This is a genomic window from Rhodoferax bucti (assembly GCF_005876985.1).
GTDB classification, from domain to species: Bacteria; Pseudomonadota; Gammaproteobacteria; order Burkholderiales; family Burkholderiaceae_C; genus Allorhodoferax; species Allorhodoferax bucti.
In genome coordinates this window covers 1-115343 of record NZ_VAHD01000002.1, presented here as the reverse complement: position 1 = coordinate 115343, position 115343 = coordinate 1, and the positions used below count along the sequence as shown (strand labels likewise).

General features: G+C 61.3%; 100 protein-coding genes and 1 pseudogene (1 of these 101 running past the window's edge). 51 read left to right on the top strand and 50 right to left on the bottom strand.

Features of this window, described 5'->3' with window-relative positions:
• The 10 genes from FDM28_RS06990 to groL all read left to right on the top strand — a co-directional run.
• On the top strand, nt 1-263 hold the 3' end of the coding sequence (locus tag FDM28_RS06990) for an ATP-binding cassette domain-containing protein (protein WP_138514457.1). It extends 367 nt beyond the left edge of the window; the window shows 263 of its 630 coding nt (coding positions 368-630); the start codon falls outside the window, past its left edge; the stop codon is at nt 261-263.
• Nucleotides 264-320: 57 nt separating this feature from the next.
• A complete protein-coding gene (locus FDM28_RS06985) occupies nt 321-926 on the top strand; it encodes a CDP-alcohol phosphatidyltransferase family protein (protein WP_138514456.1) in 606 nt (201 codons plus the stop codon).
• A gap of 10 nt (nt 927-936) precedes the next feature.
• Entirely contained in the window at nt 937-3186 is a 2250-nt protein-coding gene (locus FDM28_RS06980; RefSeq protein WP_138514455.1) for an FAD-dependent oxidoreductase, read from the top strand.
• A gap of 135 nt (nt 3187-3321) precedes the next feature.
• Nucleotides 3322-5628: a selenide, water dikinase SelD gene (selD, locus tag FDM28_RS06975; protein ID WP_138514454.1), complete on the top strand. Its 2307-nt coding sequence runs from the start codon at nt 3322-3324 to the stop codon at nt 5626-5628.
• 73 nt (nt 5629-5701) lie between these two features.
• Nucleotides 5702-6403, top strand: coding sequence for a DUF3047 domain-containing protein (locus tag FDM28_RS06970; RefSeq protein ID WP_170211635.1), 702 nt, complete (start codon nt 5702-5704; stop codon nt 6401-6403).
• 4 nt (nt 6404-6407) lie between these two features.
• On the top strand, nt 6408-7529 hold the full coding sequence (locus FDM28_RS06965) for an FAD-dependent oxidoreductase (protein WP_138514452.1): 1122 nt from the start codon (nt 6408-6410) through the stop codon (nt 7527-7529).
• Nucleotides 7530-7603: 74 nt separating this feature from the next.
• Nucleotides 7604-9271, top strand: coding sequence for a mechanosensitive ion channel family protein (locus FDM28_RS06960; RefSeq protein ID WP_138514451.1), 1668 nt, complete (start codon nt 7604-7606; stop codon nt 9269-9271).
• On the top strand, nt 9268-11202 hold the full coding sequence (locus tag FDM28_RS06955; protein WP_138514450.1) for a YhgE/Pip domain-containing protein: 1935 nt from the start codon (nt 9268-9270) through the stop codon (nt 11200-11202). The genes FDM28_RS06960 and FDM28_RS06955 overlap by 4 nt, the downstream gene beginning before the upstream one ends.
• 154 nt (nt 11203-11356) lie before the next feature.
• The gene (locus tag FDM28_RS06950) at nt 11357-11647 is read left to right on the top strand and encodes a co-chaperone GroES (RefSeq protein ID WP_087495027.1); all 291 of its coding nucleotides are present in this window, start codon (nt 11357-11359) and stop codon (nt 11645-11647) included.
• 85 nt (nt 11648-11732) lie between these two features.
• Nucleotides 11733-13379, top strand: a complete 1647-nt coding sequence (gene groL, locus FDM28_RS06945) for a chaperonin GroEL (RefSeq protein WP_138514449.1) — start codon at nt 11733-11735, stop codon at nt 13377-13379.
• A 227-nt stretch (nt 13380-13606) separates the two neighbouring features.
• On the opposite strand, the gene FDM28_RS06940 is transcribed toward groL, so the two are convergent.
• The 4 genes from FDM28_RS06940 to tal form a co-directional block, all read right to left on the bottom strand.
• Nucleotides 13607-14257 (bottom strand): HAD family hydrolase, encoded by a 651-nt coding sequence (locus FDM28_RS06940; protein WP_138514448.1) that lies wholly within the window; start codon nt 14255-14257, stop codon nt 13607-13609.
• Entirely contained in the window at nt 14254-15510 is a 1257-nt protein-coding gene (locus FDM28_RS06935) for a winged helix-turn-helix domain-containing protein (protein WP_138514447.1), read from the bottom strand. Before FDM28_RS06935 ends, FDM28_RS06940 begins: the two co-directional genes overlap by 4 nt.
• 142 nt (nt 15511-15652) lie before the next feature.
• Nucleotides 15653-17221 (bottom strand): glucose-6-phosphate isomerase, encoded by a 1569-nt coding sequence (pgi, locus tag FDM28_RS06930; protein ID WP_138514446.1) that lies wholly within the window; start codon nt 17219-17221, stop codon nt 15653-15655.
• A gap of 21 nt (nt 17222-17242) precedes the next feature.
• Nucleotides 17243-18190: a transaldolase gene (tal, locus tag FDM28_RS06925; RefSeq protein WP_138514445.1), complete on the bottom strand. Its 948-nt coding sequence runs from the start codon at nt 18188-18190 to the stop codon at nt 17243-17245.
• A gap of 141 nt (nt 18191-18331) precedes the next feature.
• Between tal and zwf the strand changes: the two genes are divergently transcribed.
• Both zwf and FDM28_RS06915 read left to right on the top strand, forming a co-directional pair.
• Entirely contained in the window at nt 18332-19798 is a 1467-nt protein-coding gene (zwf, locus tag FDM28_RS06920; RefSeq protein WP_138514444.1) for a glucose-6-phosphate dehydrogenase, read from the top strand.
• Nucleotides 19799-19853: 55 nt separating this feature from the next.
• Nucleotides 19854-20702: a MurR/RpiR family transcriptional regulator gene (locus tag FDM28_RS06915; protein WP_138514443.1), complete on the top strand. Its 849-nt coding sequence runs from the start codon at nt 19854-19856 to the stop codon at nt 20700-20702.
• 83 nt (nt 20703-20785) lie between these two features.
• Here the strand turns inward: FDM28_RS06915 and FDM28_RS06910 are convergent, their stop codons facing one another.
• A complete protein-coding gene (locus FDM28_RS06910) occupies nt 20786-21910 on the bottom strand; it encodes a porin (protein WP_138514442.1) in 1125 nt (374 codons plus the stop codon).
• Nucleotides 21911-22203: 293 nt separating this feature from the next.
• Complete coding sequence (locus FDM28_RS06905) at nt 22204-23232, bottom strand: porin (protein ID WP_138514441.1); 1029 nt, start codon at nt 23230-23232, stop codon at nt 22204-22206.
• A gap of 229 nt (nt 23233-23461) precedes the next feature.
• On the opposite strand from FDM28_RS06905, the gene coq7 reads away from it, so the two are divergent.
• A complete protein-coding gene (coq7, locus tag FDM28_RS06900; protein ID WP_138514440.1) occupies nt 23462-24079 on the top strand; it encodes a 2-polyprenyl-3-methyl-6-methoxy-1,4-benzoquinone monooxygenase in 618 nt (205 codons plus the stop codon).
• Nucleotides 24080-24084: 5 nt separating this feature from the next.
• On the opposite strand, the gene FDM28_RS06895 is transcribed toward coq7, so the two are convergent.
• Nucleotides 24085-24534 (bottom strand): OsmC family protein, encoded by a 450-nt coding sequence (locus FDM28_RS06895; protein ID WP_138514439.1) that lies wholly within the window; start codon nt 24532-24534, stop codon nt 24085-24087.
• 78 nt (nt 24535-24612) lie between these two features.
• Here FDM28_RS06895 and ilvA point away from each other — a divergent pair, with 78 nt between their 5' ends.
• A complete protein-coding gene (gene ilvA / locus FDM28_RS06890) occupies nt 24613-26295 on the top strand; it encodes a threonine ammonia-lyase, biosynthetic (RefSeq protein ID WP_138514438.1) in 1683 nt (560 codons plus the stop codon).
• 27 nt (nt 26296-26322) lie between these two features.
• Here the strand turns inward: ilvA and FDM28_RS06885 are convergent, their stop codons facing one another.
• Nucleotides 26323-26802, bottom strand: coding sequence for a type II secretion system protein N (locus FDM28_RS06885; protein ID WP_138514437.1), 480 nt, complete (start codon nt 26800-26802; stop codon nt 26323-26325).
• A 44-nt stretch (nt 26803-26846) separates the two neighbouring features.
• On the opposite strand from FDM28_RS06885, the gene gspG reads away from it, so the two are divergent.
• From gspG to FDM28_RS06830, 11 genes are read left to right on the top strand one after another with little or no spacing between them, the layout of a single operon-like run.
• Nucleotides 26847-27299 carry a type II secretion system major pseudopilin GspG gene (gspG, locus tag FDM28_RS06880; protein WP_138514436.1) on the top strand — a complete coding sequence of 151 codons (453 nt, stop codon included), beginning with the start codon at nt 26847-26849 and terminating at the stop codon, nt 27297-27299.
• Nucleotides 27300-27315: 16 nt separating this feature from the next.
• Complete coding sequence (locus tag FDM28_RS06875) at nt 27316-27747, top strand: pilus assembly FimT family protein (protein ID WP_240791933.1); 432 nt, start codon at nt 27316-27318, stop codon at nt 27745-27747.
• On the top strand, nt 27744-28121 hold the full coding sequence (gene gspI, locus FDM28_RS06870; RefSeq protein WP_138514434.1) for a type II secretion system minor pseudopilin GspI: 378 nt from the start codon (nt 27744-27746) through the stop codon (nt 28119-28121). Before FDM28_RS06875 ends, gspI begins: the two co-directional genes overlap by 4 nt.
• Entirely contained in the window at nt 28121-28783 is a 663-nt protein-coding gene (locus FDM28_RS06865; protein ID WP_138514433.1) for a PulJ/GspJ family protein, read from the top strand. Before gspI ends, FDM28_RS06865 begins: the two co-directional genes overlap by 1 nt.
• On the top strand, nt 28780-29769 hold the full coding sequence (gspK, locus tag FDM28_RS06860) for a type II secretion system minor pseudopilin GspK (protein ID WP_138514432.1): 990 nt from the start codon (nt 28780-28782) through the stop codon (nt 29767-29769). The genes FDM28_RS06865 and gspK overlap by 4 nt, the downstream gene beginning before the upstream one ends.
• A 7-nt stretch (nt 29770-29776) precedes the next feature.
• Nucleotides 29777-30997, top strand: coding sequence for a type II secretion system protein GspL (gspL, locus tag FDM28_RS06855; RefSeq protein WP_138514431.1), 1221 nt, complete (start codon nt 29777-29779; stop codon nt 30995-30997).
• Complete coding sequence (gene gspM, locus FDM28_RS06850) at nt 30994-31500, top strand: type II secretion system protein GspM (RefSeq protein ID WP_240791932.1); 507 nt, start codon at nt 30994-30996, stop codon at nt 31498-31500. Before gspL ends, gspM begins: the two co-directional genes overlap by 4 nt.
• A gap of 5 nt (nt 31501-31505) precedes the next feature.
• The gene (gene gspN / locus FDM28_RS06845; protein ID WP_138514430.1) at nt 31506-32336 is read left to right on the top strand and encodes a type II secretion system protein N; all 831 of its coding nucleotides are present in this window, start codon (nt 31506-31508) and stop codon (nt 32334-32336) included.
• 3 nt (nt 32337-32339) lie between these two features.
• Nucleotides 32340-34448 carry a type II secretion system secretin GspD gene (gene gspD, locus FDM28_RS06840; RefSeq protein WP_420853007.1) on the top strand — a complete coding sequence of 703 codons (2109 nt, stop codon included), beginning with the start codon at nt 32340-32342 and terminating at the stop codon, nt 34446-34448.
• Between the two features lie 34 nt (nt 34449-34482).
• On the top strand, nt 34483-35961 hold the full coding sequence (locus tag FDM28_RS06835; protein WP_138514429.1) for a hypothetical protein: 1479 nt from the start codon (nt 34483-34485) through the stop codon (nt 35959-35961).
• Nucleotides 35962-35969: 8 nt separating this feature from the next.
• Complete coding sequence (locus tag FDM28_RS06830) at nt 35970-37358, top strand: GspE/PulE family protein (protein WP_138514428.1); 1389 nt, start codon at nt 35970-35972, stop codon at nt 37356-37358.
• A 14-nt stretch (nt 37359-37372) separates the two neighbouring features.
• Here FDM28_RS06830 and FDM28_RS06825 read toward each other — a convergent pair whose 3' ends face one another.
• Complete coding sequence (locus FDM28_RS06825) at nt 37373-38293, bottom strand: LysR family transcriptional regulator (protein ID WP_338110180.1); 921 nt, start codon at nt 38291-38293, stop codon at nt 37373-37375.
• 214 nt (nt 38294-38507) lie between these two features.
• Between FDM28_RS06825 and FDM28_RS06820 the strand changes: the two genes are divergently transcribed.
• From FDM28_RS06820 to FDM28_RS06795, 6 genes are all read left to right on the top strand, one after another.
• Nucleotides 38508-39062, top strand: a complete 555-nt coding sequence (locus tag FDM28_RS06820) for a DUF4148 domain-containing protein (protein ID WP_138514426.1) — start codon at nt 38508-38510, stop codon at nt 39060-39062.
• A 78-nt stretch (nt 39063-39140) separates the two neighbouring features.
• Entirely contained in the window at nt 39141-40361 is a 1221-nt protein-coding gene (gspF, locus tag FDM28_RS06815; RefSeq protein WP_138514425.1) for a type II secretion system inner membrane protein GspF, read from the top strand.
• Between the two features lie 13 nt (nt 40362-40374).
• Nucleotides 40375-41187: an SPFH domain-containing protein gene (locus FDM28_RS06810; RefSeq protein ID WP_138514423.1), complete on the top strand. Its 813-nt coding sequence runs from the start codon at nt 40375-40377 to the stop codon at nt 41185-41187.
• 9 nt (nt 41188-41196) lie between these two features.
• Nucleotides 41197-42090, top strand: a complete 894-nt coding sequence (locus FDM28_RS06805) for a 5'-nucleotidase (protein WP_138514421.1) — start codon at nt 41197-41199, stop codon at nt 42088-42090.
• Between the two features lie 92 nt (nt 42091-42182).
• On the top strand, nt 42183-42431 hold the full coding sequence (locus FDM28_RS06800) for a hypothetical protein (RefSeq protein WP_138514419.1): 249 nt from the start codon (nt 42183-42185) through the stop codon (nt 42429-42431).
• 96 nt (nt 42432-42527) lie between these two features.
• A complete protein-coding gene (locus FDM28_RS06795) occupies nt 42528-44351 on the top strand; it encodes an ABC transporter ATP-binding protein/permease (RefSeq protein WP_138514417.1) in 1824 nt (607 codons plus the stop codon).
• Here FDM28_RS06795 and queC read toward each other — a convergent pair.
• From queC to FDM28_RS06780, 3 genes are all read right to left on the bottom strand, one after another.
• Nucleotides 44309-45046 carry a 7-cyano-7-deazaguanine synthase QueC gene (gene queC, locus FDM28_RS06790; protein ID WP_138514415.1) on the bottom strand — a complete coding sequence of 246 codons (738 nt, stop codon included), beginning with the start codon at nt 45044-45046 and terminating at the stop codon, nt 44309-44311. The genes FDM28_RS06795 and queC overlap by 43 nt on opposite strands.
• A 30-nt stretch (nt 45047-45076) precedes the next feature.
• On the bottom strand, nt 45077-45577 hold the full coding sequence (locus FDM28_RS06785) for a hypothetical protein (protein WP_138514413.1): 501 nt from the start codon (nt 45575-45577) through the stop codon (nt 45077-45079).
• 211 nt (nt 45578-45788) lie between these two features.
• On the bottom strand, nt 45789-47189 hold the full coding sequence (locus FDM28_RS06780; protein WP_206021928.1) for a DUF4139 domain-containing protein: 1401 nt from the start codon (nt 47187-47189) through the stop codon (nt 45789-45791).
• A gap of 156 nt (nt 47190-47345) precedes the next feature.
• Here FDM28_RS06780 and FDM28_RS06775 point away from each other — a divergent pair, with 156 nt between their 5' ends.
• Nucleotides 47346-49043, top strand: coding sequence for a SulP family inorganic anion transporter (locus FDM28_RS06775; protein ID WP_240791931.1), 1698 nt, complete (start codon nt 47346-47348; stop codon nt 49041-49043).
• On the opposite strand, the gene mobB is transcribed toward FDM28_RS06775, so the two are convergent.
• A complete protein-coding gene (gene mobB / locus FDM28_RS06770; protein ID WP_138514407.1) occupies nt 49040-49543 on the bottom strand; it encodes a molybdopterin-guanine dinucleotide biosynthesis protein B in 504 nt (167 codons plus the stop codon). The genes FDM28_RS06775 and mobB overlap by 4 nt on opposite strands.
• A gap of 8 nt (nt 49544-49551) precedes the next feature.
• Entirely contained in the window at nt 49552-51447 is a 1896-nt protein-coding gene (gene glmS, locus FDM28_RS06765; RefSeq protein WP_138514405.1) for a glutamine--fructose-6-phosphate transaminase (isomerizing), read from the bottom strand.
• A 135-nt stretch (nt 51448-51582) separates the two neighbouring features.
• Between glmS and FDM28_RS06760 the strand changes: the two genes are divergently transcribed.
• Entirely contained in the window at nt 51583-52065 is a 483-nt protein-coding gene (locus FDM28_RS06760; protein ID WP_138514403.1) for an Lrp/AsnC family transcriptional regulator, read from the top strand.
• On the opposite strand, the gene FDM28_RS06755 is transcribed toward FDM28_RS06760, so the two are convergent.
• The gene (locus FDM28_RS06755) at nt 52062-53000 is read right to left on the bottom strand and encodes a LysR family transcriptional regulator (protein ID WP_138514401.1); all 939 of its coding nucleotides are present in this window, start codon (nt 52998-53000) and stop codon (nt 52062-52064) included. The genes FDM28_RS06760 and FDM28_RS06755 overlap by 4 nt on opposite strands.
• A 205-nt stretch (nt 53001-53205) precedes the next feature.
• Between FDM28_RS06755 and FDM28_RS06750 the strand changes: the two genes are divergently transcribed.
• Entirely contained in the window at nt 53206-53403 is a 198-nt protein-coding gene (locus tag FDM28_RS06750) for a hypothetical protein (protein WP_138514400.1), read from the top strand.
• Nucleotides 53404-53465: 62 nt separating this feature from the next.
• Here FDM28_RS06750 and FDM28_RS06745 read toward each other — a convergent pair whose 3' ends face one another.
• Nucleotides 53466-54221 (bottom strand): sensor histidine kinase, encoded by a 756-nt coding sequence (locus FDM28_RS06745; RefSeq protein ID WP_138514398.1) that lies wholly within the window; start codon nt 54219-54221, stop codon nt 53466-53468.
• A 5-nt stretch (nt 54222-54226) separates the two neighbouring features.
• Nucleotides 54227-55666 (bottom strand): bifunctional UDP-N-acetylglucosamine diphosphorylase/glucosamine-1-phosphate N-acetyltransferase GlmU, encoded by a 1440-nt coding sequence (gene glmU / locus FDM28_RS06740; RefSeq protein WP_138514396.1) that lies wholly within the window; start codon nt 55664-55666, stop codon nt 54227-54229.
• A gap of 100 nt (nt 55667-55766) precedes the next feature.
• Between glmU and FDM28_RS06735 the strand changes: the two genes are divergently transcribed.
• On the top strand, nt 55767-56153 hold the full coding sequence (locus FDM28_RS06735; protein ID WP_138514393.1) for a TfoX/Sxy family protein: 387 nt from the start codon (nt 55767-55769) through the stop codon (nt 56151-56153).
• On the opposite strand, the gene FDM28_RS06730 is transcribed toward FDM28_RS06735, so the two are convergent.
• Entirely contained in the window at nt 56122-56733 is a 612-nt protein-coding gene (locus FDM28_RS06730; protein ID WP_240791930.1) for a 5-formyltetrahydrofolate cyclo-ligase, read from the bottom strand. The genes FDM28_RS06735 and FDM28_RS06730 overlap by 32 nt on opposite strands.
• On the opposite strand from FDM28_RS06730, the gene FDM28_RS06725 reads away from it, so the two are divergent.
• Nucleotides 56732-58729 (top strand): lytic transglycosylase domain-containing protein, encoded by a 1998-nt coding sequence (locus FDM28_RS06725; RefSeq protein WP_138514391.1) that lies wholly within the window; start codon nt 56732-56734, stop codon nt 58727-58729. The two genes, FDM28_RS06730 and FDM28_RS06725, sit on opposite strands and share 2 nt — an antisense overlap.
• On the opposite strand, the gene FDM28_RS06720 is transcribed toward FDM28_RS06725, so the two are convergent.
• Nucleotides 58726-60531, bottom strand: a complete 1806-nt coding sequence (locus FDM28_RS06720) for a sensor domain-containing diguanylate cyclase (protein ID WP_138514389.1) — start codon at nt 60529-60531, stop codon at nt 58726-58728. The genes FDM28_RS06725 and FDM28_RS06720 overlap by 4 nt on opposite strands.
• Nucleotides 60521-61411: a transporter substrate-binding domain-containing protein gene (locus FDM28_RS06715; RefSeq protein ID WP_138514387.1), complete on the bottom strand. Its 891-nt coding sequence runs from the start codon at nt 61409-61411 to the stop codon at nt 60521-60523. Before FDM28_RS06715 ends, FDM28_RS06720 begins: the two co-directional genes overlap by 11 nt.
• Nucleotides 61412-61542: 131 nt before the next feature.
• Between FDM28_RS06715 and FDM28_RS06710 the strand changes: the two genes are divergently transcribed.
• The 7 genes from FDM28_RS06710 to FDM28_RS06680 all read left to right on the top strand — a co-directional run bounded on the left by FDM28_RS06710 (nt 61543) and on the right by FDM28_RS06680 (nt 68246).
• The gene (locus FDM28_RS06710) at nt 61543-62226 is read left to right on the top strand and encodes a glutathione S-transferase family protein (RefSeq protein ID WP_138514385.1); all 684 of its coding nucleotides are present in this window, start codon (nt 61543-61545) and stop codon (nt 62224-62226) included.
• Nucleotides 62226-63524, top strand: coding sequence for a multifunctional CCA addition/repair protein (locus FDM28_RS06705; RefSeq protein WP_138514383.1), 1299 nt, complete (start codon nt 62226-62228; stop codon nt 63522-63524). The genes FDM28_RS06710 and FDM28_RS06705 overlap by 1 nt, the downstream gene beginning before the upstream one ends.
• A gap of 48 nt (nt 63525-63572) precedes the next feature.
• Nucleotides 63573-64274 carry a response regulator transcription factor gene (locus FDM28_RS06700; protein WP_138514381.1) on the top strand — a complete coding sequence of 234 codons (702 nt, stop codon included), beginning with the start codon at nt 63573-63575 and terminating at the stop codon, nt 64272-64274.
• Nucleotides 64271-65647 carry a sensor histidine kinase gene (locus tag FDM28_RS06695; RefSeq protein WP_138514379.1) on the top strand — a complete coding sequence of 459 codons (1377 nt, stop codon included), beginning with the start codon at nt 64271-64273 and terminating at the stop codon, nt 65645-65647. The genes FDM28_RS06700 and FDM28_RS06695 overlap by 4 nt, the downstream gene beginning before the upstream one ends.
• Nucleotides 65648-65930: 283 nt before the next feature.
• On the top strand, nt 65931-66695 hold the full coding sequence (locus FDM28_RS06690) for an SDR family NAD(P)-dependent oxidoreductase (protein ID WP_138514377.1): 765 nt from the start codon (nt 65931-65933) through the stop codon (nt 66693-66695).
• Between the two features lie 5 nt (nt 66696-66700).
• Complete coding sequence (locus FDM28_RS06685) at nt 66701-67726, top strand: AraC family transcriptional regulator (RefSeq protein WP_138514375.1); 1026 nt, start codon at nt 66701-66703, stop codon at nt 67724-67726.
• Nucleotides 67727-67736: 10 nt separating this feature from the next.
• Nucleotides 67737-68246 carry a hypothetical protein gene (locus FDM28_RS06680; protein WP_138514373.1) on the top strand — a complete coding sequence of 170 codons (510 nt, stop codon included), beginning with the start codon at nt 67737-67739 and terminating at the stop codon, nt 68244-68246.
• A gap of 187 nt (nt 68247-68433) precedes the next feature.
• On the opposite strand, the gene FDM28_RS06675 is transcribed toward FDM28_RS06680, so the two are convergent.
• The 11 genes from FDM28_RS06675 to FDM28_RS06625 form a co-directional block, all read right to left on the bottom strand.
• Nucleotides 68434-69510: an ABC transporter ATP-binding protein gene (locus tag FDM28_RS06675; RefSeq protein WP_138514371.1), complete on the bottom strand. Its 1077-nt coding sequence runs from the start codon at nt 69508-69510 to the stop codon at nt 68434-68436.
• A 4-nt stretch (nt 69511-69514) separates the two neighbouring features.
• A complete protein-coding gene (locus tag FDM28_RS06670; RefSeq protein ID WP_138514369.1) occupies nt 69515-70369 on the bottom strand; it encodes a carbohydrate ABC transporter permease in 855 nt (284 codons plus the stop codon).
• Between the two features lie 30 nt (nt 70370-70399).
• Nucleotides 70400-71278: a carbohydrate ABC transporter permease gene (locus FDM28_RS06665; RefSeq protein WP_138514367.1), complete on the bottom strand. Its 879-nt coding sequence runs from the start codon at nt 71276-71278 to the stop codon at nt 70400-70402.
• A 5-nt stretch (nt 71279-71283) separates the two neighbouring features.
• Nucleotides 71284-72546: an ABC transporter substrate-binding protein gene (locus tag FDM28_RS06660; RefSeq protein WP_240791929.1), complete on the bottom strand. Its 1263-nt coding sequence runs from the start codon at nt 72544-72546 to the stop codon at nt 71284-71286.
• Nucleotides 72547-72645: 99 nt separating this feature from the next.
• On the bottom strand, nt 72646-73896 hold the full coding sequence (locus tag FDM28_RS06655; protein WP_138514365.1) for an ABC transporter substrate-binding protein: 1251 nt from the start codon (nt 73894-73896) through the stop codon (nt 72646-72648).
• A gap of 174 nt (nt 73897-74070) precedes the next feature.
• Nucleotides 74071-75051: an ROK family protein gene (locus tag FDM28_RS06650; protein ID WP_138514363.1), complete on the bottom strand. Its 981-nt coding sequence runs from the start codon at nt 75049-75051 to the stop codon at nt 74071-74073.
• Nucleotides 75052-75096: 45 nt separating this feature from the next.
• Nucleotides 75097-75465 carry a phosphomannose isomerase type II C-terminal cupin domain gene (locus FDM28_RS06645; protein WP_138514361.1) on the bottom strand — a complete coding sequence of 123 codons (369 nt, stop codon included), beginning with the start codon at nt 75463-75465 and terminating at the stop codon, nt 75097-75099.
• Nucleotides 75466-75545: 80 nt separating this feature from the next.
• Nucleotides 75546-76613 carry an ABC transporter ATP-binding protein gene (locus tag FDM28_RS06640; RefSeq protein WP_138514359.1) on the bottom strand — a complete coding sequence of 356 codons (1068 nt, stop codon included), beginning with the start codon at nt 76611-76613 and terminating at the stop codon, nt 75546-75548.
• Nucleotides 76610-78178, bottom strand: coding sequence for an ABC transporter permease (locus FDM28_RS06635; RefSeq protein WP_138514356.1), 1569 nt, complete (start codon nt 78176-78178; stop codon nt 76610-76612). Before FDM28_RS06635 ends, FDM28_RS06640 begins: the two co-directional genes overlap by 4 nt.
• Before the next feature lie 7 nt (nt 78179-78185).
• Nucleotides 78186-79208 carry an iron ABC transporter substrate-binding protein gene (locus tag FDM28_RS06630; RefSeq protein WP_138514354.1) on the bottom strand — a complete coding sequence of 341 codons (1023 nt, stop codon included), beginning with the start codon at nt 79206-79208 and terminating at the stop codon, nt 78186-78188.
• A 136-nt stretch (nt 79209-79344) separates the two neighbouring features.
• Nucleotides 79345-80466 carry a class I SAM-dependent methyltransferase gene (locus FDM28_RS06625; RefSeq protein ID WP_138514352.1) on the bottom strand — a complete coding sequence of 374 codons (1122 nt, stop codon included), beginning with the start codon at nt 80464-80466 and terminating at the stop codon, nt 79345-79347.
• Between the two features lie 76 nt (nt 80467-80542).
• On the opposite strand from FDM28_RS06625, the gene FDM28_RS06620 reads away from it, so the two are divergent.
• The 4 genes and pseudogenes from FDM28_RS06620 to FDM28_RS06605 all read left to right on the top strand — a co-directional run.
• Complete coding sequence (locus FDM28_RS06620) at nt 80543-81331, top strand: SDR family oxidoreductase (RefSeq protein ID WP_240791928.1); 789 nt, start codon at nt 80543-80545, stop codon at nt 81329-81331.
• The gene (locus tag FDM28_RS06615; protein ID WP_138514350.1) at nt 81328-81729 is read left to right on the top strand and encodes a dihydroneopterin aldolase; all 402 of its coding nucleotides are present in this window, start codon (nt 81328-81330) and stop codon (nt 81727-81729) included. The genes FDM28_RS06620 and FDM28_RS06615 overlap by 4 nt, the downstream gene beginning before the upstream one ends.
• Nucleotides 81730-81736: 7 nt before the next feature.
• A complete protein-coding gene (locus FDM28_RS06610; RefSeq protein ID WP_087495090.1) occupies nt 81737-82108 on the top strand; it encodes a dihydroneopterin aldolase in 372 nt (123 codons plus the stop codon).
• 215 nt (nt 82109-82323) lie between these two features.
• Nucleotides 82324-82756: pseudogene (locus tag FDM28_RS06605) on the top strand (dihydrolipoyl dehydrogenase); the annotation flags it as partial.
• A gap of 83 nt (nt 82757-82839) precedes the next feature.
• On the opposite strand, the gene FDM28_RS06600 reads toward FDM28_RS06605, so the two are convergent.
• The 19 genes from FDM28_RS06600 to FDM28_RS06510 form a co-directional block, all read right to left on the bottom strand.
• The gene (locus FDM28_RS06600; RefSeq protein WP_138514348.1) at nt 82840-87390 is read right to left on the bottom strand and encodes an AAA family ATPase; all 4551 of its coding nucleotides are present in this window, start codon (nt 87388-87390) and stop codon (nt 82840-82842) included.
• Nucleotides 87391-87952: 562 nt separating this feature from the next.
• Nucleotides 87953-89131 (bottom strand): GTP 3',8-cyclase MoaA, encoded by a 1179-nt coding sequence (moaA, locus tag FDM28_RS06595; RefSeq protein WP_138514346.1) that lies wholly within the window; start codon nt 89129-89131, stop codon nt 87953-87955.
• A complete protein-coding gene (locus FDM28_RS06590; RefSeq protein WP_240791927.1) occupies nt 89128-89700 on the bottom strand; it encodes a hemerythrin domain-containing protein in 573 nt (190 codons plus the stop codon). Before FDM28_RS06590 ends, moaA begins: the two co-directional genes overlap by 4 nt.
• Nucleotide 89701: 1 nt before the next feature.
• Nucleotides 89702-90118 (bottom strand): ribonucleotide reductase subunit alpha, encoded by a 417-nt coding sequence (locus FDM28_RS17910; RefSeq protein WP_170211633.1) that lies wholly within the window; start codon nt 90116-90118, stop codon nt 89702-89704.
• Nucleotides 90119-90141: 23 nt separating this feature from the next.
• Nucleotides 90142-91401 (bottom strand): NnrS family protein, encoded by a 1260-nt coding sequence (locus tag FDM28_RS06580; RefSeq protein WP_240791926.1) that lies wholly within the window; start codon nt 91399-91401, stop codon nt 90142-90144.
• Nucleotides 91398-93839, bottom strand: a complete 2442-nt coding sequence (locus FDM28_RS06575; protein WP_138514342.1) for an adenosylcobalamin-dependent ribonucleoside-diphosphate reductase — start codon at nt 93837-93839, stop codon at nt 91398-91400. Before FDM28_RS06575 ends, FDM28_RS06580 begins: the two co-directional genes overlap by 4 nt.
• A complete protein-coding gene (locus FDM28_RS06570) occupies nt 93836-94279 on the bottom strand; it encodes a putative zinc-binding protein (protein ID WP_276611855.1) in 444 nt (147 codons plus the stop codon). Before FDM28_RS06570 ends, FDM28_RS06575 begins: the two co-directional genes overlap by 4 nt.
• On the bottom strand, nt 94276-94986 hold the full coding sequence (locus FDM28_RS06565) for a carbonic anhydrase (protein ID WP_138514340.1): 711 nt from the start codon (nt 94984-94986) through the stop codon (nt 94276-94278). The genes FDM28_RS06570 and FDM28_RS06565 overlap by 4 nt, the downstream gene beginning before the upstream one ends.
• The gene (locus tag FDM28_RS06560) at nt 94983-95831 is read right to left on the bottom strand and encodes a peptidylprolyl isomerase (RefSeq protein WP_138514338.1); all 849 of its coding nucleotides are present in this window, start codon (nt 95829-95831) and stop codon (nt 94983-94985) included. The genes FDM28_RS06565 and FDM28_RS06560 overlap by 4 nt, the downstream gene beginning before the upstream one ends.
• Before the next feature lie 13 nt (nt 95832-95844).
• Nucleotides 95845-96576, bottom strand: a complete 732-nt coding sequence (gene narI / locus FDM28_RS06555) for a respiratory nitrate reductase subunit gamma (RefSeq protein ID WP_138514336.1) — start codon at nt 96574-96576, stop codon at nt 95845-95847.
• A complete protein-coding gene (gene narJ / locus FDM28_RS06550; RefSeq protein ID WP_138514334.1) occupies nt 96573-97250 on the bottom strand; it encodes a nitrate reductase molybdenum cofactor assembly chaperone in 678 nt (225 codons plus the stop codon). Before narJ ends, narI begins: the two co-directional genes overlap by 4 nt.
• Before the next feature lie 13 nt (nt 97251-97263).
• Nucleotides 97264-98796: a nitrate reductase subunit beta gene (gene narH, locus FDM28_RS06545; protein ID WP_138514332.1), complete on the bottom strand. Its 1533-nt coding sequence runs from the start codon at nt 98794-98796 to the stop codon at nt 97264-97266.
• Between the two features lie 22 nt (nt 98797-98818).
• Nucleotides 98819-102613 (bottom strand): nitrate reductase subunit alpha, encoded by a 3795-nt coding sequence (locus FDM28_RS06540; RefSeq protein ID WP_138514330.1) that lies wholly within the window; start codon nt 102611-102613, stop codon nt 98819-98821.
• A 96-nt stretch (nt 102614-102709) separates the two neighbouring features.
• Entirely contained in the window at nt 102710-104338 is a 1629-nt protein-coding gene (locus tag FDM28_RS18165) for an MFS transporter (RefSeq protein ID WP_138514328.1), read from the bottom strand.
• 9 nt (nt 104339-104347) lie between these two features.
• Nucleotides 104348-105616, bottom strand: a complete 1269-nt coding sequence (locus FDM28_RS18160; protein WP_138514326.1) for an MFS transporter — start codon at nt 105614-105616, stop codon at nt 104348-104350.
• 158 nt (nt 105617-105774) lie between these two features.
• Nucleotides 105775-106455, bottom strand: coding sequence for a response regulator (locus FDM28_RS06525; RefSeq protein ID WP_138514324.1), 681 nt, complete (start codon nt 106453-106455; stop codon nt 105775-105777).
• A gap of 17 nt (nt 106456-106472) precedes the next feature.
• Nucleotides 106473-108368 carry a type IV pili methyl-accepting chemotaxis transducer N-terminal domain-containing protein gene (locus tag FDM28_RS06520; protein WP_138514322.1) on the bottom strand — a complete coding sequence of 632 codons (1896 nt, stop codon included), beginning with the start codon at nt 108366-108368 and terminating at the stop codon, nt 106473-106475.
• A gap of 329 nt (nt 108369-108697) precedes the next feature.
• On the bottom strand, nt 108698-109444 hold the full coding sequence (locus FDM28_RS06515) for a hypothetical protein (RefSeq protein WP_138514320.1): 747 nt from the start codon (nt 109442-109444) through the stop codon (nt 108698-108700).
• A gap of 8 nt (nt 109445-109452) precedes the next feature.
• Nucleotides 109453-109869 (bottom strand): helix-turn-helix transcriptional regulator, encoded by a 417-nt coding sequence (locus FDM28_RS06510; protein WP_138514318.1) that lies wholly within the window; start codon nt 109867-109869, stop codon nt 109453-109455.
• A gap of 11 nt (nt 109870-109880) precedes the next feature.
• On the opposite strand from FDM28_RS06510, the gene FDM28_RS06505 reads away from it, so the two are divergent.
• The 4 genes from FDM28_RS06505 to FDM28_RS06490 all read left to right on the top strand — a co-directional run bounded on the left by FDM28_RS06505 (nt 109881) and on the right by FDM28_RS06490 (nt 114808).
• A complete protein-coding gene (locus tag FDM28_RS06505; protein WP_206021927.1) occupies nt 109881-110207 on the top strand; it encodes a DNA-binding protein in 327 nt (108 codons plus the stop codon).
• A 157-nt stretch (nt 110208-110364) separates the two neighbouring features.
• Nucleotides 110365-111114, top strand: a complete 750-nt coding sequence (locus FDM28_RS06500; RefSeq protein WP_138514316.1) for a TnsA endonuclease N-terminal domain-containing protein — start codon at nt 110365-110367, stop codon at nt 111112-111114.
• A gap of 203 nt (nt 111115-111317) precedes the next feature.
• Entirely contained in the window at nt 111318-113534 is a 2217-nt protein-coding gene (locus tag FDM28_RS06495) for a transposase family protein (protein WP_138514314.1), read from the top strand.
• Nucleotides 113531-114808 carry an ATP-binding protein gene (locus FDM28_RS06490; RefSeq protein WP_170211631.1) on the top strand — a complete coding sequence of 426 codons (1278 nt, stop codon included), beginning with the start codon at nt 113531-113533 and terminating at the stop codon, nt 114806-114808. The genes FDM28_RS06495 and FDM28_RS06490 overlap by 4 nt, the downstream gene beginning before the upstream one ends.
• Nucleotides 114809-115343: the final 535 nt, after the last annotated feature.

The window sequence follows — 115343 nt, the reverse complement described above, 5'->3', positions numbered from 1 at the left end:
TGCGCGACTTGGCGCACGCCAACCCCGCCCGCCTCTCGGGCGGCCAGCGGGCGCGGGTGGCACTGGCCCGCGCGCTCTTGGCCTGGCCGCGCGCCCTGCTGCTGGACGAACCCTTCTCCAAACTCGATACCGCCCTGCGCGAGCGCATGCGCGCCCTGGTGTTCGGGCTGGTGCGCAGCAGGAGCATCCCCGCGCTGCTGGTGACCCACGACGCGGCGGATGTAGCGAACGCCACCCACCTCACCCGCCTGGCTGGGGTGTAAGAACTTGCGCCCCCGCGCGACTGACGGGTAAGCCTCCGCCACGTAGACTCCCCGCCCATGCTCGACCGCTTTGCCACCCCCCTCTTGCGCCCGCCCCTGCACGCCATGGCACGCCTGCTGGTGCGCGCCGGCGTGGGCGCCAACACGGTCACCTTGGCAGGTTTCGCCGTCGGCATGCTTGCTGCGATTTTGATAGCTACTGGCGCATATTCTGCGGGCGCTATCGCCTTGTTAGCCTCCAGATTGCTGGACGGCTTGGACGGTGCGGTAGCGCGAGAGACCCAGCCCACCGACGCGGGCGGTTTTCTGGATATTTCGCTCGACTTTGTGTTCTACGCCAGCATTCCGCTGGCCTTTGCGGTCGCTGCGCCGGCCGCCAACGCCCTGCCCGCTGCCGCGCTGCTGGCCGCCTTCATCGGCACCGGCAGCAGCTTTCTGGCCTTTGCCGCCCTGGCCGCCAAGCGCGGCATGGACAACCTGGCCTACCCCGACAAGTCGTTCTACTTTCTGGGCGGGCTGACCGAGGCCACCGAAACGCTGGCCTTCTTTGTGGCCATGTGCCTGTGGCCTGCGCATTTCGATATGCTGGCCTACACCTTTGCCGCCCTGTGTGCCATCACCACTGCCACTCGCATCTGGTGGGGTTGGCGCGCGTTTTCCTGAAAGGCCCTGCATGAAAGCGTCCAAACTGCTGGTGCTCGCCCTGATTGCGCTGGCGATTGCTGCCTTTGTGGCGCTAGACCTGGGCCGCTTCCTGAGCCTGGAGGCCCTGCGGGGCAGCCAATCCACGCTCGCGGCACAGTACGCCACCCACCCATGGGAGCTGCGCGCCGCCTTCTTTGCGGTGTACCTGGCGGTGACCTCGCTGTCGCTCCCCGGTGCCGCCCTGCTGACTTTGGCGGGTGGTGGCGTCTTCGGTTTCGGGTGGGGCTTGCTGCTGGTGTCGTTTGCGTCCAGCCTGGGGGCGACGGTGTCGTTTCTGGCAGCGCGCTTTGTGCTGCGTGATGTGGTGCAAGCCCGCTTCGGCACGCGGCTGAACGATATCAACCAAGGCGTGGCGCGGGACGGTGCGCTCTACCTGTTCAGCCTACGGCTGATTCCGGTGGTGCCGTTTTTTGTGATCAACCTCGCCATGGGCCTGACCACCATGCGCACCCGCACCTTTTACTGGGTGAGCCAGCTTGGCATGTTGGCCGGCACGGCGGTGTACGTGAATGCGGGCACCCGCTTGGCAGAGCTGCAATCCCTCCAAGACGTGGCCAGCCCGCAATTGCTCGGGGCATTTGTGCTGCTCGGTGTGTTTCCATTGCTCGCCAAGGCGCTGATGAGCTTCATCCAACAACGCAAGGTCTACGCCCGCTGGAACGCGGTGCGCCCCAAGACCTTTGACCGCAACCTCATCGTCATCGGCGGGGGCGCGGGCGGGCTGGTGTCGGCCTACATTGCCGCGGCGGTCAAGGCCAAGGTCACACTGGTAGAGGCCCACAAAATGGGCGGCGACTGCCTCAACTACGGCTGCGTACCCAGCAAGGCCCTGATCAAAAGCGCCAAGCTCGCTCACCAGATGCAGCATGCGGAGCGCTATGGTTTGCATAGCACCCTGCGCACATCCGACGAGCGCCAGAGCCTCTTTTCATTCAAGGCAGTGATGCAGCGCATTCACGATGTGATCGCCGCCATTGAGCCCCACGACAGTGTGGAGCGCTACACCGGCCTGGGCGTGGAGGTGCTGCAGGGTTACGCCAAGATCATCAACCCCTGGACAGTGGAAATTGCGCTCAACGACGGGGGCACACAAACCCTGACCACCCGCAGCATCGTCATCGCCACTGGCGCACGGCCCTTCGTGCCACCGCTACCGGGACTTGAAGAAGTGGGCTATGTGACCAGTGACACGCTATGGGACGAATTCGCCAAGCTGGACGAAGTGCCAAAGCGTCTGGTCGTGCTTGGCGGCGGGCCGATTGGCTGTGAGCTGGCGCAAAGTTTTGCACGCCTGGGCTCTGCCGTGACCCAGGTGGAAATGGCGCCGCGCATCATGGCGCGGGAAGACATGGAAGTGTCGGAGCTCGCCGCCGCTTCGCTACGCGCCGATGGCGTGGACCTGCTCACCAGCCACAAGGCACTGCGCGTTGAGAAGCACCCTCGCCCCTCCGCTCAGCCTGAACCTGTCGAAGGCATGGCGCAGGGCTCCGTGCCCACAGGCGGCGTACTCATCGTGGAACACGCTGGCGTAGAAAAACGCATTGCATTCGACCAACTGCTGTGCGCCGTGGGCCGCACTGCGCGCCTTAGCGGCTACGGTTTGGAGGAGCTGGGCATCCCCACCCACAAGACGGTGCAAACCAACGAGTACCTGCAGACCATCTACCCCAACATTTTTGCGGCGGGCGATGTGGCCGGGCCCTACCAATTCACCCACACGGCGGCACACCAGGCCTGGTATGCAGCGGTGAACGCGCTGTTCGGTGACTTCAAGAAATTCAAGGCCGACTACTCGGTCATCCCCTGGGCCACGTTTATCGACCCCGAGGTAGCGCGCGTGGGCCTCAACGAGCAGGACGCCCAAGAGCAAGGCCTTGCCTACGAGGTGACCAAGTACAGCATTGACGACCTGGACCGCGCCATATGTGATGAAGGGCCGGACAGCGAGACCCACGGCTTTGTGAAGGTGCTAACCGTGCCGGGCAAAGACAAGATTCTGGGCGTGACCATCGTCGGCACACACGCAGGTGACCTGCTGGCTGAGTACGTGCTGGCCATGAAACACGGGCTGGGTCTCAACGAGATTCTGGGCACGATCCACACCTACCCCACACTGGCCGAAGCCAACAAATACGCCGCCGGCGAATGGAAGCTCGCGCACCAGCCGCACAAGCTGCTGGAATGGGTGCGCAAGTTCCACGACTGGAAGCGCGGCTAGAAACTTGCCCCCACGCTCCGCCGCTTTGCGGGTCGCTGCCCCCCGAGGGGGCGCGTTTGCGCTTGGGGCGGCCCGGCGCCGCAAACCGTACCCCCACGTTTCGCCACTGTGCGTGTAGCGGCACAATTCAAAGATATGCAAACACCTGCCACCCCCATCGTTCGAGACATTGTGTTGGTGGGTGGCGGCCACAGCCATGTGGTGGCGCTGCGCTATTTCGCCATGCACCCGCTGCCCGGCGTGCGCATCACCCTCATTTGCACCGACGCGCACACGCCCTACTCCGGCATGCTGCCCGGCTATGTGGCGGGGCACTACGCTTATGACGATGTGCACATCGACCTCTGCCGCTTATGCGCCGCCACCGGTGCGCGGTTCATCCAAGCAGAGGTGATGGGTCTGGACCGTGAGGCACGCACAGTGCAACTGCGCGGCCGGCCCGACATTGACTACGACGTGGTCTCCATCAACACCGGCTCCACGCCGCAGATGCGCGCAATGGGCGCCACTGAATACGCAGTGCCGGTCAAACCCATTACCGGTTTCAACCAGCGATGGTTGCAATTGCTCGACAAGGTGGCGCTCTCTAAGCGGCCGCTGACGATCGCTATCGTGGGCGGTGGCGCGGGCGGTGTGGAGTTGTGCCTGGCTATGCAGTACCGGCTGAGTGCCGAGACACAAGCCGCCGGGCGGGCAGACTTGGCACCGCAGTTCCACTTGTTTACTTCGGATGGCTTGCTGCCCACCCACAACGCGGGCGTACAGAGGCGCTTTGCCAAAGTGCTAGCAGAGCGCGGCGTACAGGTGCACTTGCAAACGCCCGTAGCGGAAGTGCAGGCAGGCCGTTTGCGCAGCGGGCAAGACGAATGGTTTGACGCCGACGAGGTGCTCTGGGTTACCCAAGCCGGTGGCGGCACCTGGCTGCAAAGCACTGGCTTGGCCCTGACAGACAACCGCTGCATTCGCTTGCACGACACTTTGCAAAGCATCACCGACCCGCGTGTGTTTGCGGCGGGCGACGTGGCCGCCATGGAAAACTTTGCGCTGGAGAAAGCCGGTGTGTTTGCCGTGCGCATGGGCATGCCGCTGGCCATCAACCTGCAGCGTGCGGTGCGGGGCCTGCCCCTGCAACCCTACCGCCCGCAGCGCCACTGGCTGGCGCTGATCAGCACCGGTGACAAGTTCGCTGTGGCCTCGCGTGGCGCGCTCGGCTTTGCTGGCGCCTGGGTTTGGCGCTGGAAAGACTGGATAGACCGCCGCTTTATGCAGAGCTTTAGCGTGCAGGGTGTGGATGGTTTGGCGGGCCTCTCAGGCATGACGCCAGCCGCAGCATCCGGCAACCCATCGATCCAACTCAGCGCCGATGAAGCCCAGCAGGCCCAGGCCGCAGTCGCCATGCGCTGCGGCGGCTGTGGCGCCAAGGTAGGGGCCAGCGTGCTCTCGCGTGCACTGCAAAACCTGTGGGTACAGCCCAACCCCGATGTACTACTCGGCCTGGACAGCCCGGACGACGCTGCCGTGGTGCGCGTGCCGCCCGGCAAAGCGCTGGTGCATAGCGTAGATTTCTTCCGTGCGTTTGTGGACGACCCTTATGTGTTCGGGCGCATTGCTGCCAACCACGCGCTGGGCGACCTGTTTGCCATGGGCGCGCAGCCCCACACGGCCACCGCCATCGCCACCGTGCCCCCCGGCGTGGACCGGCAGGTGGAAGCCACCCTGCGCCAGATGATGCAAGGCGCCGTCGACGTGCTCAATGCGGCCGGCTGCACCCTGATCGGCGGGCACAGTGGAGAAGGTACCGAGCTGGCGCTGGGCTTTGCGGTGAACGGCCTGGTGGACGTGGACGCCCAAGGCCGGATGACCGGCGTGCTGCGCAAGGGCGGCATGCAGCCCGGCGATGTGCTGCTGCTCACCAAGCCGCTGGGCACCGGCGCCCTGTTTGCCGCGCATGGTCGTGCAGCCGCTAAAGGCCGCTGGGTGCAAGCCGCGCTGCAAAGCATGGTGCAGAGCAATCAGGCGGCCGCGCAGACCCTGCGCCGCTTTGGCGCCACTGCCTGCACCGACCTGACGGGCTTCGGCCTCATCGGCCACACGGTAGAAATGGCCCGCCCCAGTGGCGTGCAAGTCTTGCTGGATGCTGCTGCCCTGCCCCTGCTGGACGGAGCGCAGGAATGTGTGCAGCAAGGCTTACTCAGCTCTCTGCACGGCGCGAATGCACGCCAGCAGCATGTGGTGCAGAACGCCGCCGAGGCCATGGCGCATCCACGCTGGCCGCTGCTGGTAGACCCGCAAACCGCCGGTGGCCTGCTGGCCAGCGTACCGGCCACAGACGCGCTGGCCTGCCTGGAGGCGCTGCATGCGCAGGGCTACACCCACGCCTGCGCTGTCGGCCGGGTCGCAGCGCTGCCGGCCGGAGAAGCGCCCGTCCGCATTGCCGCTTGATATGCACAGCGCTACCAAATCCATAGCTAGTCGCGCAATCCGCACAGGCGCTATCGGCCTTTTTTACCTTATTTTGAGCCTTGGTGGAGGTGCAAACGCACAAGCTGAAGCCCCTGTACTCCAACCCTGGGCCGGCACCACCGAGGGCGCACCGCTGCCGCCCTGGCGCGTCATCGGCTTGCCCGGCGGCAAGGTGCCCCTGCTCGCGCCCGACATCCAATCCCTGGACGGGGAGTGGGTGCTGCGGCTGCGCAGCGATCGCAGTTACGGCGCGCTGAGCCATGCCCTGCCTCCGGCGAGCACGCCCCGCTACCTGCAATGGCAGTGGCGGCTGGACCACGCCTTGGCCAATGCCGACCTGACCCGCAAAGAAGGCGACGATGCGGCCCTCAAAATTTGTGCGCTGTTTGATTTGCCCTTGGAGCAGATTCCGTTTGTAGAGCGCAACCTGCTGCGCCTGGCGCGGCGCATCAGCGGCGAAGCCCTGCCCGGCGCCACCCTCTGCTACGTATGGGACCAGACTCTGCCCACCGGCACGGTGCTGAACAATGCCTACACCGCACGGGTGCGCTTGCACATCCTCAACACCGGCAGCGATCCACTGGGCCGCTGGTTGGGCCACCGGCGCGATTTGCATGCCGACTTTCTGGCGGCTTTCGGCCGGGAAACCACGACCGTGCCGCCGCTGCTGGCCATCGTCGCCGGGGCGGATGCCGACAACACCAGCGGCACCAGCCTCGGATTTGTCAGGCAACTCCAGCTCATGAAACAATAGCCACATGAATGCCCTGGCCGCCCATATCAAGCAGGACGTGGACACCCCATCCACCGCAGAAGCGCGCGGTTATCAGCCCCGCCAACTGGTGCTGCTGGGCGGGGGCATGGCCAATTTGCAACTGCTGGCGACCCTGGCCGCCAAGCCCTTGGCGGAGATGCGCATCATCCTGGTGGCGCCGTTTCCGCGCACCCTGTACCCCGGCATGCTGCCTGGCTATGTGGCGGGCCGCTACACCCAGGAGGAGTGCGCCATTCCCCTCGAGCCGCTGGTGCGGCGCGCCGGTATCCGCTGGCTGCAGCGCAGCGTCAAGGCGCTGGACGCCACCAGCCAAACCCTGCAACTGGATGACGGCAGCAGCCAGCATTACGACTGGCTCTCCATCAACACCGGGCCGGTGCAAAACCGCGAGCAGATCGAGCGCGACATGCCCGGCGCCCGTGAGTTCGGCCTGTTTGTGCATCCGCTGGAAACCTTTGCCCAACTCTGGCCCCGGGTCTGCGAATTGGCAGCCCCCAAAGCACTGCGCGTGACGGTGATTGGGGACCACACGGCCGCCCTCGAACTCGCCTTGGCCGTGCGCCAGCGCCTGCCGTCCAGCGCAGTAACGCTGGTGGTACCCCCCGGTGCGCTGGACTTGGCCAGCCCGGTGCCTGCCCGGCTGGTGGCGGCAATGAAAGCCCAGCGCATTACCGTGCTGCAAGACGTGGCGGTGGGCATCCGTGCAGACGCTGTGCACCTGGGTTGCGGCGCGCAACTGGCCTGCGATGTGCCTTTGATCGCGCTGGAGTCGCAGTCGCCCGCCTGGCTGGCCAACAGCGGGCTGGCGCTGGATGCCCAAGGCCGTATCGCCATGGACACCTACCAACGCAGCACCAGCCATGCACAGGTGTTTTCCGTCGCAGACGACAGCGATGCACTCGCCCGCAACCTGCCCGCAGCCACCACCGGTGGCAGCCTGCATGCAGCGCGCGACACCTCGCAGGCGCTGCATTTTGTGTTCGGCGGGGGCCAGCAGGCCGTCGCCGGTTGGGGCAGCTACAGCGCCACCGGCCGCAGCCTGCGCTGGCTCAAAGACTGGACCGACCGCCGGCATGTAGCGCGTTACATGCAAGTTACCTCGTAAAGCACACCCACCGGACCCACCACTTGCGGTCCAGCTGTGGGTATAGTGGCTGTGACTTTGCTCACACCCATCCCATGAAATTTGTACTGGCTATTTGCTTCGCGGTGCTGCAGGGCCTGTCTATGTCTGCCTGGGCGCAGGCCGCCGCCCCTTACCCGGCCACTTTCCCGGCACCCGCCACGGCGGCAGCGCCTAGTGCTGCGCCGACGAGCACCCTGCGCTTTTACAACCGCCCGCTCATCACCTTCCGGGGCGAACTGGGCGGTGTCTCCGCCCCCGACCGCGCCGGCCGTGCACTGGTCCGGCTCAAAGACCAGCTCGATATGGATGGCCCGCACCAAGTCAGCCGCAAGGCCGACAGCATGGGCGTGCTGGTGCAGATTGACGGTGCCACCACCTTTGTCGTCACCCCCGCAGAGGTCGATGCCACCCAGCAAGAAACCCTGGATATGGCCGCCGCCAAAGCCCAGCGCGCGCTGGAAAGCGCCATCGCCCAGAGCAAAGAAAGCCGGAATCTGGATGCCATTTTGAAAGCACTCGGCTGGAGTGCAGCGGCCTCGGTCATCGCCCTGGCCCTGTGGTGGGGCCTGCAACGCCTGCACACCGCCGTGGGTCGCAAGCTGCTGCAGTTGTCGGCCGAGCACGCCACCAAACTGCAGGTGGGCGGCATCACCCTGGTCAACCGCAACCGGGTGGTGGCGATGGTGCGTGGCGCCATCACGCTGGTGCTGCGGCTCATGCTATTTCTGGTGGCCTACCAGTGGCTGAGCTTTGTGCTGGGGCGCTTTCCGTTTACCCGGGTCTGGAGCGAGGCGCTGAACGGCTACCTGCTGGACTTTGCCTTGGGTGCGGGCAATGCCATTGTGGGTGCGGTGCCGGGCCTGTTCACCGCCTGCGTCATTTTTTACCTGGCGCGCCTGCTCACCCGGGGCTTGGACAACTTTTTTGAGCGGGTGCTCGAAGGCGAGCACACCCTGGCGTGGCTGGACGCCGATGTGGCGGTGCCAACCCGCCGCATTGCCAAGGTGCTGGTGTGGCTGTTTGCCCTGGCCATGGCCTACCCCTACCTGCCGGGTGCGGGCACCGAAGCCTTCAAGGGCCTGTCGGTGTTGGTGGGCCTGATGATTTCGCTGGGCGCCTCCAACCTGGTGGGCCAAGCGGCCAGCGGTTTGATACTGACCTACGGCCGCGTGTACCGCAAAGGCGAATATGTGCAGCTCGCCAGCCAAGAGGGCACCGTCACCGAAATGGGCATGTTTGCCACCCGCATACGCACCGGCTTGGGGGAAGAGCTCACTATTTCCAACACCAGTATTCTCGCGGGCACCACCAAAAACTATTCCCGTGCGGTGCAGGGCGCAGGCTATGTGGTGGACACCACCGTCACCATCGGCTACGACACGCCATGGCGCCAAGTGCACGCCATGCTGATTGATGCGGCCCTGCGCACCGAGGGCATTCTCACCCACCCGGCGCCGCAGGTGTTTCAGACCGCGCTGTCTGACTGGTACCCGGTGTACCGCCTGGTGTGCCAGGCGGTGCCGGAGGAGCCCCGCCCGCGCGCCCAAGTGCTGAGCGCGCTGCACGCCAATATTCAAGATGTGTTCAACACCTTCGGGGTGCAGATCATGTCGCCGCAATACATTGCCGACCCGGCCACGCCCAAAACCGTGCCACCGGCCCAGTGGGCCCCGGAGCCAGCGTCCCCGCCGGCAGACGCGCCGCAACGGACCAGCGCATGAGAACCTTTCTCTCCGAAACCGCCTATGTCGCCCGGCAAGAGCTGCTGGTGCTCTGGCGCTACCCCAAGATGCTGCTGGCGGTGCTGGTGGTGGCGGTGCTGCCCTCGGTGTACGCCGCGATTTACCTCACCAGCGTGTGGGACCCCGCGGCGCGCACCCAGGCCCTGCCGGTGGCGGTGGTCAACATGGACGAGGGCGTGACCTACAAGGAGCATGTGTTCAACATCGGCTCGCAAGTGGTGTTCAAGCTCGGGCAAAGTGCCCGCTTCGGCTACCTGCACTACGAGGACAGTGAGGAGGCCCGCCTGCATGTGCGCCAGGGCAAGCTCGCGTTTGCGCTCATCATTCCCAAAGACTTCAGCTCCAACGCCATCCCCGGCGCCCAGCCCGGTGGTGGCAAGCTGGTGATCTACACCTCCGAGGGCAACAACTACCAAACCGCCGCCATCGCCAAACAGTTTGCCAATGAGCTGGGCCATGAAGTGAATGAGAGCCTCAACGAGCGGCGCTGGGCCCTGGTGCTCACCAACGCTGCCGGCTCCCAGCGCAGTGTGGATGAACTGCGTGCCGGCGTGGCCCACTTGCGCCAGGGAGCACAGGAGCTGAGCAATGGTGCGCAGCAAGCGGCCACGGCAGGCAAAACGCTGTCCAACGGCAGCGTGAAGGTCAACGCGGGCGTGGGCCAGGTGACCGATGGGTTCAAGCAGCTGGGCAATGGCCTGCGCACTCTCGATGCCCGACGCCCCCCTAACTCGGAGCTGAACCGCCTCAAAACCGGTGCCGAAACACTGGCCGCCGGCCACGTAGACCTCAACAAAGGCATGGACGAGTTGCAAGGTGGCAGCCAGAAGCTGCTGGATGGCGCCATGGGCTTCAAGACCGAGGCCGACGACAGCCTCTTACTCCCCACCCGGGTCAAAGAAGGCGTGGGCCAGCTCGCCAACGGCGTGAACCAGCTGGATGACGGCATACGCAGTGCCGCAGACGGACAAAAAAAACTCGCCGATGGTGCGGCCCGCCTGAGTGCTGGCGTTGGCACGCTGACCACCGGCGTGCGCACCATGACGGGCGCCATCCGCCAAGCCGTGACCAAGCTCCCCGAGGACAACCAGCTCGATGAGCTGGCCAACGGCAGCACCCAGCTCAGCCACGGTACCAATGACCTCTCGGACGGACTCCAAAAACTCAAAGCTGGCAGCCAGGCCTTGGCGGCAGGCATGGATTTGCTTGCGCAGTCTTTGCCCGCGTCCATAGACACCCCCGAAGGCAGCCCCGAAGGCCTGGCCAACTCGGTCAAACCCATGATTGAAGTGGATGCCGTAGTCGCCAACAGCGGCAGCGGCTTTGCCCCCAATGTGATTCCGGCAGCGTTGTGGCTGGGCGCGGGGGTGGCGGCATTTTTGATCCACATCCGAGTGCTGCCACGCCATGCCAAGCGCTTCTCGGCCCCGGCCAAGTTGCTAGGCAAGATCGCCATGCCCGTGGCCGTCGTGCTACTGCAAGCCGGCTTGCTGGGACTCACGGTCGCCTGGGGGCTGCATGTGCACATTCACGATGTGCTGGCATTTGCCCTGTGTCTGCTGGTGGCGGGGATATCGTTCCTGATGATTGTGGTGTTCCTCACCCGTGCGCTGGGCGATGCGGGCAAAGTGTTTGCCATGGTCTTCCTGGCGGTGCAACTCTCCGCCTCGGGCGGCGTACTGCCGGTGGAGTTGAGCGGCGGCTTGTACGAGGTCCTCAGCCCCTGGTTGCCCATGACGTGGGTGGTGCGGGCCGTGAAGGCCAGCATGTTCGGCGCCTACAACGGCACCTGGCAGAACTCCATGGCCTTGGTCACGGCATGTGGCTTGGTTGCACTGCTGCTGGCCTGTTGGGTAGGCCGCTGGCGCTACCTGCATCCGGCGCAAATGCAGCCGGCAGTGGGGTTTTAAGCCAGCCTGCCCTTGAAACCCGGAGATTTACCCTTATGATTAGCACTCGTTGGGGTCGAGTGCTAACAACACTCACCCCACGTTAGTTCAAAGGCGTTGGCAGTTGCTTGCCGCGCCCTGTGCAACCCTTGTTTCCCTATTTAGGAGATTTCTCATGAAACTGCGCCCATTGGCAGACCGCGTGATTGTGAAGCGCGTTGAAAACGAAACCCGCACCGCGTCCGGCATCTACATCCCTGACGCCGCTGCTGAAAAGCCAGATCAAGGCGAAGTGTTGGCTGTCGGCCCCGGCAAGACCAATGACAAGGGCGAAACCAAGGCCCTGACCGTGAAAGTCGGCGACCGCGTGTTGTTCGGCAAGTACTCCGGCCAGACCGTCAAGGTCGACGGCGATGAGCTGTTGGTCATGAAGGAAGACGACCTGTTCGCAGTTGTCGAAGCCTAAGCTGATCCGCTACTGAATTCATAGCTGGTTGCGCATATCTGATGCGCGCTAGCAGTCCTTTTTACTTAAATCTTAGGAGCCACACATGGCAGCAAAAGACGTAATTTTCGGCGGCGAAGCCCGCGCACGCATGGTTGAAGGCGTGAACATTTTGGCCAACGCGGTCAAAGTGACTCTGGGCCCCAAGGGCCGTAACGTGGTGTTGGAGCGCTCGTTCGGCGCCCCCACCGTGACCAAGGACGGTGTGTCCGTGGCCAAGGAAATCGAACTCAAAGACAAGCTGCAAAACATGGGTGCGCAGATGGTCAAGGAAGTCGCTTCCAAGACTTCTGACAACGCGGGTGACGGCACTACGACCGCTACCGTGCTGGCCCAAGCCATCGTGCGCGAAGGCATGAAGTACGTTGCCGCCGGCATGAACCCCATGGACCTGAAGCGCGGTATCGACAAGGCAGTGACTGCTTTGATCGCCGAGCTGAAGAAGGCTTCCAAGGCCACCACCACTTCCAAAGAGATCGCCCAAGTCGGCTCCATTTCTGCCAACAGCGACCACAGCATCGGCGAAATCATCGCTAACGCCATGGACAAAGTGGGCAAAGAAGGCGTGATCACTGTGGAAGACGGCAAGTCCCTGCAGAACGAACTCGATGTCGTGGAAGGCATGCAGTTCGACCGCGGCTACCTGTCCCCCTACTTCATCAACAACCCCGAAAAGCAAGCTGCCTTGCTGGACAACCCCTTCGTGCTGTTGTTCGACAAGAAGATCAGCAACATCCGTGACCTGTTGCCTACCCTGGAACAAGTCGCCAAGGCTGGCCGTCCTTTGTTGATCATTGCTGAAGATGTCGATGGCGAAGCCCTGGCAACTTTGGTGGTGAACACCATCCGCGGCATCCTGAAGGTCGTGGCTGTGAAGGCTCCTGGCTTCGGCGATCGTCGCAAGGCTATGTTGGAAGACATCGCCATCCTGACCGGCGGCAAGGTGATTGCAGAAGAAATCGGCCTGTCTCTGGAAAAAGTGACTTTGGCTGACCTGGGTTCTGCCAAGCGCATCGAAGTGGGCAAGGAAAACACCATCATCATCGACGGTGCTGGCGCTGCTGCTGACATCGAAGCCCGCGTGAAGCAAGTGCGCATCCAGATCGAAGAAGCCACTTCCGACTACGACCGTGAAAAGCTGCAAGAGCGCGTGGCCAAGTTGGCTGGCGGTGTTGCCGTGATCAAGGTGGGCGCTGCTACTGAAGTCGAAATGAAGGAAAAGAAGGCCCGCGTGGAAGACGCCCTGCACGCTACCCGCGCTGCCGTGGAAGAAGGCATTGTGGCTGGTGGTGGCGTGGCTCTGCTGCGCGCCAAGCAAGCTGCTGGCGAAATCAAGGGCGACAACGCTGACCAGGACGCCGGTATCAAGCTGGTGTTGAAGGCCATCGAAGCGCCTCTGCGCGAGATCGTGTTCAACGCCGGTGGCGAAGCCTCTGTGGTGGTGAACGCAGTGTTGGCCGGCAAGGGCAACTACGGCTTCAACGCTGCTAACGACACCTACGGCGACATGATCGAAATGGGTATCCTGGACCCCACCAAGGTGACACGTACTGCTCTGCAGAACGCTGCTTCCGTGGCTTCCTTGATGCTGACTACCGAGTGCATGGTGTCTGAAGCTCCGAAGGAAGAAGCTGCTGGCGGCGGTATGCCTGATATGGGTGGAATGGGCGGAATGGGCGGCATGGGCATGTAAGCTCTCCTGGCCTGAGGGCGCATGGCGGCGTTGCAAACGCTTGCCGTACCAGAGGTACTGTCAGCGCGTTTGCGCCTTGCCCTGCACCCTCATGCTGCGTCGTAGTTGCGTTCGTTCGCGCTGCGGCAAAAACCCAATAAAAAGCCCCGCTCGGTTTTGCCTTGCGGGGCTTTTTTACGCCTTTTTTGCTATGCTTTTAATAGCTGCTTACGCACGCCCCATAAGCGCTAGAGGCCGATTTCGCTTAAACCAAGCGCTTGCAGCTCCTGCGTAGCTTGCTGGGCGCTGTGGAAGTGGATGCCGTACCAGCCTTCGGCCTGTGCGGCCTGGATGTTGGGGAGCAGGTCGTCCAGAAACACCGTCTTGGCGGGCTCCAGGGCGTAGCGGGCTTGGAGGCGCTGGTAGATGGCGGGCTCGGGTTTGATGAGCAACTCATCGCCTGAAAAGACGCCTCCATCAAACTCCTGCAAAAACGCGTTCATGCGCTCCAGGCTGCGGGCATAGGGCACCGGCATGTTGGAGAGGTAGTAAAGCTTCAAGGGTTCGGCCCCTTGGTTCGCCCGCAGCGCACGCACGGCTACCAAACGCCGAAACAAGGCCACGGACTCCGGCATGGGCGTGAGCCGCTCGCCAATGCTCTCCACCAACGCGCCCAGCACTGTGGCATCCAGCCCCACACGCTGCGCGATCTGTGCAATCAAGTCAGGCATGGCGATGGTGCCGCGGTCAAACGCCTGCCATTCGGCATGGCCGAATACTTCGTGCGCCAAATGCCCCGCCTCGGCGCGTGTGGCCGCACGCTGCGGAAAGCACTCCATCATCAAATCCACCGGGCGCCAGGTGAACAGCACCGCGCCAAAGTCAAACACCACATTCATATTTCAGGTCTTTCAAGTTTCAATTTCAAATGTTTGAGCGCCCGCCGCAAGGCGGCTGCCAGCTTGGCGGGCTGCGTGTGGCTGATGCGCACCCGAGGTGTACCGTGCCAATCAGCGCTGCGCTGGATGGCATTCGCCACATCGAGGATCTGTGCCTCCGACCATACCTGCCCGGCTTGGGCATACAAGGCACGCACCTCCAGCACGCCCTCTGCACGATGCGCCTTGGCATCCAGCCGGCCGATGAGCTCGCCACGGCACAGAATGGGCAGCACAAAGTAGCCATACACACGCTTCTCTTCGGGCGTGTAGCACTCCAGCCGGTAGTCAAAATCAAAAAACGCAGAGGCCCGTTCGCGGTCCCACACCACGGGGTCGAAGGGGGACAGCAAGGCGGTGTGGGTCGCCTGCAGCTGGCCCGCCAGCGCCTTCTTGAGTTGTGGTGCGTGGGTGGCGTGCACATAGCCCGGCGCATCCCATCCGTCGACGGCCACACGCAGCAAGGTGCCGGCCGCCACCAACGGCTCCAAGTCCGCATCCTTGAGGCGGGGCTTGGTGCGGAAGTAATCGTGAATCCAGCGGGCCTGGGTGATGCCCAACGCCGTGACCGCCTTCTCAATCAGCGCCACATCGAGGGCGGCGGCGTCCGGCACTGGCGAGGGTTGCAAGAGCTGGGGCGCCACGCGCTCGCTCAGGTCGTACACGCGGTGAAAGTTCTCGCGCCGCGTAATCATCAGTTCGCCCAAGCCGAACAGCGCCTCCAGCCAGCGCTTTTCGTCCTTCCAACCCCACCACGCACCGCCCTTGCCCTCGGGCCGCTCAAAGTCGGATGATTTCACCGGACCGTGGGTGCGTATGTGATCCAGCAGCTTGTCTAGATGCGGGCGTTGGGTTGCAGCCAGCGTGCGTGCATTGGCCACGCCCCAGTGCTGGCGAGCCTGCCGGTTGTACGCACGGTGAATGTGCAGATCGTCCACCGGTGCAAAACAGGCTTCGTGCGCCCAAGTTTCAAAAATCTGCGCACTGGCCAGGGTGTCCTCCAGCCACTCGCGCGGATAGTCCCCCAGCCGCGCATGCAACACCAAATACGGGCTGCGCGAGACCACATGGATGGTGTCGATCTGCAACAGCGCCATGCGCCCAATGCAGGCCGCAATGTCACTTGCTTGTGCCCTGCGAATGGGCGCTTGCAAGAGGCCCTGCGCGGCAAGGTGCAGATTACGGGCTTGCGTAAGGGAGAGAGCAGTACTCATAGGTACATACGCCCAACGCAAGCCAACGCCCCACAGCATGCAGGGGCGCGGTGGCGGGCGATTTCTGCGCATGTGGCAGCATGAGCCCGCCACTGTGCCCCTGCATGCTGTGCGAGTGCCAAGCTACGCACAAGCAAGCAACTCAGCTCCGCAAACGCGCCAACAGCCCCGCCGTCGAGCCATCCAACCCGGACACATCGCCCGACGCCAAGCGCGGCTCAATGTCCTTGGCCAACACCTTGCCCAGCTCCACGCCCCACTGGTCAAAGCTATTGATGCCCCACAAGCTGCCACTGACAAACACGCGGTGCTCCTGCAGCGCAATCAGCGCGCCCAGCGAAGCGGGCGTCAAATCGTCCAGCAACAGGAAAGTGCTGGGGCGGTTGCCCGTGAAATGCTTGTGGCCGCCAACATCACTCTTTCCTTGCATCAGCGCCTGCGCCTGCGCCAGCACATTGGCCAGCAGCATGGGGTGGTGGCCCTTCAGGTCATGGCGCGCCTTTTTGACCGCAATAAACTCCACCGGCACCACGTCGGTGCCCTGGTGCAGCATCTGAAAGTAGGCGTGCTGGCCGTTGGTGCCGGGCTCGCCCCAGAGCACCGGGCAGGTGTCAAAAGGCAAGGCTTCGCCGCTCGCATCCACACGCTTGCCATTGCTTTCCATCTCCAGCTGCTGCAAGTAGGCCGGCAGGCGGCGCAAAGCGCTGTGATAAGGCGCGATGCTGCGGCTGGTGAAGTGGTGGAAGTTGCGGTACCACACGTCCAGCAGGCCCAGCCGCACCGGCAGGTTGCTTTCCAGCGGCGCGGTGCGGAAGTGCTCGTCCATCGCGTGCGCACCCGCAAGCAGCTCACGGAAGCCCTGGGCTCCAACCGCAATCGCGATGGGCAGGCCGATGGCTGACCACATGGAATAGCGGCCCCCCACCCAGTCCCAAAAGCCGAAGGTGGTGGTGATACCGAATGCATTCGCCGCCGCCACGTTGGTCGTGAGGGCTGCGAAGTGGCGGGCAATGTCGGTGCCACCCTGCGTCAGAAACCAGGCCTTGGCGGAGGCCGCGTTCGTCATGGTCTCGATGGTGGTGAAGGTCTTGCTGGCAATCAGGAAGACGGTGCTTTCCGGCTTCAAGTGCGGCAGCTTGGCGGCCAGCTCGTGGCCGTCCACATTGCTCACAAAGTGCAGGCGCTTGCCACTGTCTGCGAATGCGTCCAAGGCCAGCACCGCCATTTGCGGACCGAGGTCGGAGCCGCCGATGCCGATGTTCACCACATCGGTAATGACTTTGTCTGCGCGCAAGGTTTCGGCGTAGGCCAGCATCGCGTCCAAGGTGGTGTGCACCTTGGCCTGCTCTGACGCTATGAATTCAGGAGCTGCTCCCGCATATTGCACGGGCGCTACAGGCGGATTTCGCAACAAAACGTGCCACACCTCGCGCTGCTCGGTGTGGTTGATCTTCTGGCCGGCGAACATGGCATCGCGGTGCTCCAACAGACCGCTCTGGCGCGCCAGGTCCAGCAGCAGGCCCTCGGTCGCGGCGTCAATACGGTTTTTGGACAAGTCCGCAAACACATAAGGCGCCTCCTGGCTGAAGCGGCTGAAACGCTGCGCATCGGCCTGAAAGGCCTCGCGCACGTCGAGCGCTTGACCAGTCGCTTGGTATGCAGCTTGCAGTTGGGCCCAGGCGGGCGTGCGGTCACAACGGGTACGTGCCATGGTCGCCGAATCCTCTTTCGCTTAAGCAGCCAACAACAATTGTTCGAGCTTGACAGCGTCCACGCAGAACGCGCGAATGCCTTCGGCCAGCTTCTCGGTCGCCATGGCATCGTTGTTCAGTGCCAAACGGAAACCGGCTTCGTCGTAACTGACGTGTTCGATGTCGGCAGCCTTCGCAGCATCGGCTTTCAGGTGCTGGACAACAGGCGTGTCCGTTGCCGCCATCTGGGCCAGCAAATCGGGGCTGATGGTCAGCAGGTCGCAGCCTGCCAACGCGGTGATCTGGCCCACGTTCCGGAAGCTCGCACCCATCACCTCGGTGGCGATGCCGAACTTCTTGTAGTAGTTGTAGATCTGCGCCACGGATTTCACGCCAGGATCGTTCAACTCGGCGTTGTCGGCTTCCACCCAAGCCGCGCCGGCGTTCTTTTTGTACCAGTCGTAAATACGGCCGACGAAGGGGGAAATCAGTTGCACCTTGGCTTGGCCGCAGGCCACGGCTTGGCAGAACGCGAACAACAAGGTCAGGTTGGTGTGGATGCCCTTGCGCTCCAGCTGCTCGGCGGCTTTGATGCCTTCCCAGGTAGAAGCGACCTTGATCAACACGCGGTCAGAGTGAATGCCTTGCGCTTGGTACAGCTCAATCAGGCGCTCGCCACGGGCCACAGTGGCCGCCGTGTCAAAGCTCAAGCGGGCATCCACTTCGGTGGACACGCGGCCCGGGATGATGGACAGAATTTCGCAGCCAAAACGCACCAGCAAGCGGTCCACAATTTCGTCCATGGGGCGGCCACGAAACTGGTTCACTGTGTCTTTCACCAGCGGCGCGTAGTCGGCCTTTTGCACGGCCTTCAAAATCAGCGAGGGATTGGTGGTCGCGTCCTGGGGCTTGAAAGCGTCGAGCTGCTTGAAGTCGCCAGTGTCGGCAACCACGGTGGTGAATTGTTTGAGTGCGTCGAGTTGGTTCATGGGTCACGGGCCGCAAGGCCAGGGGTTAAAACTAAGGGAAAACGCGCAAAGAGTTGCGATTTGTCCCCTTGAATTATCAATGAAACAAAGTTACATTACAACGTCAGCTTTCATGTAACTCTTAAACGTACCACTCCTCTTATGAGCTTTGATTTAGTCATGTTCGGCGGCACCGGCGATTTGGCCTGGCGCAAACTCATGCCCGCCTTGTTTCAGGCGTTCCGCCACGGCACGCTGCCCGAGGGCGGACGCATCATCGGCGTCGGCCGCGATGACCTGAGCCATGACCAGTACCGCGCACTCATCCAGTCCCGCTTTGAAAAGGTGGAATTGGCCAAGCGCCCCAGTGCCGAAGAGTTTGCCCGCTTTGCCGCCATCCTCGAATTCGTGCGCATGGACCTGTCCAAAGCCGAAGACTATGTCCGGCTGGCCGAGACACTGAACGCCCGCAACGCAGACGGCATCGTGATGTACGTGGCCACGGCGCCCAGCCTGTTTACCAATGTGTGCGAACAACTGGCGGCCTCGGGCCTGAACAGCCCCAAGGTGCGCATCGTGTTGGAGAAGCCATTGGGCCACGACTTGGCGTCCAACCGCGCCATCAACCAGACCGTGAGCCGCTTCTTTGCCGAAGAGCAGGTCTACCGCATTGACCACTATCTGGGCAAACCTTCTGTACAAAACCTGTTTGCCATGCGCTTCGGCAATGCTTTGTTTGAGCCGCTCTGGCGCCGCGAACACATTGCCAACATCCAAATCACCATCGCCGAAGACTTGGGTGTGGAAAGCCGTGGCGCGTTCTACGAGACCACGGGCGCGCTGCGCGACATGGTGCAGAACCACGCACTGCAACTGCTGTGCGCCATCGCCATGGAGCCGCCTATCAACGCAGGCGCCGACGCCATTCGCGATGAGAAGCTCAAGGTGCTGCGCTCACTCAAACCCTGGACCCAAGAGACCTTGAAACAGGACGTGGTGCGTGGCCAGTACTCTGCCGGCACCAGCGGTGGCGCCAAGGTGCCCGGCTACCGGGAAGAAACCGGTGTCAACCCGCAAAGCAACACCGAGACTTTTGTGGCCTTGCGCACCGAAATCGCCAACTGGCGTTGGGCAGGTGTGCCGTTTTACATCCGTACCGGCAAGCGCCTGTCGGGTCGTGACGCGCGCATCGTGATCAACTTCCGCCCCACCCCGCACGCCATCTTCAATTCCAACGTGGGCGTGGGCAACCGCTTGGTCATCAACCTGCAGCCTAAAGACGGTTTGGAGCTGCACCTGCTCGCACAAGGCCAAGACAACCGCCAAACACGTGGATCGGCTTCGCAAACGCTGGCCCCTGTGCAGCTGGACCTGGACTTTGACAAACGCTTCGGCTCCGAGCGCGTGGGCGCCTACGAGCGTCTGTTGCTGGACGTGATCGACGGCCGCTTGAATCTGTTTGTCCGCAGCGACGAGCAGGAAGAAGCCTGGCGTTGGGTCGAGCCGATGCTGGAACATTGGGCCGCCGACACCACCGGCCCCCGCTTGTACGCAGCAGGTACTTGGGGCCCCAGCGCCTCCAGCGCCATGATTGCCCGCGACGGCTTCTGCTGGTCAGAAGAGTCCTGATGTACTGATGACATTACTGCGGCTTCTGCAGTAATGTCAACTTGGAAAACCGACCATGTTGGATCGAATCAAAGCCTCCCTGCCCTCACTGGCTCCCGCCGAACAGCGGGTGGGCAAACTGTGCTTGGCGGACCCCCGCGCTTTCGCCAAGCTGCCCGTGAGCGAGTTGGCTGACCGCGCACACGTGAGCAAACCCACTGTTGTGCGCTTTTGCCGTAGCGTGGGCTACGACGGTTTGTCTGACTTCAAACTCAAGCTCGCTGGCACGGTGAACGAAGGCGTGCCCTTTATTCACCGCAGCGTCGATGCGGACGACAAGACCGGCGATGTGATGGTCAAGGTCATCGACAACACTGTGGCCGCGTTTTTGCGCTACCGCAACGATGCATCTACCATGGCGATTGAAAAAGCGGTGGTGGCATTGGTCGACGCCTATAGCGCGGGCAAACAAATCCAATTCTTTGGGGTAGGCAATTCCGGCATCGTTGCGCAAGACGCACAACACAAGTTCTTCCGCTTGGGTATCAACACCACTGCCTACAGCGATGGCCACATGCAAGTCATGAGCGCCTCCATCCTGGGGCAAGGCGATTGCGTGGTGGTCATCAGCAACTCCGGCCGCACCCGCGACCTGATGGATGCCTGCGACATCGCCCGCAAGAACGGCGCTACGACCATCGTCATCACCGCCAGCGGCTCGCCCTTGGCAAGCGCCGGCCACATCCACCTGAGCGCCGACCACCCCGAAGGCTTTGACCGCTACAGCCCCATGGTGTCGCGCCTGCTGCACCTGATGATCATCGACATCCTAGCTACCTGCGTTGCACTGCGCATTGGCGGCGGCAAGTTGCAACCGTTGTTGAGTGAGATGAAGCACAACTTGCGGAATAAGCGCTACGCTTGAACTGGGTTTTCACATAAAAAAGCCCGCTGACTGTCAGCGGGCTTTTTTGTTTCTGCATCAAGCTGGCTGATGCCAGCAGTGAATTAGAAGGAGTGGGCCAAGAACAGAGTAGCTTCTGTGTTCCGGTTTGCCGCAAACGGGCTCGACAACCAATTCACATACGAAGCTGTCACGCTAGTACGCTTGCTCAACGCATAAGCAGCTGTCAAGCTGTAGCCGTTACGGGAACCATCCAAATCTGTAGCTTGAATGCCCAAGGCGCTTGCAGTAGCAGCATTTTTTGCTGCAGCTACGGCATTGAATGCAATCGTAGATCCTTCAACATTGCCGATACCATAGTTAGCGCCGAACGTCCAGTTTCCAGCGGGTACAGAGGCGGCAACCAAAGAATCTGTCACTGTGGCTCCGCCCAACGTTGTAGTACGGGAGTAACCTGCACCAAACTTGGCAAAACCGGCATTGTAAGAAGCGGAGGTACGAATCACATCCTTGTAGGTAGAGTCTGTATCACCACGACCGTCGTACTGGAGATAGTTCAAATTTGCAACCAACTCTCCACCGAGGTACGTCAAAGCATAGCTATTGATACGCTGTCCGCCCGCTGATGCGTCACCAGCCGCACCAACACCCAAACCCAAAAGATTGGTAGGAGACTTCTTCGAAGGACCGGCTTCAAAGTGCGCGTAGCTCAAAACGACTGGACCAAATTTCGTGTCAAAGCCTGCAGAATCTTTGCTTGTACGGGCAGAAAAAACGCGATCGTCTAGGCCAGCACCACCTACACCCGAAATGCCACCAGACAAATAATCAACAGGTTTGTAGGTTTGCAAAGTGAAACGACCAATGCCAGTTGTCAGCTTGAGCGAAGTATCGCCACCCACCACTTCTTTACGTGTGACAGTATCAAAGTTCATAGAGGCATCCACTTTCATGCCGCCACCCAAATCTTCAGAAGCGGCAAATGTGAGAGTAGAAGTGTCAACACCCAAACCAGATGCATCTCCAGTTGGGTTACCACCGCTGCCACCAACAAAGGTGTCGGCGACTGAGGCAAGAGCACCATTCTTTAATAGAGCAAGCCCAGAGCCTGCAGCAGCCGAAACGCTGGATGCCTTGTAGCCCGTAATGATTGAGCCAGTGATGCTGATCTGAGCAAAAGAAGCACTACCAGCGGCCAAGGCTGCCAATGCGATGAGTGTTTTTTTCATAAGACTTGTCTCTTCAATGTGAGTTAAAGAATCAGCGGCGGACTTTTAAAACCTACCGTCTGAACTTACTTCTTTATTTAGAAGTAAGTTCTATTGAAACAAAAATTCACACGCCCGTCATGCAACTCGGCGTCAAAAATATAGAGCGACCGTTCGATTTTGAATATTTGTTGTATTAGCACCAAGCAAGTCAAATATTTCTCTATATGAAATCAAAACAACCATAAAAAAACCGCCTCACATGGAGGCGGTTTTTTGATTTCTCAATCAAGCTGGCTTAAGCCAGCAAGAATTTAGAAGGAGTGAGCAACCAAGAAGTTGGTTTCTGTAGCCTTAGCATTGTCACCAACGGTGTTGGTCCAGTTGCGGTAGTTGGCAACCAAGCTAGTACGCTTGCTCAAAGCATAAGCTGCGGCCAGACCGTAGCCGGTCTTTGTGCCGTCAGTAGTGGCAGAGTTGTCGTTCACTTGACGGTTTGCGAAAGAAGCGTTCAATGTCAAGGCGCTGGTGACAGGGAAAGCAACACCAACCAAGGAATCAACACGTGTTCCCTTTGTCAGCTTGCGGTTTTCCACTCCAGCACCGATCTTGGCAACGCCCAGATCGTAAGCAACGGATGCGTACACTTTGTTATCGCTGTTAGCTGCGTCAGTAGCTTCAACACCCTTTTGATCGTAAGCTGTGTAACCCAAGTTAGCAGCCAAAGGACCTGCAGCGTAAGCAGCAGAAATGCCAGAGTTACGTTGAGAATCACGGCCTGTGGGAGTACCAGCAGCACCTACGCCCAAGCCTTGACCGGTCGTGACGCTGTTCACACTGTTTTCAGCGTGGGACAAACCAACGGTGAAACCGCTGAAGGAAGGCGAAGTGTAGCTAACGCTGTCAGAGTATGTCTTAGCGCTGAAGATTTTCCCGTCAAAACCAACACCACCCACGTTGGCGATACCGCCGGACAGGTAGTCAGCACCCTTGACAGACTTCAGAGCGAAAGCACCCCAAGAAGCGTTAGACAATGTCAAAGATGTGTCGCCACCAGCAACGCCAGCACGAGTCACTGTGTCAAAGCTCAACACTGCGTCAGCCTTCAAACCACCGCCCAAATCTTCAGAAGCCTTGAAGAACAATTCAGCAGTATCCACGCCCAGACCAGAGCTATCAGAAGATGTGCTAACACCAGCCGTTGTAGAAACAGCGGTAGCAGCACGGTAGCCAGAAGCAACAGCACCAGTAACGGTAACTTGTGCGAAAGAAGCGCCGGAAGCAGCCAGAACGGCCAAAGCGATCAAAGTCTTTTTCATTAGAAATACTCCAAGGTTAAACATAGAGCTCCGGACCGATTGTTCGGAACCCCGGGCCAACCTCCTTGTTCAGGAAGTTGGAGCTATTGCACCAGAGCGGTGACACTTTGGCAAAGGAAACGGGAGAAAAATCAGGGTTCCTACGGGTTACCGTTGTGGACGTGCAACAGCGCGTTTAATCCACGTCAAGTGCACTATTTCACACTCCCGATAGACTTCTGAGCTGATTTGACGCCAAACCCGAAGCATTTGTATGGATTCACTCTTTAACGCCGCTGATACTGCCTTGCGAACCCTGTTCGCCACCCCGCGCGCCTCGCAGGCCTGTCCCACCGTACCGGAGGGGGACACCGTGCTGAACGACGCCGAAAAGAAAAAAGCGGCGGGATTGATGCGGGTGAACCACGTAGGAGAAGTCTGCGCACAAGCTTTATATACAGCGCAAGCGTTGGCGACCCCGAACAAGGCGTTACGTGCTCACTTCACCCAAGCGTGCATCGAAGAAACCGATCACCTGGCCTGGACAGCTCAACGGCTGGAAGCCTTGGGTTCGCGTCCTTCTTTATTGAACCCTCTGTGGTACGCAGGCGCGTTCGGCTTGGGTCTGCTGGCCGGACGCATGGGAGATGCCCTGAGCCTGGGCTTTGTGGTGGAAACAGAACGGCAAGTGGGCGCTCATCTGGAAAGTCATCTCTCGCTGCTACCGGAAGGAGATCACGAATCCCGCGCCATCGTGTCGCAAATGCAGATCGACGAAATCCGGCATGCGGACGAAGCACTTGCGGCTGGCGCCGCAGAACTCCCCCAACCCGTCAAGGAATTGATGCGCGCAGCCGCCAAAGTCATGACGACCGTGGCGGAGCGCATCTAAACAGTTCAGGCTTCGACGAGGTCGAAGCCGGTGGTGATTTCCGCTGTCTTGCCCAGCATGATGCTGGCAGAGCAGTATTTGTCGTGGCTCATGGCAATCGCCCGCTCCACGGCGCTAGGGGGAATGCCTTTGCCGGTCACGGTGAACTGCATGTGAATTTTGGTAAACACCTTGGGATCGGCGTCGGCCCGCTCGGCAGTGAGTTTGACGGTGCAGCCCTGCACATCGTGGCGACCACGCTTCAAAATCAACACCACGTCATAAGCGGTGCATCCGCCGGTGCCAGCCAACACGGTTTCCAAAGGCCGAGGCGCCAGGTTTTGGCCGCCGTTTTCAGGCTTAGCAGCATCCGGTGCGCCGTCCATCATCAACGTATGGCCGCTGCCGGTTTCGGCCACAAAGCCCATACCGGAGCGGGTATTGAGGCCACCAGTCCAGCTGACTGTGCATTCCATGGTTTGTCCTTTGCAAGCCCCGCGCGGGGCAATTTATGAAGTCGCTACAATGCCACAAATCGCTCCGCGCGGAGCGTCATGACTGCCTTTTCTCACCCACCGGAGTGTAGCCCCGTGAGCCCCAAGACCCCACCCTCCTCGGAATTTCCCGCCCTGAATTCCCCCTCCCCGCTCACCCCGGCTGATTACCTCAAGAAAATTCTCACCGCCCGCGTGTATGACGTGGCGGTGGAAACCGCGCTGGAGCCCGCACGCGCACTCAGCCGCCGCTTGCACAACACCGTGTTGTTCAAGCGGGAAGACCAGCAACCCGTGCGCAGCTTCAAACTTCGGGGCGCGTACAACAAGATGGCCCAGATGCCCGCCGAGCAAATTGCCAAAGGCGTGATTTGCGCGTCTGCCGGCAACCATGCCCAAGGTGTGGCTCTGTCTGCCAGCCGCATGGGCATTCGCGCGGTGATCGTGATGCCCACCACCACACCGCAACTCAAAGTGGATGCCGTGCGCGGCTTTGGTGGCGAAGTCGTGCTGTACGGCGAGAGCTATTCCGACGCTTATGGCCACGCAGTCACGCTGCAGAAAAAAGAAGGCCTGACCTTCGTGCACCCTTTTGACGACCCAGACGTGATTGCCGGCCAAGGCACCGTGGCCATGGAAATCATGCGCCAGGTGCAGACCCTGGGTGCCGACAAGGCCGCCAAGTCCGGCCACAAGACTGGCAGCAAAACTGGCCCCGGCATTGATGCCGTGTTTGTGGCCATTGGCGGCGGCGGCCTGATTTCCGGTGTGGCGAACTACATCAAGGCGGTGGCGCCCGGCGTCAAGGTGATTGGCGTTCAGATGAACGACTCCAACGCCATGATCCAGTCGGTCGACGCCCATGAGCGCGTCACGCTGCCCGACGTAGGTTTGTTCTCCGACGGCACTGCCGTGAAACTGGTGGGCGAAGAAACCTTCCGCATTGCCCACGAACTGGTCGACGGCTATGTGACGGTGGACACGGACGCTGTCTGCGCCGCTATCAAAGACATTTTTGTGGACACCCGCAGCATCGTGGAACCAGCGGGCGCCCTGGCGGTGGCGGCCATCAAGCAGTACGTGGCCGAGCACAAAACCAAGGGCGAGACCTACGCCGCCATCTTGTGTGGCGCCAACATGAACTTCGACCGCCTGCGTTTCGTGGCAGAGCGCGCGGAGGTGGGCGAGGAGCGCGAGGCTTTGTTCGCGGTCACCATCCCCGAGGAGCGCGGCAGCTTCAAGCGCTTTTGTGAGCTCATCGGCGAGCTGCCCGGCGGCACCCGCAACGTGACCGAGTTCAACTACCGCATCAGCGACGCGGCGAAGGCCCATGTGTTCGTAGGCCTCACCACCCAGAGCAAGGGCGAGTCTGCCAAGGTAGCCAAAAACTTTGAGAAAAACGGTTTCAAGACCCTGGACCTGACGCACGATGAACTGGCCAAAGAGCACATCCGCCACATGGTGGGCGGCATCTCCAGTTTGGCGCAGGACGAGCGGCTGCTGCGTTTTGTGTTCCCCGAACGGCCGGGCGCACTGATGAAGTTCCTGAGCCTGATGCGCCCGGGCTGGAACATCAGCCTCTTTCACTACCGCAACCAGGGCGCCGACTACGGCCGCATTCTGGTAGGCCTGCAAGTGCCGGCAGCGGATGACAAGGCCTTCGAGAAGTTTTTGCAGACCCTGAACTACCCGTATGTGGAAGAAACCCACAACCCGGTGTACCGCATGTTTCTGCAAAAATGATAGCTGTCCGCGCAGGGCTGGCGGGCGCTAGAGCCCTTTTTTACCCATAGACACAGGTTGGGGAAGCGGAGGCAACTGCAACTCCAGCTCCGCGCCATTGCGGCGGAGCACAGCACGGCGCGCTTCCACCCGATGCAGCGTCCAGCCTTCAGCCACCACCGCACCCACGGCGACCGGTTTGGCCGGTTTGCCATCCACGGCAATCAAGGCACGACCCGGGGCAGACGCATCGGCCACCACGCCGGAGAGCACAAAGCGTGCGGCCTCCACGTCACCAGCGGGTGCCGTGGCGCCGGTCGCCGGGGCGAATGCCCCAGAGGCCCCCAGGGCCCGGGCGACTGCGGTCGTATCCACCTCCGCGCCCGCAGCGGCTACGGGGCCGGCAGAAACCGGCAACTCTGACGCCACCCGCCAATGCAGGGCCCAATACGCCGCGCTCCCGGCCGCTGCTGCAGACAACAGCAAGGCGGCAAGACGAGGGGGCCAGGGCGACGCGGTAAGGGGCATGCGGCGCATTATCATGGAAGGCCAGACTCCAGCGACTTCCTCCCATGCCCCTCCGATTGCACGCCTCTATGCCCCGCCGCCTCGCACGCCCGCTCCAGCGGGGGTTCACCCTGATTGAGTTGATGGTGGTGCTGGTCATCATCGGGGTGCTGGCCGCACTCATCGTGCCCAATGTGCTGGACCGCGCGGACGACGCCCGGGTCACCGCCGCCAAAACCGACATCGCCAACCTCACCCAGGCGCTCAAGCTCTACAAGCTGGACAACCAGCGCTTCCCCACCGCCGAGCAAGGCCTGCAGGCCCTGGTGAGCAAACCCACCGCGAACCCGGTGCCCGCCAACTGGCGCCCCTATATCGACAAACTGCCCGCTGACCCCTGGAACCGGCCTTACCTCTATATGAACCCCGGTTTGCGGGGCGAGGTGGATGTGCTGTCCTTCGGAGCAGACGGCCAAGCGGGCGGTGAAGGCAAAGATGCCGATATCGGCAACTGGTAAACCGCCCATCCGCCCCGTGCCACGCCGCCACCGGCGTGCCTGGGGCTTCACGCTGCTGGAGTTGATGATCGTGGTGGCGATTGCCGGTATCGCCTCTGCCGCGGTGGCCCTGGCCTTGCGCGACAGCCGCCAAAGCCAGCTGGACCGCGAAGCCTTGCGTTTAGTCGCCCTGCTGGAATCGGCCCGCGCCCAATCCCGAGCTACGGGCGTGAGCACCTTCTGGCGAGCAACCGCCACGGGGTTTGAGTTCAGCACCGGCCCCCAAACCCAGCCCGGCCAATGGGACGATGCCGCCACCCAAGCCAGTAGCCCTGCGCCCGTCCCCTTGGGGCCCGAGCCGGTGATTGGCCCGCAGCAGGTGCGGCTCTGGAGCCGCGACGCCCCCGAACGCAGCCTGTGGCTCCGCACCGATGGCTTGCGCGCGTTTGCCGTGTACACCACCCCATGACACGCCGGCGCGCCAAGCTGCGGACGCCCGGTGGCTTCACCCTGATCGAGGTGCTCGTGGCCTTGGCCATTGTGGCAGTCACCCTGATCGCAGGCCTGCGCGCCAGCGCCACCCTCACCCGCAGCACCGAACGGCAAAGCAGCCGGGTGCTGGCCCAGCTGTGCGCTGAAAACGCCTTGGTGCAAGTGCGCCTGACCCGCCAGTTGCCCGACGTGGGTGACAACACCCGCGACTGCTCCCAGGCCGGCCGGACGCTGGAGCTGCGCCTACTGGTGCAGGCCACGCCCAACCCCAACTTCCGGCGGGTAGAAGCGCGCGTCGCCGAGGAAGGCAGCCCTTTGCTGCAACTCAGCACCGTGGTGGGGCGCTACTGATGACGGCCGCTCGCCCCTCCGCCACACAGCGCGGCTTCACCCTGATCGAGCTGCTGGTCGCGCTGGCGGTGATGGCACTCATGGCCACCATGGGCTGGCGCGCGCTGGCTGGCATGCAGCAAGCCCAAGAGGTCAACCAGAGCGTGAGCGACGCCGTGCTCACCACCGAAGCCGGCCTGAACCAATGGACCACCGACCTGGACGCCGTGCAAGAACTCCCTGCCACCCGCGCAATGGAGTGGGATGGCCGCAGCCTGCGCATCACCCGCCGCGCTGCGCCGCCCACGGAGGGCGTCACCGTCGTGGCCTGGACCCGCGCCACCCGCCAGGGCACACCCCAGTGGCTGCGCTGGCAGTCGGCGCCGGTGCAATCAATAGAGGCATGGCAAGCCGCCTGGGCCGCCGCCTCTGCATGGGCCCAGGGCACCGAGAGCCCCGAGCTGCGGGCGCGAGAGGTCGCCATTACTGGGCTGGAGCAATGGCAGCTGTTTTTCTACCGCGGGGGCGCCTGGAGCAACCCGCTCTCCAGCACCGGCACCCCGGACATGGCCACCGCTCCCGATGGCGTGCGCCTGGTGCTCACCCTGCCCGCCAGCCACCCGCTCGCAGGCAGCCTGGTGCGCGACTGGGCCTCGGGCGCCCTGACCGGAGCGGGGCAATGAGCCGGCGGCCAGCCCGCACTACCCACCGGGGCGCTGCCATCCTCACCGCCATGCTGCTGATGGCCTTGGTCGCCACCCTGAGCGCCGCAGCCTTGTGGCAGCAACGGCGCGCGCTCGACCTGGAAACCGCCGAGCGCGCACGGGTGCAAGCCAATTGGTTGCTCCAGGGCGGCACCGACTGGGCCCGCCTCATCCTGCGCGAAGACGCCCGCTCCGGCTCGGTAGACCACCTGGCCGAGCCCTGGGCCGTCCCCCTGCAAGAGGCCAAGCTCAGCAGCTTTTTGAACAACGGCAACAGCACCGAGGACTTGCCGGACTCCGAGCTGCTGCAGTCCGCCTACCTCTCGGGTGGCATCAGCGACTTGCAGGGCCGCCTCAACGTCAGCAACCTGCTACTCGACCAGCAAACCCACGGCCCCACGCTGCGCGCCTTTGCCCGCCTGTTTGAAGCGCTGCAGCTGCCGCAAAGCGAGCTGCTGGTGCTTGTGGCCGGGCTGCGGGCGAGCCAAGCCACCCGCACCGGTGCTCAGGGCGCGACAGCCACTCCGCTGCAAGCCCGCACACTGAGCCAGCTGACCTGGCTGGGGCTGTCTGCGCACACCGTGGCGGCCTTGGCACCGTATGCCGTGGTGTTGCCGGAGCGCACCCCGGTCAACCTCAACACGGCCAGCGCCCCGGTCTTGCAGGCCATCGTAGCGGACCTGGACGCCGCCGGCGCCCAGCGCCTGTTGGAGGCTCGGGCCAGAAGCCACTTCCGCAACCTCGCCGAGGTGGCCCAGGCCGCCGGCAAGAGCGAACTCGTGCTGAACGACGCGCTGCACAGCGTCAACTCGCGGTATTTCGAAGTCCGGGCGCGCTTGCGGCTGGGCAGCCTGATCACCCAGGAGCGCACCGTCCTGCAGCGGGATGGTTTGAACGTCAAACCCCTCTGGAAAACACGCGAGGCGCCCACGCACGCGATACCAACTAACGCCTCCGTACAATGAAAGCACCATGCGCCTGCACCTTGTGATGCCCCCCGCCCCCCACACCTCGGTCGATGGCGCTGCGGGCACAGGAGCAGCGTGGGACAGCGTGCTCAGCGACACACCGCAGCACTGCCAACGCAGCAGCACACCACCAGCGGCCGTGTCGGGTGCCAGCACCGTCGTGCTGCTACCCGCAGCGGCGCTGTCCTGGCACCGGGTACAGCTGCCCCCCGGCCTGCTGGGGCGCCATGGAGAAGCCCGCAACGCCACCCGCCTGCGCGCCGCTCTGGAAGGGCTGCTGGAAGACCACCTGCTCGACGACCCCGCCCGCCTGCATTTCGCCCTGACGCCAGACGCTGCCGGCGCGGGCCCGCTGTGGGTATCGGTTTGCGATAAAACCTGGCTGCACCAAACCCTGCAGACCCTCACCCACACCGGCCACCGCGTTCAACGCATCGCTCCGGAATGGGCGCCCTTGCCCGAAGGCAGCCCCACCGCCCTCTGGTTCACTGGGGAGGCCGAGGCCTGCACCGTGGTGTGGGCCGATGCCTACGGCGTGCATGGCCGCCCCCTGCCCCACGGGCAGACGCAGCAGCCCCCCGGCCTGCCTGCCGACGCCTCTTTGTGGGCCGAGCCGGGCTGCGCCGCCCGGGCCGAGCAGCTGTTGCACCGCGAGGCCCAAGTCCACAACCGCGGGCAGCGCCTGCTGGACGCCGCCAACAGCCCCTGGAACCTGGCGCAGGGCGAATTCGCCCACCGCAATGCCCTGGGCCACAAGCTGCTCGACGCCGCACGCTCGGCATGGGATGCGCCCGCCTGGCGCCCCGCGCGTTGGGCTGTGGCAGTGCTGTGCGGCGTGCAACTGCTGGGGCTCAATGCCCAAGCCTGGCAAGCCCGCGAGACCCTGGCCACCCAGCGTGCCGCCCTACAGGGTGTGCTGTTGAGCACCTTTCCGGCCACCACGGTGGTGGTGGATGCACCACGGCAAATGGAACGCGCGGTGGCCGCACTCGGCCAACACAGCGGCCAGCTCCAAAACCGCGACCTGGAGCGACTGCTAGAGGCTTTTGGCACGCTAGCGCCCGTTGAATATGCGCCAACAGCTATTGAATTTGTAGCAGGCGAGTTGCGTCTGACTCCACCACCCGGTGCCGGCGCCGAGCCCCCCGAGAGCCTGCGCAGCGGCCTGCAAGCCCGTGGCTACCGAGCGCGGCAAGACGGCAACACCTGGGTCATCAGCCCATGAGCACGCCCCGCATGCGATCTGCCGCCGCCCCCGCCCCAAATACCTTGTCGGCCTGGTGGGCCCAGCGCCCGCCCCGGGAGCAGCATCTGCTGCGGGCAGCCGCCCTGCTGGTGAGCGCCGCCCTGCTCTGGACCGTGGCCCTCGCGCCGGCCTGGCGCACCGTGCGCGCCTACCCGGCGCAGCGCAGCGCCCTGGACGCGCAGCTGCAAACCATGCAAGCCCTGCAAGCGCAGGCACAAGCCCTGCGCGCACAACCGGTGGCAGACCCGCGCACAGCGCCAGCAGCCCTGCAGGCCGCCGTCAACACCCTGGGCACGCAGGCCCACCTAGTGCTGGCAGACCGCCAGGCCACCGTCACCCTGCGCAAAGTAGACGCCGACGCCCTGGCGCGCTGGCTGGCCCGCACCCGCAGCGAAGCCCGCCTGGTACCCGGCCAAGCCAAGTTGCAGCAAGAAGCTGGCGCCTGGAGCGGCACCGTGCAATTCACCCTGCCGGGGCCGTGAGCGTGATGGCCTCCGCCGTGCGCGCCGCGTCTGCCCGCCCGCCTGCCGCAGGCAAACAAGCCCCGTGGCGCTGGGCGTGTGCCGGAGTCGTGCTGGGCATGCTGGCTTGCATCGCGGTGTGGGCCCCAGCGCGCTGGTTGGCAGACGCGCTTGTCTGGGCCGGTGCCCCGCTGCAGCTGCACAACGCTGAGGGCACGGTGTGGAATGGCCGGGCTCAACTGCTGCTGCACAGCGACACCCAAGACCGCACGGCGCTGCCCGGCACCCTGCAATGGCAACTCCGCCCCGCGTGGCACGGCGCCCTGCCCGGCTTGCGTGTGCTTTGGCAGGCCGACTGCTGCCTGAGCGCGCCCTGGCAGTGGCACATCAACACCGACCTGCGCCAACTGCAGCTGCAGGCGGACGACCTGCCCGACACCCGGGCCCTGCGCCTGCCCGCCGCCTGGCTCACCGGACTGGGCACGCCATGGAACACCCTGCAACCCCAGGGCCGCCTGCAGCTGAGCACCCAGGGGCTGGCGTTGCACGCCTCCCCCGCCGGCGTGCACATGCAGGGTCGTGTGCAACTGGAGGCGCACGACCTGTCCACCAGCCTGTCTACCCTGCGGCCGGTGGGCAGCTACCGGCTGGTGGCGCTGGGCGCAGACCGGCCCACCCTGGAATTGAGCACCCTGCAAGGCGCCTTGCAACTGCGCGGCACGGGCGCCATCAGCGCCCAAGGTGTTGTTTTTGACGGAGAAGCCCGTGCCGCCGAGGGCCGGGAAGACGCACTCTCCAATTTGCTGAATATCATCGGGCAGCGCCAAGGCGCACGGTCTCTGATTCACCTGGGTTAAGGAATGCCACACCACCACCGGTCCACTCGCTTGCGCGCCACCACCATCGCTATGCATTTGATAGCTGCTGGCGCACTGTGGACGGGCACTATCGGCCTATTTGGCACACAAGCGCTGGCACAAACCAGCCCCAACACGCCCGCCGCCAAGCGGGGCGAGCCCATCACCCTCAACTTCAGCAACGCCGAGGTGGAAGCCGTGGCCCGCACCATGGCCACGCTGACGGGGCGCAATGTGGTGGTGGACCCGCGCGTCAAAGGCACCATGACGCTGGTGTCCGACAGCCCCATGTCCCCCGCCCGGGCCTACAACCACTTTCTGGCTGTGCTGCGCACCATGGGCTACACCGTGGTGCAAACCGATGGCCTGGACAAGGTGGTGCCCGAGGCCGATGCCAAGTTGCTGGGCGGCAGCGTGACCTCCACCGACAGCGGCACCGCCAACGCACCGGGCAACCAGCTGGTGACGCAAATCATCAAGCTGCAGTTTGAAAACGCCAACAACCTGGTGGCCGTGCTGCGCCCGCTGATCAACCCCAACAACCCGATCAACGTGAACCCGGCGACCAATTCGCTGGTGATCACCGACTACGCCGACAACCTGCGGCGCCTATCCCGCATCGTGGCAGCACTCGATGTGCCCAATGCCACCGATGTGGAAGTCATCACGCTCAAAAACGCCAGCGCTACCGACCTGGCGCCGCTGGTGCTGCGCTTGATGGAAAGCTCGGGCGGCGGTGCCACCGGGGCGGCGGCGGATGCCAGCTTCAAAACCACCGTGGTGCCCGAACCGCGCAGCAACGCGCTCATCGTGCGGGCGGCCAACCAGGCCCGGCTGGCGCTGGCACGTAGCCTGATTGAGCGGCTGGACCAGCCCACGGCCGGCAGCAACGGCGCGGCCGGCAATATTTACGTGGTCTACCTGAAAAACGCCAACGCCACCCAACTGGCCACCACCTTGCGCGCTGCCATGAGCGCCACCGGCGCGGGCAGCGCCCTGACCGCCAGTGCCGCCCCCGCTGCACCTGCGGGGGGTAACACCAGCAGCACGGGTACGGGCGGCAGCAATCTGGGCGCGGTTGCCACCCCCAGCACCGGCGGCCAGATCCAGGCCGACCCGGCCACCAACTCCCTCATCATCACCGCCAGCGAGCCACAGTACCGGCAGCTGCGCGCCGTCATCGACAAGCTGGACGCACGCCGCGCCCAGGTGTTTGTAGAAAGCCTGATTGCCGAGGTGAGCGCCGACAAGGCCGCCGAGTTCGGCATCCAGTGGCAAGGCGCGCTGGGCAATGCGGGCGACAGCGCCGTGGGCGTGCTGGGCACCAACTTCGGCAGTGGCGGCAGCAACATCATCAGCCTGGCCACAGCGGGCGCCTCGGGCACGGTGTCGCCGGCCAAGGGGCTCAACCTGGGCGTGGCCAACCGCACCAACGGCGTCTACGTGCTGGGCTTTCTGGCACGCTTTCTGGAGTCCACCGGCAGCGGCAATGTGCTCTCCACCCCCAACTTGCTGACGCTGGACAACGAAGAGGCCAAGATCGTCATCGGCCAGAACGTGCCTTTTGTGACCGGCCAGTTCACCAACACCGGGGCGAGCACCGGCAGCGTGAACCCCTTCCAGACCATTGAGCGCAAAGACGTAGGCCTCACACTCAAGGTCAAGCCCCAGATCAGCGAAAACGGCACCATCAAGCTGGCGATTTACCAGGAGGTGTCCAGCGTGCTGGCCTCCACCGCGAGCGCAGCCAATGGCCCGACCACCAACAAGCGCACCATCGAATCCAACGTGCTGGTGGAAGACGGCGCCGTCGTGGTGCTCGGTGGACTGCTACAGGACGAGTACGCAGGCAACCAGGAAAAAGTGCCCGGCCTGGCCGATGTGCCCTGGTTCGGCAATCTGTTCAAAAGCGAATCCCGCAGCCGCAAAAAGACCAACCTGATGGTGTTTTTGCGCCCGGTGGTGGTGCGCGATGCCACCGCCACGCAAGCCCTCTCCAACGAGCGCTACGAACAAATGCGCAGCACCCAACAAAATGCCCAGCCGGAGCCCAGCAGCACCATGCCGGTGAACGAGGCGCCGGTGTTGCCAGGTCTGCCTGCCAAACCTTGAAGGGCTCTGCAACAAATACACAGGGAGACAACATATGAAAACAAACACACGCCTTTCACGACGAGGGCCATCATTGGGAAAGGCCCTCACGATCGCCGCAGGCATGGCGGTTTGCCTGCATACCGTCGTGGCCCGCAGTCAGACGGCGTATGACAAGCTCGACGTAGGTACGGAGGTCTCCAAGGGCATCCTGTTCAGCATCTTCGCGGCACCACTTCCGCTTCCTCCCGGTAACTGGAAAGTGGTCAGCAGAGAGATTTCGTCGGTGAAACTGCGGGGAGGCAACTCGGAATCTCCCAGCGAAGTGCCTGAGATTGCGCTAGGTCTCCTAGGCACAGACGCCGGAAACCCTCTGGAGATGCTAGTCGTCACATTCACACCGAACTCTGTCCCGATAACGTGGTTGAGCCCGGCATGCAATCTGATCGGCTCGGCTGGCGCGCCGTTTAAAAATGACTTCGGAACTCTCTCCAACGGCTTGACCTACGGTTGTGCCCGTGGGGTCTACCTGATGCGGGGAAGCAAATCCATGCTGGACGCGCTGGCGCAGGCTCCGGAGACCCGGGGCGTCTATGCTGGCTTCCTCCCGTATGAGGCCACACTGGGCAATAGCAGTCTATTTGTCACCATGACCTTCAGTGCAGACAGGGGGCGCAAAGTGAGTTATCAGTTGCATGCGCGGACACCATCTGGCATCGGGGCTGGAGACGCCTTCGACAAAGCAGCCCAGAGCTGGGTGAACTCGACAGGACATGCCATTCAAGCGGCACTCCAGAACAAGTCCACCACCATTCCCCCTTTCCCGACCCGCGACACGGCGACCAGCGGACAGGGCAGTGCGGACATGCTGACCCCAGTGACCGCGATCCAAGCGGCGTTACCGGGCCGGATAATCTCAGGCGCCATCCCGATCGACGACCAGGCATTACCCATGCCCTTGCCGCAGGGCGAATGGCGCGTAGCCAGTCGTCGGGAAACCCCACCGGATGGTCCGACCAAATCGAGCCGTGTGTTTCTCACTTTGCGCAATACGGACCCCAAAGCCAGCATGGCGATCGCTTGGTTGTCCTACGACAGCAAACCGTACTATTACTACCAGTCCACCCTTCCTTGTGAGCACAAAACGGCCCGCATCGTGGAGGCCTACGGAACCACGCCGGAGTCGCCCGTTGCGCGCTGCGGTTTTGCTAACACCTTCACCCGGAGCCTGCGCGAACGGGTACTGAACTCCACCAGCACCGGAACCACCTGGGACAAGGCCAATCTAGCAGCCTTGATACCGTCTGCCAACGAACTTCCGGATGCCCACACCTGGATTGAGTTGCGGGTAGGAGCAAATGAGGGACGCAGACTGACCTTTGCCTTTTATGCAGCCCAGCCGACCAAAAACCTACCGGACGACCAATACCTGACGGCCATCCGGCAGTGGATGGAAAGCAGCAAAGAGGCAATGACCCAATATGTGAGCGGCAAGGCGAGTCAATTTGCGCCGTACCCCACGTTTGCAGATTGACGAGGTCCATGCGCTACCCGCTGCCCTACGCCTTTGCGCGCACCCAGCAGTTGCTGCTGGAAGAAGCGCACAACGCGCTATGCCTGTGGGTGCACAGCGCCACACCGCCTTCGGCCATTTCGGAGGTGATGCGCAAATACCGCATCGACACCTTGCAAACCCAGGACGCCGGGGAGCTGATTCAGCGCATCAGCGCAGCCTATGCGCAAGGTGAATCGAGCGCCGCCACGGTGATGAATGAGGTACAGGGCGAGGCCGACCTGGGCCGCATGATGCAAGAGCTGCCAGCGGTGGAAGACCTGCTGGAGACCGCTGATGACGCGCCCATCATCCGCATGCTCAATGCGCTGCTGACACAGGCCGCGCGCGATGGGGCGAGCGACATCCATATCGAACCCTATGAGCGCCATTCGTCCGTGCGCTTCCGGGTCGATGGCAGCTTACGTGATGTGGTGCAGGCGCCGCGTGCCTTGCATGCGGCATTGATCTCGCGCCTCAAAATCATGGCAGACCTCGACATTTCGGAAAAACGCTTGCCGCAAGACGGGCGCATTTCCTTGCGCATCGGCACCCGCGCGGTGGATGTTCGGGTCAGCACCCTGCCCAGCGCCCACGGTGAGCGCGCGGTGCTGCGTCTGCTGGACAAGAGCCAAGACCAGCGCAGCCTGGAAGCGGTGGGCATGCAAGGCGATGTGCTGCGCCGGTTTGAAGGGCTGATTGCCCAGCCCCACGGCATCATTCTGGTGACCGGGCCCACGGGCTCCGGCAAGTCCACCACGCTGTACGCCTCGCTGGGCCGGCTGGATGCGGGGCGCCAGAACATCCTGACGGTGGAAGACCCCATCGAGTACGAGCTGCCCGGCGTCGGCCAGACGCAGGTGAACCCCAAGATCGACCTCACCTTTGCCAAGGCCCTGCGTGCCATCCTGCGCCAGGACCCGGACGTGATCATGATTGGGGAAATCCGCGATTACGAGACCGCACAAATCGCCATCCAGGCCTCGCTCACCGGCCATCTGGTGCTGGCCACCCTGCACACCAATGACGCCGCCAGCGCCGTCACTCGCCTGATCGACATGGGCGTGGAGCCGTTTTTGCTCAGCTCATCGCTGCGCGGTGTGCTGGCCCAACGCCTGGTACGCAAACTCTGCAAAGCCTGCGCAGGCAAGGGATGCGAGCAGTGCGGCCACACTGGCTACCTGGGGCGCACCGGTATTTTTGAATTGCTGGTGGCCGATGAAGCCATCGCTGAGCTGATTCACCACAACGCCTCGGAGGCAGACATTCGCACCGCCGCCTTGCAACAAGGCATGGTGCCGCTGCGGGACGATGGTGAGCACTTGGTGTGCAGCGGCGTCACCAGCCGCGAAGAGCTGATCCGGGTAGTGCGGGACTGACCCGCGCCCCGCACTCAGCAGCGGGTGCAGGCCTTGATCACCGCCTCCGCACGGGCGCGGCTTTGCTCGGTGAGGTATTCCAAAAACACCCGCGTACGCTCCGGCATGAATTTGCGGCTGGGCAGCGCGGCATACAACGCCAGATGGCCCCCTATCCACGGCGACAAAACCCGCACCAGGGACCCATCCGTCAACAACGGCGCCACCAGCGTCACGGCAGCCGAGGTGATGCCCGCGCCATCCACCGCAGCACGCAACAGCGTATCGCCATGGTTGGCCCAGAGCTTGGGCTTCACCGGAAACAGGGTGGCCGCGTCATTCATCTCGGTATTGAGCAGGCGCCACTGGTCGAAACTGGCCGTCGGGGACTTGAGCCGCAGCACATGGTGGCGAATGAGCTCATCCGGCGTGGTGGGCGTGCCCATGCGCTTCAGGTAGTCGGGTGACGCCACCAAAATCGACTGGGTGGACGACACACGCCGCGCAATCACATTGCCGTCGTAATGACCCTCGGTGGGCAGCATGGTGATGTCATAGTCCTCCACCGGGGGGATGGTGTAGGTATCCACATCCATGTGCAGTGAAATGTCGGGATACCGGGCGCTGAAGCCCGCAATGATGGGCGCAATCACATGCGAGGCCAAGGCCGGGGGCGACAACAGGCGCAACTCGCCCGAGAGCTCTTGGGTTTGCGAGCTGGTAAGGTCGTGCGCTTCGTCGATGTCTTGCAGGATGGTGCGCACACGACCCAAGTAAGTTTCTCCGGCAGGGCTCAGGGACACCTTGCGGGTGGTGCGGTGCAGCAGGCGGGCACCCAAAAAGTCCTCTAAATCCGCAATCTGGCGGGTCACGGCAGCGGAAGACATATCCAGTGCGCGGGCCGCGGCGGCGAAACCGCCCTCGTCCACGACCTTCTGGAAAACCCGCATTGACATCAATCGGTCCATGGGACTCTTTTTAAACTATTCAAGGGTGCGATTATTTCAAACCGCGTAATGGTCCACTGTCTGTGGAGGTATTTCTCAGATGGCCTTCGATCTCTAAAGTTCAACCCATCGATGAGACGCACTGGATACGCCCCCTCGATACCGGTAACGACAGACGCAGTGTCTGTCGATCGGAATCAACTTTGAATGAAGGATGTGAATCATGAAATACGCTACCGCTTCTATCGCTCTCGCTGTTGCCGCTTTGGTGACCGGCCACGCCCAAGCTGCTGACAACATTGGCAAAACCCGCGAGCAAGTACGCGCTGAACTGGCTGAAGCCCAACGCACTGGCGACATCGCTGCCCCCAAGGATGCCGGCGACGAATTCGGCGCTACCAACGGCCGCAAGATGAACGAAATCTACCCCGCTGCTTACCCCGCCAAACCCGTGGTGGCAGGCAAGACCCGCGAGCAAGTCCGCGCAGAGCTGGCCGAAGCCCAGCGCACTGGCGACATCGTGGCGCCGAAAGATGCTGGCGACGAATTCGGCGCTGCCAACGGCCGCAAAATGAATGAAATCTACCCCGCTGCTTACCCTGCCAAACCCGTGGTGGCTGGCAAGACCCGTGAGCAAGTGCGCGCAGAGCTGGCCGAAGCCCAGCGCACTGGCGACATCGTTGCGTCCAAGGATGCGGGCGATGAGTTCAACTCCGCCAATGGACGCAAACTCAACCAGCTCTACCCCAACCTGTACCCTGTGACACGCGTGAACTAATCATCCACGCAGCCTTTAAGCCCTCCCGCCGTCCAGGCCGGAGGGCTTTTTTCAATCCGGCCCCGCTACCATTGGGCCATGCCCGCTTTTTCCTACCAAGCCCTTGATGCCGATGGCAAGACACGCTCCGGCGTTCTGGAGGCGGACACGGCCAAGTCGGCCCGCACGCTGCTGCGGGGGCAGCAACTGGTGCCCATGCAGGTGCAAGCACTGGCTGGAAACACTGCGGACAACGCCACCGCCCACAGCGCATGGGGCCGGCGGGCGTTCAAACCCAACCAGCGCGCCGTCTGGACCCGGCAGCTCGCAGGCTTAGTCAGCGCCGGGCTGCCGCTGGAGCGCGCCCTGAGCGCCTTGGCGGACGAGGCAGAAAAAACGGCCCAGCGCGATGTGGTGGCTACCGTGCGCGCAGAAGTCAACGCCGGCGCGTCCCTGGGCGCGGCACTGGCACAACACCCCCGGGAATTCACCCCCATCTATATCGCCGTGGTCAGCGCTGGCGAACAAAGCGGTCAATTAGGACTGGTGCTGGAGCGCCTGGCGGACGACCTGGAAGAGCAGCAAGACCTCTCGGCCAAGCTGCTGGGGGCTGCCTTGTACCCGGCGATCGTGAGCATCGTGGCGCTGGCTATTGTGCTGTTTTTGCTGGCCTATGTGGTGCCGCAAATTGCCAATGTATTTGCGGGCTCGAAACAGGCCTTGCCGCTGCTCACCCGCGCCATGCTGGCGGTGAGTGGCGCAGTGCGCAGTTATGGCTGGCTGGCGTTGGTTGCTATTATTTCAGGAGCTTCTTGCGCACGTGTGGCATGGGCTAGCGGCACTTTTCGCACCAAAGTGGATGCCGCCTGGTTGCGCTTGCCCGTGCTGGGCCGCCTGGCCCGCAGCTACAACGCAGCCCGCTTTGCCAGCACGCTGGCCATGTTGGCGGCAGCGGGTGTGCCCATCTTGAAGGCCCTGCAAGCTGCCGCTGAAACGCTGGGCAACCGCGCCATGCGCGACGACGCGCTAGAGGCCCTGGCCCTAGTGCGTGAAGGTGCGCCACTGGCCAGTGCGCTGGCGCGCAAGCAACGCTTTCCCGCCCTCTTGAGCATGTTTGCCCGCCTGGGCGAACAAACCGGCCGCCTGCCCCACATGCTGGACCGCGCTGCCCTGCAACTGCGCACCGAGGTGCAACGCCGCGCCCTGCAGCTCGCCACGCTTCTGGAGCCGCTGCTCATCGTAGTCATGGGTCTGGTGGTGATGCTGATCGTGCTGGCGGTATTAATGCCCATCGTCCAACTGAATCAACTGGTGAAATAAAAAAGGAGGCTTTGTGCAACTACGTTCTCTGGTTCTTCCCCTGGCTCTCGTGGCCGGCGCGTGCACACTCACCCTGACCGGCTGCACCCGCATCGAGTCGGGCGAGGTAGGGTTGCGCGTCAACTTCGACAAAACCGTGGACCCCACCGAGCGCCTGCCCGGCTCGTTCAACCAAACCGTCATCGGCGAAATACTCACCTTCAAAATTCAGGATGTGGCAGTCGGTGTAGACAACATGACGCCCCTGGCCTCGGACAACTCCACCGTCAAAGACTTCGACATGACGGTGGTTTACAACGTGAACCCCTCAGCCGTGTCGGAACTGTGGACCACCAAAAACCGCACCTTCCATGGCATCTCCGAAAAGGGTGGTGACATTTTGTTGATGCAAAACTACGTGGCCCTGAGCGCGCGCAATGCGGCCTACAAGGTAGCCCGCGGTTATGAGTCCCTCAAGATGGCCGACAACCGGCCGGTGATGGAGCAGCAGATCCGCGAGAGCATCATCAAAACCCTGACGGACGAAAAGCTGGGCGACAAAATCACCGTCTCACAAGTGCAGGTGCGGGCCATTACCCCGGCCGATGTCATCGTGCAAAGCGCCAACGAGTTGGTGCGGGCGCAAAACGAACTCAAAACCAAAGAGGTGGAAGTACAAACGGCCAAAAAAGAGGCCGAGCGCATTGCCGCCCTGAATGCCAACGCAGGCGCCATCGGCTACATGAATGCCATGGCCAACCTCAAAATTGCCGAAGGCGTAGCCAGCGGCAAAGTACAAACCATTGTGGTGCCCTACGACTTCAAGGGCATCGTGAACGCTAAGTGAGGATTTCCCATGGGACTGACCCTTGACGGCAAGCTGGTGGTCGCCATCTCCAGCCGCGCCCTGTTTGATTTTGAAGAAGAAAACCAGGTCTTCGAGCAGAGCGACGACCACGCTTACATGCAGCTCCAGCGCGAGCGACTGCACGTGCCGGCCAAGCCTGGTGTGGCGTTTTCGCTGGTCAAGAAGCTGCTGGCGTTCAACGAACCCGAGTCACAGCGGGTGGAAGTGGTCATCCTCTCGCGCAACGACCCGGTAAGCGGCATGCGGGTGTTCCGCTCGGCGCAGCACTACGGCCTGGCCATCCAGCGCGGCAACTTCACGCGCGGCGAGGCGCCGTGGCGCTACCTCAAGCCGCTGCACGCCAACCTGTTTTTGAGCACCCACTTGAGCGATGTGCGGGCGGCCTTGGAGGCCGGTGTGCCGGCGGCACAGGTCTACCCCCACAGCGCCCACGCCAGCGATGCGCACCCCACCGAAGTCCGCATTGCGTTCGACGGCGATGCGGTGCTCTTCAGCGACGAAGCCGAGCAGGTCTACCAGAGCGGCGGGCTCACCGCATTCCAGAAGCATGAAATGGACAAGGTGGCCCAGCCTCTGCCCGACGGCCCGTTCAAACCCCTGCTGGTGGCGCTGCACCGCTTGCAGCAGGCGCAGATTCCGCACATCCGCATCCGCACCGCGCTGGTCACGGCCCGCAGCGCTCCGGCCCACGAGCGCGCCATTCTGACCCTGATGAACTGGAACATCGAGGTGGACGAGGCCATGTTCCTTGGCGGGCTGGACAAAGGCGAATTCCTGCGCGAGTTCGAGCCGGACTTTTTCTTCGACGACCAGACCGGCCACATCGAATCAGCTGCCCGTCATGTACCCAGCGGGCACGTGGCCAGCGGCGTGCGCAACTGAGAACGTGTCCAACATGTAAACGCCAAAATCGAACTGGTAAACCTATGTAAAACCGGCTGACACAGAGAGGGGGCAGGACTATCCTGCTTGTCATGTCCTATGCAGAACCCCGTTTGCCACCGTCCGCCGCACCGCGCAGCGCACCTGCGCAGCGCGCACTGCAACCCGGCCACCACACACTTTCCGCCAATGCAGAAGCGTGGCGCCGGCTCGCCAAAGAGGGCTACCACCGCACGGCGGAGTTGGTGCGGGCTACCTGCCCGGCACCCTTGCGTGCCGAAGCCGATGGACATGAACACTCGCCGGCAGACACACACCAGAGCGGGTTTCAAAGCCTGTAAAGCACAGGCAGCTTGCTGCGGGCGCTAATATCCCCGCAGCACCGGGCGCAGCGCACAGCGCGGCGCTTGCCCCAATTCCCTACCGAGAGTTTTTGCATGGCATTTGTGGCATCTGTTTCCGCCAAGTGGGCGGCGTTCAAAGCGTTCATCCTGCGGGCCGTGGCCTTGTCCACGCCCTACTTCTCGTCGGAGGACAAGTGGAAGGCCCGCGGCATGCTGGCCGCCATCGTGGCGCTAAACCTGGCGCTGGTCTACATGGCGGTGGTGTTCAACGACTGGAACCGCCTGTTTTACGACTCGCTGCAAGACAAAAACGCCGCCGTTTTCTGGGAGCAGCTGGGCCGCTTTACCTACCTGGCGTTCGGCTTCATCATCATTGCGGTCTACAAGTTTTACCTGACCCAGCTGCTGGAAATGCGCTGGCGCGCCTGGATGACCGGCCACTACCTGCACAGGTGGATGGCCCACCAGGCCTTTTACCGCCTGGAGCTGGCCCGCTTTGCCCCCAACGGCCACGCCCACGGCGCCAACCCCGACAACCCGGACCAGCGTATTCAGGAGGACATCAACCAGTTCACCAGCTACACCATCTCGCTGAGCATGGGACTGCTGAATTCGGTGGTCACACTGGCCAGTTTTGTGGGCATTTTGTGGACGCTCTCGGGCGGCTTTGCCTTCACCCTGCGCGGGCAGGAATACAACATCCCCGGCTTCATGGTGTGGATGGCGGTGCTGTACTGCGCAGTGGGAAGCGTGATCACGCACTACATCGGCCGCAAGCAAATCCCGCTCAACTTTGAGCAGCAACGGGTGGAGGCGGACTTTCGCCACCACATGGTGCGGGCGCGGGAGTACAGTGAATCGATTGCGTTGGACCGGGGCGAGACCGTGGTGCGCGAGCAAATGGTGCAGCGCTTTGGCAAGGTGCTGGCCAACAACCTCGCGCTCATCAAGGCGCAAAAGGGATTGATCTGGTTCACCAGCTTTTTCGGGCAGGCTGCCGTGGTGTTTCCGTTTGTGGTGGCAGCGCCGCGGTTTTTCAGCGGTGCCATCCAGCTCGGGCAGCTCACCCAAATCTCGGGCGCCTTCGGGCAGGTGCAGGGCTCCTTGAGCTGGTTTGTGGACACTTACAGCAGCCTGGCCAGCTGGCGGGCCACCACCGATCGTCTGACCAGCTTTGAAGAGGCTTTTAGGGCTCTAGCGCTTACAGAATCTGCGCAAGCAGCTATCAAAAAAGGAGCAATCCCCACCACCTTGGACACCAGCCCCCTGCGCATTGCCCTGCCCACCGGTGTAACCTTGCTGGACCACACCCATCTGCATGCGCAGCCCGGCGACCGTATCCTGCTGCAAGGCCCCTCGGGCAGCGGCAAATCCACCTTGTTCCGCACCTTAGCGGGCATCTGGCCGTATGCCGATGGCGCGGTAGCCTTGCCGGCCGACAGCATGTTTTTGCCGCAGCGGGCCTACTTCCCCAACGGCCCCTTGCGCGATGCACTGGCCTACCCCGAGGCCACCACGCGTTACAGCGATGCCGAGCTGCAGCAAGCCCTGCGCGATGCCTTGCTCCCCCACTTGGCGAATGCGCTGGACACCGTGGACGCCTGGAGCCAAAAGCTCTCCGGCGGCGAGCAGCAACGCCTGGCGATTGCCCGCGTGCTACTCAAGCAACCCCAGTGGCTGTTTGCGGATGAGGCCACCAGCGCACTGGACGAGGCCGCCGAGGCCACGCTCTACCAGCGCTTGTGCGATATGGTGAGTGCCCAAGGCGGCGCCTTGGTGTCGATTGCGCACCGCCCCGGTGTGGCGGCCTTCCACAACCAGCGCTGGGTGCTGGAGCCCAATGCGGACGCGGGCAACGCAGGTGAGCCCGGCGCTCAGGCCACCGCGCTGTTCACCTTGTACACAAAGCCCGCGTAACCTTTGGCCCGCAGCTCACACGCCGGGCAGGTGCCGCAGCCATAGCCCCAGGCGTGGCGGTGGGTGCGGTCGCCCAGGTAGCAGGTGTGGGTGTGCTCCACCACCAAGTCCACCAGCGCATCCCCGCCACCGGGCACGCCGGAGCGCTCACCCAGTTCGTGGGCCAGCGCCCAGGTTTGGGCCTTGTTGATCCACATGAGCGGGGTTTCAATCAAAAACCGCTGGTCCATGCCCAGTGACAAGGCCAGTTGCAAGGCCTTCATGGTGTCGTCGCGGCAATCCGGGTAGCCCGAAAAATCGGTCTCGCACACCCCGGTCACGATCACTTGCAGCCCACGGCGGTAGGCCAAAGCAGCGGCCAGCGTCATGAACAGCAGGTTGCGCCCCGGCACGAAGGTGTTGGGCAGGCCATTGGCCTCCATCTTGAAGGCGGTGTCGCGGGTCAACGAGGTTTCGCTCACCTCACCCAGCACGGCCAAATCCAGCAAATGGTCTTCGCCCAGCTTGGTAGCCCACTGAGGAAAACGGGCCTTGATTTCGCGCAACACGTTCAGCCGCGCATCCAGCTCCACGTGGTGGCGCTGGCCGTAGTCAAAGGCAATGGTTTCGACACGCTCGTAGCGCGCCAAGGCATGGGCCAAGCAGGTGGTGGAGTCCTGCCCGCCGGAGAAAAGTACGAGTGCGGAGGTATGCATGCCCGCGATGTTAGAACACCACAGGGCCGCTTACATGTTTTCGGTCTTCTTGACCTTGCTGGGGGTGTACACCAGCGACTGCTTGGCCAGGGTTCCCGGTGCATCTGCCGCCGTAAGGGGTGGCGGCGTGGTGAGCTGGTTTTGCACTTGCTCAATCTGCACCGCACCGGCGCTGGCGGTCCACATGGTTTTCAGGTGGTCCATCAGCATTTGCGAGATCGGTTTGGGTGGAGGGTCCTCTACCTTTTCCTTGGCTGGCCGATGAATCGTCCAATCCTTTTGCGCCCCCGCCTCCGTGCCCTTTTGCATGGGGTCCGCAACGCTCTGGTAGGGCGCCTCGGCATTGCTGGTTTGGGGCTTGAGTGCGGGATTCACCTTGTCGATCACGTCCGGCGTGGACTCGATCGACGAGGTCGCCCTCACCGATGGGTTGACCGGAGCAACTGGGATCACCCTATTTGCCCCAGACGAGACCGCGTCTGCGCCGGCGGGGCGCATATTCGGGTTTCGGTCAATGGTTGGCAGTTGCATTTTGGGTAGGCCTTGCGGCCCCTCCGGTGACTTTTAGGAGTTGACGTATGTTTCTTAACGGCAGATTTAGGGGGTTATTTAGGCCTTTTTCTAAAAAACTTTAAAAAAGTTTTTGCCTCAGTTCGCCCCCAGCCCCGCGCATCCGCCTACGCCCCACCCCAATCCGACCCAATCTGCACCAATTTAGTGCCAACACACCACCCCATCTCGTTCAGTAACGCACCTGCACCCGGTAACTCAACACTGTCTTGCCTTCGGCCGGCACCGTGACCTTCCAGCTTGCGGTGCTGGAAGACGCCTTGGTATGTGCCTGGCTGGCGTTCAGCATTTGCCAGTCGCCCGGAATTGGCTCCTGCACGGTGACGGTAACGGCCTCTTTTTTGGCATTTTTGAGCACGATCTCATACGCGCTTTCCGACACAAAGCCGTATTTGCCCACGTTGGGCAGGCGCTTGAAATCGGTTTGTTTTTTGTCGGCCGTCACGTCAAAAGCGTTGCCCAGTTTGAGGCGCACCTTCTCGTTGCGGGGGGTGTGGTCGATCCGGTCCTCGCCCACAAACTGGGCGTTGCCCGCGCTGTCTTTCTTGTAGACGCGCACCACGCCTTTGGGCAGGGGCATACCCAAGCGGGCGCTCTCTTTGTTGTCGAACTCCAGAAACACGCCTACCTTCAATTGCTTGCCGAGGTCGCCGGTGGCTCCCTGGTAGTAATAGTCCGCCCCTTGCAACAGCAGCTCTTTGCGGGCCGGCACACCGCTGGCCGCCAGCAGGGCGACTTGTTTGGTCTGGTTTTCAGCAATCGTGGTGGGGCGGTCCAGCGTGTAGAGGTGGTACTCCAGCAAGGATTCTTCGGCCATGCCCACATCCGCCTTGGCCATGGCGGGCGCGGCCATCAGCACAGCGCGGTTGCGCACTGCCATTTCCGGCGCCACCTGGTTCACATCGCCCGCCACCAGTTGCAGCTTGGCATTGCGGTAGGCCGCACCGCTGGTATTGGTGAGCGTGACCCAGCCCGACACATCCAACGCGTCGTCCGCCGCATTGAGCTCCACCACGTAGTCGGCCCGCCAAGCCAGCCCGCCGGTGAGGTAGCTCAGCTCCACACTCTGCTGCGCTGCCCCTGTGTTGTTGAGCGACATCACCAAGGTAGGCCGGTCGCGCAGGTTGGCGGGTACGTCGTCAAACACCAGCCGCCCGGGAACCCCGGTTTCAATCCGATCGCCAATCTTCAGCACTACCCCGTTGTTGGCAGAAAGCACCGTGGCCTGCTCTACAGTTTCCTGCCCGGTAGCGTTGTTGGTGCGCACAACCTTCACAGAGCGCCCTACATACTTCTCCAGCATTTTTTGCGGGGTGAGCAAGTCAAAGTCGAAGTTTTGCTCCTGCACCCGCAAAGCGCCCGGTGCAGTCAGGCTGCGCAGCAAGGCGGTTTCGGGCCGCATGCGGGCACTCACGTCGCGGAATGCCAGCGCCTGCGCGCCGCTTTGGAGCGGGATTTTGCGCACATCCTTCACCAGCGCCAGGTTTTCGTTGTAAATCGTGACCGCAACTTCCTGCTGATCCGCCAGGGTGCTGCGCTGCTCCTGGGCCAACACGGGGGCAAGCGATGCCAACAAAAGGCTGCTGAGAGCAAATGGAACGACAACACGCATCAACTTTCTCCGGTAAATAAAGGGATAGACCTACAACGCCAGCGCCGAATGCCGAGCTGACCGCGCTTGCATTGTGTTACGACTGGGGCTAGCCCCGCACGCCGGTTAGCATTGCGCATGGTTTTGATTCCCCCCTGGATACAACACTACCCGCGCCAACATCTGCGGGATGACCTGCTGGCCGGCTTGGTGGTGACGGTGCTGGTCATTCCCCAAAGTCTGGCCTACGCACTGTTGGCGGGTCTACCACCCCAAGCGGGCTTGTATGTGAGCATCCTGCCGGCCATGGTGTACGCGTGGCTGGGCAGCAGCATGGTGCAAGCCGTGGGACCGGTAGCGATAACCGCCATCATGACCTACAGCGTACTCAGCCCGCTGGCCACGGCGGGAAGTGCCGCTTATCTGCACATGGCGGCCCTGCTCAGCCTGGCGTCCGGCTTGCTGATGGCGGCCTGCGGGCTGGCGCGCCTGGGCTTTCTCTCCCAACTACTCAGCCGCCCGGTAGTGAGCGGTTTTGTATCCGGCTCGGCGGTGCTGATTGTGCTGAGCCAACTGCGCTTTATCTTGGGGGTGGAGGTGCACGCCACCACTATCTGGCAAACTGTACACGGCCTGCTCCAGCAGGCGGCACACAGCAATCCGGCCACGATGCTGTTGGGCGGAGGCGCGGTGCTGGCCCTGGCGCTCACGCGCACGGGGCTGCGGCGCTGGCCCATGGCCATGCGCATATCGCCCTTGGTGGTGCTCGCCGTAGCCACCTTGGCCGTGGTCGTACTGGATTTGGACCTGCGCCACCGGGTTGCGGTGGTGGGTGTCATCCCCTTGGATGGCGCGATCACCCGGTTTGAAATTCCGGAGGCCGGCCAGCTGCAAGCCTTGCTGGGCCCTACCTTGCTACTCTCTTTTATTGGCATGGTGCAGTGCATCACGATGGCGCAAGCCTTGGCCGTGCAGCGGCGGGAGCGCATTGATGCGAACCGCGAGTTGATCGGGCTGGGCGCGGCCAATGTGGCGGCAGCCTTCATCGGCGGCATGCCGGTGGGCGGGGGGCTCTCGCGCTCTGCCATCAATGTGGCGGCGGGCGCGCAAACGCCACTGGCCGGCATCGTGTCCGGCCTGTGCATGGCTTTGCTGTTGCTCACAGGCGCTGACTGGCTGGCCCGCCTGCCACTAGCTGCGTTGGCCGCCAGCATTGTGGTGGCCGCCATCGGCATGGTGGACCTGAAAGCGCTGCGCCGCGCCTGGGCCTATGACAAGGCGGATGCAACCGCGCTGTTGGGAACGGCATTGGGCGTGCTGGCGCTGGGCTTGGAGGCAGGCATTGCGGTGGGCATCGGCCTCTCGCTGGCCACGCTGCTCTGGCGCTCCAGCGCACCGCATATTGCGGTGATTGGCAGGCTGCCCGGCACGCAAACATTTCGCAACGTGGACCGCTACACCACCGAGACCCTGCCCCGCGCTTTGTTCATCCGCATTGACGAAAGCCTCTTCTTCGGCAACCTGCAAGCGGTAGAAACGCGCCTGGGCCTGGAGTTGGGCAAACAGCCAGCCACCGAAGATGTGGTGCTGGTGATGACGGCGGTGAACCGCATCGACACCTCGGCCATGGAAGTGCTGTCAGACATGAACCGCGAACTGCATGAGCGCGGCATCACCCTACACCTGGCCGAAGTCAAAGGGCCGGTGCAAGACCGCCTGATGCTTGCCCCGCTCTGGCAGGCTCTGTCCGGCCACGTGTTTCATTCGGTGCCCGGAGCCTTCCAGACCCTGCAAGAAAAGTACGGGCATCCGCCGGACGCCGCGTTGGCGATTTAGCCCGCGCGCACCGCAGCGTGCGCCAACACAAAGTCGGCCACAGCCACCACGTCGTGCAGCGGCAGGTGCGCCACGCCCACTGCATCCACCGGGCCATCACTGGCGATGCCCACAATACCCGGCCAATCCGGCCACAACGGAGACCTGCCTTGACCCGCGCGCCAGACCTCCAGCTTGGGAAAGTCTCCGCCCTTGAAGCCTTCCACCAGCACAAGGTCGCACACTTGCAGGCGGTCCAGCAGGTAGTCCAAGTCCGGCTCGGGGGTACCGCGCAGCTCATGCATCAAGGCCCAGCGCTCGTTGCCCAGCAACAGCACCTCGGAGCAACCCGCTTCGCGCAAGCGAAACGAGTCTTTGCCGGGGCGGTCGATCTCGATGTTTTTGTGGCTGTGCTTGATCAACGAGACCTTGAGGCCCCGCCCCGTCAGCTCCGGAATCAAGCGCTCCAGCAAGGTGGTTTTACCCATGCCGGAGTAACCGGCAATTCCAAAAAAACGCATGCGGTGACTTACTCGACCGTCACGCTCTTGGCGAGGTTACGGGGCTTGTCCACGTCCGTCCCCCGCGCACAGGCCGTGTGGTACGACAGCATTTGCAAGGGCACCACGTGCAGCAACGGCGACAACTCGCCGTAGTGCTCCGGCATGCGGATGACATGCAAGCCTTCACCGCTTTCGATTTTGGTGTCCGCATCCGCCAGCACATACAACACGCCGCCACGGGCCCGCACTTCGTGCATATTGCTTTTGAGCTTTTCGAGCAGCGCGTCGTTGGGGGCCACGGTAACAACCGGCATCTCGCTGGTCACCAGGGCCAGGGGGCCGTGCTTGAGTTCGCCGGCGGCATAGGCCTCGGCATGGATGTAGGTGATTTCCTTGAGTTTCAAGGCACCTTCCATCGCAATCGGGAAGTGCAAGCCCCGGCCCAGAAACAGCGCGTTTTCTTTTTTCGCAAAGTCGTCGGCCCATGCCATCACCTGGGGCTCCAGTGCCAGCACGGCCTGCAAGGCAGCCGGCAGATGGCGCATGGCCTTGAGGTGGCGCGCTTCTTCCGCATCGCTCAAGCGGCCCTTGGCTTGGGCCAGGCACAAAGTCAGCAAAAACAAGCCGGCCAGCTGGGTGGTGAAGGCCTTGGTCGAGGCCACGCCGATTTCAACGCCCGCGCGGGTCACATACGCCAGACTGCACTCGCGCACCATGGCGCTGGTAGCCACGTTGCAAATGGTGAGGGTGTGCTTCATGCCCAGGCTCTGCGCATGGCGCAGCGCAGCCAGCGTGTCGGCAGTTTCACCACTTTGGGTGATGGTGACGACCAAGGTATTGGGGTTGGGCACCGAGTCGCGGTAGCGGTACTCGCTGGCGACCTCTACATTGCAAGGCACTTTGGCGATGCTCTCGATCCAGTACTTGGCCGCGCAGCCGCTGTAGTAGCTGGTACCGCACGCCAGGATGAGCACATTGTCGATTTGCTTGAACACGCGGGCGGCGTTCTCGCCGGGCGCGTGGTTGCCTTGCTGGTCAAACAGCTCGGGCACGATGCCCTCCACGCCTTCCAGCGTGTCGGCAATGGCACGCGGCTGCTCAAAAATTTCTTTCTGCATGTAGTGGCGGTAGGGGCCCAACTCGGCCGCACCGCTGTGAGCCACCACAGTTTTCACCGGGCGCTGCGCGGATGTGAGTGCCTTGTGGGCCTTGTCCACCACCCAGTATTTGCCGAGCTGCAAGTCCACCACATCGCCTTCTTCCAGGTACACGATCTGGTCGGTCACGCCGGCAAGGGCCATGGCATCGCTGGCCAAAAAGTGCTCTTGCCCGTCTTTGCCCACACCCAAAATCAAGGGGGAGCCAGCCCGCGCGCCCACCAGGCGCTGGGGCTCGTCTTTGCAAAACACCGCAATCGCATACGCGCCGTGCAATTGCAAGACAGCGGCTTTCACCGCCTCAAACAAATCGCCGTCGTAGAGGCTGTCGATCAGGTGGGCAATGACCTCGGTATCCGTCTGGCTGTGGAACACATAGCCCTTGGCCTTCAAGGCTGCGCGCAGCTCGTCGTGGTTTTCAATGATGCCGTTGTGCACCAAAGCCACGCGGCCAGGCTTGCTGTCCGCATCAACACCGGGGCCGTGGCTGAAATGGGGGTGTGCGTTGTGCACCACGGGCGCACCGTGCGTGGCCCAGCGGGTGTGGGCAATGCCCAGGTGGCCCTGCACCTGGCCGGCGGCTACCTGCTCCATCAACTCCGCCACACGGGAGGTGCTGCGGGCCCGGCGCAAACCGGCTTGACCGTCTTGGGCATACACCGCCACGCCGCACGAGTCGTAGCCGCGGTACTCCAAACGCTCCAAACCTTGCACCAGCACAGGAACAATATTGCGGGTCGAAACCGCGCCGACGATGCCACACATACGCGCACTCCTTATGAATCAATGGAGTGAATGGTAGGGGTTTGAAGAAAAATTATTCATTGAATTGCATTCATTTATGAACGAAAATTTCATCAATTACCCACAATGAAATTTAAGTTCATTATTTTCAAATAAATGAAATCCATAGAGCTCGATGCTATCGACCTGCAGTTGCTCGCCCAGTTGCAAATCGACGCGGCCCAAAGCAACCAGGAGCTGGCCGACAAAGTGCACACCTCACCGCCCACCTGCCTGCGCCGCGTCAAACGGCTGCGGGATGCGGGCCTGATTGAAAAGCAGGTTGCCATCCTGCACCCGCAGCGGCTGGCGGACGCCATTGGCCACGGACTCACGGCCTTGGTCGAAATCACCCTGGACCAGCAACACCACGATGCACTGGTGGCGTTTGAGGCCAAGGTGGCCACCGAGCCCGCCGTGCAACAGTGCTACCGCGTGTCGCCGGGGCCGGACTTCGTACTGGTGGTGCACACCAAAGACATGCCGGGCTACCAAGCCCTGACGCAACGCCTCTTCACCCAGGATGCGAATGTGCGCAACGTGAAAACCTTTTTCAGCGTGCACCGCAGCAAATTCGGGGCGGAGCTGCCGCTGGCTTAGCGGGCCAAGCCGCCACACACATCGTTGGCGCCAGCCAGCATCAGCGCGGTTTGCTCGGTGAGGTAGTCCAGAAACACCCGCGTCCTGCGCGGCAGGTATTGCCGGCTGGGCAGCGCGGCATACAGGTGCAACTGCCCGGCCACCCAAGGCGCCAACACCCGCACCAACTCGCCTGTGGCCAAAAACGGCGCCACCAACTCCACGGTGCAGGGGGTGATGCCCGCGCCATCCAGCGTGGCGCTGATCAGCGTTTCAATGTGGTTCGAGGTGAGCACCGGCGAGAGGTTGAGGTCCAGCGTCTCTTCGGGGTGGTCTTCATTGCGCAAATGCCAGCGCCGGTGCCGGGCGATACCGCCTTTGAGCTCCAGGCAGTCATGTGACTCTAGATCGTTCGGGTGCTGGGGAATGCCCTTGCGCTGCAGGTACTGCGGCGTTGCCACCAGAATACCGCGCGTTGAAGCAATCTTGCGGGCCACGATGGTGCCGTCATAGGCCTCGTCGGCGGTAAACAGGGTCACATCGTACGCTTCCACCGGCGGCTCGTCGAAAGACTCCACCTGCACATGCACCACGATTTTGGGATAACGGGCGCGAAAGCCCGCCAGCAGCGGGGCCAGCACATAGGTCGCCAGCACCGGGGTGGACAAAAGGTGCAGCTCCCCCGCCAGCTCCTGGGTGTGCAGATTGGCCAGCGCATCGGCCTCGTCAATGTCTTGCAGAATGGCCCGCACACGGGCCAGGTAGGCCTCGCCGGCCTCACTGAGCGACACCTTGCGGGTAGAACGGTGCAGCAAGCGCGTGCCCAAGTGCTCCTCCAGGTCCGCCACCAGGCGGGTGACCACGGCGGGCGACATTTCCAAGGCACGTGCCGCCGAGGCGAAGCCGCCTTCGTCAATCACTTTTTGAAACACGCGCATCGATAGCAATCGGTCCATGGCAGGGCTCCGGTGAGATTCAAGAGGCCAATTATTTCCAAAACAGCAATAACCATGTGCTGATTTGGTTATTTATCTTTGAATTCAGAAATTTTACAGTTCATCCCATCGACGAGACGCCTTTTGTTAAACGCCCCATCGATGCTGTTCAGACGGTCTGAAACCCGCCGGAGCGGAATCTTCAACTTTGGAAAGGAACTTCATCATGAACAAGACAACTTTTGCTGCCATCACTCTGGTTTTGAGCTCTGTATTCGCCGGCCAGGCATTTGCCGCTGACGCTGCTGCGGACAGCAAGGCTGCCGACCAGCAAGCCACCGCCCAAAAAGCCAGCGACACCAAGGCCAAGTCCGGCAACACCGCCGACGCGTTCGCTGAGCTGGACAAAATCAAGAAGTGGTAAGCACCGCCACGGCATGACTGCCGTGCAACTGCCCCACAAGCCCGGCCACCGCCGGGCTTTTTTTATGCCTGCTGCGCTGCAGGCAACTGCAAGAGAGCCGCCACACCGCCCTCGGGCCGCGCCAGCAGGTGGATGTGCCCGCCCAGTAGCGCCATCACGCGCTGCGCCACCAAGAGCCCGGTGCCCAGGCCGGGGTACTGCTTGGCCGAATGCAAGCGGCCGAACACCTTGAACAACTTGTCTTGCAGGACCGGGTTGTAGCCGGCGCCGTTGTCTTCCACCACCAGGCGCAAAACGCCATCGGGCAGCAGGTCCGCCGCAACGCGCACCCGGGCCGCAGGCGCTTTGGCGGTGAATTTGTAGGCGTTGTCCAGCACCTGCTCCAACGCCTGGCGCAGCAGGGCCTCATCGGTGTGCACTGTCAGCGCATCCGCCACCTCCAGCACCACCTCCACCGCATGCCCCGGATAGCGCGCGGTCACCTTTTGCACCACATTTAACACTGCAGCCCTCACACACACTGCGCTAGCAGCTACAGAAACCGTAGCAATGCGAGACAAAGCGGTGAGTGCATCCAGCTGTTTGCCCATCTGGTCTGCCGCGCCGCACAAGGTCTGCAGAAACTCCAGGCTCTCGCCGGTCAGTTGCGGCCCGGCCTCTTCTTCCAGCAGTTTGGCAAACGACACGATGTGCCGCAGCGGCGCCCGCAGGTCGTGCGACACGGTGTAGGTGAACTCCTGCAACTCCGCCCGGCTGGCAGACAGCTCTGCCTCCAGCAGGTCTACACGGGCCTGCAATTCGGATGCCGTGTCTGCCATGGTGCTCAGGCCTTGGGCTTTTTGGCGGGGCGGGCCCAGTTGGCAATGCTCACCTGCTTGCCGCGCGCCACGCTGAGAGCGCCGGGCTCGGTGCTCTTGGTGATGGTGGAGCCGCCGCCCACGGTGCCACCGGCACCGATGGTGACCGGTGCCACCAGCACGCAGTTGCTGCCCACATGCACGTCAGCCTCGATCACCGTGCGGTGCTTGTTGGCGCCGTCGTAGTTGGCGGTGATGCTGCCGGCACCGTAGTTCACCCGCTCGCCCACGGTGGCGTCGCCCAGGTAGGCCAAATGGTTGGCCTTGGCGCCTGCTGCCAGTGTGGAGTTTTTGACCTCCACAAAGTTGCCAATGTGCACCTCGGCACCCAGCTTGGCACCGGGGCGCAGGCGGGCAAAGGGGCCGATCAAGGCGCCCGCACCCACCGTCACGCCCTGCTTTTCGCCATCGATGTGGGTGAAGGGGTGAATCACCGCGCCCGCTTCAATCACACAGTTGGCAATCACGCAGTTCGCGCCGATCGACACGCCCTCACCTAGGCTCACCTGACCGGAGAACACGCAGTTCACATCAATGCTCACATCGTGGGCGCAGAGCAAATCGCCCCGCACATCAAAACGCGCGGGGTCGGCCAGGCGCACGCCCTCTTCCATCAGACGGTGTGCCTGCTGCAGTTGGTAGGCCCGCTCCAGCTCGGCGAGCTGTACCGGGCTGTTGACGCCCGCCACCTGCACCGCATCGGCAATTTTGTAGCCCACGACCGGCACGCCATCGGCCACCGCGAACTTGACCACATCCGTCAGGTAGTACTCCTGCTGGGCGTTTTTGTTGTCCAGGCGCGCCAGCCAAGCCTTGAGCCGGGCCGCCGGCACGGCCATGATGCCGCTGTAAATCTCGGTGATGGCGCGTTGGGCGTCGGTTGCATCCTTGTGCTCCACGATGGCCTGCACCACACCCTCGGCGTTGCGCACAATGCGCCCGTACCCGGCGGGGTTGCTTTGCTCCAGCGTGAGCAGCGCCAAGTTGTCGCCACCGCAGGCCTGAATCAGGTGGAACAAAGTGTCGGCCTGGGTCAAGGGCACATCGCCTGACAGCACCACCACCACGCCATCGTCCGGCAACACCGGCACCGTTTGTTGCACCGCGTGGCCCGTGCCCAGCTGGGGCTCCTGGCGCACAAAATTCAGGTCAAAAGTGGCGCTAGCGCCCATGAAACCTGCGCAAGCTGCTTCTACTTCTATAGCACCATGGCCGGTAATTACCACCACGCTGCGGGCGCGCAAGTCGGCGGCGGTGTCCACCACATGCTGCAACAAGGGGCGGCCTGCCAGCCGCTGCAAGACCTTGGGCGTTTTGCTGCGCATGCGGGTGCCTTTGCCGGCCGCCATAATGACCACGTCGACCGGTTGCGCCGCCGGATTGCTTGAAAAATGGGGTTGGGACATCACACACATGCCTTTGCTGAAATCGGAAACCAAGGTCTGCGCACGGGCTGCTGCCCGGCGCGGGTGCGCCATTATCGGCCGGTTGCGGGGCTGAACCGGCATGGCCAGCATCTCGAGTGGCTTTGCCGATTACTGCTGTGAACTGCTTTCCAGCCTGGGCCCGTGCCGCGCCAAACGCATGTTCGGCGGCTGGGGTATCAGCTGCGAGGGTTTGACGGTGGCCATCCTCGCCGATTTGGGCGATGGCGACACCTTGTGGCTCAAGGCCAGCGACACCAGCCGCACGGTGTTTGAGGCCGAAGGCTGCAAACGCTTCAGCTACACCGCCAAGGGCATGGAGCGTGGCATCAACTACTACAGCGCCCCGGCCGAGGCTATGGAATCCCCCGCCCTGATGCAGCCCTGGGCACGGCTTGCGCTGGAGGCCGCACTCGCCGCCCGCAAGCCGCCCCCAGTCAGACGGGCCAAACCACCCCGTGGTCGTTGAGGATGGCGTCCAGTGGTATGTCGTGCGGTTCGGGCTCGAAGTCGTCCACAAAGCCGCTGCCAAAACCCAGACCCACAGTGAACGGCTTGGGGCTCAGGCTGGCCAGCATGCGGTCGTAAAACCCGCCACCGTAGCCCAGGCGATAGCCACCGGGCCCGTAGCCCACGCAGGGCACAAACAGCAGGGTGGGCACGATCAACTCAGTATCTTTGGGCTTCGGGATGCCGTAAGCGTCTTCTTCCATGGGGCAGCCGGGGTACCAGGCGTGGAAGGTCATGGTCTTGTGCTCGCGGTTCACCACCGGCAAACCGATGCGGCGGGGCTGCGGCTGGTCAATCAGCTCACCGTCTTCTTTCCAGCGGTGCAGCGCAGGCAGCGGGTCAAACTCACCCTTGATGGGCCAGTAGGCGCCAATCACCGCGTCCGGCCGGCCGACCAGCCAGATGCGCATCACGCGTTGCAAAAGGTCGGCGCGCTGTAGGCGGTCCGGCATGGCCAAGCGTTGATCGAGCAGGGCCTTGCGAAGGGCTTTCTTTTGTGCAGCTTTGCTGTCGTCCGAGTTGTCCATAATCCCCAACATGCAGTTTTCAGCCATTCTGACATCACTGGCCCTGTGCGGTGCCCTGATGTCCTCCACTCTCGCTCCCGTTCATGCCCAAGGGCGTGACGTTACCCGCCTCGACGAGACCATTCTCGACCTCGCCCAAGCCTACAAAAACCGGGACCGCAAGCGCCTGAGCGCCGCCCTGCCCTCCATGCGCGGCTATGTGCTGGAACCCTGGGCCGCCTACTGGGAACTGTCTGCCCGGCTGGACGAAGCCGGCAAATCCGAAATTCAGGACTTTTTGAACCGCTACAACGGCACCTACCAGGAAGACCGCCTGCGCGCCGAGTGGCTGCTGCAACTCGGCCGCAACCGCGATTGGGACACCTTCGGCCGCGAATACCCGCTCTACCGCATGGGCGACGACAAGGGCGTGCGCTGCTACGCACTCTGGGCCGACTACAGCACCCGGGGCGTGGAAGTGTCCGAAGCGCTGGAGTCGGTGTGGTGGGGTTTGAAAGACACGGACGACGCCTGCTCCGGTCTGGCCAGCCAGCTCATCAAAGACAAAAAACTCAGCGCCCGCAGCGCCTGGGTGCGTGCCCGGCTGGGCATGGAGAACGACCGCCCCCGCGTCGCCACCCAGGCCGTGGGCATGCTGGATACGGACTACGTCAAAACCGTCAACACCATCTACGCCACCCCGGCCAAGTACCTGAACGACAAGTTCACCGCGCTACGCCCGCAAACGCGGGAATTTGTGTCGCTGGCTCTGATCCGTCTGGCCTATCTGGAGCCACAGGACGCCGCCACGGAAGTGGACAAGCTGCGCTGGAAAGCCCAGCTCACGCAAGAAGAGCGCAGCTGGATCTGGGGCGTCATCGGCAAGCGGGCCGCCCAAAAGCTGTCAGACGAGGCCCCCGGCTACTTTGCCAAAGGCCAGTTCAACCAGATGCATGAGGACCACCTGATTTGGGCCACCCGCGCTGCCCTGCGCGCGGGCCGCTGGAGCCAGGTGGCCGACGCCGTGGCCGCCATGCCCGACAGCCTGCGCAACGACCCGGCGTGGGTCTATTGGCGCGCCCGGGTACTGGCCCAGCGCAATGTGGAAGCCGCCAAGATGGAAAGCCAGAGCCTGCTGGAATCGATTGCCGGCACCAAAGGCTTTTACGAAATGCTGGCCCTGGAGGAGTTGGGGCAAAAAATCGTGACGCCGCCCAAGCCCGCACCACTGAGCGCAGAAGAAAAAGACCAGGCCAAAAAGAACCCCGGCCTCACCCGCGCGCTGCACGCCATTGCCATCGGCCTGCGCAACGAAGGTGTGCGCGAGTGGAACTACAGCACCAACCTGCACAACCGGGGCGGCCTGGACGACCGTGCCCTGCTGGCGGCGGCCGACCTGGCTTGCAAGGCGGAGGTGTGGGACCGCTGCATCAACACCAGTGAGCGCACCAAAGGCTTGGTCGATGTAGACCAGCGCTTCCCCATGCCGCACAAACAGGCCGTGCTGGCGCGTAGCCAGCTCATCAGCCTGGATCCGGCCTATGTGTACGGCCTGATCCGCCAGGAAAGCCGTTTCATCACCGACGCCAAATCCGGCGTAGGCGCTGCCGGCCTGATGCAGGTGATGCCGGCCACCGCCAAGTGGACGGCCAAGAAAATCGGCCTGAACGACTTCCAAGCCCACCAGATTACCGACCGCGACACCAACATCGCCATCGGCACCGGCTACCTCAAACTGGTGCTCGACAGCTTTGCCGGCTCCATGCCCATGGCGGCAGCCGCCTACAACGCCGGCCCCGGCCGCCCGCGCATCTGGCGCGGCCAGAGCGGCGCGCCGGTGCTGGAAGGCGCCATCTGGGCAGAAAACGTGCCCTTCACCGAAACCCGGGACTATGTAAAAAAAGTGCTAGCCAACACCACGCTGTATTCCGCCCTGATCACCGGCCAGCCCCAATCGCTCAAGGCCCGGCTGGGCAGCGTGGGCCCACGGGATGCCGCCACGCCCGAGGCCGGGTTGGACCTGCCCTAAACCTTGGTGCGGTAAAACTCGCAGCGGTTGCGACCGCTGCGCTTGGCGGCGTACATAGCCTGGTCCGCATGCATGAGCAGGGTTTGCGGATCGTTTCCATGGGCCGGAAACACCGCCATCCCCAAGCTGCCCGACACCTCAACCACCGGTGCATCGGGCCCGCTGCCCAATGTGCAGGGCTGGTTGATGGCTGCCATCAATTTGCCGGCCACGGCATGCAGCTCTTCGTGCCCCTCGACCGCGCTGAAAATCATCACAAACTCATCGCCCCCCAAGCGGCACACCGTGTCGGAGGCACGCAAAGAGGATTGCAGCCGTTGGGCCACCGCCTTGAGCAGCAGGTCGCCGGCGTCGTGGCCGTAGCTGTCGTTCACCTCTTTGAAGTGATCCAGGTCCAGAAAGCCCACCGCAAACACCCCGCTGTGCCGGCTGTGCTGCGCGCACAGCATCTTGAGGCGGTCTTGCAGCAGCACGCGGTTGGGCAAACCGGTCAAGGCGTCGTGCTCGGCAAAATGGCTGCGGGCCTCCAGGCGTTTTTTCTCGGTCACATCCTGCAGCACGGCCAAACTGCGCACCGGCTGGTGCTGCGAGTCGTACTCCCAGATGGCGGACAGCAACACATCGCACACGCTGCCGTCTTTTTTGCGGAGCTGGTATTCGATGTTGTCGCAGCGGCCATTGCGCACCGCCATCGGAATCACCACCTCCCGCGCTTGGCGGGCTGAATCGGGCGTCATGAAGTCGCTCACGTGCCGCCCCATGACTTCGGCCTCGGTATAGCCCAGGGTCTCCAGCCACAAACGGCTCATCTGAACGATACGGCCTTGTGCATCAATCGAGTGCAGCATCGCAGGCGTTTGGAAATACTGGTCTTTGGCCTTGGCCTCGCTGTCTGCCAGCACCTGCAAAGCCAAGCGCTGCCCCTCGGACATCACCGCCAGAAACAAGCCCGGCAACAAGGTGGCCAGCACGGACAGGTAAAACAAGGCGTCCCCCCACCAGCTGGAGGTGGGTGGCACCACCAAAACGCCTTGGCGTATCAGCACCGCCATGCACACCGCCAGCAAGGCGTTGGCCGCAAACGTGGCCACCAAGCCGGTGCGCGCGGCCATCCACACCATGGGCGCGCCCATGATCACAAAGGGTTTTGGCAAACTGGTCGCCGCCCAGAGGGTGACGGCCAAGCCGGCAAACAACATGCCCAACGCGTGGGGCTCCAGCAGCTGTTGCAGCGCCAAGCGGGTGCGCTTGGCACTCACCGCCAGCGCGAGCGGCAAAACCGCCACCGCACCAATGGTGTGGCCAATGAACCAGTTGAGCGACTGCACATGCCAATCGCCCCCTTCCACCGCCACACAGACCAAGCCCCCCAGCGGCGCCAGCACCGCTGCAGGCAGCAGCGCGCCGCGCAGCAGCACTTGGGCCAGCACTACGGCGCTTTGCCCGGCGCGGTAGAGGGTGGGCATGTAGGACAGCAGCACCGCCACCAGCACCATTTCCAGCACTTGCACCGGAGCATCCACCCCGATCGGGGCGTTGCCCAGCCACGCATTCACGATATAGGCCGCCCAGCTGGATGCCAGCAGCGTGGGCAGCATCATCGGCCATTGCCGGCGGGGCAAGCGCAGCAGGGCCACTGCGCCCACCGGGTTGGCCAGCCACACCATGACCTGGCCGTGCCGCCCATCAGACACCAGGAGGGACACCAGACCCACTAATCCGCAGACCAGTGCCCACCGGAGCATCCAGGGCACGCTGCGGGGCTGCGCTTGCAGCAACTCGGGGGAAGGCTCAGTCGGCATGCGTCTCTCGGGCTGCAGAGCGACGCTGTCGTACACGCCAAATCGCCCAACCCAGCGCAGCCAGCCCGGCAAACACTAGGGCCAGCTTGCGAACACCCGCGATGCGGGGGTTCTCATACATGAGGGTGTCGGTATCGATCCACCGGCGCAGCAGCACCTGGCGGGTAGCGGGCGTGAGCTCCTTGAGACCAGCGTTGAGTGCCGCACCGAGCGCAGTGAGCTCTTTGCGGTAGGCAAAACTCAGCTCGTACTCAAAAGGCAGCGCCTCCACCACCTGCACGCCCTGGATGCCGCGCAGGCGGGTGGCATCGCTCACGCTGGCCACATCGGCCACCACGCCATCAAACTCGCCCGCCATCAGGCCGCGCAGGGCGGTCAGGTCATCGGGTACGGCCACCCAGCGCACATGGGGGTAGTTGGCGTGCACAAAACCTTCCACCGCATAGCCCTTGCCCACCGCCACGGGGCGGCCGCTCAGGTCTTTCAAATTGGGGGGGGCTGCGCCTTGCCTTGCTACTAACACTGCAGGCACCTTCACATACGGCTCGGTGAAGGTTAGGTACTCCGCCCGCTCCGGCGTGGGCCGTAGGGAGGAAATCAAATCCACCTCGCCCCGGCGAGCAGCTTGCAGGATGTTGGCCAGGTTATCGGGCGGCAGCATTTGCACCTGCATGCCCAAATGGGGTTGCAGCAGCTCCAGCACGTCGATCGATAGGCCCTGCGCCCGCCCGGTGGCGCCGGCGCTGACAAAGGGCGGGTAGTCTTTTTCAGGGGCAAAACGGACGACTTGGGCCTGCCCGGGCGTGGCCCAGAGCAAAGCCATGGGAAGCCCGATGCTTGCCAGCGCGATGCGCCAGCGGGGGCCGAATGTGTACGCCATGGTGGGTTCCCTCTCGTGGTGTCTGCGGTGGTGCAGTGTCCGAGTTCTTGCAGTCAGTATAGAACCGGCCCCGCCACACGCCTAGCCCCTTTTGCAGGGTGCTAGCATGCCGTTTTGACCAAGGATTGCGCATGATCAAGCTCTACATCGGCAACAAAAATTACTCCTCGTGGTCTATGCGCCCCTGGGTGCTGCTCAAGCAGGCCGGCATCGACTTTGAGGAAGTCATGGTCCGCTTCGACTCGTTCGACAGCAGCTCCCAATTCAAAACCACGCTCGCCGCGCTCAGTCCCACCGGCAAGGTGCCTTTGCTGGTGGATGGCGATCTCGCGGTGTGGGACACGCTGGCCATCGCGGAGTACGTGGCCGAAGAGTTTCCCAACCTGCAACTCTGGCCGGCCGACAAAGCAGCTCGCGCCCGCGCCCGCAGCGTGTGCGCCGAAATGCATGCCGGCTTCACCGGCCTGCGCGGCAACTGTCCGATGAACATCGAGGCCTCTCTGCCCGACGTGGGTGCCCTGATCTGGCGCGACAAGGCGGCTGTACGTGCCGATGTGGCCCGCCTGAGCGCCATGTGGGAGGAGCTGCTCACCCAGTACAGCGGCCCCATGCTGTTTGGCCACTTCACCGTGGCCGATGCGTACTTTGCCCCGGTGTGTGCCCGCCTCAAGACCTACGCGCTGCCCGTGAGCCCGGCCGTTGCCGCCTATGTTGAGCGCGTGCTGGCCCTGCCGGGCGTGCAGGCCTGGATAGACGGCGCCCTGGCCGAGAAAGACTTTCTGGACTTTGAAGAACCCTACCGCCTGAAACGCTGATGCCGGCCCCCTCCACTCACCACCCGCACACCGGCACCTTTTTGGTGGGCGGCGCTGTGCGCGACGCGCTCTTGGGCCTGCCGGTGAAAGACCGCGACTGGGTGGTGGTGGGTAGCAGCCCGCAGCAGATGCTGGACGCGGGCTTCATCGCCGTGGGCAAAGACTTTCCGGTGTTTTTGCACCCGCAAACACAAGAGGAATACGCGCTGGCCCGCACCGAGCGAAAAACCGCACCCGGCTACCGCGGCTTTGCGGTGCACGCCGCGCCGGATGTGACGCTGGAAGAAGACTTGGCCCGGCGCGACCTTACTATCAATTCCATAGCTGCTCGCGCTCACTCCACGAGCGCTAGAGGCCTGTTTGATGCCCAAACACTGGTAGACCCTTTTGGCGGACAAGCTGACCTGCACAAGCGCGTGCTGCGCCATGTGACGCCTGCCTTCCGCGAAGACCCGGTGCGTATCCTGCGGGTGGCACGGTTTGCCGCGCGGTTCACCGACTTCACCGTGGCACCCGAAACCACGGCCCTGATGCACACCATGGTGGAAGACGGCGAAGTGGACCACCTGGTACCCGAGCGGGTGTGGCAAGAGATTGCCAAGGGCTTGATGGAGGCCCAGCCCTCGCGCATGTTTGAAGTGCTGCGCAGCTGCGGCGCCCTGAAGCGCCTGCTGCCTGAGCTGGACCGGCTCTGGGGCGTGCCCCAAAGCCCCGAGCACCACCCCGAGGTGGATACCGGTGTGCACGTCATGCTGGTGCTGGACCGCGCCGCCCAACTCGGCGCGCCGCTGGAAGTGCGCTTTGCCTGCCTGGGCCACGACCTAGGCAAAGGCACCACGCCCGGAGACGTGCTGCCCCGCCACATCGGGCATGAAGAGCGCAGCGCCCGCCTGCTCAAAGCCGTGTGCCAGCGCCTGCGCGTGCCCAACGACTGCGCAGAGCTGGCCGACGTGGTGGCCCGCGAACACGGCAACATCCACCGCAGCGGCTCGCTCAACGCCGCCGCCCTGCTGCGCCTCCTGGAGCGCTGCGATGCCATCCGCAAACCGGCCCGTTTCCGCCAGGCCCTGCTCGCCTGCAAGTGCGATGCCCAAGGCCGCCTCGGCCTGCACGACGCGCCCTACTCCCAAGCCCAACGGCTGGGGCAAGCCTTGGACTTGGCGCTGGCGGTTGCTACAGATTCGATAGCTGCTCGCGCAATCGCTGCGGGCGCTACCGGCCCAAAGATTGGTCAATTCATCCAGACCGCCCGTGCAGAAGCGATTGCCGCCGGGCTCGAAGCAGCGCCAGCCGCGTGAGGGTTGATCCGCTGCCGGTACGGTGGCCTGCCTTGGTATGCTCCCACCATGGCCCATTTACTGATTGTTGAAGACGACGAATTGCTGCGCGACGGTTTGTGCGCCCAACTGGTACACGCCGGCCATAGTGTGAGCAGCGCCAGCGACGGCGCCCAAGCCCAGACCCTGTTGGAAGCCACCCGTTTTGACGGCGTGGTGCTCGACCTGGGCCTGCCGGTGGTGGACGGCATTGCCGTGCTGCAATGGATTCGCCAGCGCCTGGCAGCCCTACCGGTACTCATCCTTACCGCGCGCGACGGCGTGGACGACCGGGTGCAAGGCCTGAATGCCGGCGCCGACGACTACCTCACCAAACCCTTTGAAATGGCCGAGCTGCTGGCCCGCCTGCAAGCCATGCTGCGCCGCTCGCGCCTGCCGGCCTTTGGCGGATCGCTGGAAGTGCAAAGCACGCACAACCGCAGCCTGCGCCTGGACCCTGTGCTGCCCCTGGGCTGGCTAGGCGAAGAAGCCATGGAGCTGACGCACCGGGAGTGGTCGCTGCTCTCGCTCTTGGTCAACAACATGGGCCAGGTCGTGGGCCGTGAAGATGTACTGTCCGTGTGGCAAACCGAGCCGCAAGAGGGCGGCACCGTCGCCTCCAACGCGCTGGAGGTGTATGTGCACCGCCTGCGCCGCAAGCTCACTGATAGCGGGCTCAACATCCGCAACGTGCGCGGCTTGGGCTACATGCTGGAATCTGACGCCGAATGAGCCGCCCGGCCCGCTTCTCGCTCAAGCGGCAACTGCTGATCTGGTTGCTGCTGCCCCAGCTGGTGCTGTGGCTCATGGGCGGCGTGCTGGCCTTCCGGGTGGCGCTGGCCTATGCGGAGAAGACGATTGACCAGTCGCTCACCCAATCGGTGCGCTCGCTGGCGCGGCAGGTCAAGCCCATGGGCTCGGGCCTGCTGGTGGACTTTCCGCGCGCGGCGCGCGACATCATCGAGCAAGACCCGACCGACCGCGTGGCCTACATGGTGTCCTCCCCGCCCGGCAGCTTTTTGCTGGGCAACACCAAAATTCCCGGCCAAACGCCTGACCTGTATTCCCCCGCCAACGAGCCGGTGCTGTACGAGGTCGTGATGGACGGCAAGCCCATGCGCGTGGCCTCTATCGACCTGAGCTTTGGCGACGGCTTTACCGACCAGCGCATGCGCGTGCAGGTGGCCAAGAGCCTGGTGGCGCAGCAACGCATTGCCCGCGAGCTGGTGCGCGACGTGCTATTTCCGCTGCTGATTTTGGGCGCGGTGCTCAGCGTGCTGGTGTACGAGGGCATACGCCGCGGCCTCGCCCCGCTGGAGCGGCTGGAGGCGCAGCTGGCCAACCGCAATATGGCGTCGCTCTCGCCCATCGAGATGACGCAGGCGCCCGAAGAAGTGCACTCGCTGGCCAACACCCTGAACCAGCTGCTCACCACCCTGCGCCGCAGCCTGAGCCAGGAGAAGCGCTTTTTGAACGACGCCGCCCACCAGCTGCGCACCCCGCTGGCCGGCCTGATCAGCCAGACAGAGCTGGCCATGCACGAGAAAGACCCCGACGCCCTGCAGCAGCGCCTGGCCAAAGTGCACACCGGCGCCCAACGCAGCGCCCACCTGGTGCACCAGCTGTTGTCTTTGGCCCGCACGGAGGCGGAGGTGAGCCTGGTGCCGGTGGATGCCGCATCGCTTGCGCGCGAAGTCGCCCGCGAATGGACGCGCCGCGCCCTGGCGGCCGGCGTGGACCTGGGCTACGAAGGCGAAGACAGCGTCATGGTGCCCGCCGACAAACTGCTGCTGCGCGAAGTGCTGAGCAACCTCATCGACAACGCCCTGCGCTACGCCGGCAAAGGCGCCGTAGTCACCCTGCGCACCACCATCCACGAGGGCCACTGCTGGCTGGATGTGGAAGACACCGGCCCCGGCCTCTCCACCGAACACCTGGAGCGCGTGTTCGAGCGCTTCTGGCGCGCCAGCGAACTCCCCGGCGGCTGCGGCCTGGGCCTGTCTATCGTGGCGGAAATTGCCCGGCGGCATAACGGCACGGCAACGGCGCAGACGACATTGCCGCATGGGTTGACGATTCGGTTGGAGTTGCCGTTGCAGGGGTGATGGTGGGATGCTGTGCGGCGATAGCGGTCGTAGACCGTCGACTGGTCTAAAGCCGGTGTCGGCTATACCGGTCTGTCGTTGACGCTGCCCAATTCAGCCCAAACCAGACATTCGGAACTACTGTTTGGCTAAAAAATTCGGCCCTCCTCTCAATCGAGTAGTCAAACCCTGATTGGCGCGTGTGGCATATCGCATGGCGTGATTGGCATATATTTAACGCCGCTGAATTCCTAGACTTCTTACATCCCGAGAACTTCTCTCGGAGCATCAAAAGGAGTCTGAAATGTCCAATCAAGTAGCCCTGATTACTGGCGGCGCCACCGGCATCGGCAAGGCCGTTGCCCTCAAACTTGTCGCCAAAGGCGTCACCGTCGTCATGAGCGGCCGTCGTGCGGAAGTCGGGCAAGCCGCCGTCGTCGAGGTTTCCGCCGCGGCCCGCGACGGTGCACAAGTTCGCTTTGTTCAGAACGATGTAGCCGATGAGGCTGCGGTCAAGTCGATGATTGACGGCATCGTGGCTGAGTTCGGTCGCCTGGACATGGCGGTCAATAACGCTGGCGTGTCCAACGAGACTGGTACTCTTGTGCAGTCAAGCAGCGACAACTACCGTGCAATGGTTGAGACTAACGTGATGGGTGTGTACTTCAGCATGAAACATGAGCTCGTTCAGATGGCCAAGCAGGGAGGCGGTGCCATCGTCAACTTGGCGTCCATCGCTGGTCTGAATGGCATCACCTGGGCGGGGCCATATGCCTCGACCAAACACGCGGTGGTGGGACTGACCAAGTCGTCTGCCCTGGACCACGCGACTCAAGGCATCCGGGTCAACGGCGTGGCACCTGGCGCCATCAAGACCGACATCATTGCCGCCCAGCTCGGCGGTGGCGACCCCAACTACAACGAGGCGAGTATCTCGGCAATGCACCCCATGAATCGACTGGGCCGCCCCGAAGAAGTCGCCAACGCCATCTGCTGGCTGCTGTCGGACGAAGCCAGCTTTGTCACCGGTCACATACTTAATGTAGATGGCGGCTTCCAAGCGAAGTAAGGGCAATGAACAGCACCACTCCAGACAAGTTGAAGATTCCGGCCACGTTGTGGGAGGGCCTCAAGCGGGCCGGAGTGGACCGTGCAGAGGTCATTCGACGCGCGAACCTGCCTCTGAGCGTACTGAGGGACGACGCGCCGATTGCCACAACGCAGTTCTTCGCCCTGTGGCGGGCCATCGAGAATGTTAGCCAAGACTCGACCATTGGCCTCCGTATCGCAACGGGTTTGGACGGGGCCGTGATGCCTCTCGCTTTTGTTGCGGCACAGCACGCCCGAACTTTCCGGGACGCTTTGAATCGGGTCGCTCGTTTTAAGCGACTGTGCGCACCCGAGGAAGTTTCGGTCAAAGATTTTGCTGACTACAGTGAGCTCGTCATCCGGTGGCCTCATGGAGAGTCAGAAACTGCTCCGCGTTCGTTAGTTGACGCGACGATGGCGTCGTTCGTGGAAATGGGACGCAGAGGAACAGGTGAGCGCCTTGTGCCGCTGTCCCTGGAGCTCGCTCGTCCGGCCGCGTCAAGGTCTTCACTTGAGAGGTACTTCAGCTGTGACATCAAATTCGACACGAAGGTCGACCGCATTACGTTCCGACAAGAAGACCTAGACAAGCTGTTTTCCACCTACAACAAGGACCTGCTCGATGTTCTCGCTCCGGAATTGGATAGACGTCTTGAACATCAAGACGCGTCCGAGTCCGTGACCGAGCAGACCAAGTGGGTTTTGCGGCGTCGTTTGACTGCCGGTCGCCCGGACATTCGCTCCGTGGCCGCTGAACTTGCCATGAGCGAGCGTTCTTTGCAGCGCCGCCTGACGGATGAAGGCGTCAGCTTCCAAGCCCTGGTGACTCAGACCCGACATCAGATGGCTCTTCGGCATCTGGCCGATAACTCACTCACGCTTATCGAAATTGCCTATCTGCTGGGCTACGAAGACCAGAACTCATTCTTCCGCGCCTTCAGGCAGTGGGAGAACCAAACCCCTTCCGATTGGCGCGCTGCACATGCTGCTGAGTGTCACGCGGGCAACTAAGTAAGTTCCTATGAACCCCACCGAAACCTTTGCACCGCTGCAGTCTCTGATTCGTGAATATTTCAATGGCGAGTACAACGAAATGATGCTCATCTTCGCGGGCTCAGCTGCGTTGACCTGCATTGCCGTTTGGCTCTGGGTTGCGACGCACTCCGGTTTTTCCATGGGGTTCGGCGTCACCGTCTTGGCAACTGCGATGCTACTGTGTGGAACGGCAGCATCGCTGCTTGTGCGGGACAAGGGCTTGGTCGAAGAACTGACCTTGAGTATCGGCAAACCTCAACAGAGCCAGGTGTTAGCCAAAGAGCGAGCACGCATAGAGGTTGTGGTATCGAAGTATAGGTATTACCGCTACGGCGCGGCAGTGCTAGCGGCCTTGAGTGTGTTGGGCCTGCTGCTTACAAGCCGAGGCTGGGTACACGGCGTCGTGACTGGATTGCTTCTACTGGTGGTCGCACAGGTCGTCATCGACCACTTTTCGGAGCAAAGGGCCACCCAGTACCTTGCAGCGCTTCCTTGAACTGCGGGAGCTGCCCAAGAGGCCTGAGGAGTCAGTGGCCGCTTCGGAGGCGGCTTAAGTTCCGCCTCGGGCCCGTTTTTGACCTGCGAGTTTGCAGAAGGAATGCCAACTACCAGCCTATTCACGACATAGAAAAGCCGGACTGCCCCATCAGGGCAGCCCGGCTTTTCGTTAATGGCTGGAGGTCTTAAACGTCCAAACGCACACCTGTGGTCGTATTGAACCAGCTCACGTTGGCGGGGTTCACGCGCAGGCCCACTTGGTCGCCCGCTTTCCAGGGCGCGCTGGGGGCAGTACGCACGGTGACTTCGCCTGCAGAGGTGTTGACCACCACGTAGGTGTCAGCACCGGTGGGCTCCACCACGGCGACTTCACCGCGCCACGCGGCGTCGCCGGTGACCAGCTCGATGTGCTCAGGGCGCACGCCCATGGTGGCATCGCCTTGGGCGGGGGTTGCCAGCTCCAAGGTACTGCCGTTGAAACTGAAGCGGCCTTGCGCGCCGGGCACTTCCACATGGCCTTTGATCAGGTTCATGGTGGGCGAACCGATGAAGGTCGCCACATAGGTGTTGGCCGGGCGGTTGTAGATGTCGTCGGGCGTGCCGATTTGTTGCAGGATGCCGTCCTTCATCACCGCAATGCGGCTGCCCAGGGTCATGGCTTCGATCTGGTCGTGCGTCACATAAACACTAGTGATACCGGACACTTGGTGCAGGCGCTTGATTTCGGCGCGCATTTCTACGCGGAGTTTGGCGTCCAGGTTGGAGAGCGGCTCGTCAAACAAGAAGAGCTGGGGGTCACGGGCCAAAGCGCGGCCCATGGCCACGCGCTGGCGCTGACCGCCAGACAGCTGCGCGGGGCGGCGGTCCAGCAAGTGTTCGATTTGCAGCATGGCAGCCACCTCAGAAATGCGCTTTTTGCGCTCTTCCAGCGGAACCTTGCGCATCTCGAGCGCGAAGCCGATGTTGTCGGCCACGCTCATGGTGGGGTACAGCGCGTAGCTCTGGAACACCATGGCAATGTCGCGCTGCGCGGGGGCTACGCCCACCACGTTCTTGCCGGCAATGCGCAGTTCACCTTCAGACGGTTCTTCCAGGCCCGCAATGATGTTGAGCAGTGTGGACTTGCCGCAGCCCGAGGGGCCGACCAAGATCAGGAACTCGCCGGGAGCGACGTCAATTTCGATTTTCTTGAGGACTTCAACGGCTTTGTCGCCCTTGCCGAAAACTTTGCGGATGCCTGCGATTTGGAGAGAAGCTGCCATTTTTTTATCCTTTCACCGCGCCGGCGGTGAGACCTTTCACGAAATATTGACCTGCGAGCACATAGACCAGCATGGTGGGAAGACCGGCAATCACGGCCGCGGCCATGTCCACGTTGTAGCTTTTGACGCTGCTGGAGGTGTTGGCCATGTTGTTCAGACCCACGGTGATGGGCTTGCTGTCCGCACCGCTGAAGGCCACGCCAAACAGGAAGTCGTTCCAGATGTTGGTGAACTGCCAGATCAGGGTCACCATCAAGATGGGGGTGGACATGGGCACGACGATGCGAAAGAAGATGCGCCAGAAGCCCGCACCGTCAATACGCGCCGCGTTCACCAGCTCTTTGGGAATCGCGGTGTAGTAGTTGCGGAAGAACAGCGTGGTGCCGGCCAAGCCTGCAATACAGTGCACCAGGATCAGGCCACCCAGCGAGCTGGACAGGCCCAGGTAACCCAGTACCTGGCTCATGGGCAACAGAACGACCTGGAAGGGCATGAACACGCCGAACAGCATGAAACCAAACAGCACTTCGCTGCCTTTGAACTTCCACATGCTCAGCACGTAGCCGTTGATGGCGCCCCAGGCGGTGGAGATCAACACCGCGGGCACCGCCATGATGATGGAGTTCATGAAGTAGGGCTGCAGGCCGCGGCAATCCACGCCGGTACAGGCGCTGGACCACGCAAGCTTCCACGACTCAAAGCTCAGCGAGTTGGGCAAGCTCAACAAATTGCCGGAGCGGATTTGCTCAGCGTCTTTGAACGAGGTGGCCAACATCACATACAACGGCGCCAAAAAGAAGAAGGCGGCCAGCAATAGCGTGGCGTAGATCAGAATACGGGGTAGGTTTTTAGACAACATAGGGTGCGATCGTGGTGGGACGGTCGTGAATTAACGGTCGTGGGGTTTGGTGCGCAATTCGCTGTACAGGTAGGGCACCACAAGGGCCGCCACAAACACCAGCATCATGGTGGCGCTGGCGGCACCCAAGCCGATCTGGCCACGGGTGAAGCTCATCACGTACATGAAGGTGGCGGGTACGTCAGACGCATAGCCGGGGCCACCAGATGTCAACGCCATCACCAAGTCAAAACTCTTGATGGAGAGGTGCGACAACACCAACACGGTGGAGAACACCACGGGGCGCAGGATGGGCAGAATAATGCGCCAGTAGATGCGGGGCAGCGAAGCACCGTCGATCTGGGCGGCCTTGATGATGCTGTCGTCAATGCCACGCAAGCCCGCGAGGGACAAGGCCATGGCAAAGCCGGCCGATTGCCAGATGCCGGCAATCACCACACAGTAGATGGCGGTTTCCGATTGCACCAGCCAGTCGAAGCTGAAGCTGGTCCAGCCAAAGTCGTGGGCCAATTTTTCCAGACCCAGGCTGGGGTTCAAAATCCATTTCCAGGCAGTGCCGGTCACGATGAACGACAGCGCCATGGGGTACAGGTAAATGGTGCGCAGCACGCCTTCAGCGCGGATTTTCTGGTCCAGAAAAATCGCCAAGCCCATGCCCAGTGCCATGGAGCCGCCCACGTACAGCACGCTAAAGATGCCAAGGTTTTTGAGGGCGATGTACCAGCGGTCCATCTCCCACAGGCGCACGTATTGCTCCAGCCCTACGAACTCTTCGTAGTTGGGCAGCATGCGTGAGCCGGTGACGGACAGAATGCCGTTCCAGATCATGAATCCGTAAATGAAGGCGAAGCCGAGCACAAAGCCCGGGGCAATCACCAGCTTGGGGAGGATGTTTTCTAGGGTTTTCATAGGTCTTACTTTTTCTTGGGCGCGCTCACGGCCACCAAGGCGGCAACAGCGTCACTCACGCTTTGCTTGTCGTTGTTCCAAAACTCGCTCACTGCTGCACGCATGGCCGCCTGCTGCGACGAGGCCAGCGCCATGCCGTGGGCCACGGAGGGCACCAGTGCGCCGGTGTTGGCGGTGCTCACAAAGTCTTTGGCCGAGGTTTTGGCGCAGTCGTCAAACTTGTCCATGTTCATGCCTAAGCGCACCGGGATGGAGCCTTTGCGCAGGTTGAACTTTTCCTGAAAGTCTTTGCCCATCAGCAGGTAGGCCAGGTAGCCCTGGGCTTTTTGCGCCTCCCAGCCCTTGAGCTGGAACATGGCGAAAGAATCCACGTTGAACGTGTAGGCCTTGTCGGTCCCCGGCGCTGCGGAGCAGGTGAACTCTTTGCCCGGCGTCTGGCCCGCAGCCAGAAACTCGCCCTTGGCCCAATCGCCCATAAACTGGAAGCCGGCTTTGGCGTTGATGACCAGTTCGGTGGTCACGTTCCAATCCCGGCCATTGGAGTTGGCGTCGGTGTAGGACTTGATGCGGCGGAAGGTTTCCAGCGCTTTCTTCATCTCGTCGCTGCTGATCGCTGCGCGGTCCAGCTTGAGCAAGGCTTTGTCATACAAGGCGGGGCCACCCACGCCGAGCACCACGGACTCAAACACGGTGAAATCCTGCCAGTCCTGTCCGCCGTGTGCGACAGGAATAAAACCGGCAGCCTTGATCTTGTCGGCAGCGGCAAAAAATTCGTCATAGGTCTTGGGCAATGCGGTTACGCCGGCTTTTTTCAGCACCGCAGAGTTAGCCCATAACCAGTTCACCCGGTGTACGTTCACCGGGACGGCCACGTAGCGGCCCTTGTATTTCATTTGGTCGGCAACGACCTTGGGGAGTGCTTCATCCCACCTTTCGAACGATGCCATCGCGTCGAGGTTGGTCAGCACACCCAACTCGGCCCACTCCTGGATCGCCGGGCCTTTGATGTTGGCTGCCGCCGGAGAATTGCCTGCCAGCACGCGCTGCTTGAGCACGGCCATGGCGTTTTGGCCACCGCCACCGGTGACGGTGAAGTCTTTCCAGGTGTGGCCACGTTTGCCCATCATGTCCTTGAGCTCTGCGACGGATTTGGCCTCACCACCGGACGTCCAGTAGTGCAACACCTCCACCTCGCCAGCCTGCGCCCCTGCGCTGGTGCAGAGCACGCATGCTGCGGCAAGAGCGCGCGCAAATGCAGAGAGAGACATGGAAATAGACCCGAAGAACACGTGATTGGAAATAGCCCCACCCCCGTCAAGGGATGGGGCCATCTTTAGGAGAACGGCGCCGTAGCGCCGGACCAGGGCTTACTTGGTAGCAGCGGCCTTGGCGATGTTCTTCACGCCGTCAGCGACGGAGATCTTGTCGTCGTTCCAGAACTGGGACACGGCGTCCTTGATCGCGCCTTCAGCAGCAGGCTTGATCGCCATGCCGTGGGCCACGGAAGGAACCAGACCACCGGACTTGGCGGTAGACACGAAGTCCTTGGCGGAAGTCTTGGCGCAATCGTCAAACTTGTCCATAGACATGTTCAAACGCACAGGGATGGAACCCTTGTTCAAGTTGAACACTTCCTGGAACTCGGTGCCCATGATGGAAGCAGCCAGATCCGCCTGGGCCTTTTGAGCGCCAGCGTCCTTCAGCTTGTACATGGCAAAGGAATCCACGTTGAAGGTGTAAGCATTGGCGGTGCCGGGAGCAGCAGCGCAGATGTAGTCCTTGCCGGGAACCTTGCCCGCAGCGGAGAACTCGCCCTTGGCCCAGTCACCCATGAACTGGAAGGCTGCCTTCTCTTGGATCACCATGGCAGTGGCCAGGTTCCAGTCGCGGCCAGGAGCAGCAGCGTCGGTGTAACCCTTGACCTTGCGGAATGTTTCCAACACCTTGGTCATGGTGGCGCTGGTCAAAGCCTTTTCGTCCAGCTTGATCAAAGCGTCGTTGTAGAACTTGGTACCGCCCACGCCCAGAGCCACGGACTCGAAGGTGGTGAAGTCTTGCCAGTTTTGGCCACCGTGTGCCACGGGGATCAGGCCGGCCTTCTTGACCTTTTCAGCAGCAGCGAAGAACTCGTCCCATGTCTTGGGGGTAGCAGTCACGCCAGCCTTTTTCAAGACAGCGGAGTTAGCCCACATCCAGTTCACGCGGTGCACATTCACGGGAGCAGCAACGTAGTTGCCTTTGTACTTCATGACGTCAGCCACCACCTTGGGCAACAGCTCGTCCCACTTTTCAGCCTTGGCAGTCGCATCCAAGTTAGCCAATACGCCTTCAGAAGCCCATTCCTGGATGGCTGGACCCTTGATCTGGGCAGCTGCAGGTGGGTTGCCGCTCACCACACGGCTCTTCAGCACGGTCGCTGCGTTGTCACCGCCACCGCCGGCCACTGCGAAGTCTTTCCATGTGTGGCCCTTGCCTTGCATGATCTTCTTCAGTTCAGCCACAGACTTGGCTTCGCCGCCGGATGTCCAGTAGTGCAGGACTTCCACTTCACCAGCCACAGCGGCCGAACCAGCAACCACGAGTGCCACTGCGGTGGCGAGTTTAGAAAGCTTCAACATCTTGTCTCCAAAAAAGTTTGTCTGTCCGGCTCTGCAACAAAACGGGCCGGAAGCAACGTTGAATTCAATTGGACACCATGTCCACTTGAATTAATTAATTTTTAATTAATTTTTAACGCCAAACTACTAGGAGTTTCCCTAGGAGAACTTAGATCTATCGATTTGATTTAGTACTCAGGCCACCACCAGAGCCAAAGCGGCGTAGTCGCCCACCTTCTCGCCCAGGCCAGCAGGCACGATCTCCACGCCATCGGTCAGGGCGGGCAATTTGCCTTTCAGGGCCGCTTGCAACTTGGGCAACAGGTAGTCGCGGTTGTGCCAGAACACGCTACCGCCCACGCTGATGCGCTGCAGGTCGAGGGTCGCCACCATGTTGTAAAGCGTACGCCCCATCACGTTGCAAAGATCATCCACAATGGCGGTAGCGCCCGCATCGCCTGCGCGAGCAGCTACAAAAAGCGTAGCAGCATCCGCAAAACCCTGGGCTGAAAAACGGCGCGGAATCGCGTTACCCGCCACCAAGCCTTCCACATCACCCACGTTGCCGCAGCCGCACAGGGCGTCATCGTTGGAGCTCACAAAGGTGTGGCCGGCGTGGCCGGCGTTTCCGTTTTTGCCACGCAAAATGTGGCCATCCACACACAGTCCCATGCCGATGCCGGTGCTCCAGGTTACGTACGCGCAGTTCGCCACGCCCTGCAATGCACCCCAGCGGCGCTCGGCCTCCAAGGCGCCTACGCCGTCGTTCTCCACCCGCACGTTGGGGAAGGCGGCTTTGAGCGGGGCTTCGAGCAAGGCGGTCGCCCAGTCGTTGGGCAGGCCACGGGCTTTGCCCGCCAAGCCACCGCAAATATTGGGGCCGGCCAGCTCTACCAAGCCCTGATTCATCACAAACGGGCCACAAGTGGCCACACCCACTGCGGCGATGTCTGCCACAGCAACGCCTGCCAGCGCACAGCTCTCACCTACCATGCGGATGATCTGGCGCGCCAAGGCGTCGTTGTCACCCTCTTTGGCGGTGGGCTCGGACACCTTGCCCCGCACACCGGCCGCATCGGCAATGTTGACGGCCACTTTGGTGCCGCCAATGTCTACACAGGCCACGGGCGCGGTGCCGGGGGCAATGTTCAGTTCAATCTCTTGGGTCAAAGCCATGCTGCACTCGCTCTCAAATCTTGGTAACACACAGGGGGTGGGGTTTCAGTTGCGGCCGTAGTCGTCTTGCAGGCGAACGATATCGTCCTCCCCCAGATAACTGCCGAACTGTACTTCCACAATTTCTACCGGCGCATCCGTCAGGTTGGTCAAGCGGTGCACCTGGCCGATGGCAATGTCGCAATACTCACCGGGCTGCAGGTCAAACTGGCGGTCATCCAGCGTCACCCGGGCGGTGCCCGTTGTCACCACCCAGTGCTCGGCGCGCTGGTGGTGCTTTTGCAAGCTCAGCTGCTGACCGGGGTACACGCCGATGCGCTTGATTTTGTTGCCCGGCACCTCGGAAATGGTTTCGTACCAGCCCCAGGGGCGCAGGGTGCGTTCAATGGTCTCGGTGCGCAAGGTGGTCTGCATCATTAAACATTCCTTAAAATGGCGCGCCGATACTACCCCGCAACCACCCACCGGCGTTACGGGGTTGTTACTGCCAAATCTCAGGATGCGGGAAATACATGCGCAGTGCCGCGGGCCGATACGGCCACCCGCGCACCCACGGGCGGGGCATCCAAGCCTGCGCTGTGCACATGCACCAAGCCGCCTTGGGAGGGCTGGTCGAGTCGCACGATCAGCTCACACACCGCACCGCAAAAGTCGGCTTCCACCACCGTGCCTGCGCAGGGAGTGGCAAGGCCAGCGGGCGAGGTGGCATCATCCAGAGCACACACCGCCAGTTGCTCCGGGCGCAGCAAAATCTGGCCGGCACCCGCACGGGCATGCTCTTGCGTGGGCAATCGGCCCAGCGCGCAATCCGCCCAGCCAGCAGACAAGGTCGCATCCAGCACCACCGCATCGCCCAAGAAGCTGGCAGTGACCGGATCATTGGGCCGCAAATACAGGTCCAGCGGCGTGCCCACCTGCGCCAGCACCCCACCCCGCATCACCGCCACTTGGTCGGCAAACGAGAGGGCCTCGGCCTGGTCGTGCGTGACCAGAATGGTGGTGATACCCGCAGCCTGCAGCAGCTGTGCCACCGCCTTGCGGGTAGAGGCCCGTAGGCCGGTATCCAGCGCAGAAAAAGGCTCGTCCAGCAGCATCAACTTGGGGCGCTGCGCCAAAGCGCGTGCCAGCGCCACCCGTTGCTGCTGCCCACCGGAGAGTTCATGCGGGCGGCGCTGCAGCATGGCGCGATCCAGCGAGACCATGTCCATCAGTTCGTCAATCCGCGCCTTGCGATCGGGGGCTGATTTGTCCAATCCGAAGCCCACGTTGTCGGCCACGCTCAGGTGCGGAAACAACGCGCCGTCTTGCGGCACATAGCCGATGCCACGCTGGTGCGCGGGCACGATGGCGGGGCCGTCTGCCAGCACCTGGCCCTGCAACACCACGCGGCCGGCATCCGGCGCCTCAAAGCCGGCAATGATGCGCAGCAGGCTCGTTTTACCCGAGCCCGAAGGCCCCACGATGGCCGTGCGGCTGCCGCGCGGCACGCTCAGGTGAATGCCTTTGAGGGCCTCCACGTTTCCATACGATTTGTGCACGCCGTGCAGTTCAAGAGTCGTCATCGTCCAGCCATGCGTCGGGATTGGAGGTACAGCATCCAGGTCAGCGGCAAAGAGAGCAACACCATGAGCAGCGCATAAGGCGCGGCACCGGCGTAATCAATCTCTGCACTGTGCGACCAGAACGCGGTCGCCAAAGTCTGGGTGCCATTGGGAGCCAGCAACAAAGTGGCCGTGAGTTCGGTAGTGATGGCCAAGAACACCATGGCGTAGCCCGAAGCCGCCCCCGGTGCGGCCAGGCGCATGGTGATGTGCCACAGCGCCTGCAACGGGGTGCGGCCCAGGCTGCGAGCAGCCTGCTCCAGCTCCATGGGCGCCTGTGCAATGCCGGCCCGCAAGCTCACCAGCGCACGGGGCAAAAACATCAGTGCGTACGCCAGCAACACGGTAAACACCGTTTGATAGAGCGGCCGCGCCACGCGCACGGTAATCGTCACCAGCGCCAAAGCCACCACGATGCCGGGCAAGGCGCCGGCCAAATAGTTTGCCCCCTCCACCCAACGCTGGGCTTTGCCGGGGGAGCGGATGGACAACCACGCCATGGGCACCGCAGACAGCGTGGTCAGCAACGCCCCCAAACCGGCCAGCAGCAGGGTCTGCCACAGCGCAGGGGCTAATTCTTTGAAGTTCCAGACTTCTGCGCCACCGGCCCACAGCCAGCGCGTCAAAGTGACCAGAGGAACCCCGAGCGACAAGAGCGCCGTAGCGGCCGGCAACAACACACAGACCGGCGCCCAACGCCCCAGCGCCCGCAGCGGTACTTGGCGTGCCGAGCCGGCGCCCACGCGCGCATAGCGCTCCCGGCCCCGGGTGCCCGCCTCCAGCCCCAGCAAAACAAAGCAGCACAACACCAACACGCCAGCCAGCATATTGGCCGCCGGGCCGTTGTAAGTGGACTGGAACTGGTCCACGATGGCCGTGGTGAACGTATCAAAGCGGATGGTCACAAACAACCCGTACTCCGCCAGCAGATGCAGGCCCACCAGCAGCGCCCCACCCCAGATCGCCAAGCGCAGTTGCGGCAGCACCACCTTGAAAAACACCGCCCACGGGCCGTAGCCCAGCGAGGCAGCCGCATCTTCCATTGCCGGATCGAGCCGACGCAAGGCCGCTGCAATCGGCAGGTACACAAAGGGGAAATAGGCCACCACGGAAATCAGCACCGCCGCCCACAGGCCATGCATGGCGGGCGCCACGCTGATCCAGGCATAGCTGTGCACAAAGGCTGGCACCGCCAGCGGCGCGGCCGCCAGCCAGGACCACCAGCGTGCACCGGGCAAATCCGAGCGCTCAGTGAGCCACGCCAGCGTGAGCGATAGCCCGATCGACAAAGGCACCGTCAGCACCACCAGCATGGCCGTGTTGACCAACAACTCCCCCACGCGGGGCCGGAATACCAGCGCCACGACCGTATCCCAACCGCTCTGAAACGCCACCCACGCCACAAAGCCCAAGGGCAGTAAAGCAAAAACCGAAACCGCGAGGGCCGCCAGAACCACCCACGACAAACGCCCCTGACGCGCGGGGCGGGCCAGGGGCGCAGGGATATGCACCGCGAGAGAAGTCACAAACGAATTACAACAAGCCGGCCTGGGTCATCAGGTCCGATACCTTTTTGCTGTTGAGTTTAGCCGGCTCGACCTTGGGGGCATTCAAATCGGCCAGCGGCACCAAGCTGCGGTGGGAGGCCGCACCCTGACCTACAGCGTACTCAAACGAGTTGCCGGTGCGCAGAATCTCTTGCCCACCCTTGCCGGTGATCCATTTCACGAAAGCCTGGGCTTCGGCCTTGTGCTTGCTGGAAGCCAGCACGCCGCCGCCAGAAATGCTCACAAAAGCGCCCGGGTCTTCGTTGCGGAAGTAGTGCAGGCCGACCTTCTCGCTGTTTTCACCGGTCTTGGCCATGTCGCCGTAATAGTAGTAGTGGTAAATCACCGCACCATCCACCTGGCCGGCATTCACCGCCTTCATGGCGATGCTGTTGCCCTTGAAGGGCACCACGTTGTCTTTCATGCCCTTGAGCCAGGCAACAGTGGCAGCTTCACCCTTGAGCTCCAACACCGCGCTCACAATGGCTTGGAAGTCAGCACCTGCGGGTGACGCCGCCCAGCGGCCCTTCCACTCGGGCTTGGCCAAATCCATCAAGGACTTGGGAAGCTGGTCCGGTGTGAACTTGGTTTTTCTGTACACAAACACGGTGCTGCGTGCCGCGATGCCGACCCAGCGGCCATGGGCGGTACGGTAAGCCGGCGCGATTTGATTGATGGTGGCGGGATCCAGGGGCGCGAACAGGCCGGCGCCATCGACCAGCGCCATGGCGGGGGAGTTTTCCGTCAAAAACACATCAGCCGGGGATGCGGCACCTTCTTGCACCAACTGGTTGCCCAATTCGGTGTCGCCACCTTGGCGCAAAGTAACCTTGATGCCGGTTTCTTTGGTGAAGGCCTCCGCCCACGCCTGGGTCAAGCTGGCGTGCTGGGCGTTGTAAACCAGAATGCCCTCGGGCGACGGCGTCTGGGCCAGCGCAGGCAGGCCCACGGCAACAGCAGCGCTCAAAGCGGCCAAGCGAAAAACAGAAGTCAGAAAGTTACGTTTCATGGTGCAGGCTATGGATGGAAAGATGCCGGTGTGTAAACGGCCACAACACAAATAACAACAATTCGCATTTAGATTGTAGCCGGACTATTTACACCCTCTCAACGCTTTTTGTGCAGTACCCACGAAACCCGCAGGGCTACAGGCGGTGGGTGCGATCTCCACGGGCAAAGCCGAGCAATGGCGTATACACCCCGCGCCCCACCGCAACCACCTTGAAAAGCTCGCCCATTTCATGCTCCATGAGCAGCTTTTGGGCCGCCACGCGGGCTTGCAGGGGTTGCGATTGCATGGCCTCCACCAGCCCGCAGTTCATCAAAAAGTGGGCTTGATTGGTGTAGCCCAACACATCCATTCCGGCGTCCTGGGCTGCCAAGGCCACGCCGGTAAAGTTCACATGGGCGGTGATGTCTTTGAGTCCCACATCACTCAAGGGGTCGGCATCCGCCTTGTGGGCGCGGTGGCACATGACGGTGCCGCCCGAGCGCTGTACATGGTAGTACTCACTCTCAGGGAAACCGTAGTCCAGCAACAACACTGCCCCCAGCTGCAGATGGTCAGCCAGCGTGCGGACAAAGGCCTCGCCCTGCGCATGCACTTCGGTCAGGTAATCGTGCTCGCCCTCAATCTCGACAGGCGGGCGCAAGGCCGTAGGCTTGTCCGCCCACACCAGCTGCCCTTGCGCCAAGGCCACGCCACGCTCATGCCAGACCCCGCCGACGCGGGCCAAGAGCTGCACCGGCATGGCATCCAGCACCTCATTACCCACCACCACGCCACGCATTTGCGCAGGCAGCGCGCTCGCCCATTGCACCTTGCCGGCATGCGCCGCCAGCCGCTCGCGCTGGCGGGCTTTCAAGGAATCTGACAGATCCACAATCGTGTACGAGCGCACTCGGTCGCCCAATGCTTCGAGCAACTGCAGCGCCAAGGCGCCGGTGCCTGCACCGAATTCCCAAACTTCGTCGGTGCCTGTAGCGTCCAGCACCTGGGCCACCTGGCGAGCCAGCGCCTGGCCGAACAAGGGGCTGATTTCGGGTGCAGTCACAAAGTCGCTGCCGGCCCCCTCTACCCCTGCTTCGCCGACCAGACCTTGGGGCATCTGGCCGAATTTGGTAGAGCCGTTGGCGTAGTACCCCCAACCCGGCGCATACAAAGCCTGGGCCATGAAAGTGTCAAATCCGATCCAGCCGCCCGCTTTTTCGATGGCATCCGCGATAATTCGGGTCAAGTTGGCCGGAATGCTCTCCGTCGTGGACATGGGCATGGGTCTCGTGTTGCGTAAAGCCACGGATTATCTTTCCCCCACGCCCCCTCCCTTTTTTCAGGATGCATTTGTGTTGAAGCGCGTACTTGTCACCGGTGGTGCCCATCGTTTGGGCGCACTCCTCTGCGCCCGCTTTGCTGCGGCCGGGTGGGAGGTGTGGTGCCACTACCAGCGCAGCGCTGAAGCGGCTGAGGCGCTATGCGGCGGGCTGCGTGCCCAAGGGCATGAGGCCCAAGCCATCCATGCGGACCTGTCAGATGAAGGCAGCCGTAAGGCCGTGATTGCAGAAATTGCCGCCAAGTCCGGCCCGCTGCATTGCCTGGTGAACAACGCCTCCAGCTTCGAGCCCGACAGTGGCGATGCCATCGACACCGAAGGCGCTCGCCAGCAGCTGGAAGTCAACCTGATGGCACCCTTGTCGCTCTCGCGCTGGATGACCAACAGCCTGGGTGCGGACGCTACCCCGGGCGCGCACAGCATCATCCATGTGCTGGACCAGAAGGTGTTCAACCTCAACCCCGACTATTTTTCCTACACCGTCAGCAAGCTGGCGCTCGAACGGGCAGTGGCTTTGCAAGCCCAGGCGCTGGCTCCAGCCGTGCGCGTGTGCGGTGTGGCCCCGGGCCTGATGTTTTTGAGCGGCCCGCAAACCCAGGACAACTTCGACAAGGCCGCACGCGTCAACCTGTTGCGCGAACCCATAGACCCCGGCCAGGTCGCTGCCACATGCCTGTTTCTGGCGGAGAACCCTTGCATTACCGGCAGCACCTTGTGCGTGGACAACGGCCAACATTTGGTGCCATTGGAGCGCGATGTGATGTTTGCCGTGGAAACCATTTCTGTGAAAGACAACCCATGAGCCACGATCCCTTGGTGACCCTGGCACTGGAATGCCGCCGCCTTTTTTTGCGGGACCACGAAGTGCAAGTGCACATCGGCGCCCATGACTTTGAAAAAGGCGTGTCGCAGCGCCTGATTTTTAATGTGGAACTGTTCGTACCCTACGATGGCAGCACGCCTGTTTCTGACAGCTTGTCAGAAGTGGTGGACTACGACTTTGTGCGCGAACTCATTGCCCGCCGCATTGCGCGTGGCCATGTCGAACTGCAGGAAACCCTGTGCGATGAATTGGTGCAGCAGATGCTGGCCCACCCGCAGGTGCGCGCCGTGCGCCTGTCTACCCAAAAACCGGACGTGTACCCCGACTGCGCGGGCGTGGGCGTCGAAGTATTCCGCATGAAAGGCGCAAATGCGTAATGAGGACATGAAGGCCAGCACCGGTCACCAAACCCTGACCCTCACGGGCCTGCGCTTTGACGCCAACCTCGGCATTCTGGAGTCCGAAAAAGTCGCACCCCAGCCTATCCAGGTGGACGCCGAGCTGAGCCTGGGCACCCAGCCCCTGCTGCCGCATGACGACGACATCAACCACGTGCTGGACTACCGAAAAGTGCGCCAGATCATCATCAGCGAATGCACGGCCGAGCACGTGAACCTGCTGGAGACCTTGATCGGCAAGTTGGCCCACCGGCTGATGCAGTTGCCCGGCGTGCTGGGCGTGCGCGTCAAGATCGCGAAACTGGAAATTTTTGAAGACTGTGAAGTTGCCATCCGCATGGAGACCGGAGAGTGGTGATTATCAGAAACAATTGAGTCTGCAATTTTGCAATTAGGTTTGCAAAGCACCCTATTACAAATCAACAACTTACACGGGCCGTTTTAGTAGGTTTGCAATCTCAAACTCAAATTGCACGCAAGTTTCCGAATGCTTGTCGCTGCATATTTCCGTGAAATGAACAGCAGCCTCGGGCCAATTGCGGGCTTAAATGAATGTCGGTTTTCCGGCACATTGATAAGTGGATACCAGCCGCAGCGTTCAAAGCTCGCGTCATTCCTACCGTGGCCTACACCGATCCCGAAATTGTCTAGGTCGGCCTGACCGAAGTTCAAACCAAGGCGCAAGGCATCAAGGTCAAGAAGGGCCTGTTCCCCTGGACCGCATCCGGCCCCCGCGATGGCCAATAGCCGCGATGAAGGCGTTACCAAACTACTGTTTGAAGACTCTCCGGAAGCGCGTGGCCACGGCAATATTCTGGGTGGCGGCATGGTGGGCACCCACGCGGGCGACATGATCGGCGAGATCGCGCTGGCGATTGAGATGGGTGCCGATGCGGTCGACATCGGCAAGACCATACACCCGCACCCCACGCTGTGCGAGAGCATCGGCATGGCGGCGGAGATAGCGCATGGCAGCTGCACGGATGTGCCGCCGGCCAAGAAATAAAAGCTTCGCCCGCTACTGATTCAGTAGCGGGCCGCGCAGATAACGTAAGGGCTGCGCGGATTTTTATTGAGGAATCAGGGAGATCATGGCCGCTCTATGGCTTTCAGCCAGTCATCAATGCCGTGCATGCCGAGCGTCATCAGCGTGTCCTGTACGGCAACTACGCGCTGGAGCATGGCGCCGCGGTCAGATTCCTCTTGTTCCTCGGCCTGCGCGAACAGGCGAGTCAAGAGCTGGGTGAAGTTGTCCCCGTGGTCGTAAAGATAGGACTGGGTATGTCGTTTCAGGGTCAAATACATTTCCGCTACTTCCAACGCATGCGCGGGAGCGTGTAACGCAGTGGCATTGAGCCAAGCGTCGATACCATGCAAGTCAACTTGTGATTTGTCAGCGGAATCAGCAAGTAACCCAAAACACCGTTGCATGATGGGTAACGGTATGTGGACCAAGGAAGTTGTTTCGTGAAAGAACCGGCTGATCTTCCGGGCAACACTGGACGCGAAGGGGTTTTCCGTATCGAGGCCCGCTTCAAGACCACCGAAGCATTGCTCTTGGTGCTGTTGCACATTTGAGGGATGTGTCCAGACGCTCGCCGCGCCGCGCCAAGCGCTTTCGGCATTGAGGGATTTCAGCGAGGCCAGTAGCGAGGAGAAGCGTATCTTGTCGGAAAGCGCTGCTAGTGCCGAAATCCGTCCCCAGGTTTCCAAGTCCTTGTCCTTGCCTTCCATATAGAGTTGATCCAGCCATGGTTGAACGATAGTGAACTGTTGGTGATAGGCGTAGTAGAGGCAGGGCTCTGCCATTTGCCAAAGCCCATCCGTGCTCTCTTGCATCGCCTGCCGGAAAACTTTCCAGCCAATGTCAGGTGCGAGGTGTTGCAAGTAGTGGAGTCTGCGTAGCACTACGGCACGAACAGCGGGGTGTGCATCGCCCGATATACCCATTAACGCCGGTGCCAAAGAATCTGGCCAGGGAACGTCTTCCTGCTGAAGTTTTGTTGCCAGAATCATCAGGGCATCTGCGACGTTTCCCTTTGCCATGTTGATCCCATGGGTCAACAAGTTGACCCTATCTCCAGAGACAGAGCTTTCTTCATGCAGGCTTAAAAATGCATACGCCAGCGCGACCAACCTAGCGGCAGTAGGCATGTCTTTCACAACGTGCGCAGCACCCTCCAGTGCTTTGGCTGCGTCGCGGCTGTGGTGCCAATGGTCTGGGTGGCGTTCAAGCTCATCCAGTACCTGTCGTGTTAGCGTCATGGCCTCGGGCTCATCTACGGGAGCCCAGTTGTTGGCCTGCAAATTGCCGTAGGTGTAGGCCAAGTAAGTGCGTGCGCCATCCAGTATGTCATTGCGGAATCGACCTGGAACTGCATCCCAATGCGTATCCAGCAGTGCCATAAAGCGGCTTGGACTGCGGGATGCGGCTTCTCGCAGTTGTCCGCCTACCTGGGAGTCACCACCCATACCGAAATCATCCCAGGAATCTCTGTCGTAGCCACTGTAGTGCGCCAGCAAGCGAAGTACACCGTCGTTGCTTGTAGAAAGAAATACCTCAAACGAAAATGGGGCAACAACTATGCCGCCGCGTATGCCGATACTTGGCTGTCGTAGCAATGGCCATGTGTGGTTTTCACACTCGACGACGATGGCCTGTGCCGCAGGCTGGCGCAAATTACAGGGGATTGAAAGTATCAGTTGGGCCTGTGCTTGAAGCATCCAAACCCTGCGTGCTGGGTCAGCTGCGTGTTCCTGATCAATCGCTGAAATGGCCTTCTGAACTGCAGCTTGCGTTGGTTCATCCAAGAGGATGAAAGCATGATGTATCAGTGTGCCCAACTCATAGGTCAAATCAGACTCTAGATTGTCCCTATCACATAGCATGCGACCTATTACGTCCAGGTTTTGTGCTGGTGAGGACGTGCAGGCAAGAATGGCAAAGTAGCGCAGTGCAGTTTCTTCGTTGAAACAAAGTCGCTCGCGGTTTTTTTGCCACCAGGTTGTATGGGCCTGGGCATGTACCCCAATTCCAGCCTCAATGGCATTTAACAAGACACGCGCGGCATCAACGTGGTGCATGTCTGTTTGGCTATGGGTGTCGTTGTAGGAGCTGTCACGCAGAAAAGTGTGCCAGCGTTCTTTTCTGACATGCCTCCATTGCTCAATGGTGGAGATAGCCAAGGCCAACAAGGCGGGTGATTGCTGCATCCGCTGCGACAAAAAGTTCTCATCGCTGCTGTTAAATTCATGGGGTTGGCAATGCAGCTTGTCGCCAAGGTTGTAGGAACGAACCTCTTCATCGCCGATGTCTGCGACGATGTACCGCCAGAGGGTAGCGTCCTCCAAGCCGCCCGCTGCGACGCACCGAGCAAGGGCATGTCCCAAAAAGCTGTGCTCCTCGCGTGGCATCTGGAGCAGTATCCCCAGCACCGGAGCCAGCAACGCGGCATGGGCCATGTCGAAGTTGTGCAGTGAATAGGTTACTTGTCTGCCTAGCTGTTTCCGGTCAACCCAATCGTGCGAAAAGGCTTCGATCCAGAAGTTGATCACGTCCTGGGCATCTGCATTTTTCCATTGCGCTATGCGCTGAGCATGTCGTGTCAGCCCTTCGCTGTCACGATTGGCTATGAGCGTGGGTATCAAGTGTTTGCGCCAGAAAGGATGCCACTCTACCTGTACTGCTTGATAGTAGATCACCTGAAAGACTTCAGGTTGTTGAGTCTTCAAATCGCGGATCAGCGGCCAGTCATCATCTTGTGGAATTTGCCCCGCTAGACACTCCGCGACTAGACGACGGATGTGAAAAGCGTGGGTTCCAGTGAGTACTGTGCGCAACTGCCCTCTGAACGCCCGCCTGTCTCCGGCTGCCAACTGGGCCACAAAGCTGCGAATACTAGGGCGTACAAATGGGACAGGCTGGAGGTTGCGAATGAATGTGTCCAAGGTGATGCCTTGGCGAATCGCACCGCTGATCACCAGCACATCCAGCAGGGTTTGGTGCCCAAACGTCAACTTCTTATCCTGCGTCCATTGCAGTATTTGATGACTGAGCAACGTGCGCTGAATGTCGTGGGATGCAGTGAAGCGCTGCGACGGTATGGCCAAGCTACGTTGGCTGAGCATCTCGGTGGCAACGCTCTCTATGGCACGCATGGCGGCATCCCCGAGTGCGGGGTTGGCCAGCACGATGGTCTGCAAATAGCGTTGCGCCAAGGCTTGACTAGTAACTACATTGAAGCTGCCGTCTTGTTGTGCCAGTTCCACAAACAAGGCCAATTCCCGTGGATTGCTGATGAGTTCTCGCATCGTGGCATCGACGGTAGATGTATCAATCCCCAATTTATTGAGAAGAGGGGTAACTTCAGATACCCAATTCAAGGGGGCGCACTTGAACTCCCGATCCCATTTTCTCTGCGCAATGCGGCGGTCATATCGGTGGTCAAAGTCACGACAGGCGGTAATGACGGTGACATTGGGGAGGCACAGTAATCGGTCCATCTGGGCCAAGAAGTAGTCCAGAATTTTGTGTTCCCGTGCGATGGACAGTACATCCAGTGAGTCGATGACGACTACTGTATGGATCATGTCAGCCATTCGTGCAACCCATTCAACCCAGTGCTCTTTCAGGCCCATGGCCTGCCGTTCTTGGGCAGAGTTCAGGTCTGCAAACTCCCGTGACTGGATGAAAAATGGCTGTATGTCCGATGTAGTTTGACTTCGCCTCTCTAAGGCTTCTTGAAGTGCCAGCATGATGCAGGTCTTTCCTGCACCTGGGGTTCCCGTAACTAGGAAGGCGCGGCTATTCCTGTCAATGGCTGACATGATTTCATCAACGAGTGGATTGGGAATCTGTTCACCGCCAATATCGCGACGCCAATTCCTGCCGATGGCAGACGTGCTTTGAAACTCCGTGCGTATTGCGCGCAAGTCCATGGGCGGCGTGAGCATTGCACCAGCTTCAATCAGAGTGCTTTTGATATCCGCCTTGCTTAGGCGGTGCTGTATGGCAGCGCTTGAACTCCCGTTGGTGTTGACGCGCATTCCCAGATGGTCGAGGCGAGTCCAGAGTGCTTGATAGGCATTGGCAGAATTGCTGGCAATGTTGCGCAGTCGCGCCTGCAGCAGTTCTTGCATACGTTCCAAGCTTGGTGTCGGTTCAAACCAAGTGCGTTGTAGAAAATCGTAAGTCGAGAGGTTTGGGCTGGCGGCAAAAAGTAGCTTGCCTAGGGCCTCGTCAGTCGCTTGGGTGGATGCGCCGAGATTGGCTTGGTAGATGTCTGGGTCTGGGTAGTTGGCGCTGAACTCCTTGAGTGCTTCTAGCTCGCCAAATGCTGACCGTGAGTAGTACCGAACGACTGCAGAGTTGTTGCTCGACAGCAGTTGCGCAGCCTTCAGCAACTCGTCCTTCAAATTGCCAACGGACCAAGCTATATGCGTTGGAGAATTTTTCTTGCATTGGCAGTGGATAGTGGTGCCGTCCGTTCGTCCAACAACAACATCATCAACAGGTGAAGTGGCAGAGTCCACTTCGAGCCATTCATAAACGGGATCCGCCAAGACCTGCAATGCCCAATCGAATGCAACCAATGTTTGGTAACCATCCCCCCGGTTGGACTGTATGCCAGCCTTGCTCATAGATTTTCCTCTCCTGCACTTGTCAGTAGTGCTATGTACGCATTGCTTAGTCGCGCATGGTCTTCAAGGTCTACGACCTCCTTGCCAGGCAATGTTAACCATCTATAGGTCTGTCACGCACAGGCCACACCTCGCATTCGAAGTCATCGCAAGGAAGCTGCAAGGCAACAAAATAATGGCTGCGGTTGTCAGAAATTCGCCCTGAAATTGCGATCCTTCGGGAAAATTTCGATGGCCGCTGAATTTCCGTCTCCTTGCGATCTGCGGGTTCGCCAACTAAGAATGTCGGCTTTCGGACATTGAATCCGAATAGTTGGAATTCAGCTTTGGGTCGACTGCCGCTGAGGGTCAGATGCATACAGTCACGAATGTCCGTAAACCGGAAGCTGAAATATGACTATGAAAGCGGGGGAGATCCAACTAATGTGCACGGACTACTGCACGCAGTGCTTTCAGAGGCAAATGGCCTAGGTAAATCAGACGAGTAGTCCTTGCTGAATCGCCTTTGATTGGGTGAGTCGCCCCGTGGCGGTTCACCGTTCTGCTATTGCGCCATTAGCTTTTATCCACCCAAGTAGTTCATCTCGGCTTTATTTGCTCGCGCTTTTACGTTTACTTCCTTTCGGACCTCTGAGTAGCGATCTGTGCGCTGACTCCACACGGCGCGCAACAAACGACCAAGCGGCTGCGTCGTTGCGTCGCCTCCCCGCAGATAGGGCAGCAGGTTGACGCCGCTCTGCGCAAACAGGCAGGTGAACAGTTGTCCATCGGCGGTGATTCGCGCACGATTGCAGTCGCCACAAAAAGCCTGGGTCACGCTATTGATCAGCCCGATCTCGGTCTGCACTGTTGAAGTTGGCGTGCTCAGCTCCTGGTAGGCCCAGCGCCGCGCCGTCTCCCCTTTTGCAGCTGGCGCCAATGGCGTCAAGTGGAATTCGCGCTGCAGCCGCTGCAGAATCTCCGCCCCCGGGACAACGTGAGCCATGGTCCAGCCATTGCTCTGCCCTACGTCCATGAACTCGATAAAGCGCAGCGACACCGGCATACCGAGAAAGTGCCGTGCCAGCGGTACGATCTGGTCCTCGTTCCAGCCACGGCGCAACACGACGTTGACCTTGACCCGCTCGAAACCGGCCTGCAAAGCCGCGTCAATACCCCGCAGCACTGTGGCGACCGACACATCGGCATCGTTCATCTGCTGGAAGATGCGCTCATCCAGCGCGTCCAGACTGACGGTGATGCGGCCCAACCCGGCCGACCTGAGCGCGGCCGCCTTGGTAGCCAGCAGAGATCCGTTGCTGGTCATGGCAATGTTCAGGGGCACTGCACGTGCCTCGGCTTGCGCAGCCAAGGTGGCGATCAGTTGCTCCAAGTGTTTGCGAAGAAGTGGCTCACCGCCTGTGAGCCGCACCTTGCGTACGCCCAAGGGCACTGCGGTGGCCACCAAATGGGCAATCTCATCGAAGCTCAGCAACGCGCTGTGCGGCAGAAACGGGTAGTCTCTGCCAAACACTTCTTTGGGCATGCAGTAGCGACAGCGGAAATTGCACTGGTCCGTGACGCTGATCCGCAGGTCATGCCAAGGCCGGTCCAGCGCGTCTTGCACCGGACCCATGTAGTCCGGCGAGCGGTCTTCTGCATGTTGCGGTAGCAGCTGAACATCAGGTGCCACGTACCGTTCGCGGGCGTCCTGAATGGGAATGGTGCGATGACGGGCTGGCGATGGGTCCAAAAAATTCATACAACAACGCCACGCCGTGCGCCCATGGCACGCCCCATGGACTCCAGCTCCTGGACCGACACCAAGGCCTCCACGCAGGGGTAGACAAGCGACTCCTCACAGGCGATGTGCGCTTGATAGTGCTCGGCAAACTCCCGGACGGGCAGAGAGGCAGTGCTGTGCGACGCGCGCAGCTCGGGTGCGGCTGCCGGGTTGGCCCAGGCGGCCAGCACCACACGCAGCGCAGCCCAGGCCGCCTCCATGGCGGTGTGGTCCTGCTGCAACTGCGCCACTGCCGCCTGCACATCGGCGGAACCACGGGCCAGCGCCACCGGGAAGACTTGCTCCTCCTCATCCAGATGGTGCAGCGGCGCTGCCTGGTCAAAGTAGTGCATCACATCCACCGCAGCCTGTGCTGCCTTGTCATCTGCGCCATGCACAGCCACATGCGCCTGCAGCTTGTCCAACAGAGCCAGCATGCGGTGCACCCGTTCATGGCAGGCCCGCAACATCTCAAATGGTTGCACCCAACTGGCGGAAAGCGTCTGCATACCCAGCACCTGGCGGGACGGTATGGCAAAGCTTGTCATGTCAGTCCTTCAGAGTAACAGCCTGCCCGTCGCGCGTGAAAGCAAGCGTCTGTGACAACACTTGCTCCATGCGCCCTGCCTGCATAAGACCCAACAGGCGCTCCAGCGCTTGGTCGACCGCCTGGTCCGTGGGGGCCGCGCCCTGCTGACCAGACAGGGCGCCCGCCAACATCACCCGCCAGCTACCGTGCATGGCGTCGGCTTCGGTGCGCAGCTGCACGAAGGATGTGATCTCTTCAGGTCGCTTGTCCACACACATCAGCGGCACCAGGGCGCCACCTTGCCCGGCCTCAAACTCGGCGCGCTGTGTTGCACTGGCACCATCGGGCAACTCGGCCCCCGCAAAGACCAGCAGCAGGCGCTGGGGTGCGGCTTGGGCGCGCGCTGCCTGCAGCAAATCGTCAAAACTAGCAATCATAGAAGCAACCTTTCTTGTACACGTCAGCCGCCACGCCCGTCAGGGCGCAGTCGACCATACCAACTGACCAGGCGTCCGCCCCACAGGGTCATAAGGCAAAACCAGGCCAACGCCGCCAGCAACAGCAGCCAAGCGCCGTGCGCGCCGGACCATGCGGCCAGTACCCGCACCACAGTGGCGGCCTGCAGCCCCCAAAACAAGGTCCACACGGCACCATCCGCTACCAAGGCACGACCACTGTGGCCAGCAGACACCCGGGTCACCATGGCCAGCATCAGCGAGGCCAGGCAACCCATGGTCAGCGCATGCAGCGCACCCAGCGGCAGCACTGTTGTGCCAGTGATCCACCCCGTCCACTGGCTGGACCCTGCCAATACCAGCGCCACCCCCAGCCACATAAAGCCGATATGCAGCATGGCCAATAAGCGGTTTTTGAAACTTTGTACCAGGCCCCACTTTCTAGCCAGCCAGAGCAGCACCGCGCCCGCGGCCAGCTCCAGCGTTCCCCGCAGCAGCAGCCACACATTGCCCCAGGCTGCGTCGGTCGGCTGCAGCAGGTCCAGCCAGGCGGCCAGTACTTCCAGCACCACCACCGCCAGCATGAGGCCCAGCGCCCAGAACGGCCGCCACGCAGCCAGCTGCGGCATCGCACTGGAGGTGAAGAAGGGAATCATGCGGTGGGCCACCACCACATAGACCGCCACCACAAAGCCCCACAGGCCGGTGAGCACACAGGCCAGGGCCACGGCATCGGCCCCGGCCCATACGCTGGCGGTCAGGCCTAACAGGCTGGCACAGCCCACGCCGCAGGCCTGCGCAATCACCAATGCGTGCAGAGTGTCCACCACCGGGCTGCGCGCCAGCAGACGCCAGAACAACGCACTCATCCACAGCAGCCCCGCACAGGCCAAGGCCAAGCCGCCCAGCCCCAACGCCAGGTGCCAATGCGCACCGGCCAGCCACAGCAGCCAGCCGCTGGCCTGCAAGAGCAAAGGCGCCAGCAGCTGCGGTGCCGCTGGCGGCGCCACGCCCAGCCACTTGGGGCCCGCCGTGAACAAAAAACCGGAGAAGAACAGCGGAATAAAGCCAAACGTCATGACCGCCCCATGCACCAGCGAGGGCGAGAGCACATAGGCCAGGCCCAGCGCGCCGCTGAGCCGGTCCCACTGCACCAAGGCCCACCACAGGCCGGCGCACCACAGCAACACCATGGCTAGAAAAAACCCCAAGCGGTGCGGCGCCAGCAGCAGATGGCGCAGACGCCAAGGCAGTGCGGCGCTCATCCGCAGGTCCCCACATGGCCGCACTGGGTGCAGTAGTCGCAACCATCCTTGCGGATGACGGCATAGGCGCCGCATTCGCCGCACTTTTTGCCCACCATGACCGGGCTGGCAGACGGGGTGCTCAGGCCCAGGCTGTCGTCGTCGGCCGCGTCCACCGCCTGCGGCACATCGGCCTGCGCCTGCCGGCGCGCAATGATTTGCTGCAGTGCGTAGGCAATGGCGGCCACCTCCGAGTCGTGCCACAGCGGCACCTGGCTGCCGTCCTGCTTGGTGTAGTGGCCCAGGCGCACCGGGCCGCGGTCCCAGGCGACCTTGCGCATGTCGCGCAGGGCCCGCTCCAGAAAGCCCCCGCGCGCCGCCAGCGAGAGCAGGCGCATGCTGGAGGTGATCCACTGCTGTGACTCACCGCTTTGGCCCAGGGGCATGAAGAACTCGATGGCGCGCTCCACGGTCCCGCTGCCATCGGCGCTGGGCACCGGCAGGAAAGAGACCAGCAGGTACAGGGTTTTGTGGCCCTCCTGCGTCCAGTACTCCACCTTCTCGGCCACCGCAGCCAAGGCACCTTTGGGGCGTTTTTCGATCACCGCCCTCATGGGATCTGCGCGAGCAGCTATCAAATCAGGAGCATTCTCAGACTCTGCCGCAGGCGCAGACGTGACCTGCAGCACGGAGCCGAGGATGGCGTTGGGCCGGTAGGTGGCCAAGCCCTTGAGCCGCGCCTGCCAGGCCTGCAGGTACAGGCCCTTGAAATCTTCATAGGGGTAGTCGGCCGGCACGTTCACGGTCTTGGAGATGGCCGTGTCCACCAGCGGCTGCACCGCCTCCATCATGGCGATGTGGTCTTGCGCAGCCATTTCCAGCGCAGACACAAAGCTGGCAGGCAGTTGGTTCACATCGCCGCCTTGTGCGCGGTAGACGCGCCAAGCATGGTCTTCCACCGCGTATTCGCTGGTGCTGCCATCGGCCTCGCGTTTTTTGCGCGTGTAGGTCCAGGAGAACGCAGGCTCGATGCCGTTGGAGGCGTTGTCGGCAAAGGCCAGGCTCACGGTGCCGGTGGGGGCGATGGAGAGCAAATGGCTGTTGCGAATGCCGTGCGTGCGGATGTCAGCCTGCAGGGCTGCGGGCAGGCGACTGGCAAAGGTACCCTCCGCCAGGTAGCCGTCTGCGTCAAACCGGGGAAAGGCACCTTTCTCTTGCGCCAGAGCCACGGACGCCGCGTAGGCACTGTCGCGCATGCAGCTGGCAATCTGCACGGCCAGGGCGCGGCCCTCAGCGCTGTCGTAGCGCAGGCCCAGCAGGGTCAGCGTGTCGCCCAGGCCGGTAAAGCCCACGCCGATGCGGCGCTTGGCGGCGGCCTCGGCCTGCTGCTGGGGCAGCGGCCACACCGTCACGTCCAGCACATTGTCCAGCGCCCGCACCTGCAGGGCCACGGACTGGGCAAAGCCCGCAAAGTCAAACGCTGCGCCGCCGCCCTGGCCAAAGGGGTGCTGCACAAAGCGCGGCAGGATGATGGGCCCCAGGTCGCAGCAGCCATAGGCGGGCAGCGGCTGCTCGCCGCAGGGGTTGGTGGCTTCTATGGTTTCGCAATAGGCCAGGTTGTTGTCCTGGTTCATGCGGTCCAGAAACAGGATGCCAGGCTCGGCAAAGTCGTAGGTGGAGCGCATCACCGCGTCCCACAGAGTGCGGGCCGGTACGGTGGTGTAGACCCAGCGCCCGTCGGCACGCTGGCGCGCCCCCTGCGCCAGCAGGGCCGCACCGGGCCTGGCGCGGTGCACCAGCTCCCAGGGCGCATCGGCCTGCAGGGCCTGCATGAAGGCATCGGGCACACCCACCGACACATTGAAGTTGTTCCAGCGCCCCGGCGTGCGCTTGGCGGTGATGAACTCCAGCACATCGGGGTGGTCGATGCGCAGCACGCCCATTTGGGCCCCGCGTCGCGCCCCCGCGCTCTCCACCGTAGAGCAGGACTGGTCGAACACATTGATATAGCTGCAGGGGCCTGAGGCCAGCGAGGCCGTGCCTTTCACATCGGCCCCGCGCGGGCGGATGCGCGAGAAGTCGTAGCCCACACCACCGCCGCGGCGCATGGTCTCGGCGGCTTCGCGCAGCGCTTCGTAGATACCGGGGTAGCCGTCGTCGTCCAGGCCCTGGATGCAGTCGCCCACGGGCTGCACAAAGCAGTTGATCAGCGTGGCCTGGATGGTGGTGCCGGCCGCGCTCATGATGCGGCCCGCACCGATGGCGCCTGCGCGGAGGTTGCCCAGAAACAGCGCCTCATAGTGCGCGCGCTGCTCCGGGACTTCGGCGCTGGCCAGTGCGCGCGCCACACGGCGATACACATCGTCGGCGCTGTTTTCACCGAGTTTGAGGTATTTCTCGGCCAGCACATCCTCGCTGATGGGCTGTGCGGTGTCGGAGTTCGGGCCGTGGGAGCTCATAGTGTTTCTTTCTTGGGAATCACGTCCACAGGTGCGGACGCCAGGGTCTGTTGCAGGGCCGGCAGCACCACTGTGGTCCACACGGCCTCGCTCTCGGCGCTGCTGGGCAGGCGGTGCAGGTCTTTACGCACACCGTGGTCCGACAGGTCCACATGCACGGTGGGCTGCACGCTCTGTTGGGCCAGCGCGTGGCGCACGCAATGCAGCGGGCAGCCGTCCAGCGCCAAAATGGGACGGCCGGACCGGGCGGTACGCGCCAGCGGCTTGACGCCTGCGCCCACGCCTGCGATGCAGGACATCTCGGCCAGTTCGGCGTGGTCCAGGCGCAGCGCCATCTGGTTGGACAGTTGGGCCGCACTGGAGCAGCCCGAGCAGGCATAGACAAGGGGCAGGCTGGCATACCGCGCCCGCAGCGCCTGGGGAGACAGGTCTTCCATCATGGCAAATCCTCCTCCGGTACGGTAAAAGCCTGGCCGTCGTACTCCACATAAGGCTGGTAGGGGCCGGTACCGCTATTGGACGCCGTGGAGGCTGGCACAAAGCCGGCTTTTTGGGCATCAAACACATGGATCTCGCCGTCTTCAATGACGTAATGCCAGCCATGCAGTGTGAGCCGGCCCGCCTCCACCTCGCGGCGCACCATAGGGTAGTCCATCAGCCGCTCCAACTGCAGCACCACCGAGCGTTGCTCGGTGCGCAGCAGGGCTTCTGGACTGCTTTGTACGGGTAGCAAAGCTTCTTGCGCGAGCTTGAGCCAAGCCTGCAGGGCCCGCGCTTCGTCGGGGACCCCATCGTAGGCGGCGCGGATGGCGCCACAATGGCTGTGGCCGCAGACGATGATGCGCTCCACATGCAAGTTCAGCACGGCGTACTCGATGGCCGCAGTCGTGCCATGCAGACCATGCGAACCGTCGTAGGGCGGCACAAAAGCACCGACATTGCGCACAATGAACAGCTCGCCCGGGCCCGCACCGGTCAACAGGTAGGGCACCAGGCGGGAATCGGAGCAACCAATAAACAAGGTTTTGGGGTGCTGCCCGTCTGCCACCAGATCCTGGAAGCGCTGCTGGTGTAGCGGAAAGTAATTGGAATGGAAGCGACGCAGCCGCAGCAGCAGCTCGTCAGGGGCTGGCGTCGCTTCGCTCATTGCACCAGGGGGGAGTCGGCCCGCTCCAGGTGCACCCCTTCCACCAGAGACTGGCCTACCAGCAGGCTCATGTACTGGTGCAGGGCCTTGGCGCGAGACTGCAGCGTGAGCTGGGCCGCAATGCGCTCGCGCACTTCTTCGTACGGGGCCTGCTTGCCCTTGCGGGTGGCCAGCACCCGAATGATGTGAAAGCCAAAGCGGGTGTGGATGAGCCGCGGGTGCACGCCCAGCCCCAGACCCGCCGGGGCCTGGTGGAACAGCTCGTTGGCCAGCTCGGGCGCGCAATCGTGCGGCTGCAGCCAGCCCAGGTCGCCGCCTTGGGTGCTGGTGGGGCAGTTGGACAGCTCGGCCGCCAAGGCCGCAAAGCGGTCGGGCGCCACGTCTTTGCCCAGCAATTCAATCAGGGCCTTCTCGGCTCGCACCGTCAGGGCATGCACATTCACGCCGGGCGTGACGGCAAACAGGATGTGCCGCACATGCACCGCCTGCCCCACCACAAACTGGGCCTTATTGGCCGTGTAGTAGCGCAGGCATTCGTCTTCGGTGGGCTGCGGGCTTGTGACGGCTGCATCGAGCATGTCTTCCAGCACCTTGCGCTCCGCGTCGTTCAGCACCGGCGCGCTCAGGCCCTTGCTGCGCTGCAGCAGGCCGGTCTTGACCGCCTGCTGGCGCAGCAGCTCGGTATAGGCCAGCTCTTGCAACGTCTGCACGTCCGGCTGCTCGCCCGGCGCATGCAAAGCGATACCGTTGATGCTGGGCACGGGCCCAGCACTCTGGGCCGCCGCGGTGGCGCAGTGGCAATTGCCACTGCCGCAACCGCCAGAAGAGGAGGTGGAGGTATTCATGGAAGGGCTCCTTTCAACGGTGGGTGTGGCTGCGGCTCATGGGGTCGCGGGGCGTCATGCCGATGCGGCGGCTGCGCACCAACTGGTAGGGGCGCACCAGGTAGGCAACAGTGCCAAATCCGCTCCACACATGCACCAGGCGGGTAAACGGAAAAATCAGGAAGATGGACATGCCCAGAAACATGTGCGCCTTGAAAATCCAACCCGCCTCGGCCAGCAGCTCGGGCGCACCAGCGCGGAAGGTGACGATGCGCTGGGCCCACTCAGCCAACTTCATCATCATGCCGCCGTCCAGGTGTTGGGCCGACAGCGGAATGGTGGCCAGGCCCAAGGCCAGCTGCAGCCACAGCAGCACCAGCAGCACGATGTCGCTGGTTTTGGAGTTGGCCCGAATACGCTCATCGCTCAGTCGGCGGTGCAGCAAGAGGCTAACCCCAATGAAACCCAGCAGACCAAACGCGCCGCCCGAGACCATGGCCACCAGTTGCTTGGCGCCGGCGCTGATAAAGGGCTCGTACAAAAAGTGCGGCGTCAACATGCCAAAGCTGTGGCCAAAAAACAGAAACAACACGCCCACATGGAACAGGTTGCTGCCCCAGCGCAGCTGGCCGGCACGAAGCAGCTGCGAAGAGTCGCTCTTCCAGGTGTATTGGTCGCGGTCAAAACGCAGCAGGCTGCCCAGCAGAAACACGCTCAGGCAGATGTAGGGGTAGATGCCGAACAGGAAATTGTCGAGGGGGTTCATACAGAGACTCCTTGCGAAGCAGCGGCTTTGCGCACGATGTGGATAGGCTGGGCCTCGCCCGGGCGAGCCTGGCCTTTGGTACTGCAGCCATCAAAAGCTTCAGGCTCTGCCCAGCTGTCGTCCAACGGCTCGTCGGCGGCAAAGGGCACGGCCTGCACGCGCTGGCCGGCCAGCTCTAGTACGGCGGCCACTGCTGCGGCATAGGGGCTACCGCGTTTGAGCAAGGCGCTGAAGATGGACGTGAGGATGTGGGCCATTTCTCCCAAAAAGTCCTGGGCGAGTTGTGGTGGCTGCGTGGAGGCGAATTCCAGCACCACACACAGGTGGTCAGGCAGTTCCTCGGGCGCCAGGTGCAGGCCCGCCTTGTCGTAGGTTTGTGCCAAGTCCACCATGGCGGGGCCGCGGTCACGCGAGTCACCATGCACATGCTCAAACAGGTGCAGCGAGGTGGCGCGGCCCCGGTCGAAGGTTTCCACGTACTGGGCTTCCACCTCCAGCGGGTCGCGGCGGCAGAGGTCGCCGGCCAGGCTGCGCAGCTCGGCGCGGCGCGCGGCGGGCACGCTGCCTTCCTGGTCCAGCACATCCATCAAGGCAGGCAGTTGGGCGCGCAGGGCCGCGTCAGGGTAGCCCAGCAGTAGCGCCAAGGCCCGCAGGGAATAACGATTGTCTTTCATGGGTGTCTCCTAGTCAGAGCATGGACTTGATGGGAATGGTGCGCGCCTTGCTGCCACCGAACAGGCTAGTCTCGGTCGCGCCATCGGAGCAGCCATTGCCGAAGGAGAAGCCGCAGCCGCCGCGCAGGTCAAACGCGTTTTCGGCGTACTCTCGGTGGCTGGTGGGGATGACGAAGCGGTCTTCGTAGTTGGCAATCGCCATGATCTGGTACATCTCTTCCACCTCGGCCACGGTCAGGCCGGTTTGCTGCAGCACGGCCAGGTTCTCGATCTGGTCCACATGCTTGCTGCGCTGATAGGCGCGCATGGCCAGCATGCGTTCCAGCGCCCGCACCACGGGGCCGCAGTCACCCGCGGTGAGCAGGTTGGCCAGGTACTGCACGGGAATGCGCATCTGGGCAATGTCGGGCAGCTCGCCATTGGGCCCGATGTGGCCGGCGTTGGCCGCTGAGGTAATGGGCGAGAGCGGTGGCACGTACCAGACCATGGGCAGCGTGCGGTACTCAGGGTGCAGGGGCAAGGCCACCTTCCACTCCACGGCCATCTTGTAGACCGGGCTCTTGCGCGCGCCTTCCAGCCACGCCTCGGGAATGCCGTCCTTGCGCGCTTGGGCAATGACTTCGGGGTCGCTTGGGTCCAGGAAGATGTCGAGCTGTGCCTGATACAGGTCCTTCTCGTTTTCCACACTGGCGGCCTCGGCAATGCGGTCAGCATCGTACAGCACCACACCCAGGTAACGGATGCGGCCCACGCAGGTCTCTGAACACACGGTGGGCTGGCCAGCCTCGATGCGCGGGTAGCAAAAGATGCACTTCTCGGCCTTACCGCTCTGCCAGTTGTAATAAATCTTCTTGTAGGGGCAACCGGAGACACACATGCGCCAGCCGCGGCACTTATCCTGATCGATCAGCACGATGCCGTCGTCCTCGCGCTTGTAAATAGAGCCGCTGGGGCAGCTGGCCACACACGCTGGATTGAGGCAATGCTCACACAGGCGAGGCAGATACATCATGAAGGTGTTCTCAAACTGGCCCACCATGTCCTTCTGGACCTGGTCGAAGTTGGCTAGGTTGGCATCCTGACCGCGCTTGCTGAACTCGCCACCCAGGATTTCTTCCCAGTTGGGACCCCACTCGATCTTCTCCATGCGCTTGCCAGTAATCAGCGAGCGCGGCCGTGCCGTGGGCGCGGCCTTGGTTTCCTTGGCGGTTTGTAGGTGGTCGTAGTCGAAAGTGAAGGGCTCGTAGTAGTCGTCAATTTGCGGCATGTTCGGGTTGGCGAAGATACGCATGAGCAGCTTCCACTTGCCGCCTTGCTTGGGTTCGATCGAGCCATCGACTTTGCGAACCCAGCCACCGTTCCAGCGGTCCTGGTTCTCCCAGTCCTTGGGGTAGCCAATGCCGGGCTTGGTTTCCACGTTGTTGAACCAGGCGTATTCCACGCCGGGACGGCTGGTCCAGACGTTTTTGCAGGTGACCGAGCAGGTGTGGCACCCGATGCACTTGTCCAGGTTCAGCACCATGCCGATTTGTGCGCGTACTTTCATTGTGTTTCTCCTTGCGTGCGCGTTACTTCTGAACCGTGTCGGTGCCTTCACCGTCCAGCCAATCGACCTTGCGCATCTTGCGCACCACCACAAACTCGTCGCGGTTGGTGCCGATGGTTCCGTAGTAGTTGAAGCCGTAGCTGAACTGCGCGTAGCCGCCGATCATGTGGGTCGGCTTGGTCACGATGCGCGTCACCGAGTTGTGGATGCCGCCACGCGTGCCGGTGATCTCGGCACCGGGGGTGTTGATGATCTTTTCCTGGGCGTGGTACATCATCACCATGCCCACTTTCACGCGCTGGCTTACCACCGCACGGGCTGCAATGGCGCCGTTGGTGTTGAACAGCTCCACCCAGTCGTTGTCCACAATGCCGGCGCTCTTTGCGTCGTCCTCGCTGAGCCAGATGACCGGGCCGCCGCGGTTGAGCGTCAGCATCATCAGGTTGTCGGTGTAGGTGGAGTGGATCCCCCACTTCTGGTGCGGTGTGATGAAGTTGAGCGATATCTCTTTGTTGCCATTGGGCTTGCGGCCCATGATGTCGCCCACGGTCTTCAAATCCACCGGCGGGCGGTAGCTGGTGAAGCCCTCACCAAACGCGATCATCCAGGGGTGGTCCAGGTAGAACTGCTGGCGACCGGTGAGGGTGCGCCATGGGATCAGCTCATGCACATTGGTGTAGCCCGCGTTGTAGGACACTGTCTCGCTCTCGATGCCGCTCCAGGTGGGCGAGCTGATGATCTTGCGCGGCTGGGCCTGGATGTCGCGGAAGCGGATCTTCTCGTCCTCGCGGTGCAGGGCCAGGTGGGTGTGGTCGCGGCCGGTTTGCTTGCCCAGGGCCTCCCAGGCTTTCACGGCCACATGGCCGTTGGTCTCGGGAGCGAGCTGCAGCACCACTTCGCAAGCGTCAATGTCGGTTTCGATTTTGGCCAGGCCTTTGGCTACGCCTTCGGTGTGTACCTTGCCATTGAGCTCCTTGAGCTGGGCCACTTCGGTCTGGGTGTTCCAGGCAATGCCCTTGCCGCCATTGCCCACTTTGTCCATCAGCGGGCCCAAGGCGGTGAAGCGGGCGTAGGTGTTGGGGTAGTCGCGCTCCACCACCTGCACCTGCGGCGCGGTCTTGCCGGGGATGAGATCGCATTCGCCCTTCTTCCACTCGGCCACGCCAAAGGGCTGGGCCAGCTCGGCAGGGCTGTCGTGCATCAGCGGGCTGAGCATGACTTCCTTTTCCACGCCCAGGTGGCCCACGCAGACTTCGCTGAACGCTTTGGCGAAGCCCTTGTAGATGTCCCAGTCGCTCTTGCTTTGCCAGGCTGGGTCCACCGCCGTAGAGAGTGGGTGGATGAAGGGGTGCATGTCGCTGGTGTTGAGGTCGTTTTTTTCGTACCAGGTGGCGGTGGGCAACACGATGTCGGAGTACAGGCAGGTGGTGCTCATGCGGAAGTCCAGCGTGACGAGCAGGTCCAGCTTGCCTTCGGGGGCTTTGTCGTGCCACTGCACCTCGGTGGGCTTGGCCTCATCGGCGCCCAGGTCCTTGCCTTGCACGCCATGGGTGGTGCCCAGCAGGTGCTTGAGGAAGTACTCGTGGCCTTTGCCGCTGGAGCCCAGAATGTTGGAGCGCCAGACAAACATGTTGCGCGGCCAGTTGGCGGGGTGGTCCGGGTCTTCGCAGCTCATCTTGAGGCTGCCGTCTTTGAGCGACTGCACCACATGGTCCTTGGGGTCCAGGCCCTTGGCCTGCGCGTCTTTGACCACCTGCATGGGGTTGGTCTGCAGCTGCGGCGCACTGGGCAGCCAGCCCATGCGCTCGGCGCGCACGTTGTAGTCGATCAGGCTGCCACCGAATTTGGCCTTGTCGGCCAGAGGCGAGAGGATTTCTTCCACGCCCAGCTTCTCGTAACGCCACTGGTCGGTGTGGGCGTAGAAGAAGCTGGTGCTGTTCATCTGGCGGGGGGGGCGCACCCAATCCAGCGCAAAGGCTAATGCAGTCCAGCCGGTTTGGGGGCGGAGTTTTTCCTGGCCTACGTAGTGGGCCCAGCCGCCGCCGCTCTTGCCGATGCAGCCGCACATCATCAGCATGTTGATGATGCCGCGGTAGTTCATGTCACTGTGGTACCAGTGGTTCATGGCCGCACCGATGATGACCATGCTCTTACCCTGGGTCTTGTCGGCGTTGTCAGCAAACTGGCGGGCCACGGCAATCACCTGGTCGCGCTTCACACCGGTGATCTTTTCCTGCCAGGCAGGGGTGTAAGGGGTGTCGTCATCAAAGCTCATGGCGGCGTTCTCGCCGGGCAGGCCGCGGGCGACGCCGTAGTTCGCGACTGTCAAGTCAAACACGGTGGCGACCAGCACCTCGCGCGATTCGCCGCCCTGGTTCAGCGTGACCCGACGGACCGGCACCTTGCGTACCAGCACATCGCCGGTTGCAGTGCTCTGCTTGTTGGCGTCGAAGTGCGGGGTGTCGATGCCACCGAAGTACGGGAAGCCCACGTCGCCCACCTCGTAGTGGGGCTGCTCGCCCTCCATCAGGCTGAGCTTGAGTTGCACTTCGGTGTCGCCCTGAGCTTCCTTGTTTTCGAGGTTCCATTTGCCGATGTCGTCGCGCTCGGCGGCCCCCCAGCGGAAGCCGATGGAGCCATTCGGCAGCACCATGGCGTCGTTCTGGTCCAACGCCAAGGTCTTCCAGTCCGGGTTGTTGCTCTGGCCGAATTGGCCGCCCACGTCGCTGGCCCGCAGGTAGCGACCGGGCACCATCACGTGGCGGCCATCGGGCAGCGTGCGCTCCTCCAGCTGCACCAGATTCGGCATGTCGGTGTAGCGGCGCACGTAGTTGTCAAAGTACGCGCTGCGCTTGTTGAAATAGAACTCTTTGAGGATGACGTGGCCCATGGCCATGGCGACTGCCGCGTCGGTACCCTGCTTGGGGTGCATCCACAGGTCGGCGAGCTTGCTGATTTCGGCGTAGTCGGGGGTGATGGCCACCGTCTTCGCGCCCTTGTAGCGCACCTCGGTGAAGAAGTGGGCGTCGGGTGTGCGGGTCTGGGGCACGTTGGAGCCCCAGGCGATCAAGAAGGTGCTGTTGTACCAGTCGGCGCTCTCGGGCACATCGGTCTGCTCGCCCCAGACCTGCGGGCTGGCCGGTGGCAGATCGCAGTACCAGTCATAAAAGCTCATGCACACGCCGCCGATCAGGCTCAAGTAGCGGCTGCCGGCGGCGTAGCTCACCATGCTCATGGCCGGAATGGGCGAGAAGCCGATGATGCGGTCCGGCCCGTACTGCTTGGCGGTGTAGACGTTGGCGCTGGCAACCAGCTGGTTGATCTCTTCCCAGGTGCTGCGCACAAAGCCGCCCAGGCCGCGCTGCTTTTGCCAGTCCAGCCGGGCGATGGGGTTTTCGACGATGCTGGCCCAGGCGTCCACCGGGCTCTTGGCCACCAGCAGGGCCGCCCGCCAGTGCTTGAGCAGGCGGGCGCGGATCATGGGGTACTTCACCCGGTTGGCGCTGTACAGGTACCAGCTGTAGCTGGCACCGCGTGCGCAGCCGCGTGGCTCGTGGTTGGGCAAATCGGGGCGGGTGCGGGGGTAGTCGGTCTGTTGGGTTTCCCAGGTGACGATGCCGCCCTTGACGTAAATCTTCCAGCTACAGCTGCCGGTGCAGTTCACGCCGTGGGTGCTGCGCACAATCTTGTCGTGGGCCCAGCGGTCGCGGTAAGCGTCTTCCCAGGTGCGGTCTTCGCCGGTAGCCACGCCGTGGCCATCGGCAAATGTTTCTTTGGGAGCCGAGAAGTGGCTCAGTCTGTCCAGAAAGTGGCTCATGGAGATCCCTTGTTGGTCAAAATTTTTGAATGAAATAGGGCTCTAGCGCTCGTGGAATATGCGCAAGAAGCTATGTATTTAGGAGCAATAGGGTGCTTAGGGGTTCTGGATTTCTGCGCCCTTGCGCAGGTAGAACCACCAGTTCAGCACCAGGCACACGGCGTAGAACACGGCAAATCCGTAGAAGGCGTATTGCGGTGTGCCGGCCTTGATTTGCTGGCCGATGAGCACGGGGGCAATGAAGGCGCCGTAGGCCGCCACCGCCGAGGTCCAGCCCAGCACCGGGCCGGCCTGCTGGCGGTCAAAGATGAAACCCACGCTGCGGAAGGTAGAGCCATTGCCAATGCCGCTGGCGGCAAACAGCACGATGAACAAGCCCATAAAGGCCATGAAGTGCTGCTCAGGCGTGGGCGACTGGTAGGCCTGCAACATCACGTAACCCACCGCGGTCGAGGCCAGCACCATGATGGCCGAGATGATTTGCGTGACGATGGAGCCGCCCACCTTGTCCGAAATCCAGCCGCCCACGGGGCGGACCGCGGCGCCTACAAAGGGGCCAATCCAGGCGTAGGTCAGGGCGGAGGGGGCATTGGGGTTTTTGAGCGTGTGCTGCAACACACCGGCAGCATCGGGGATGTGCTGGAAGCCAAAGATCACGGTGATGGCCAACGGCAAGGCCATGGAGAAGCCAATGAAGCTGCCGAAGGTGACCACGTACAGCGCGGTCATGCTCCAGGTGTGCTTGTTGCGGAAGATGGCGAACTGCTTTTCCACGTTCTCGCGCATGGCGCCAAAGGCCGCCACCCGCATCATCAGCACGGCGGCCACGATGTCCAACGGAATCGCCACCCACATGTTCAGCAAGCCCAGGCCGGTAGGCGCTGGCAGGTACAGGTACAACATGCCGATGGACGGAATGAAGGCCAGCGAATACAGGTAGGTGATCTTGGCAAACGCCACCACCGGGTTGCCGGTTGCGGGTGACACGGTTTTGAGGTTGCTCATGCCCCACCAGCACAAGATGGACAGGGGAATGAGCGACAGCACCCAGGCAAAACCAGCGTTCTGGATGTAGGTGGGCGTGCCTGCGGCAATCTTGCCGAAGATCCAGCCACTGTCCTTGACCAGCGCCTTGGCTTCTCCGCCGAAGGCGCCAAACAGGCCGATAGTCATCACCAGCGGAATGACGATCTGCATGGTGGTCACACCAAAGTTACCCAAGCCCGCGTTCAGGCCCAAAGCCGTGCCCTGCAGCTTTTTGGGAAAGAAGGTGCTGATGTTGGACATGGAGCTGGCAAAGTTGCCGCCCCCCACGCCCGACCACAGCGCCATGAGCTGGAACACCCACAGCGGCCACTCAGGGTGCTGCAGCGCCACGCCGGTGCCAATGGCCGGGGCCAGCAGCATGGCGGTCGTCAAAAAGATGGTGTTGCGTCCACCCGCCATGCGAATCAAAAAGCTGGCCGGGATGCGCATGGTGGCACCCGAGATGCCAGAGATGGCCGTCAGCGTGAACAGCTCCGCCTGGGTAAAGGGGAAGCCCAGGTTGAGCATCTGCACAGTGATGATGCCCCACATGCCCCAGACAGCGAAGCCACACAGCAGGGCCGGGATGGAGAGCCAGAGGTTGCGGTAGGCGATGGACTTGCCAGTGCTTGCCCAGAAGCGCTCGTCTTCCGGGCGCCAGTCGGCAATGTCAGCGCGCGAAGGTGTGGTGGTGCTCATGGTGGCGTCCTAGCTTTGGAGGGAAAAGTTCTTGGCGTTCTGGCCCATGACTTCGGTCTTGCGCACCTCGGTCCAGTACATCCAGATGAGCGACACCCAGACCACGCCGTACATCAGCATGAAAGCGCTGGAGCGGATGCCGGTCAGGTCCATCAACACGCCGAACAGAATGGGCAACACAAAGCCACCCAAGCCGCCGGCCAGGCCCACGATGCCGCTGATGGCGCCGATGTTGTGCGAGTAGTCGTCGCTGATGTACTTGAAGACGCTGGCCTTGCCGAAGGCAAACGCAATGCCCAGGATGAACATCAAGCCGGTGAACACATAGACGTTGAGGCCGATGTGGAAGGTGCTGGGGCCGTTCACGGTCATCACGGTGAAGTCGGTCTGCGGGTAGGACAGCAGGAACAGGCAAATCCAGCTCACCCACAGCACCCACCAGGTCACGCTGTGGGCGCCGTATTTGTCCGACAGCACGCCGCCAAAGGCACGCAACACGCCACCGGGCAGCGAGAAGCAAGCCGCCAGCAGCGCCGCCACGCGGATGTCCAGACCGAACTCGCCCACGTAGTACTGCACCATCCAGAGCGCCAGCGCCACATAGCCGCCAAACACAATGCTGTAGTACTGGCAGTACTTGATGACCTTGGGGTCCTTCAGTGCTTTGAGCTGATCGGTGAACTTGACGTTGTTGGGCACCAGGTGCGCCGGGTCACTGTGGCTGAACAGCCAGAACAAGACCAGCGTACCGAGCATGATGGCTGCGTACACCTGCGGCACCATGGCCCAGCCGAAGGCCACCAGGATGACGGGGGCCACGAACTTGTTGACCGCCGAGCCTGAGTTGCCCGCGCCATAAATGCCCATGGCGGTACCTTGCTTGGCCTTGGGGAACCAGCGCGCCACATAAGGCGTGCCCACCGAGAACGATCCACCCGCCAGGCCCACAAACAGGCCGATGGTGATGAAGTGCCAGTATTCGGTGGCGTAGGCCATCAGCCAGATGGCCGGCACCGTAATGGCCATCAGCACCGCCATGACGATGCGGCCACCAAAGCGGTCGGTCCAGATGCCCAGCGGCACGCGGATCAGCGAGCCGGTGAGCACCGGCGTGGCGGTGAGCAAGCCGAACTCGGTGGCGTTGAGGTTCAGCATTTTCTTGATCGGGATGCCGATCACGCCGAACATCATCCACACCATAAAACACACGGTAAATGCCAGGGTGCTGACGATCAGCACCGACCAGGCTTTACGTGCGTTGCTTAAATCAGAAGCCATATTCCATCTCCTAGGGATGGAATGACTGTCGCGGTTTGTGGGCTGCTTGCCCATACGCCGTTGGAACAAGTAGCAACCGGAAAAGAACTATGCCCCAATTTTCAGGCCTAGTTCTAAAGGCTTAGTGACCGTCGAATGGTCAAGAAGACTGATCTAAATCAAACCAATCCTTGTGCGGCTGCGTAAACAGCAGCTTGCACTCGAGAAGTTAGCTGCAGCTTGCGCAGGATAGCTTGCACGTGAACCTTGACCGTAGTCTCGGCAATATCCAATTGACGAGCAATTAGCTTGTTACTGTCTCCGTGCGCAACAAGCAACAGAATTTCTCGTTCACGGGCAGACAAGGCATTCTCCAAGCTTGGACGTGTATCTGCCATTGGAGACAAGACCTCCTGCCGGGAAGTCACCATTTGCTTAGTACGGAATGCGGCCACGAACTTTGTCATCATCTCAGGGCTTATCACCGGCTCACCTGCTAGCACACGCACAATTGCCTGGCAAAGCTGATCAGACTCCACAGTCTTAAGTAGATAGCCATCCGCCCCAGCCTGCATTGCAGCAGCCAAATCCTCTTCGTTCTCACTCACGGTAAGCATTAGGATGCGAGCGCGAGCAAAAGCCTGTTTAAGTGCACCGATGCCGTCGATCCCGCGTACCCCCGGTAAGTGGTTATCCAGCAAAACCAGGTCGGGTTCTATTTGTCCCGCAGATCGCAGCGCCTGACCCAGATCAGCGGCTTCACCGACAACATCGAAACGACCATCCTGCTTAAGAAGCGCAATGAGTCCACGACGAAATAAGTTGTGGTCATCGACGACCAACAGTTGAATCAGGCGCATGAGTTAATCCAGTAGAGTCAAAGTGCCAACGCAGCTGGCGTGTTCACAGGATGTTCTGGTAAGCGGAGCTGAACACGAGTTCCCTTTCCAAGCGTTGAACTAACGCTCACCGTCGCACCAATCGCCTGGGCGCGCTCCTTCATGATGTGTCGTCCGACGTGCTGACTGCCAAGCATCGCATCGGTGGGAAAGCCGACGCCATTGTCCTGAACCGTAAACGACCAGAACTGCCCCTTGTCAACCTCGAGCACGACTGCTGTTGCATGCGCGTGTTTGCGTACGTTGGACAGGGCTTCTTGTACAACGTGCAAGACCTGCACCTGAACGTCTGAGGGCAATGGTAGGCCCGCTCCTTTTACTGCGATTTCTGTGTGTATTCCAGTTTGATGACGGAACTTCTGCAGAGTTTCCTGCAGCGCAGCCTCGATGTCGTCTGTGTTGGTGCGGGTTCGGAAATGCACTAGCAACTCACGTACATCACCAATACTTTCCTTCAAACCTGCATCGAGTTCGTCCAATGCTGCTTGCATCTGCGGGCCTTGTTCCTTGTCTGCGGCACTACGAAGCAGCTGCACCTGAATTTTTAAAAAAGCCAATGACTGCGCAATCGAATCGTGCAGTTCCCGCGCCAGCAAAGCTCGCTCCTCTCCCACTGCGGCTTCTCGCTCCAATGCCGACGCGCGCAGTCCCTCCAGTGCGCTGGCCAAATGGCTTGCCAAAGCATCTACAAGCACCTCTTCGTCTTTAGACAATAAGACTGTCTTTCGGTAGAACAGATCAATTTCACCGAGCAACCGGCTCTGCAGCCGGATGGGCACACTCACTAGGCTTTCGTAACCCGCCTTTGCACAGTGGCGCATTGGCGCGGCGTCAGCGTTCTGGATAGGTATCACACGTGTACGGGCTTCCTGCTGCAAGCTACCACAAGCACAAGCACCGGCTAAAAGGCTGCGTTCTTCATCCAGCATGTCTTGCGGAAAACAGTCCGATGCCAACATCAGATAGCGCTGATTCGCATCGTCAGACCAACGCAATGTCACAGCGTCGGCCCCCATCACAACGCGCAAACGCTGAGCAAAGCCCTTCGACATTTCCTCAATTGAATTTACGCCTGCCAAAAACGCACTAAAGTCATACAAGGTCTCGATACGCGCGCGCTGCGCCTCAATGTGCTGAGTTTTTAATTGCACTTGGGCTTCCAATCCATCCACCATATCTTGCAAGCGTTCCGCCATGCCATTGAAGCCTTCGGCAACCAATCCAAATTCATCTTTGCTATCCACTTCAATGCGTGCTTGAAAGTCTCCCTCCTCTACACGTCGTAAACCTTTCTGCAATTGACCCAGTGGATTGATCACGTACAGATAGCCGGTGTAGAGCATGACGACTGCGGCAAAGATGGCCAGGACCATCATCACAAACTGAAACAAGTTCAGCAGGGCAGTCAGCTTGGCAAGCTGGTGTTCTATGGAACTGACCAAGGCATCAATTGCGGCAACGAGCGCATTTGTGGAGAGAAGAATTGCGTCGGGCTGCGCTGCGACACCCGATACCCAACCAGCTCGCTGTTCGGTCCAAAGGTCTTGCACTGCGTTGAACTTGCGTCTTACCACCGGATCCCAGGGCACAAATAGAGGTCGAGATGGATCGCCTTGTTCCAGAATTCGCAAGTTCTGGTCAAAGTCAGCGATACGCGCCATCCGTTGACTCTCGGCAATGCCAGCTTGAATCTCGCTGGCCATGCGCCAAGTCTGCATCCGCATGCGCCCTGCTTCGTTTACCGAAGCCGCCCCACCTTCCAACTGCCAAGTTACCCAAAGTGTCAGGCCAATCGAAGTGAGCGCCACCACCAGCAAAGCGACGCCTATTCGCACCAATTTCCTGGAGAGTGATGTGCTGTTTTTCGTTGGCATGTGTAAGTCGATATTCTTTAGTGATTATCGACATGCAGCAACGATGGATATTGATATGCGTCAATTTCTTAGACGTGCATTGCAACTACAGGTCTGCTAAAATTTGGACAACATAACCGCCACGCCTCTGCCTCCAGCATGCGCAACCTTGGCGGTTTTTTTATGCATGTTTCCAGCATGAAATGCGTCGCCTCGGGAGGAATGTCCGCGGGTTTACCGGGATGGTTCGCGCTATTGAACGGCTTACGTTTTCCTCAAACATCAGCAAATTTCTAAGCTCCCCCCAAAATTGGAGCTCAGCCCGCAACGACGCTCAATGAACCTCCTAATCACCAAAGCAGCCGGACAACGAGCGGCCTCTTCACCGCGAGACGCTCAGCTTGTCTGGCATTGAAATCTAATTCCAGAAGCCTTGACAAAACCTTTGCCGCATCACGTCGTCCCCAAGTACACACCGCAACCAAATATCCAGTGAGAAGGGACCAAGATGCCAAAACAGCATCTCCAACAATTTGACAGATTGGAGACTTACATTCGCCCAATAGTGACATCAAGAGGGGTTGCAGAAGTAACACTGCCAAAATGCCAAGGGATAGTGAAATGGACAATCCAAAGTTGCCAGCAATTGGCGACAACGGTGCTGGCTCCAGCCCTTCCTCTGAAATGCGGCAACCCGGTGAATGCAGTAGTCGCCAGGCATCGCGTTCCGTCAAAAAGTCTTGCCTGATCAAATACTCCAGAAGTCGGGTACTGGCATCGTCTATATAAAACCCGAACCGAATGCGAACGACCAATGCCTTAAGTCTCACCCAATCAGACCGGCTTAGGTTGAGAGCGGTATGTGCATATTTCCTCTTGATGCAAAAGAACCGCATTGCGTGAAACGGACTGCGACGTATCTGCCACCAAGGGAAGTCTGTACCTAGCATTCGAGCATATTGCTCACCCATTTCATTCTGCTGACTGCTTTGGAGCCTTTCCAAGGCCTCCATTGGACTGTCAACTGATGGCAGTTTCGAAACCTTGCTCTCCAGCTCGATCAGCACCGCCGCCAACTTGGAATCCTGGCTCGTCATGGGTCGATTCAGGGCGTTGACTGTGACAACAAATCTACAAGAGATGGGACCTTCATCTTTGCGTCACGCGGCATGAGCTCTGCCATTCTCAACAGTTTAATAATCAGCGATCCCTTGACCTCATCCGATACTTCGAGTCGATGTTTCTCAAGTAAATCTGACACTATTGAGACGGCAACACCAAGCTGCGCGGCGTCTTTGAATGACAAAGTGACATCACCATGCTTGCCTAAAAGCACGTAGTCAACATCTACACCGACACCACTGATTGCATCCAGAAATGGAAGTGTTGGAAGGTACAGCCCCTTTTCGTATCGATTGGGTGTCATCCGGTTCGTCCCAGCAAACGCCGCAATCTCTTCCTGATTCAATTTGAGGCGCTCCCGTTCTTCCCGCAGTCGAACGCCCATGCCTTCAATTTTCATAAAGAAACCTCTTGAAAATTTCACAATTAAGTGAAAGAATTGCCACAATTATGTCGCAACACACAGTGAAGCTCAAGAATTTGGAAGAAATTCGCCAGTGCTTCGAGGAAAACGGCGTGAGCGTTGCCGAATGGGCAAGGGATAAGGGGTTTTCGTTACCACTGGTGTACTCAGTACTTAGTGGGCGAAGCCAAGCTCGTCGTGGCGAGAGCTTCAAAATTGGTGTCGCTCTGGGGCTACGACCACAACCCAAAAACACAAAGCTTTTTGAGGGGATGCGTTCGCCGTCCCTTGGTTTCGGACCTATCCACCTAATCGAGGAGGGACAAAAGGCGTAGAAAGCAAAACGCCGATCAAAAGACCGGCGCTGCCGAAAAGCTGGTGAAAACTTAACTAGGTTTCGGACCCTGGTTCAAGTATCTCCCCTTCTTTCGGCGTCGTCAAGTGCCATCCAGGTGCTGGCGCGAGCCTGCCCCAAATTTAGCGAGAGTACCCATGAACTCAGCAGTCCAAGGCACGCGTGTGCCATCCCAGTCACAACTGAAAGATGCGCGAGAAGACCGAGTCCCCAACAAAACCAAGGAACCGAAGGTCAAAGGAGAGCTAAAACGCCAACGAGCGTTTCTTCTCGAAGGACGTGGCACTGGCACTGGTGCCGACTATCGGCCATTTATCCAGATTGAGCGCAGCGGTTTTCAATCCCGGGGAAGATCACATCTTGTCTTCAACGAGACTATTGGTCGATTCCATCACTTGCTGAGCGACTTGGAGTTACTGATCTTCCTATGGATTTGGTCGCTACGGCCAGTCGACTGCCGCGAGCAGTTTCCATTGCAGGTCTATGAATATGACCCCGCGTTCCCACTCATGAAAACAAAACCCAGGGGGACTGCCGAAATAGCAGGCAGCCTGGGCTTGAAACATCCGCAGATTACCAAGACGAATCCCCGTGTTATGACCACGGATTTCTTGGTGAACTTTAGGGATGCCACCCTCTTATCCATCCATGCCAAATACCTGAAAGAAATTGAAGAGGGGCCGGAGCGCGCTCACCAACTGCGAAGTATCGAGAGGACCTATTGGGGCGATCGGAAAGTGCGTCACATCGTCATGACAGAGACGCCGTTCACTTCATTACTAGCCACGCGGATGATGTGGGCCATCGATGGAATGAAGTGGTTGGCTAAAGACATCGATGTAAACAGCATTCTGGATTGTTTGAGCAAAACTCCATCAGAAGCCTAAATTGGCGATCGTCTGAGTATCTGCGCTCAACGACTCGGCTTGAGCGATGAAACCGTAGTCATTGGGTTCAAGTATGCGGTTCTTACAAGACTCTGGATCCCGCAAAATCCCAGCCAAGACTATGACTTGGGACTTCCCTGGCTTGGGAAACGCGCTCGCACCCACAACGCGACTTCATCTCGCACATGTCGGATGCCGGGCCTATGACCACGCCCAATCAACTCATCTTGGTTCCGCCCGGTATTGCAAATTTTAGGGCTGGAATCCACCGTGTTGTGGCCGCCTCTGAGCGGCACGGGCAATTCGTCGCGCTGTTCTGGTTAGGAGAAGCCGATAAGGAAAAGACAGCAGGAATACATAAACACTGCAAGAAGCCGCGGGTTCACTCTTGGAGATCCGTTACTCAGCACCTGCAATCCCAGATGTTTCAGCACGTCCCTGAAACCGCAACCGACGCATCAAAACCGAGCAACCGGCACCGGGAATCAGCTTTGGAGCGCAAAAGCTACAAACGCAACAAAGAGATTTTGACCAGCCTTGTGGAACCCGAAACCTTGGTTGCGATGCTATGTCTCGGGTTGTGGAAAACAAAAGTAGATGAAGCTGCGGCACAGCACAAAGTAAATGCCACAACGGTAGTGCGACTTCTCGCACGCTATTTCACCCTAAAAATGGACATAGAACTGGCCAGTGAAGACCGGTATTGGTGTAGAGGGGTTCGGCGCAAAGTCACCCAAAAGTTAGGCCGACCAGCAGACCGCTTCAAGACGGGGCACCGTCAGAGTGCAGAGGGTCGAAATGTCACAGAAACAGATAAGACCTGTATCAAGGCTCACTACGAAAGTTTGGCGAATCAAACCGTTTCCAAGAGCGCGATGTACAACAGCTTTCTGTTGAACTTCGGGCCAAAGAAGATCACCACAAACCCGAATGGTGGCATAGAAATTCAGGCTGACGCTTCCATTCCGACAATTTCCGAAAGGCAGTTCAGATATCACCTGAGTCAAATTGTGGGTGAACTCAAACTGCTTCAAACCGAAGCAGGTGAGCGCAGGATCAACCTCTCACATCGACCCGCACTAGGAAGTGCCAGAGATCGCATTCCCTATCCAGGCCATACCTATATTGTTGATGCCACCGTGGCCGATGTGTATTTGATCAGCGCGTTTGATCGACGACGCTTAATAGGCAGGCCTGTCATCTATTTGGTGGTTGACGCATTCTCGTCCTTGATAGTTGGAGTACATGTGGCGCTCGAAGGTCCGAATTTGGATCAAGCACGCATTGCTATGTGTAGAGCTATTTCGGACAAAGGTCGGTGGTTGTCGTGGCTCGGGGTGCAAGAACTCGCCCACCTTATGCCGCAAGGATGCGTGCCCACGTTCTGGCTGGCAGACAGAGGAGAGCTGCACAGCAAAGGCAGTCGAGGAATTCAGCTTGAACTGAGGACAAACCTCAGTATCGCCGGCGCCTACCGAGCAGATTGGAAGGCCCTCGTTGAGCGCACCTTTGGAGTTCTCAACACAAAGTTCATTCATTGGATACCAGGTGCCGTTACAGAACGCATCCGTGAGAGGGGTACGCGTGACACCCGATTGGACGCGGTGCTGACCATCAAAGAATTCACGCGACTGCTGGTCAGACGAATTGCGATTCTGAACTTGACCAAAAACATGAGTGGCCATCTGAGCTCGGCTTTCATCACACGAGAGGTAGTTCCAAACCCACTTGGCTTCTGGTCTGATGGAATCGCCAACAAACACGGCAGTGCCGTGTTTTTAGATCACGAGACTGCAATGAGAAAGACGTTAATCCATAAGGAAGCTAAGTTAACTCGAACCGGGATCATCGACGACAAGTGGGAATACGCCGCACCATGGATGAACGACCATCCATCAGTGAAACTGGCGGGCTTTGGAGATCAATTGCCCGTCGGGTTAATAACCTCGCCGGATGATTCTTCGGCAGCTTGGTGTCTTCTACCAGAGGAAACCTTGATGCGTGAAATTCGATTCAAACGTCCACTGGCTGACGCAAATCTATTTTGCGTCGAAGACTTCCGTGAAGTCTATGAAGTGAAACGCTTTGTTGGCGAGGACATGGTAGATGACACCAAGGCCGAAAGCCTGGATATCCAGCGACAGAATGCTGACGAACTCAAGGAAGCAATAGCAGTCACGAAAGCGGCCAACCAGGCGCAACCAATCAGCAAACAGTTAAAAGGAAATGGCATCAAAGCGAATCGCCAGGCAGAGGGCGAACGAGTCGATGCAACCCAAATATCAGAGCAACCTCTTTCGCAAGCGCACGAAACACCTCCTGCAAAATCGGCGCCTATCGAAGCCGAGAGCGGAGAAAGTGAAACTGACGCCTACTTTGCACGCTTGGCCGAGCAACTCGATTCATGGGGTACCCCATGAGGGAGAAAGCAAAATACATCACCGAAGACCTGCCGCCACATTACAGGGGCAATCCGCTCATTGAAGCATTGCCTCCAATTTTGCGGCCTGCAGAACTCGACGCCTTACTGCTGAATCGCCCCGCGACCAACTTCGCAGAAATACGCAAACTCCCCATGCATATCCGCCTGCACGCCATGACGGAAATGGATGCTCTCTACATTCCTCGACCCAACTTGTCGGAAATGGAGTCGGAAATTAGCCTTCTCATGCGATCCGGCTATCTAAGGCGAAATCCTACACTGGCTAAGACTAATCAGAGCATATACACAACCCGTGAGCGCATGCGACTTCAGGGGGGATCATTTTCGTCATTACCACCTTGCCTGATTTGCACGGCACTTAGTGGGTCAGGAAAGACTAGAGCTATTCGGTCGATTCTCTCGCTGACACCGCAAGTCATCCAGCATGTGAAATACGATCGCAAAAGATTTGCACAAACCCAAATAGCCTGGCTATCGCTGGACGCGCCTATCAGTGGCTCACCACGCGGGCTCATGCTTAGATTCTTTGCATCTGTAGACAAGGCTCTGGGGCTTGAAGGACCGATGAGCTACGTCAGCCAGTACGGTCGTGTCCGCATGTCGATCGACCAACAGATACAAGAGTTCGCGCAGATTGCGTCGACTTATCACATCGGTTTGATCCACATTGATGATCTGCAGCGAGTTCTGGATGGTGGAAAAAAGCAAGGCCGTCTGATCTTGGACATGCTGATTCAACTGACGAATGTTGTGAAGGTCCCTCTGGTCTTTAGCGGCACACATCAACTCGTACGCGTATTGGCAGGTTCACTGGAAGCAGCTCGACGTTGCTCATCGGGAGGGCAAATTGACTTTGCACTTCCCTCATCACCCAAGGATCCACACTTTCTCTTGTTGGTCAAAGCACTCTCAGCTCACCAATATATGGATGAAATCGTTAAATTTGACGAAACCTGGGCAGCAAAATTCTTTGAACTCACACTGGGACTCCCCGCAGTCTTGATCTGTGTGTTCACCCAAGCGCAAAAGATTGCCTTGCGCTCGGGCGCCCGCAGTCTGGAGCTAGTTCATCTCGACATGGCGTTCGAACGCCACTGTGCTTTGCTTAAGCCAGCGTTGCTAGCGCTTCGCAGCGACGACCCCTATCGCTTCCAGGCCTACGAAGATCTCTTGCCTGCGAAAGCACAGTTGGACTTGGAGAACGCACGACTTTACCGAGCGGGAAAACTTGTTGATGTGGCCAAACGATGAACGACATTCAGCACTATCTTCCACAAGTTAGGGCTTCACTGTGTGGAAACTTTCCATCCCCGCATGCTGGCGAAACTCTTTTCAGTGTGTGCTCTCGCTTTCATCAGCTCACGGCATGGCGCAAGCAATCACTAACAGGCATCCTCCTGTTCGATGCACCTAGAGCCAGTAGAAAACGGTGTATTCCAACAGGTCTACACACTTTGACCAGCTGCCTTCCAGAAGTTTTCAGTTCGGTACAAACAACACTGCAGCACCATACGGTTGGAACACTCTATCTACGCTTTATGACGGCGGATCAGTCGCGACGTGCCTCCAATGCCTGCACTGTGCTCTTGCATGCAAGGACCAGATTTTCCTTCGACTGGGCAAGTAGCCGATTTGAACATCAGCATCCCTTGCGACTTTTGGGCTGCTGCCGGTTTCAAAGACACTTTGTTAAGGTTGTCGATGAAACAGGAGATTGCAAATGGCAACGAGAAGGCAATTCAGCCGGGAGTTCAAGGTTGAAGCTGTAAAGCTGGTAACTGAACGC

Excerpts from the sequence above, each read along its gene's own strand:
- FDM28_RS06645 (WP_138514361.1), bottom strand. The coding sequence starts at position 75,465 with ATGCAGACCACCTTGCGCACCGAGACCATTGAACGCACCCTGCGCCCC.
- FDM28_RS06940 (WP_138514448.1), bottom strand. The coding sequence starts at position 14,257 with ATGAATGTGGTGTTTGACTTTGGCGCGGTGCTGTTCACCTGGCGCCCG.
- FDM28_RS06625 (WP_138514352.1), bottom strand. The coding sequence starts at position 80,466 with ATGTCCACGACGGAGAGCATTCCGGCCAACTTGACCCGAATTATCGCG.
- gspN (WP_138514430.1), top strand. The coding sequence starts at position 31,506 with ATGGCCTCCGCCGTGCGCGCCGCGTCTGCCCGCCCGCCTGCCGCAGGC.
- FDM28_RS06700 (WP_138514381.1), top strand. The coding sequence starts at position 63,573 with ATGGCCCATTTACTGATTGTTGAAGACGACGAATTGCTGCGCGACGGT.
- FDM28_RS17910 (WP_170211633.1), bottom strand. The coding sequence starts at position 90,118 with ATGATTGCTAGTTTTGACGATTTGCTGCAGGCAGCGCGCGCCCAAGCC.
- FDM28_RS06935 (WP_138514447.1), bottom strand. The coding sequence starts at position 15,510 with ATGAGTACTGCTCTCTCCCTTACGCAAGCCCGTAATCTGCACCTTGCC.
- FDM28_RS06835 (WP_138514429.1), top strand. The coding sequence starts at position 34,483 with ATGAAAACAAACACACGCCTTTCACGACGAGGGCCATCATTGGGAAAG.
- FDM28_RS18160 (WP_138514326.1), bottom strand. The coding sequence starts at position 105,616 with ATGGCTTCTGATTTAAGCAACGCACGTAAAGCCTGGTCGGTGCTGATC.
- FDM28_RS06985 (WP_138514456.1), top strand. The coding sequence starts at position 321 with ATGCTCGACCGCTTTGCCACCCCCCTCTTGCGCCCGCCCCTGCACGCC.
- FDM28_RS06495 (WP_138514314.1), top strand. The coding sequence starts at position 111,318 with ATGACCACGCCCAATCAACTCATCTTGGTTCCGCCCGGTATTGCAAAT.
- narJ (WP_138514334.1), bottom strand. The coding sequence starts at position 97,250 with ATGAAAGACAATCGTTATTCCCTGCGGGCCTTGGCGCTACTGCTGGGC.
- FDM28_RS06575 (WP_138514342.1), bottom strand. The coding sequence starts at position 93,839 with ATGAGCTCCCACGGCCCGAACTCCGACACCGCACAGCCCATCAGCGAG.
- FDM28_RS06755 (WP_138514401.1), bottom strand. The coding sequence starts at position 53,000 with ATGGACCGATTGCTATCGATGCGCGTGTTTCAAAAAGTGATTGACGAA.
- coq7 (WP_138514440.1), top strand. The coding sequence starts at position 23,462 with ATGGATTCACTCTTTAACGCCGCTGATACTGCCTTGCGAACCCTGTTC.
- FDM28_RS06705 (WP_138514383.1), top strand. The coding sequence starts at position 62,226 with ATGCCGGCCCCCTCCACTCACCACCCGCACACCGGCACCTTTTTGGTG.
- FDM28_RS06500 (WP_138514316.1), top strand. The coding sequence starts at position 110,365 with ATGAACTCAGCAGTCCAAGGCACGCGTGTGCCATCCCAGTCACAACTG.
- FDM28_RS06525 (WP_138514324.1), bottom strand. The coding sequence starts at position 106,455 with ATGCGCCTGATTCAACTGTTGGTCGTCGATGACCACAACTTATTTCGT.
- FDM28_RS06825 (WP_338110180.1), bottom strand. The coding sequence starts at position 38,293 with ATGTCAATGCGGGTTTTCCAGAAGGTCGTGGACGAGGGCGGTTTCGCC.
- FDM28_RS06910 (WP_138514442.1), bottom strand. The coding sequence starts at position 21,910 with ATGAAAAAAACACTCATCGCATTGGCAGCCTTGGCCGCTGGTAGTGCT.
- FDM28_RS06690 (WP_138514377.1), top strand. The coding sequence starts at position 65,931 with ATGTCCAATCAAGTAGCCCTGATTACTGGCGGCGCCACCGGCATCGGC.
- gspG (WP_138514436.1), top strand. The coding sequence starts at position 26,847 with ATGCCCCTCCGATTGCACGCCTCTATGCCCCGCCGCCTCGCACGCCCG.
- FDM28_RS06905 (WP_138514441.1), bottom strand. The coding sequence starts at position 23,232 with ATGTTTAACCTTGGAGTATTTCTAATGAAAAAGACTTTGATCGCTTTG.
- queC (WP_138514415.1), bottom strand. The coding sequence starts at position 45,046 with ATGCATACCTCCGCACTCGTACTTTTCTCCGGCGGGCAGGACTCCACC.
- zwf (WP_138514444.1), top strand. The coding sequence starts at position 18,332 with ATGAGCTTTGATTTAGTCATGTTCGGCGGCACCGGCGATTTGGCCTGG.
- FDM28_RS06980 (WP_138514455.1), top strand. The coding sequence starts at position 937 with ATGAAAGCGTCCAAACTGCTGGTGCTCGCCCTGATTGCGCTGGCGATT.
- glmU (WP_138514396.1), bottom strand. The coding sequence starts at position 55,666 with ATGTCCCAACCCCATTTTTCAAGCAATCCGGCGGCGCAACCGGTCGAC.
- FDM28_RS06785 (WP_138514413.1), bottom strand. The coding sequence starts at position 45,577 with ATGCAACTGCCAACCATTGACCGAAACCCGAATATGCGCCCCGCCGGC.
- FDM28_RS06610 (WP_087495090.1), top strand. The coding sequence starts at position 81,737 with ATGAAGGCCAGCACCGGTCACCAAACCCTGACCCTCACGGGCCTGCGC.
- mobB (WP_138514407.1), bottom strand. The coding sequence starts at position 49,543 with ATGCGTTTTTTTGGAATTGCCGGTTACTCCGGCATGGGTAAAACCACC.
- FDM28_RS06895 (WP_138514439.1), bottom strand. The coding sequence starts at position 24,534 with ATGGAATGCACAGTCAGCTGGACTGGTGGCCTCAATACCCGCTCCGGT.
- FDM28_RS06685 (WP_138514375.1), top strand. The coding sequence starts at position 66,701 with ATGAACAGCACCACTCCAGACAAGTTGAAGATTCCGGCCACGTTGTGG.
- FDM28_RS06715 (WP_138514387.1), bottom strand. The coding sequence starts at position 61,411 with ATGGCGTACACATTCGGCCCCCGCTGGCGCATCGCGCTGGCAAGCATC.
- FDM28_RS06735 (WP_138514393.1), top strand. The coding sequence starts at position 55,767 with ATGGCCAGCATCTCGAGTGGCTTTGCCGATTACTGCTGTGAACTGCTT.
- FDM28_RS06490 (WP_170211631.1), top strand. The coding sequence starts at position 113,531 with ATGAGGGAGAAAGCAAAATACATCACCGAAGACCTGCCGCCACATTAC.
- FDM28_RS06745 (WP_138514398.1), bottom strand. The coding sequence starts at position 54,221 with ATGGCAGACACGGCATCCGAATTGCAGGCCCGTGTAGACCTGCTGGAG.
- FDM28_RS06965 (WP_138514452.1), top strand. The coding sequence starts at position 6,408 with ATGAATGCCCTGGCCGCCCATATCAAGCAGGACGTGGACACCCCATCC.
- FDM28_RS06600 (WP_138514348.1), bottom strand. The coding sequence starts at position 87,390 with ATGAGCAAGGCTGGCATACAGTCCAACCGGGGGGATGGTTACCAAACA.
- FDM28_RS06720 (WP_138514389.1), bottom strand. The coding sequence starts at position 60,531 with ATGCCGACTGAGCCTTCCCCCGAGTTGCTGCAAGCGCAGCCCCGCAGC.
- FDM28_RS06760 (WP_138514403.1), top strand. The coding sequence starts at position 51,583 with ATGAAATCCATAGAGCTCGATGCTATCGACCTGCAGTTGCTCGCCCAG.
- FDM28_RS06885 (WP_138514437.1), bottom strand. The coding sequence starts at position 26,802 with ATGCCCCTTACCGCGTCGCCCTGGCCCCCTCGTCTTGCCGCCTTGCTG.
- gspL (WP_138514431.1), top strand. The coding sequence starts at position 29,777 with ATGCGCCTGCACCTTGTGATGCCCCCCGCCCCCCACACCTCGGTCGAT.
- glmS (WP_138514405.1), bottom strand. The coding sequence starts at position 51,447 with ATGTGTGGCATCGTCGGCGCGGTTTCGACCCGCAATATTGTTCCTGTG.
- FDM28_RS06915 (WP_138514443.1), top strand. The coding sequence starts at position 19,854 with ATGTTGGATCGAATCAAAGCCTCCCTGCCCTCACTGGCTCCCGCCGAA.
- FDM28_RS06800 (WP_138514419.1), top strand. The coding sequence starts at position 42,183 with ATGTCCTATGCAGAACCCCGTTTGCCACCGTCCGCCGCACCGCGCAGC.
- FDM28_RS06865 (WP_138514433.1), top strand. The coding sequence starts at position 28,121 with ATGACGGCCGCTCGCCCCTCCGCCACACAGCGCGGCTTCACCCTGATC.
- FDM28_RS06730 (WP_240791930.1), bottom strand. The coding sequence starts at position 56,733 with ATGTTGGGGATTATGGACAACTCGGACGACAGCAAAGCTGCACAAAAG.
- FDM28_RS06695 (WP_138514379.1), top strand. The coding sequence starts at position 64,271 with ATGAGCCGCCCGGCCCGCTTCTCGCTCAAGCGGCAACTGCTGATCTGG.
- groL (WP_138514449.1), top strand. The coding sequence starts at position 11,733 with ATGGCAGCAAAAGACGTAATTTTCGGCGGCGAAGCCCGCGCACGCATG.
- FDM28_RS06670 (WP_138514369.1), bottom strand. The coding sequence starts at position 70,369 with ATGTTGTCTAAAAACCTACCCCGTATTCTGATCTACGCCACGCTATTG.
- FDM28_RS06775 (WP_240791931.1), top strand. The coding sequence starts at position 47,346 with ATGGTTTTGATTCCCCCCTGGATACAACACTACCCGCGCCAACATCTG.
- FDM28_RS06515 (WP_138514320.1), bottom strand. The coding sequence starts at position 109,444 with ATGACGAGCCAGGATTCCAAGTTGGCGGCGGTGCTGATCGAGCTGGAG.
- FDM28_RS06805 (WP_138514421.1), top strand. The coding sequence starts at position 41,197 with ATGGGACTGACCCTTGACGGCAAGCTGGTGGTCGCCATCTCCAGCCGC.
- gspK (WP_138514432.1), top strand. The coding sequence starts at position 28,780 with ATGAGCCGGCGGCCAGCCCGCACTACCCACCGGGGCGCTGCCATCCTC.
- FDM28_RS06510 (WP_138514318.1), bottom strand. The coding sequence starts at position 109,869 with ATGAAAATTGAAGGCATGGGCGTTCGACTGCGGGAAGAACGGGAGCGC.
- FDM28_RS06615 (WP_138514350.1), top strand. The coding sequence starts at position 81,328 with ATGAGCCACGATCCCTTGGTGACCCTGGCACTGGAATGCCGCCGCCTT.
- FDM28_RS06520 (WP_138514322.1), bottom strand. The coding sequence starts at position 108,368 with ATGCCAACGAAAAACAGCACATCACTCTCCAGGAAATTGGTGCGAATA.
- pgi (WP_138514446.1), bottom strand. The coding sequence starts at position 17,221 with ATGGCACGTACCCGTTGTGACCGCACGCCCGCCTGGGCCCAACTGCAA.
- gspI (WP_138514434.1), top strand. The coding sequence starts at position 27,744 with ATGACACGCCGGCGCGCCAAGCTGCGGACGCCCGGTGGCTTCACCCTG.
- FDM28_RS06795 (WP_138514417.1), top strand. The coding sequence starts at position 42,528 with ATGGCATTTGTGGCATCTGTTTCCGCCAAGTGGGCGGCGTTCAAAGCG.
- FDM28_RS06710 (WP_138514385.1), top strand. The coding sequence starts at position 61,543 with ATGATCAAGCTCTACATCGGCAACAAAAATTACTCCTCGTGGTCTATG.
- FDM28_RS06540 (WP_138514330.1), bottom strand. The coding sequence starts at position 102,613 with ATGAGCCACTTTCTGGACAGACTGAGCCACTTCTCGGCTCCCAAAGAA.
- FDM28_RS06660 (WP_240791929.1), bottom strand. The coding sequence starts at position 72,546 with ATGTCTCTCTCTGCATTTGCGCGCGCTCTTGCCGCAGCATGCGTGCTC.
- FDM28_RS06820 (WP_138514426.1), top strand. The coding sequence starts at position 38,508 with ATGAAATACGCTACCGCTTCTATCGCTCTCGCTGTTGCCGCTTTGGTG.
- FDM28_RS06640 (WP_138514359.1), bottom strand. The coding sequence starts at position 76,613 with ATGACGACTCTTGAACTGCACGGCGTGCACAAATCGTATGGAAACGTG.
- FDM28_RS18165 (WP_138514328.1), bottom strand. The coding sequence starts at position 104,338 with ATGAGCACCACCACACCTTCGCGCGCTGACATTGCCGACTGGCGCCCG.
- gspD (WP_420853007.1), top strand. The coding sequence starts at position 32,340 with ATGCCACACCACCACCGGTCCACTCGCTTGCGCGCCACCACCATCGCT.
- tal (WP_138514445.1), bottom strand. The coding sequence starts at position 18,190 with ATGAACCAACTCGACGCACTCAAACAATTCACCACCGTGGTTGCCGAC.
- FDM28_RS06680 (WP_138514373.1), top strand. The coding sequence starts at position 67,737 with ATGAACCCCACCGAAACCTTTGCACCGCTGCAGTCTCTGATTCGTGAA.
- narH (WP_138514332.1), bottom strand. The coding sequence starts at position 98,796 with ATGAAAGTACGCGCACAAATCGGCATGGTGCTGAACCTGGACAAGTGC.
- FDM28_RS06960 (WP_138514451.1), top strand. The coding sequence starts at position 7,604 with ATGAAATTTGTACTGGCTATTTGCTTCGCGGTGCTGCAGGGCCTGTCT.
- FDM28_RS06955 (WP_138514450.1), top strand. The coding sequence starts at position 9,268 with ATGAGAACCTTTCTCTCCGAAACCGCCTATGTCGCCCGGCAAGAGCTG.
- FDM28_RS06950 (WP_087495027.1), top strand. The coding sequence starts at position 11,357 with ATGAAACTGCGCCCATTGGCAGACCGCGTGATTGTGAAGCGCGTTGAA.
- FDM28_RS06570 (WP_276611855.1), bottom strand. The coding sequence starts at position 94,279 with ATGATGGAAGACCTGTCTCCCCAGGCGCTGCGGGCGCGGTATGCCAGC.
- selD (WP_138514454.1), top strand. The coding sequence starts at position 3,322 with ATGCAAACACCTGCCACCCCCATCGTTCGAGACATTGTGTTGGTGGGT.
- narI (WP_138514336.1), bottom strand. The coding sequence starts at position 96,576 with ATGAACCCCCTCGACAATTTCCTGTTCGGCATCTACCCCTACATCTGC.
- FDM28_RS06655 (WP_138514365.1), bottom strand. The coding sequence starts at position 73,896 with ATGTTGAAGCTTTCTAAACTCGCCACCGCAGTGGCACTCGTGGTTGCT.
- FDM28_RS06725 (WP_138514391.1), top strand. The coding sequence starts at position 56,732 with ATGCAGTTTTCAGCCATTCTGACATCACTGGCCCTGTGCGGTGCCCTG.
- FDM28_RS06830 (WP_138514428.1), top strand. The coding sequence starts at position 35,970 with ATGCGCTACCCGCTGCCCTACGCCTTTGCGCGCACCCAGCAGTTGCTG.
- FDM28_RS06560 (WP_138514338.1), bottom strand. The coding sequence starts at position 95,831 with ATGAATACCTCCACCTCCTCTTCTGGCGGTTGCGGCAGTGGCAATTGC.
- FDM28_RS06650 (WP_138514363.1), bottom strand. The coding sequence starts at position 75,051 with ATGGCTTTGACCCAAGAGATTGAACTGAACATTGCCCCCGGCACCGCG.
- FDM28_RS06565 (WP_138514340.1), bottom strand. The coding sequence starts at position 94,986 with ATGAGCGAAGCGACGCCAGCCCCTGACGAGCTGCTGCTGCGGCTGCGT.
- ilvA (WP_138514438.1), top strand. The coding sequence starts at position 24,613 with ATGACTGCCTTTTCTCACCCACCGGAGTGTAGCCCCGTGAGCCCCAAG.
- FDM28_RS06675 (WP_138514371.1), bottom strand. The coding sequence starts at position 69,510 with ATGGCAGCTTCTCTCCAAATCGCAGGCATCCGCAAAGTTTTCGGCAAG.
- FDM28_RS06590 (WP_240791927.1), bottom strand. The coding sequence starts at position 89,700 with ATGACAAGCTTTGCCATACCGTCCCGCCAGGTGCTGGGTATGCAGACG.
- gspM (WP_240791932.1), top strand. The coding sequence starts at position 30,994 with ATGAGCACGCCCCGCATGCGATCTGCCGCCGCCCCCGCCCCAAATACC.
- FDM28_RS06665 (WP_138514367.1), bottom strand. The coding sequence starts at position 71,278 with ATGAAAACCCTAGAAAACATCCTCCCCAAGCTGGTGATTGCCCCGGGC.
- gspF (WP_138514425.1), top strand. The coding sequence starts at position 39,141 with ATGCCCGCTTTTTCCTACCAAGCCCTTGATGCCGATGGCAAGACACGC.
- FDM28_RS06630 (WP_138514354.1), bottom strand. The coding sequence starts at position 79,208 with ATGAAACGTAACTTTCTGACTTCTGTTTTTCGCTTGGCCGCTTTGAGC.
- moaA (WP_138514346.1), bottom strand. The coding sequence starts at position 89,131 with ATGAATTTTTTGGACCCATCGCCAGCCCGTCATCGCACCATTCCCATT.
- FDM28_RS06580 (WP_240791926.1), bottom strand. The coding sequence starts at position 91,401 with ATGAGCGCCGCACTGCCTTGGCGTCTGCGCCATCTGCTGCTGGCGCCG.
- FDM28_RS06750 (WP_138514400.1), top strand. The coding sequence starts at position 53,206 with ATGAACAAGACAACTTTTGCTGCCATCACTCTGGTTTTGAGCTCTGTA.